86 protein-coding genes and 2 pseudogenes are annotated in these 104,531 nt (G+C 47.5%); 48 read left to right on the top strand and 40 right to left on the bottom strand.

Annotation, left to right across the window (positions count from 1 at the left end):
* Window positions 1-294 precede the first annotated feature (294 nt).
* Entirely contained in the window at window positions 295-1,614 is a 1,320-nt protein-coding gene (locus tag P364_RS0123535; protein WP_024632504.1) for a glycoside hydrolase family 125 protein, read from the top strand.
* Window positions 1,615-1,909: 295 nt separating this feature from the next.
* Here the strand turns inward: P364_RS0123535 and P364_RS0123530 are convergent, their stop codons facing one another.
* Both P364_RS0123530 and P364_RS0123525 read right to left on the bottom strand, forming a co-directional pair.
* Window positions 1,910-2,965 (bottom strand): Gfo/Idh/MocA family protein, encoded by a 1,056-nt coding sequence (locus P364_RS0123530; RefSeq protein WP_024632503.1) that lies wholly within the window; start codon window positions 2,963-2,965, stop codon window positions 1,910-1,912.
* A 76-nt stretch (window positions 2,966-3,041) separates the two neighbouring features.
* A complete protein-coding gene (locus P364_RS0123525) occupies window positions 3,042-3,929 on the bottom strand; it encodes a sugar phosphate isomerase/epimerase family protein (RefSeq protein ID WP_024632502.1) in 888 nt (295 codons plus the stop codon).
* A 130-nt stretch (window positions 3,930-4,059) separates the two neighbouring features.
* On the opposite strand from P364_RS0123525, the gene P364_RS0123520 reads away from it, so the two are divergent.
* Entirely contained in the window at window positions 4,060-4,947 is an 888-nt protein-coding gene (locus P364_RS0123520) for a helix-turn-helix transcriptional regulator (RefSeq protein WP_024632501.1), read from the top strand.
* A gap of 124 nt (window positions 4,948-5,071) precedes the next feature.
* Here the strand turns inward: P364_RS0123520 and P364_RS0123515 are convergent, their stop codons facing one another.
* A complete protein-coding gene (locus P364_RS0123515) occupies window positions 5,072-5,755 on the bottom strand; it encodes a serine/threonine protein kinase (protein WP_024632500.1) in 684 nt (227 codons plus the stop codon).
* Window positions 5,756-6,028: 273 nt separating this feature from the next.
* Between P364_RS0123515 and P364_RS0123510 the strand changes: the two genes are divergently transcribed.
* Window positions 6,029-6,946 carry a PD-(D/E)XK nuclease family protein gene (locus tag P364_RS0123510; protein WP_024632499.1) on the top strand — a complete coding sequence of 306 codons (918 nt, stop codon included), beginning with the start codon at window positions 6,029-6,031 and terminating at the stop codon, window positions 6,944-6,946.
* Window positions 6,947-7,091: 145 nt separating this feature from the next.
* Here P364_RS0123510 and ald read toward each other — a convergent pair whose 3' ends face one another.
* Complete coding sequence (ald, locus tag P364_RS0123505) at window positions 7,092-8,225, bottom strand: alanine dehydrogenase (RefSeq protein ID WP_024632498.1); 1,134 nt, start codon at window positions 8,223-8,225, stop codon at window positions 7,092-7,094.
* Window positions 8,226-8,415: 190 nt separating this feature from the next.
* Between ald and P364_RS0123500 the strand changes: the two genes are divergently transcribed.
* From P364_RS0123500 to P364_RS0123495, 3 genes are all read left to right on the top strand, one after another.
* Window positions 8,416-10,086: a PucR family transcriptional regulator gene (locus tag P364_RS0123500; RefSeq protein ID WP_024632497.1), complete on the top strand. Its 1,671-nt coding sequence runs from the start codon at window positions 8,416-8,418 to the stop codon at window positions 10,084-10,086.
* 70 nt (window positions 10,087-10,156) lie between these two features.
* Entirely contained in the window at window positions 10,157-10,348 is a 192-nt protein-coding gene (locus tag P364_RS37425; RefSeq protein WP_152532743.1) for a hypothetical protein, read from the top strand.
* Between the two features lie 432 nt (window positions 10,349-10,780).
* Window positions 10,781-12,850 (top strand): nSTAND1 domain-containing NTPase, encoded by a 2,070-nt coding sequence (locus P364_RS0123495; protein WP_024632496.1) that lies wholly within the window; start codon window positions 10,781-10,783, stop codon window positions 12,848-12,850.
* A 77-nt stretch (window positions 12,851-12,927) separates the two neighbouring features.
* Here P364_RS0123495 and P364_RS0123490 read toward each other — a convergent pair whose 3' ends face one another.
* Together P364_RS0123490 and P364_RS0123485 are read right to left on the bottom strand one after the other, a co-directional pair.
* Window positions 12,928-14,679, bottom strand: a complete 1,752-nt coding sequence (locus tag P364_RS0123490) for a sigma-54 interaction domain-containing protein (protein ID WP_328285972.1) — start codon at window positions 14,677-14,679, stop codon at window positions 12,928-12,930.
* A gap of 555 nt (window positions 14,680-15,234) precedes the next feature.
* Window positions 15,235-16,158: a proline dehydrogenase family protein gene (locus P364_RS0123485; RefSeq protein WP_024632494.1), complete on the bottom strand. Its 924-nt coding sequence runs from the start codon at window positions 16,156-16,158 to the stop codon at window positions 15,235-15,237.
* A gap of 242 nt (window positions 16,159-16,400) precedes the next feature.
* Here P364_RS0123485 and pruA point away from each other — a divergent pair, with 242 nt between their 5' ends.
* Window positions 16,401-17,948 carry an L-glutamate gamma-semialdehyde dehydrogenase gene (pruA, locus tag P364_RS0123480; RefSeq protein ID WP_024632493.1) on the top strand — a complete coding sequence of 516 codons (1,548 nt, stop codon included), beginning with the start codon at window positions 16,401-16,403 and terminating at the stop codon, window positions 17,946-17,948.
* Window positions 17,949-18,070: 122 nt separating this feature from the next.
* Entirely contained in the window at window positions 18,071-19,378 is a 1,308-nt protein-coding gene (gene rpoN, locus P364_RS0123475; protein WP_024632492.1) for an RNA polymerase factor sigma-54, read from the top strand.
* A 159-nt stretch (window positions 19,379-19,537) separates the two neighbouring features.
* Here rpoN and P364_RS0123470 read toward each other — a convergent pair whose 3' ends face one another.
* Entirely contained in the window at window positions 19,538-20,971 is a 1,434-nt protein-coding gene (locus P364_RS0123470) for an aspartate ammonia-lyase (protein ID WP_024632491.1), read from the bottom strand.
* A gap of 323 nt (window positions 20,972-21,294) precedes the next feature.
* On the opposite strand from P364_RS0123470, the gene P364_RS0123465 reads away from it, so the two are divergent.
* The 3 genes from P364_RS0123465 to P364_RS35595 all read left to right on the top strand — a co-directional run bounded on the left by P364_RS0123465 (window position 21,295) and on the right by P364_RS35595 (window position 24,000).
* Complete coding sequence (locus P364_RS0123465) at window positions 21,295-22,572, top strand: methyl-accepting chemotaxis protein (protein ID WP_024632490.1); 1,278 nt, start codon at window positions 21,295-21,297, stop codon at window positions 22,570-22,572.
* A gap of 169 nt (window positions 22,573-22,741) precedes the next feature.
* Window positions 22,742-23,587, top strand: a complete 846-nt coding sequence (locus P364_RS0123460) for a hypothetical protein (RefSeq protein WP_024632489.1) — start codon at window positions 22,742-22,744, stop codon at window positions 23,585-23,587.
* A 170-nt stretch (window positions 23,588-23,757) separates the two neighbouring features.
* Window positions 23,758-24,000 carry a hypothetical protein gene (locus P364_RS35595; RefSeq protein ID WP_024632488.1) on the top strand — a complete coding sequence of 81 codons (243 nt, stop codon included), beginning with the start codon at window positions 23,758-23,760 and terminating at the stop codon, window positions 23,998-24,000.
* Window positions 24,001-24,109: 109 nt separating this feature from the next.
* Here the strand turns inward: P364_RS35595 and P364_RS0123450 are convergent, their stop codons facing one another.
* Window positions 24,110-25,084 carry a ring-cleaving dioxygenase gene (locus tag P364_RS0123450; RefSeq protein ID WP_024632487.1) on the bottom strand — a complete coding sequence of 325 codons (975 nt, stop codon included), beginning with the start codon at window positions 25,082-25,084 and terminating at the stop codon, window positions 24,110-24,112.
* Window positions 25,085-25,313: 229 nt separating this feature from the next.
* On the opposite strand from P364_RS0123450, the gene P364_RS0123445 reads away from it, so the two are divergent.
* Window positions 25,314-26,075, top strand: a complete 762-nt coding sequence (locus P364_RS0123445) for a YwaF family protein (protein ID WP_024632486.1) — start codon at window positions 25,314-25,316, stop codon at window positions 26,073-26,075.
* A gap of 112 nt (window positions 26,076-26,187) precedes the next feature.
* On the opposite strand, the gene P364_RS0123440 is transcribed toward P364_RS0123445, so the two are convergent.
* The 3 genes from P364_RS0123440 to P364_RS0123425 all read right to left on the bottom strand — a co-directional run bounded on the left by P364_RS0123440 (window position 26,188) and on the right by P364_RS0123425 (window position 28,538).
* A complete protein-coding gene (locus P364_RS0123440; RefSeq protein ID WP_024632485.1) occupies window positions 26,188-26,982 on the bottom strand; it encodes an SDR family oxidoreductase in 795 nt (264 codons plus the stop codon).
* Window positions 26,983-27,140: 158 nt separating this feature from the next.
* Window positions 27,141-27,398, bottom strand: coding sequence for a YqkE family protein (locus tag P364_RS0123435; protein WP_024632484.1), 258 nt, complete (start codon window positions 27,396-27,398; stop codon window positions 27,141-27,143).
* A gap of 492 nt (window positions 27,399-27,890) precedes the next feature.
* On the bottom strand, window positions 27,891-28,538 hold the full coding sequence (locus tag P364_RS0123425) for a peptidylprolyl isomerase (RefSeq protein ID WP_024632482.1): 648 nt from the start codon (window positions 28,536-28,538) through the stop codon (window positions 27,891-27,893).
* Between the two features lie 257 nt (window positions 28,539-28,795).
* On the opposite strand from P364_RS0123425, the gene P364_RS0123420 reads away from it, so the two are divergent.
* Window positions 28,796-30,004, top strand: coding sequence for an MFS transporter (locus tag P364_RS0123420; protein ID WP_024632481.1), 1,209 nt, complete (start codon window positions 28,796-28,798; stop codon window positions 30,002-30,004).
* Between the two features lie 172 nt (window positions 30,005-30,176).
* On the opposite strand, the gene P364_RS0123415 is transcribed toward P364_RS0123420, so the two are convergent.
* From P364_RS0123415 to P364_RS37885, 3 genes are all read right to left on the bottom strand, one after another.
* Window positions 30,177-30,380, bottom strand: coding sequence for a hypothetical protein (locus tag P364_RS0123415; protein WP_024632480.1), 204 nt, complete (start codon window positions 30,378-30,380; stop codon window positions 30,177-30,179).
* A gap of 35 nt (window positions 30,381-30,415) precedes the next feature.
* Window positions 30,416-30,790, bottom strand: coding sequence for a hypothetical protein (locus P364_RS37890; protein WP_024632479.1), 375 nt, complete (start codon window positions 30,788-30,790; stop codon window positions 30,416-30,418).
* Window positions 30,791-30,917: 127 nt separating this feature from the next.
* Window positions 30,918-31,079, bottom strand: coding sequence for a hypothetical protein (locus P364_RS37885; RefSeq protein ID WP_173405245.1), 162 nt, complete (start codon window positions 31,077-31,079; stop codon window positions 30,918-30,920).
* Between the two features lie 146 nt (window positions 31,080-31,225).
* Here P364_RS37885 and P364_RS0123400 point away from each other — a divergent pair, with 146 nt between their 5' ends.
* On the top strand, window positions 31,226-31,507 hold the full coding sequence (locus P364_RS0123400) for a hypothetical protein (protein ID WP_024632478.1): 282 nt from the start codon (window positions 31,226-31,228) through the stop codon (window positions 31,505-31,507).
* A gap of 162 nt (window positions 31,508-31,669) precedes the next feature.
* Window positions 31,670-33,571: a sensor histidine kinase gene (locus P364_RS0123395; protein WP_024632477.1), complete on the top strand. Its 1,902-nt coding sequence runs from the start codon at window positions 31,670-31,672 to the stop codon at window positions 33,569-33,571.
* A gap of 76 nt (window positions 33,572-33,647) precedes the next feature.
* On the opposite strand, the gene P364_RS0123390 is transcribed toward P364_RS0123395, so the two are convergent.
* Both P364_RS0123390 and P364_RS0123385 read right to left on the bottom strand, forming a co-directional pair.
* A complete protein-coding gene (locus P364_RS0123390) occupies window positions 33,648-33,890 on the bottom strand; it encodes an NHLP leader peptide family RiPP precursor (RefSeq protein ID WP_029881242.1) in 243 nt (80 codons plus the stop codon).
* 54 nt (window positions 33,891-33,944) lie between these two features.
* Window positions 33,945-34,892, bottom strand: coding sequence for a hypothetical protein (locus P364_RS0123385; protein ID WP_024632475.1), 948 nt, complete (start codon window positions 34,890-34,892; stop codon window positions 33,945-33,947).
* Window positions 34,893-35,112: 220 nt separating this feature from the next.
* Here P364_RS0123385 and P364_RS35585 point away from each other — a divergent pair, with 220 nt between their 5' ends.
* Complete coding sequence (locus P364_RS35585; protein WP_024632474.1) at window positions 35,113-35,847, top strand: hypothetical protein; 735 nt, start codon at window positions 35,113-35,115, stop codon at window positions 35,845-35,847.
* Between the two features lie 42 nt (window positions 35,848-35,889).
* Here the strand turns inward: P364_RS35585 and P364_RS0123375 are convergent, their stop codons facing one another.
* Both P364_RS0123375 and P364_RS0123370 read right to left on the bottom strand, forming a co-directional pair.
* Window positions 35,890-37,152 carry an acyltransferase gene (locus tag P364_RS0123375; protein WP_024632473.1) on the bottom strand — a complete coding sequence of 421 codons (1,263 nt, stop codon included), beginning with the start codon at window positions 37,150-37,152 and terminating at the stop codon, window positions 35,890-35,892.
* A gap of 156 nt (window positions 37,153-37,308) precedes the next feature.
* Complete coding sequence (locus tag P364_RS0123370) at window positions 37,309-38,298, bottom strand: LCP family protein (protein ID WP_024632472.1); 990 nt, start codon at window positions 38,296-38,298, stop codon at window positions 37,309-37,311.
* A gap of 184 nt (window positions 38,299-38,482) precedes the next feature.
* On the opposite strand from P364_RS0123370, the gene P364_RS35580 reads away from it, so the two are divergent.
* The 5 genes from P364_RS35580 (at window position 38,483) to P364_RS0123345 (ending at window position 48,897) form a co-directional block, all read left to right on the top strand.
* A complete protein-coding gene (locus tag P364_RS35580; RefSeq protein ID WP_024632471.1) occupies window positions 38,483-39,034 on the top strand; it encodes an undecaprenyl-diphosphatase in 552 nt (183 codons plus the stop codon).
* 202 nt (window positions 39,035-39,236) lie between these two features.
* Window positions 39,237-40,973 carry a methyl-accepting chemotaxis protein gene (locus P364_RS0123360; protein ID WP_024632470.1) on the top strand — a complete coding sequence of 579 codons (1,737 nt, stop codon included), beginning with the start codon at window positions 39,237-39,239 and terminating at the stop codon, window positions 40,971-40,973.
* A 331-nt stretch (window positions 40,974-41,304) separates the two neighbouring features.
* Window positions 41,305-44,298, top strand: coding sequence for a glycoside hydrolase family 9 protein (locus tag P364_RS0123355; protein ID WP_081718099.1), 2,994 nt, complete (start codon window positions 41,305-41,307; stop codon window positions 44,296-44,298).
* Window positions 44,299-44,392: 94 nt separating this feature from the next.
* On the top strand, window positions 44,393-47,671 hold the full coding sequence (locus P364_RS0123350; RefSeq protein WP_024632468.1) for a glycoside hydrolase family 48 protein: 3,279 nt from the start codon (window positions 44,393-44,395) through the stop codon (window positions 47,669-47,671).
* 434 nt (window positions 47,672-48,105) lie between these two features.
* Window positions 48,106-48,897: a C40 family peptidase gene (locus P364_RS0123345; protein ID WP_024632467.1), complete on the top strand. Its 792-nt coding sequence runs from the start codon at window positions 48,106-48,108 to the stop codon at window positions 48,895-48,897.
* A gap of 100 nt (window positions 48,898-48,997) precedes the next feature.
* On the opposite strand, the gene P364_RS0123340 is transcribed toward P364_RS0123345, so the two are convergent.
* Window positions 48,998-49,906 carry an ArsR/SmtB family transcription factor gene (locus P364_RS0123340; RefSeq protein ID WP_081718096.1) on the bottom strand — a complete coding sequence of 303 codons (909 nt, stop codon included), beginning with the start codon at window positions 49,904-49,906 and terminating at the stop codon, window positions 48,998-49,000.
* 378 nt (window positions 49,907-50,284) lie between these two features.
* Here P364_RS0123340 and arfA point away from each other — a divergent pair, with 378 nt between their 5' ends.
* Window positions 50,285-51,790, top strand: a complete 1,506-nt coding sequence (gene arfA / locus P364_RS0123335) for an arabinosylfuranosidase ArfA (RefSeq protein ID WP_024632465.1) — start codon at window positions 50,285-50,287, stop codon at window positions 51,788-51,790.
* A gap of 461 nt (window positions 51,791-52,251) precedes the next feature.
* On the opposite strand, the pseudogene P364_RS35575 reads toward arfA, so the two are convergent.
* Window positions 52,252-53,025 (bottom strand): annotated as a pseudogene (locus P364_RS35575) (MBL fold metallo-hydrolase).
* 127 nt (window positions 53,026-53,152) lie between these two features.
* On the opposite strand from P364_RS35575, the gene P364_RS0123325 reads away from it, so the two are divergent.
* Complete coding sequence (locus tag P364_RS0123325; RefSeq protein WP_024632464.1) at window positions 53,153-53,584, top strand: Lrp/AsnC family transcriptional regulator; 432 nt, start codon at window positions 53,153-53,155, stop codon at window positions 53,582-53,584.
* 13 nt (window positions 53,585-53,597) lie between these two features.
* On the opposite strand, the gene P364_RS0123320 is transcribed toward P364_RS0123325, so the two are convergent.
* The 3 genes from P364_RS0123320 to P364_RS0123310 form a co-directional block, all read right to left on the bottom strand.
* The gene (locus tag P364_RS0123320; RefSeq protein ID WP_024632463.1) at window positions 53,598-54,113 is read right to left on the bottom strand and encodes a hypothetical protein; all 516 of its coding nucleotides are present in this window, start codon (window positions 54,111-54,113) and stop codon (window positions 53,598-53,600) included.
* Window positions 54,114-54,222: 109 nt separating this feature from the next.
* On the bottom strand, window positions 54,223-56,082 hold the full coding sequence (locus P364_RS0123315) for an ABC transporter ATP-binding protein (protein ID WP_024632462.1): 1,860 nt from the start codon (window positions 56,080-56,082) through the stop codon (window positions 54,223-54,225).
* Window positions 56,075-57,817 (bottom strand): ABC transporter ATP-binding protein, encoded by a 1,743-nt coding sequence (locus P364_RS0123310; protein ID WP_024632461.1) that lies wholly within the window; start codon window positions 57,815-57,817, stop codon window positions 56,075-56,077. Before P364_RS0123310 ends, P364_RS0123315 begins: the two co-directional genes overlap by 8 nt.
* 357 nt (window positions 57,818-58,174) lie before the next feature.
* Between P364_RS0123310 and P364_RS0123305 the strand changes: the two genes are divergently transcribed.
* Window positions 58,175-59,098, top strand: a complete 924-nt coding sequence (locus tag P364_RS0123305; RefSeq protein WP_024632460.1) for an S-layer homology domain-containing protein — start codon at window positions 58,175-58,177, stop codon at window positions 59,096-59,098.
* A gap of 593 nt (window positions 59,099-59,691) precedes the next feature.
* Here the strand turns inward: P364_RS0123305 and P364_RS0123300 are convergent.
* The gene (locus tag P364_RS0123300; RefSeq protein WP_024632459.1) at window positions 59,692-59,880 is read right to left on the bottom strand and encodes a hypothetical protein; all 189 of its coding nucleotides are present in this window, start codon (window positions 59,878-59,880) and stop codon (window positions 59,692-59,694) included.
* 335 nt (window positions 59,881-60,215) lie between these two features.
* On the opposite strand from P364_RS0123300, the gene P364_RS0123295 reads away from it, so the two are divergent.
* The 7 genes from P364_RS0123295 (at window position 60,216) to P364_RS0123265 (ending at window position 69,845) form a co-directional block, all read left to right on the top strand.
* Complete coding sequence (locus tag P364_RS0123295; RefSeq protein WP_024632458.1) at window positions 60,216-61,187, top strand: ABC transporter permease; 972 nt, start codon at window positions 60,216-60,218, stop codon at window positions 61,185-61,187.
* 16 nt (window positions 61,188-61,203) lie between these two features.
* The gene (locus P364_RS0123290) at window positions 61,204-62,112 is read left to right on the top strand and encodes a carbohydrate ABC transporter permease (RefSeq protein WP_024632457.1); all 909 of its coding nucleotides are present in this window, start codon (window positions 61,204-61,206) and stop codon (window positions 62,110-62,112) included.
* Window positions 62,113-62,152: 40 nt separating this feature from the next.
* Window positions 62,153-63,748, top strand: coding sequence for an extracellular solute-binding protein (locus P364_RS0123285; RefSeq protein ID WP_024632456.1), 1,596 nt, complete (start codon window positions 62,153-62,155; stop codon window positions 63,746-63,748).
* A gap of 33 nt (window positions 63,749-63,781) precedes the next feature.
* Window positions 63,782-65,068 (top strand): alpha-L-fucosidase, encoded by a 1,287-nt coding sequence (locus P364_RS0123280; protein ID WP_024632455.1) that lies wholly within the window; start codon window positions 63,782-63,784, stop codon window positions 65,066-65,068.
* 61 nt (window positions 65,069-65,129) lie between these two features.
* Window positions 65,130-66,152 carry a carbohydrate-binding family 9-like protein gene (locus P364_RS0123275; RefSeq protein WP_024632454.1) on the top strand — a complete coding sequence of 341 codons (1,023 nt, stop codon included), beginning with the start codon at window positions 65,130-65,132 and terminating at the stop codon, window positions 66,150-66,152.
* 7 nt (window positions 66,153-66,159) lie between these two features.
* A complete protein-coding gene (locus P364_RS0123270; RefSeq protein ID WP_024632453.1) occupies window positions 66,160-68,793 on the top strand; it encodes a transglutaminase-like domain-containing protein in 2,634 nt (877 codons plus the stop codon).
* A 5-nt stretch (window positions 68,794-68,798) separates the two neighbouring features.
* Window positions 68,799-69,845 (top strand): glycoside hydrolase family 18 protein, encoded by a 1,047-nt coding sequence (locus tag P364_RS0123265; RefSeq protein WP_024632452.1) that lies wholly within the window; start codon window positions 68,799-68,801, stop codon window positions 69,843-69,845.
* A 155-nt stretch (window positions 69,846-70,000) separates the two neighbouring features.
* Here the strand turns inward: P364_RS0123265 and P364_RS0123260 are convergent, their stop codons facing one another.
* The 3 genes from P364_RS0123260 to P364_RS0123250 form a co-directional block, all read right to left on the bottom strand.
* Entirely contained in the window at window positions 70,001-72,301 is a 2,301-nt protein-coding gene (locus tag P364_RS0123260) for a helix-turn-helix domain-containing protein (RefSeq protein WP_024632451.1), read from the bottom strand.
* A 335-nt stretch (window positions 72,302-72,636) separates the two neighbouring features.
* A complete protein-coding gene (locus P364_RS0123255) occupies window positions 72,637-74,148 on the bottom strand; it encodes a glycoside hydrolase family 43 protein (RefSeq protein ID WP_024632450.1) in 1,512 nt (503 codons plus the stop codon).
* A gap of 12 nt (window positions 74,149-74,160) precedes the next feature.
* Window positions 74,161-75,849 carry an ABC transporter substrate-binding protein gene (locus tag P364_RS0123250; RefSeq protein WP_024632449.1) on the bottom strand — a complete coding sequence of 563 codons (1,689 nt, stop codon included), beginning with the start codon at window positions 75,847-75,849 and terminating at the stop codon, window positions 74,161-74,163.
* A 253-nt stretch (window positions 75,850-76,102) separates the two neighbouring features.
* Here P364_RS0123250 and P364_RS0123245 point away from each other — a divergent pair, with 253 nt between their 5' ends.
* Complete coding sequence (locus P364_RS0123245) at window positions 76,103-76,966, top strand: helix-turn-helix domain-containing protein (RefSeq protein WP_024632448.1); 864 nt, start codon at window positions 76,103-76,105, stop codon at window positions 76,964-76,966.
* A gap of 43 nt (window positions 76,967-77,009) precedes the next feature.
* The gene (locus tag P364_RS0123240; protein WP_024632447.1) at window positions 77,010-77,369 is read left to right on the top strand and encodes a winged helix-turn-helix transcriptional regulator; all 360 of its coding nucleotides are present in this window, start codon (window positions 77,010-77,012) and stop codon (window positions 77,367-77,369) included.
* A 239-nt stretch (window positions 77,370-77,608) separates the two neighbouring features.
* Here P364_RS0123240 and P364_RS0123230 read toward each other — a convergent pair whose 3' ends face one another.
* The gene (locus tag P364_RS0123230; RefSeq protein ID WP_024632446.1) at window positions 77,609-78,136 is read right to left on the bottom strand and encodes an NAD(P)H-dependent oxidoreductase; all 528 of its coding nucleotides are present in this window, start codon (window positions 78,134-78,136) and stop codon (window positions 77,609-77,611) included.
* Window positions 78,137-78,421: 285 nt separating this feature from the next.
* Between P364_RS0123230 and P364_RS0123225 the strand changes: the two genes are divergently transcribed.
* Both P364_RS0123225 and P364_RS0123220 read left to right on the top strand, forming a co-directional pair.
* Window positions 78,422-78,769: an ArsR/SmtB family transcription factor gene (locus P364_RS0123225; RefSeq protein WP_024632445.1), complete on the top strand. Its 348-nt coding sequence runs from the start codon at window positions 78,422-78,424 to the stop codon at window positions 78,767-78,769.
* 29 nt (window positions 78,770-78,798) lie between these two features.
* Window positions 78,799-79,314 (top strand): SRPBCC domain-containing protein, encoded by a 516-nt coding sequence (locus tag P364_RS0123220; protein WP_024632444.1) that lies wholly within the window; start codon window positions 78,799-78,801, stop codon window positions 79,312-79,314.
* An 82-nt stretch (window positions 79,315-79,396) separates the two neighbouring features.
* Here P364_RS0123220 and P364_RS0123215 read toward each other — a convergent pair whose 3' ends face one another.
* Window positions 79,397-80,314, bottom strand: a complete 918-nt coding sequence (locus P364_RS0123215; protein WP_024632443.1) for an ArsR/SmtB family transcription factor — start codon at window positions 80,312-80,314, stop codon at window positions 79,397-79,399.
* Between the two features lie 334 nt (window positions 80,315-80,648).
* Between P364_RS0123215 and P364_RS0123210 the strand changes: the two genes are divergently transcribed.
* From P364_RS0123210 to P364_RS0123175, 8 genes and pseudogenes are all read left to right on the top strand, one after another.
* The gene (locus P364_RS0123210) at window positions 80,649-81,626 is read left to right on the top strand and encodes a glycoside hydrolase family 43 protein (RefSeq protein ID WP_024632442.1); all 978 of its coding nucleotides are present in this window, start codon (window positions 80,649-80,651) and stop codon (window positions 81,624-81,626) included.
* A gap of 132 nt (window positions 81,627-81,758) precedes the next feature.
* The gene (locus P364_RS0123205; protein WP_024632441.1) at window positions 81,759-83,099 is read left to right on the top strand and encodes an ABC transporter substrate-binding protein; all 1,341 of its coding nucleotides are present in this window, start codon (window positions 81,759-81,761) and stop codon (window positions 83,097-83,099) included.
* 153 nt (window positions 83,100-83,252) lie between these two features.
* The gene (locus P364_RS0123200) at window positions 83,253-84,143 is read left to right on the top strand and encodes a carbohydrate ABC transporter permease (RefSeq protein WP_024632440.1); all 891 of its coding nucleotides are present in this window, start codon (window positions 83,253-83,255) and stop codon (window positions 84,141-84,143) included.
* A gap of 24 nt (window positions 84,144-84,167) precedes the next feature.
* Window positions 84,168-85,010 carry a carbohydrate ABC transporter permease gene (locus P364_RS0123195; RefSeq protein ID WP_024632439.1) on the top strand — a complete coding sequence of 281 codons (843 nt, stop codon included), beginning with the start codon at window positions 84,168-84,170 and terminating at the stop codon, window positions 85,008-85,010.
* 56 nt (window positions 85,011-85,066) lie between these two features.
* Window positions 85,067-86,485, top strand: a pseudogene (locus tag P364_RS35570) (arabinan endo-1,5-alpha-L-arabinosidase).
* 198 nt (window positions 86,486-86,683) lie between these two features.
* Window positions 86,684-87,025, top strand: coding sequence for a hypothetical protein (locus tag P364_RS0123185; RefSeq protein WP_152532742.1), 342 nt, complete (start codon window positions 86,684-86,686; stop codon window positions 87,023-87,025).
* 15 nt (window positions 87,026-87,040) lie between these two features.
* Window positions 87,041-88,021, top strand: coding sequence for a glycoside hydrolase family 43 protein (locus P364_RS0123180; RefSeq protein ID WP_024632437.1), 981 nt, complete (start codon window positions 87,041-87,043; stop codon window positions 88,019-88,021).
* Between the two features lie 203 nt (window positions 88,022-88,224).
* Window positions 88,225-89,073 (top strand): EcsC family protein, encoded by an 849-nt coding sequence (locus P364_RS0123175; protein WP_029881237.1) that lies wholly within the window; start codon window positions 88,225-88,227, stop codon window positions 89,071-89,073.
* 263 nt (window positions 89,074-89,336) lie between these two features.
* Here the strand turns inward: P364_RS0123175 and P364_RS0123170 are convergent, their stop codons facing one another.
* Window positions 89,337-90,605, bottom strand: coding sequence for an MFS transporter (locus P364_RS0123170; protein WP_036664443.1), 1,269 nt, complete (start codon window positions 90,603-90,605; stop codon window positions 89,337-89,339).
* A 217-nt stretch (window positions 90,606-90,822) separates the two neighbouring features.
* Between P364_RS0123170 and P364_RS0123165 the strand changes: the two genes are divergently transcribed.
* Window positions 90,823-91,035, top strand: a complete 213-nt coding sequence (locus tag P364_RS0123165) for a hypothetical protein (RefSeq protein ID WP_024632434.1) — start codon at window positions 90,823-90,825, stop codon at window positions 91,033-91,035.
* Between the two features lie 143 nt (window positions 91,036-91,178).
* Here the strand turns inward: P364_RS0123165 and queF are convergent, their stop codons facing one another.
* The 6 genes from queF to P364_RS0123135 form a co-directional block, all read right to left on the bottom strand.
* Window positions 91,179-91,670: a preQ(1) synthase gene (gene queF / locus P364_RS0123160; protein ID WP_024632433.1), complete on the bottom strand. Its 492-nt coding sequence runs from the start codon at window positions 91,668-91,670 to the stop codon at window positions 91,179-91,181.
* 124 nt (window positions 91,671-91,794) lie between these two features.
* Window positions 91,795-92,505, bottom strand: a complete 711-nt coding sequence (gene queE / locus P364_RS0123155) for a 7-carboxy-7-deazaguanine synthase QueE (protein WP_052016735.1) — start codon at window positions 92,503-92,505, stop codon at window positions 91,795-91,797.
* Between the two features lie 127 nt (window positions 92,506-92,632).
* Window positions 92,633-93,124 (bottom strand): 6-carboxytetrahydropterin synthase QueD, encoded by a 492-nt coding sequence (queD, locus tag P364_RS0123150; RefSeq protein ID WP_024632431.1) that lies wholly within the window; start codon window positions 93,122-93,124, stop codon window positions 92,633-92,635.
* A complete protein-coding gene (gene queC / locus P364_RS0123145) occupies window positions 93,124-93,810 on the bottom strand; it encodes a 7-cyano-7-deazaguanine synthase QueC (RefSeq protein ID WP_024632430.1) in 687 nt (228 codons plus the stop codon). The genes queD and queC overlap by 1 nt, the downstream gene beginning before the upstream one ends.
* Window positions 93,811-94,133: 323 nt before the next feature.
* On the bottom strand, window positions 94,134-94,838 hold the full coding sequence (locus tag P364_RS0123140; protein ID WP_024632429.1) for an AIM24 family protein: 705 nt from the start codon (window positions 94,836-94,838) through the stop codon (window positions 94,134-94,136).
* Window positions 94,839-94,856: 18 nt separating this feature from the next.
* Window positions 94,857-95,312 carry a hypothetical protein gene (locus P364_RS0123135; RefSeq protein WP_024632428.1) on the bottom strand — a complete coding sequence of 152 codons (456 nt, stop codon included), beginning with the start codon at window positions 95,310-95,312 and terminating at the stop codon, window positions 94,857-94,859.
* 337 nt (window positions 95,313-95,649) lie between these two features.
* Here P364_RS0123135 and P364_RS37880 point away from each other — a divergent pair, with 337 nt between their 5' ends.
* The 3 genes from P364_RS37880 to P364_RS0123115 all read left to right on the top strand — a co-directional run bounded on the left by P364_RS37880 (window position 95,650) and on the right by P364_RS0123115 (window position 97,856).
* A complete protein-coding gene (locus tag P364_RS37880) occupies window positions 95,650-95,817 on the top strand; it encodes a hypothetical protein (RefSeq protein ID WP_173405244.1) in 168 nt (55 codons plus the stop codon).
* A 207-nt stretch (window positions 95,818-96,024) separates the two neighbouring features.
* Window positions 96,025-96,729, top strand: a complete 705-nt coding sequence (locus P364_RS0123120) for a hypothetical protein (RefSeq protein ID WP_024632426.1) — start codon at window positions 96,025-96,027, stop codon at window positions 96,727-96,729.
* Between the two features lie 161 nt (window positions 96,730-96,890).
* Window positions 96,891-97,856, top strand: a complete 966-nt coding sequence (locus tag P364_RS0123115; RefSeq protein WP_024632425.1) for a helix-turn-helix transcriptional regulator — start codon at window positions 96,891-96,893, stop codon at window positions 97,854-97,856.
* Window positions 97,857-97,910: 54 nt separating this feature from the next.
* Here the strand turns inward: P364_RS0123115 and P364_RS0123110 are convergent, their stop codons facing one another.
* Entirely contained in the window at window positions 97,911-98,582 is a 672-nt protein-coding gene (locus P364_RS0123110) for a 3'-5' exonuclease (RefSeq protein WP_024632424.1), read from the bottom strand.
* 527 nt (window positions 98,583-99,109) lie between these two features.
* On the opposite strand from P364_RS0123110, the gene P364_RS0123105 reads away from it, so the two are divergent.
* Window positions 99,110-100,891, top strand: coding sequence for a proline--tRNA ligase (locus P364_RS0123105; protein ID WP_024632423.1), 1,782 nt, complete (start codon window positions 99,110-99,112; stop codon window positions 100,889-100,891).
* 620 nt (window positions 100,892-101,511) lie between these two features.
* Here P364_RS0123105 and P364_RS0123100 read toward each other — a convergent pair.
* From P364_RS0123100 to P364_RS0123090, 3 genes are all read right to left on the bottom strand, one after another.
* On the bottom strand, window positions 101,512-103,311 hold the full coding sequence (locus P364_RS0123100; protein ID WP_024632422.1) for a 5'-nucleotidase C-terminal domain-containing protein: 1,800 nt from the start codon (window positions 103,309-103,311) through the stop codon (window positions 101,512-101,514).
* Between the two features lie 191 nt (window positions 103,312-103,502).
* A complete protein-coding gene (locus P364_RS0123095) occupies window positions 103,503-103,910 on the bottom strand; it encodes an ImmA/IrrE family metallo-endopeptidase (protein ID WP_024632421.1) in 408 nt (135 codons plus the stop codon).
* A 42-nt stretch (window positions 103,911-103,952) separates the two neighbouring features.
* Window positions 103,953-104,399, bottom strand: a complete 447-nt coding sequence (locus P364_RS0123090) for a helix-turn-helix domain-containing protein (RefSeq protein ID WP_024632420.1) — start codon at window positions 104,397-104,399, stop codon at window positions 103,953-103,955.
* Window positions 104,400-104,531: the final 132 nt, after the last annotated feature.

Here is a 104,531-nt window from a genome sequence, read left to right as displayed (position 1 = left end):
TTTGAAAAAGGCAATCCAAAAAATCTGGGGATAACAGCGATCGGAAGGTTGTTCTGTCATCCGAGTGGCAGGTGTAAATATTCTTTAGTTCAATTTATATATACAAGATATGATCGAATTTATTTTTTTCAATGAACCATCCGTTATGAATTGACGAGAATCTTCCGGCACAGTACACTTACAAATAATAATGTTATTATAAATTATCATAACGAAAATAACAATATGACAAAATTCGTTGAATGAAACTATGCAAACAAATGAGAAAACTTCATCTCAAAGGAGACGACATCCATGGAACAGTTCAGATTACCGAAAATACCCATGCCGCATCTGGAATTGCCGCAAGCTGTGCAGAACATTCTCGCCGAGGCCGAGGAACAGCTTCAACATAGACCGAGATTGCTGGCGCAGTTCCGTAACTGTTTTCCCAACACGCTGGAAACGACGACAAAGCTATTGGATGATGGAACAACCTTTGTAATTACAGGGGATATCCCGGCCATGTGGCTGCGTGATTCAGTGGAGCAGGTGATGCACTACGTTCCGCTCGCGAAGGAAGACGAACAACTGCAACGGATCATTGGAGGGCTGATCAAACGGCATACGTTCTATGCGGACATCGATATCTATGCCAATGCGTTCAACGAAACGGCTAATGGATGGCATTGGGATGCAAATGATGAGACGCAGATGTCACCTTGGGTGTGGGAGCGCAAGTTTGAGCTGGATTCACTTTGTTTCTCTATGAGGCTCGCCTATGCGTATTGGCGGGAGACGGAATTGACGGATATATTTGACGAGCGTTTCAAGAGGGTGATGGAGAGTGTGTTACATCTGTGGAAAACGGAACAGCGTCATGGTGAGCGGTCCCCATATCGATTCATGCGCCGGAATTGTCCAGCCCATGATACACTCCGTTACGAAGGATTAGGGATGCCCGTAAACTATACGGGGATGATCTGGTCCGGCTTCCGCCCCAGCGATGATGCATGTGATTTTCATTATAATATTCCCGCGAATATGTTTGCAGCGGTGACTCTACGCCAAATGGGGGAGATTGCAAGGTGGGTATTTCGAGATGAGAAGCTGGTCAGCGAGATGGCGCATCTGGAAGAAGAAATACGACACGGGATTACCCTGTATGGTACTTACCGTCACCCCGAGTATGGGCAGATCTATGCCTATGAGACCGATGGTTACGGCAACTTTTGTCTCATGGATGATGCAGGTACGCCGGGGCTTATGTCGATTCCGTATTTCGAGTATGCTTCCACCGAGGACATCGTGTACCAGAATACACGCCGCTTTATTTTGAGTAAGGAAAATCCATTCTATTATGAAGGACAAGTCGCCAAAGGTATCGGCAGCCCTCATACACCGCCCGGATACATCTGGCACATGGCTCTGTCCATGCAGGGTCTCACCGCAGACAATGATAAGGAAATGCTGGAGATGATTGAGCTGCTGGAGAACACGGATGCAGGTACCGGGTACATGCATGAAGGCTTTCATTCGGACGATCCAAACACGTTCACAAGGCCATGGTTTGCTTGGTCGAACAGCCTATTCTCGCAGCTTGTGTACAAAGCAATGAAAAAAGGAATTCTATAAAATGATGTAATTTCAAAAAAATAACTGCCTGCAAGGCAACCGTTCCGGTTACGAATCGTTCTTTCGATCGCTGTTATCCCCGGATTTCCTGATCGCCTTTTGCAAAGTCGAAATCCGGTGATAAAGGCGAACGCGCTGCTTCTTCAGAATCGATTTCGTCCCCTGCACTGCTTTTGCTAATGGCATGACAATTTTTTTGTCGACATCATTTCTAGAATAAAAGAGTAAACAGACAAAAAGCCCAAACTGCAAAAGATTCGCAGTTTGGGCTTGGTTAGTTATAAAGAACTTAACACTATACAGTCTTCATCAAATCAGCAATGAACACCTTTTGACCTGTGCGGGCACTTTCGAGGGACGCAAGGACCATGGCCATGCTGAACTGGTTATCACTGCAATCGGTCTCAGGCCGTTGCCCGGACTCCAGCGCTGCGAACATGTCTTCGAGGCACCCGTGATGTCCTGTTTTTTCCATGACAGGCTGTTGCCCTTCGATCCGCTCACACGGTTGGAAAAAGGATGGCTTGCCTTCCGCATCCAGATGCTGCGCCGAGACAACTTCAGCATAAATGTCATCATGTCCATCCCATATGGCGGTTCCTTTTTCTCCGGTTACGCGCCAGGATGCTTCCCATGAAGTAGGCACACCTTCTGCACACCAGGACCCACGATAGTTAAACACGGAGCCATCCGACATTTCAAAGATGCACAAAGCCATCGCATTTCCTTTATACCACGACCCTGGAGGATTGAATTCGTGGCAGTAGACCGAGACCGGATTCGCACCGAGAATATATCGTGCCTGGTCGAAGGTGTGAATCGCCATATCCAGCAGCAGTGGACTATCCATTAGATCGCGAAAGCCTCCAAAATGCGGTCCAAGGAAGAAGTCTGCCCCTGCAAAACCGACCTGACCAATCGTTCCATCGGAAATCAACTGCCGATAGGCGCGAATGCGCGGATCGAAACGGCGATTTTGCATCACTGCCTGAATGTTACCTGTACGGCGTGCAGTCTGAACAATGTCTTCACAGTCAGAGAAGGATTCCGCCAGAGGTTTTTCGCCAAACACATGACATCCTTGTTGTAACGCCGTCATAGCAATATCGTGATGGCTCGCTGGAATGGTGACATCAAATACGATGTTGGCATCGGTTGCTCGAATGGCCTCGCTGATATCCGTAAACGTGGGACAGGAAAGGCCGTGTCGTGCAGCGAGTGCGACAGCAGTCTGTTCATACAGATCAACAAGCCCTACAATTTCCGTGTCCGGCCTTTGCATGGCGTAGTCAACCCAGGTGTTAGACATGGCCCCACAGCCTGCCACAACTACCCGATAAGGATGACTCATCCTATCATCTCCTTATGCTTTTCATTTTCTATGTTCTTGCAATAGATATCATGTAAGACGAAGTTAATTGTCGTTTCTATACCGGATTTGGCACAAAATCCCCACCACGACATTGTTTTAAATACCTTAGTGCGTGTACCTGTCCGGTCATTTCGAGTTCGTCTTTGTAGACAGGATCATGCCAGCCTTCAATATCGATTGTTCCCTGATACCCGTTTTGTCGCAAAATCGTAATGATGTCAGACCAGTTGGTATCGCCGAAGCCGGGCGTACGGTGCCAGACAAATTCACGTGGGCCGTGAACGCCATATTCTTTGACGATGTCCCAGGCGATGGTGGCATCTTTACCATGCACATGGACCACTTTAGGCGCCCACTTACGCAGCTGCGGAATAGGGTCAATCAGGCTGGACATTTGATGGCATGGCTCCCATTCCAATCCGATGTTTTCAGCGGGTACCGCATCGAACATCATCTCCCAAGCGGTTGGATTATGTGCAATGTTCCAGTCGCCCGTCTGCCATGTACCACCCATATCACAGTTTTCAAAAGCAATGCGCACACCCCGGTCCGCTGCCCGGCGTGCCAGTTCTCCAAACACTTCCTTGAACCGTGGAATCGATTGGTCAATCGGCTGATCGGTGAGTCGTCCAGTGAACCCGGAGACGATGTCCGCTCCGAAGAGCTGGGCATGGTCAATAGCCCGTTCCCAGCTGGCAAGTGTGTCGGCGTTATCCCCGGTTCCAGTAAGCGGATTGCCAAATACACTTACTGCAGAGATGATAATTCCCTGTTCGTCGACGATTTCACGGACACGTTTCGCTGTTTCGGCGAGGTCCAGATCACCCGTCGTTTGCCAGAAGGTCAGATTGAAGGATTCGAAGCCGTGTTTCATGATCTGTGGAATGACGCGAACTGCGTCGTGGCCACCTACGAGGGTGCCTATGCGTAACGGATTATTCATGGTTGTATTTCACTCCAATATTGGCTTATAGTACTTCGTGACACACTCATTATAGCCGGGCGTCTGCCGGATGGCTCTATACAATCTTGTGCAATATTAGTCTGATCTTGTGGGGGAAGGGGGAGAATGTATGCTGGATCTGAAAGCGCTTCATGAAAATACCCGCATTGACCATAAATCTCATCCATTTCAGCTGTTCCAGAATCGTTGTCAGGGGATGAAAATGGAAGAATGCATTCTATATTTGCACTGGCATGAACACTTTGAACTGATTTTTATGCGAAAGGGAAGTGCTTTATTTCATATCGACAGCAGGCCCTATGTCGCTCAAGCAGGTGAGGTTATTATCATTCCTGGAGGGGCACTGCATGTCGGGTATGCACTGGAGGAAGGGGATATCAACTATGATTCAGTCGTGCTCAACAGTGCATTATTTCATGATTTTACCCATGATCCCGTTCACTTGAAATATGTTGCGCCATATCTGGAGGGAAAGGTAAGGTTCCCGGTAAAACCAGCGGAGCATGACGTAGCCTGTCAGGGCTATTATTCCCTGTTGGATGAAGCTATTGAGGAGATGGCGTCACAGCCGCCAGCCTACCAACTGATTGTGAAGTCCAAGCTGCATGCTTTGTTCACCCTGCTTGCGCGAACCTTTATGCCACATCAACTTTCTGATAAAACAGCCCAATCCTATTTTCCCAATCGGGAGCGATTCAAACATTTGATTGAGCAGATTGAAGCGGAGCCAACAGGAAAAATGTCTGTTACCGAGGCAGCGGGCCAGGTGGGGTTGAACACGTATCATTTTTGCAAAATGTTTAAAAAACTGACCGGACGCACCTTCGTGGAATATGTGAACGGGTGTCGAATGACAAAAGCCGAACAGCTGCTGCAGGAGAGCAGTATGACCATTACCGAGATCGCTGCTCAGGTTGGCTGTGAGAACGCCAACTATTTTACAAAGCTGTATAAACAATATAAAGGGATGACCCCCTCCCAGGGGCGGTTGAAATAATGGTCCTAGCGTCAAAATCGTCAACATCGAACATACAAAAATCCGGATACTCGCGCATTTCTGGCGGTGATCCGGATTTATTTTATAAATATCAGAACTACACTTGATCTGTTTATGAAGATGCTTATTTCATGAATTTGGAGAATAGTCGGTTAGCCTTTTTGGAGAGGTCGTCCATTTTGACATTGGCCTGATCCAGTTGATTATATCCCCATTTGATCGTTTGCAGCATGCGTGGGGATATGGGCGTACCTTTGATCCGTGGATAAATGTTGTGATAGGCCCAGACGAGATGCTCCCAGCGATTATCATTGCCGTCCTGAATATACTCCGATACGTCGATGACTTTCCCACGTCCATTCTGGAGAATTACATTTTTCAGGTGAATGTCTCGTGGGTTTAGGCCACGGCTGCGTACGGCTTCACGCGCTTCGTCTACATCGAGCATGACCTGCTCGGGCACCGGGATTCCCTTTTCCAGACATTCAAGCAAGGTATCTCCCGCTTCAAAACTGATCACAAGAATATTCCGGCCGCTGCCATAATAGGTAGGGAAATAAGGCAGGCCTTTGAGCTGTTCATAAACCTGTTTTTCATTTTCCAGTTTGTCCAGGGCATGATCTGAGTACATCTTGAAGGCATACTGCGGCAATCCGTCATACGTAAATACCGCCGCATCCGTTCCTGTGCCAATGCAATTCAATCCTTCTACATGGCCTATGATGTTCACGAGCTCATTCCGGTCGCTTCCGATGACTTGGATTTGTTGTAATGCTTCTTCCGCCTGGAACCAATCCGGTCGATTCATGGGTGTTGCCTCCTTTTAGGATATGCCTGTACAATTCATCTGTCTAATTGCAAAATCCTGTACTCTATTTGGTATAGTATGCGTTCTGCGCTGTCATTTCATCTTTTGGTGATGTTACTATATAAACGTTACGCATTGAATCGGAAACGGTTGCGGTTAGAAGAAAATAACGGAAGGGTGCTTGCGGCGTTTTTGCCCTTTCCTATATACTGTGAGCATTAAGGGATGCTAGAAACATGCAGAAATCCGGCATACAGAAAGGCAGAATATCTTATGGCACAATACCCGCAGTGGTCTTATTCGCAGTCGCGGGCGAGTATGTTCGATGAGTGCCTGCGCAAATATTATTATCATTATTACGGAGCCCATAACGGCTGGAAGGCAGAGTCGGCGGATGAGATGCAGGTACGTCTGTATCGGTTGAAGCAGCTCAGTAATCTATACCTTGTATTCGGTGATCTCGCGCACCGGATGTGTGAATCGGCGGTACGCAGCAGGGAGGAAGGTAAGGATAAACCTCGTGAACACTTTCTGGAACAGACGATGCGCAAGCTGCTGAATCAGGCTTATGTGGAATCAATGGATCAGGATCAGTGGCGGCTGGACCCCAAGAACCGGGTAATGTTGTCCGAGATGTATTATGGAGACGACACATTGAATGACCGAATTGCCACGATTAAAGAGCGAGCTTCGGCCTGTGTCAGCAATCTGTATCAGACGCTCACGTGGGAGGACCTGTCCCGTGCGAGTACGGATATTTTGGAGATTGAGAAATGGGATACCATGATGCTGCACGATACACGCGTGTATGTGAAGATGGACTTGTTATATCGTCGCAGCAACGGCAACATTGTCATTGTGGACTGGAAGACGGGCAAGGAGGATGACTTCTCGGATCAGTTGATGCTGTACGCATCCTATGTGAGGGAGCATTACCGGGTACCGCTGGAGCAGATTGAGCTGCGGGTGGAGTACCTGTTAACCGGGACACACCGAGAGTTTACGGCAACGGAAGAGGATATCCTAAAGGTGGAGGAGAACGTGGGGCGGTATATTGCAGAGATGCACTCCTGTGTGGATGATGAGTATTACAACCGTCCCAAAGACGTCTCCTATTTCACGCCGATGCCTTCGCGCCGCGCCTGTCGGGACTGTAACTTCCGCGAGGTGTGCAGTGAACGTGCAGTATAGCGAGCCACCCGAAGCCTACTCAGATCTCATCCCTTTTCGAAAAAAAACAAGAAGCGCCAGCCTGGACAGGATCTGCCCGACTGGCGCTTCTATTTCGTTCCACAGGCCGGGCAACAAGGCGCCGGGTGGAATGATCATTTCCAAATTACTGGACCGCGGCGGTATTCTCCAGCGCCTGTCCTGCGGGAACGTAGGCATGCCCGAGATCCCGGGCAACCGCCTCATACGTGATATGCCCATTCAGCACGTTTACCGCGCTGCGAATGGACGAACTGCCGCGAATCGCGGCGGCTGCACCGTGGTTCGCCAGCTGCATCGCGTAAGGCATGGTGGCGTTGGTCAGCGCCACCGTAGACGTGCGCGGCACCGCGCCTGGCATGTTCGCTACCGCGTAATGAACAACACCATGCTTCACGTAGGTCGGTTCATCATGGGTCGTGATATGATCAATGGTCTCCACGATTCCGCCCTGATCAATGGCCACATCCACAATGACCGAACCGGGTGCCATGGTGGTAACCATCTGCTCGCTGACAAGGGTTGGCGCTTTGGCGCCCGGAATCAGCACCGCACAGATCAGCAGATCGGCAGCAGCCACAGCTGCCGCAATATTGGATGGACTCGATACCAGCGTATGAATCTGATTGCCAAAAATATCATCCAGCTGGCGCAGACGATTCAGATTCAAATCGAGGATGGTCACATCCGCACCCAGACCAATCGCGATTTTGGCGGCATTGGTACCCACCGTGCCGCCACCAATAACCACGACCTTGCCACGGCTTACGCCGGGTACACCGGATAACAGAATGCCTTTGCCGCCTTCCGTTTTCTCCAGCAGCTGCGCTCCAATTTGCGCCGACATACGTCCGGCAACTTCACTCATCGGGGTGAGAAGAGGCAGCGTACCATTGACCTCCAGTGTTTCATATGCAATGGCGGTTACCCGGCTTTCAATCAGTGCCTTCGCCAATGCAGGCTCCGCTGCGAGGTGCAGGTAAGTGAAGAGAATCAAGCCAGGACGAAAATAGGTGTATTCGCTGGCAAGGGGTTCTTTTACCTTGATGATCATATCTGCGTCTGACCATACGGATGCAGCTGTATCCCGAAGCTCCGCTCCGGCCGATTGATACTCGCTGTCCGTGAATCCACTGCCGAGTCCCGCGCCTTGTTCAATCATGACCTGATGTCCGGCTCTGACAAAATCAGCAGCTCCAGCCGGGGTCAGTGCTATACGGTTTTCATTGTTTTTAATTTCTTTCGGAATTCCGATTCTCATCGCCATGCACCTCGTCCATTTAATGGTTGTTAGCTTATACTACAAGTTTATGACCTGGATAACAGATTTGCACCTTACCTAATGTCTATGTTTTGAAGAATCGTATCAACATAATGTCGAGAAAAGACTATTCAGGACATTTATCCATAGCTTATAATGTAAGAAAAAATGACATTATGAGGGATCGATATTGAGAAATGACCGCGTGTTTACGATAAAGGATATTCTGGCTCGCCCCGTCTTTGCCAAAGCCCGGCTTGCTGCGGGGATAGAGGGAACATCCCGTCAGGTCGGATGGGTCCATGTGTTGGAGATCACGAATGTCTCTCCATTTGTAAGTCCTCATGATCTTATTTTATCCACAGGACTATGGCTTCAATCGGAAGAAGGGCGTGAAGAATATCTGCTCCAGTTAATTCGGAGCGAAGCTGCCGGGCTATGCGTGGAGTTTGGCACGAGCATTCATGGCATCCCCGAAGAATTGATTGAACTGGCTGACAGGCATCAATTCCCGCTTATCGTGTTTGAGCAACCGGTCCGGTTCGTTGAGATTACGCAAGATATTCATGCTTTGCTTATTAATCATCAACACCAGCTGCTAAAGAGCCTGGAAACCTATTCCCGTCAGCTTCAGCAGCGAACATTACAGAGCACAGACATGTCGGCTGTGCTTAACCTTCTGCATGAATACGCGGCCAAGCCGGTGGTGTATATTTCGTCCATGGAACCGGGCAGTTTTGTGCCGGAGCTGCCTTCGGAGTCGCAGCAAGCGATCTACACATGGTATGAGCAGGAGGTCGAGCATCTGGATCTTAATGATTCAGACACCGAGTTATGGTTCCATTTGGATGAGGAGCAGGTGTTACTGTGTCACCCGGTCGTATGTTTTGGTCAGGTTTTTTCGGCTGTCGGCATGGTTGTACATCCTTCAGCACCCGTCGAGTATCTCAAGCTATTGCTTGATTATACAGCGAAGGCAGCTGCGGCACTGACTTTACGCTCCCAGTTTCTGGAGGAGAAGATGGTACGCAACCAGAATGAGCTGCTCCAGGATCTGATGAACGGTAACATTCTGCATGAGGAGCAGGCCCAGACCCGAATGGGACTCCGTCTGCTTGTGAAGGGACAGTATTGGTTTGCAGGCGGGGTTATTGAGATGGAGCACCGTCTGAAAGGGATCGGCCGTGAGCGTATGGAAACCAACCATCAGGATATTCTGGTGCTGCTGCGTTCCTTGCTCAAAAAGAACAATCTGTCCAGCCTCATCATGCTGAAAAATAATCAGGTATATGTATGCTGTGCCAAGGAGGAGAGCAAGACATCCACACGAAAACAACTGGTAAAATCGTTGGAAAGCATTGTTGGTGATGTGAAGCGATTTGCGAGTCGCAACCTGAAGCAGGTAGTGATTCATGCCGGATTTGGCAAGGTGCGCAACCGTTTAACAGGCATGCCGGACAGTCTGCGGGAAGCATATCAGGTCATCGAGGTTTCGCGATCCATAGATCGGCTGGAACGTATTCATTTTTACGAACACATGGGTATATATCAAATGCTAAAAGCATTACCCCAATCGTTCCTTCAGCCTTTTGTGAATGACCATCTGGGTGTTCTGATTGAATATGATCAGACACACCATCTAAGGTTGGTGGAGACATTGGATGCCTTTCTACAAAACTTCGGTTCCAAGCGGGATGCGGCTGCCCAATTGTTCATACATCGACAGACCTTGTACAATAGATTGGAGAAATTAGAAGAATTAATGGGACCTGACTTTATGGATCAGGAGAGAAGAATCTGCCTGGAGATGGCACTGCTTGCTCATGCTATGATCGAGGAGGAACAGGATTTTCCATCTTGATAGACCAGGCTGGAAGAAAGCCCAGACTGTGCATCATTGAAAGATGTGCACAGTCTAGCAATTTTTACTGATGCGACGAGAGAGTCGTAATGCTCTTGGTAATACGGGAGTGTTAGAAGCAGGACGGCGGCCGCGAAACAGTCTGGGGTGGCCGGAGGAAGGTGCAAGGGATAACGAGGTAGGAGAGGCCAAGCGATATGGCGAGGAACTTCGCTCCGGAAGAGTTCCCGTATCCAGCTTTTTGAATGAAACACCGCTTTGACACAACCATTCATCAAGTTGTTCACGAGTGATTCCTAATTGTCCGCTCAAATTACAGATGTCGAGATTTTTTCTCACACAAATCCGCCTTTCCTTAAATATCGGGCTGTATTAGTTATGAAAGGGAAGCATGGAGCATGAAGTTGGATATGGATTGGTGCTCATGGACTTCAGCAATTTGCATCACGCAAAATGCCCAATGGATTGGTTTGCCCGATCGGCGGAATAATCGATTATGATGATCCAGCGGTGTGGGAATGGTCTATGTAAACCGGTTAAATGTTTGTTACCGCTGTTTTGTGTGTTTTTTCTATAATTTGGCTTTTAACTAAATTTTATCACTTCATATGTAACTGTGCGTCTCAATATAGTCTCAACTTTGGGAGAAAATTAAGGTTATCGAAAGTACCAGTATCTAGTACGGAGGACACTGATGGGAAACAGTAGTGAGGTTCATAACGACAGATATTATGGTCATGGAAAACGTTTCGTAGGTCGAGCCAAGGAACTGATGATGTTGGACCGATGGTTCAGCAATCCGGAAGCACCTTTAACCTTTTTTTCAGTTACGGGCATGGGGGGGATTGGTAAATCCTCTTTACTGTCCGAGATGTTATCCGTTGCTCGCAACCAGGGAGCGACCGCCATATGGATGGATGGCAGATCCTGTGGCTCGACACCGTCGGTCTTTTTGGAATATTTGTCCTCTACACTGGAGCTGGAGACCATGGGTAGTGACGGTAACCCTCGGCCATTAAGCCTTCTGAATGAAACTTCAGTACAGAGGCGACTGGTCCTTGCTGTGGATAATTATGAAGAGCTGGCTTTACTGGAGAGCTGGTTTATGGAAGTTTTCGTATCCAAGCTCCCGTTATACGGCGTACTCATCATTCTGGCCTCACGACCGGAGCCTGCTTCAGCGTGGAGGACTCATCCAAGGTTGCAGCAGCGCCTCGTGCAGATGCCTCTTAAGCATTTTACGTGTGAAGAAGTGTCTGAATATATTGCAGGTGCAGGGTCATTAAACAAGAGCATGGCTGGTACGATTGCACGTATGACGGATGGGCATCCGCTTGGATTGGCACTTGCCGTGGAGGCAGCAGATCAGCGCAGGAATTTTCCCCTTTCCGATTGGACTGAATTGTCACAAATGATTAGCGCCAGATTGCTGCTTGAATTGACGCTTCCCCGCCTGCATCCGATGGTTGAGGTATTAACTCTGCTGGAAACAGCGAACCAGGAATTGCTGGCATCCGTGCTGCAAACAGAGGTAACGCTTGAAGAATACAACGTCCTGAGGCGTATGTCGTTCATTCGTTCCGGTCCTAATGGTCTGGCGCTGCATGATATGGCCAGAGTACATCTGCTTCGGGATTTTCGTCAACGTGAACCACAGCGTCTGCAAGCCATTCGTGTACGAATTGCGGAGCTGCTCAAGCCGCTCCATGAACAGGCGGGTCCACATGAGAGACGCCAGATCACCCGAAAAATGCTCCTTTTGTGTCAGGAATCCATGCTCCAGCACCGAAAGTACGCTGATGTCTCGGCTGATTCACTGTTCTCTCCAATGGAAGTGATGCGAGCGGAGGACTTGCCTGCGTTGCACAAATTGCTCCGACAGTGGTGTGAGTATAGTGTAGAGCCCTGGCAGGCGCCATCTTATCCTGCTTTTTTGGATGAGCTTGCACACCGTTATCCTGAGGGGATTGTATTGATGCGTGACCAGGATGGCGAGCCGATCGCGATGTTCATTACGGTGCTCGTGCACCGGGAGAGCAGCGGGATACTGTCGAACTATTTTCCGGCCGAAATGCAGGAATGTTTCACACCGGAAGAGCTGGATTGCGATCCGAATCAGACGGATACTCACTTTGCGGTGCTCGCTGCGGCAAGGGACGATATACCGGGCTACAAACGTGAGGAACTGGTGGGTTATATGTCGCTGGATCGGTTGTCACTGCTTGGAGAAGGGGCTAGAGTCATACTGGTCGCGACTAATCCGCATCTGAAGCTGTTTTTGCAGAGTATTGGTTTTCGGAGTAGAAAAGCACGTACACGTTTATGTGACCTGTATGCAGATCAGGCAAGTGTGCTGGATCTGGATTTGCGCAGTGGACAATTCGGTGACTGGGTGATGTCCCTTCTGGGTCTGGATATGAAGAGCAGCCGGTTACAACAGAGGACATCTGGCGAGAGTCGGATACCCTGGTCCGAACAGGATGTGCGCAAAATGCTGACTCATCTGCATTCTCCCGGAGAATTGCATGAGTACGCAGCGCGAGTGAAGGGTATGACGGATGGAATTCATCTACAGAAGCATATTCTGGATTTGCTGGAGGGCCGAATTCATGGCATCTCCCAGCAAGATCAGATGCTGTTATACGCGGCCTATTGGACACATGATGGCAATCCAACTGCCGCAGCAGAGGTATGCTCGATGAGTCGGGCCACATTCTATCGGCATCTGCGAGCCGCTTTGATACGACTGGCGAGAGTGCTATAGGGAATAGAAAGAATCTCTCATCGAGGCTTAACAATACGCTGGATCATGCATTATAACGACAAGAAAGAAGAGGCTGGTCATAGACCGAGCCTCTTCATGCGGTTATAGAGCGTGGCTCTGGAGATGCCAAGCTGCCGGGCAAGCGTTCTTTTGTTGCCTCGGGCGGCTTTCAGATATTGCAGCAGGAGCTCCGACTCGTAGATGTCCAACCTCTGTTGATAGGATAGGTTGGAAGAATCCGTAGATTCGTCTATTACGCTTTTATCGGATGCGGCAAATGTGTCCGTGCTCCTGGAGATAGGAGACAAGCTCGATTTCAGCTCAGGCTGTGAATGCAGCTGCACCGTCTCCTGCAATATGGATGGTTCCTGCTCCATGGGTGAAATGAAGGTGTCAGGGAGATATTCAGGCTTAACCTCGCCATCCGTGGTGAGAATGGTGATTCGCTCAATCACATTTCTTAATTCTCGTACGTTGCCTGGCCAGTTATAGTGAAATAGCAGCTTGAACACCTCGGGAGGAACGAGTTCAATATGACGATTATAGAGTAAGGAGAACTCTTGCAGGAAGGTCTGTGTCAGCTCGTAAATGTCTTCCTTACGCATACGCAGGGGAGGGATGACGAGATTAATGACATTCAATCGATAGTAGAGATCCTCCCGGAACTGATTGCGGGCAATCATGCCCAGCAGATTCTGATTGGTTGCGGCGATAATGCGGCAATTTGCCTGTTTCATGCGTGTACCTCCAACAGGGAAGTAACTTTTCTCCTGCAATACACGCAGTAACTTCACTTGAAGTTCCAACGGCATTTCGCCTATTTCATCCAAAAAGAGCGTGCCGCCTTCGGCGAGTTCGATTTTCCCCTTTTTTCCTTTGGGATCAGCCCCTGAAAATGCCCCCCTCTCGTAGCCAAATAACTCACTCTCAAATAATGAACCAGGAATAGCTCCACAGTTAATGGCGATAAATGGCGCTGTCTGTGGTTCACGCAGGTCATGGATGGCTTTGGCAAATAGTTCTTTCCCCGTTCCGCTCTCTCCGAGAATGAGCACGGTAGCTGAGGTGGTACTGATTTTGCGAATAGTTTCCAGACACTGGTTAATCACTGGACTACTGCCTTTGATTCTGGCGAACGGATCGGAATCCGGGCGTAGACGGGCAACGGCTTTCTCCAGATGCTGAACTTTGGATGTCATATGTAATAACTCTTGATGAAGACGAATTTCGGTTGTTATATCCACTTCGGCGGCAACTGCACCTACAATGCGTCCATCGAGCTGCACCGGACGTGCATTAATCAGGGCGAACAGATCAGGTCTTGGCTGGTGCTGCTTTCGGTACACGGTTTCCCCAGTATATAACGTTTTGAGCGATTGGAGGCGATCAGGGGGAAAGAAATCCGCTGCCGGTTTCCCAATGATATCTTTTTTGTTAATTGAAAAAACATGCTCCGCACCCGATGTCCAGTAGGTCACCTTTGCATCTTCGTTAATCAATGTCAGAGCTGAGCCTGCCGTCTCCAGTGTTGTCTCGAAATAAGCTTCCATAAGTCGATGAGCATGCATCATTTCTTGCAGAACATCGGATACAGCGATATAGCCCAACGAGGGTCCATCATCCTGAATTAACAGATAAGGGCTGGTATTAAATAGCGGGATGGCGTCTACCAGCTCTGTTGTTGAAGGGATGACGGTCATGCAGAGTCCCGAATCCAGGATACTCATATCTGTACGTAATAAGGACATCAAATCTGGAAGTAAATGTTTTATCGGAATCACCTCAGCTAGAGCATAACTTTCGGAAACCAAACCTGTTACATGAGCCACATACAAGTGGTCTGCAAATGAAATGATTGGAATAATGATGGTTATCCATATTATAGCTTTCCAAATGAAGTGTGTATATATTTTTTGACATGAAGCATACATGTTATCGGGGTGGAAGAGAGGAGGATGGATTATTCAATTTTATAATACGCTTTCATTTCTATAGTCTAGGAATAATTGTTAATTCGTATTGACGAATCAGGAATTTAGGTTAGATGCGAGTCATTAAAACTGACATTTATAATGAGACTGTACTCTTTTATTTCACTCCATAATACCGGGCAGAGCCAGAATGTTCTATGTGGCAGTTCCGGGCAATTAGGTTCCGAATGAGTGAAGTTCACTTGTGAACACCAAAAGGGGTGTACAGAAAACTAGACATTTTAAATTGGGGATGTTCATTTTTTAGACATTAAGAGTTGAGCCGAGGAAAAGAAAAAGTGGGATGCTCCGGGATGCTTTGCAACTATAAAAAACCATGTGCCCTCAAAGAAGGTGGCAGCATGGTTTTTGTTCTTATCGTTGTATTTTATATATGTTGACCCAGCTGGAAAATTATCTGAACATGTTTTTCAGCACCATCCAGAGATTTGCTGGTTTCTCGGCCAGACGACGGGTGTAGTATGGGTACCACATGGTTCCGTAGGGAACATAACAACGAATACGATATCCTTCCCTCGCCAGGCGTTCCTGTTCGCTCATGCGCAAACCGTACAACATTTGAAACTCAAACGCATCCGGGGAAATTCCCCGATCCTTCGCGTATTGCTTGGTCCAGGTGATAATGTGGTCATCATGTGAAGCAACCGCAGTGTATACGCCTTGATCAAGATGATTGCGAATCATCGTTTTGAATTGATCAATCACTTCGGAAGTGTTCTGATAAGCTACGGATGCAGGTTCCTTGTAAGCACCTTTGACCAGACGCAGCCGGATTCCTTCCCGAATCATATCACGTGTATCTTCTACGGTACGATGCAAGTAGGCTTGCAGCACAGTACCTGTATTATCCAGTCCTTCCGAATGTAAACGGCGCACAATATCCAAAGTCGCTTGGGTGAACGGGCTGTCCTCCATATCAATCCGCACAAACAGATTATGGAGCTTCGCTTGAGTGGCAACCGCACGTATATTTCGATATCCCTCTTCAGGGTCCAGCGCGAGTCCCATTTGAGTTGGTTTTAGGGAGACATTGGAGTCTGCACCCTGCCGGGCAATGCCTTCCACCAGACGTACATACTCATCCCGGTACAACGCGGCTTCTTTTAAATGAGTAATTCCCTCACCCAGATGATCCAGTGTAGCCATAATGCCCTTGTTGTTGAGTACCCGAATCTCTTCGAGAGCCTCTTCCAGTGTATTGCCTGCGATAAATTTGCCAGCCAGCTTTTTGCCGTATTTGATGGAGAGATTCTCCACAGCTTTATTACCTGCGACGGTTAGCAGCGTTTTACGGTACATTTCCGTTCCGATACTCATCGGGTTTCCTCCTTATGGATCATGCTTCTTTATAACAAAGTTATCAAGCAATAATCATGCCAAGGTTGATCTGCACAGAAAAAAACGGGCGGTACTTTGAAAAAATATTTTCCGCAAAAAATATTCATTCTTCAACCGGAGTTGGCACGGATCTTGCTACATATATTGGGTGATGAGTAAAATGCATGGCACAACTCAGGCAAACAGCCAGCGAACCCCCACATCTGAAGGAGGAATCATTCATGAATATCCCTTTTGTTAACGAACCATTCACATCCTTTGCAGTCCCGGCCAACCGGGAAGCTTTTGAGAACGCGCTTCGCAAGGTGGAGGCTGAACTAGGCCAGGAATACGCTATTATTATCGGCGGACTAAAAATAACGAGCGCCCGTACGTTATCCTCCGTAAACCCTGCGTCCAAAAATCAGGTCGTCGGAACGATCTATCAGGCGGATCAGGGACTTGCCGAGCAGGCAATCCAGACCGCTGCAGAAACATTCCACACCTGGAAGCATACGGACCCGAATGAACGTGCCCGTTATTTGTACAAAGCAGCGGCGCTCATGCGGCGGCGCAAGCATGAATTTTCCGCCTGGATGGTATATGAAGCAGGCAAAACATGGCCGGAGGCGGATGCAGACACAGCCGAAGCGATTGATTTTATGGAGTTTTATGCCCGTGAGATGCAGCGTCTGAGTGAGCCGCAACCGCTCACACGAATTGCAGGCGAAGATAATGAATTGAGTTATATTCCGCTTGGTGTGGGGGTTGTCATTCCACCATGGAACTTCCCACTCGCGATTATGGCGGGCATGACCTCGGCAGCATTAGTATCCGGCAACACGGTTGTATTAAAACCAGCCAGCACAACTCCGGTGATTGCCGCCAAATTCATGGAGCTGCTTGCAGAAGTGGGTGTGCCGGATGGCGTAGTAAACTATTTGCCAGGACCAGGCAATGAGGTTGGCGATTATCTGGTGGACCATGCGCTCACGCGTTTTATTAGCTTCACCGGCTCCAGAGATGTTGGTCTGCGAATTAATGAACGTGCAGCACGCTCCGCACCAGGACAGAAATGGATTAAACGGGTTATTGCTGAAATGGGCGGCAAGGATTCGATCGTTGTGGATAGCGACAGTGATCTGGAACTGGCTGCGGAATCGATTACGGCTTCGGCGTTTGGTTTCTCCGGACAGAAGTGTTCCGCGTGTTCCCGTGCCATTATTCATAAAGATGTATATGACGAGGTATTGCAAAAAGTGATTGAACGAACCAAGCAGCTGAGCATGGGCAGTCCGCTTGAAGTTGGCAGCCAGGTAGGACCGGTTATCGATGACAAGGCGTACGCCAAGATCACGGAATATATTGAAATCGGCAAGAGTGAAGGTCGCCTTGTACTCGGTGGGGGTACAGGGAACGAAGAAGGATACTTCATTGTACCCACTATTATTGCCGATGTGGATCCACAGGCACGGATTTCGCAGGAAGAGATTTTTGGACCGGTGCTGGCTTTTATCAAGGCAGAATCCTTCGAGGATGCACTGGATATTGCCAATAATACCGATTATGGCCTGACGGGTGCGGTAATCTCGCGCAATCGAGAACATCTAGAACAAGCCAGACGGGAATTTTTTGCGGGTAACCTGTACTTTAACCGTAAATGCACAGGTGCACTGGTGGGTACACATCCATTTGGCGGATTTAACATGTCGGGGACCGATTCCAAGGCAGGTGGTAGAGACTACTTGCTGCTGTTCACCCAAGCGAAATTGGTATCGGAGAAATATTAAGTTGAAAAATAGGGTTTGGGCCCGCTGACAATCGCTTGGTTTTTATGCTATCATTTCCTAAAAATAGTCTTTGTTCGTCAGTTTACTGGAGTTGCTTGAGCAGCACTTAAGGGGGGAGACGGATGTTAGGATTTCAGTTGGTGCAGGAGGCGCGTATTCGATTATCCATTACGCCGGAGATGAAGCAATCCATTCATCTGCTGACCTTGTCGGGTCAGGAATTGGCTCGTTATTTGCAGGAGGCAGCAGAAGAAAACCCGGTGCTTGAGCTAGAAGAGCCCTCTGCCCTGCGCACCCGTCTTTCCCGACGATTACATGTGGGGAGTTTCTCTTCTCATGATCCGCTGTTACAGGTAAAAGGGGCCGAACCTACCCTGGAACATCTATTAATATCCCAGCTTCGGTTGCAGAGTCTTCCGCCTTCTTTGGAGAAAACAGCTATATTTTTGGCTGGCTGTGTCAATGAGGATGGCTATCTGACGATGGATTTGACTGAGGTTATGTCGGCAAGGGAGGTATCCATGCCGGAGGCTGAAGCAGCTCTGGATATCCTTCAGTCGTTAGACCCTGCAGGTGTGGGCGCACGCAATCTGCGTGAATGCTTGTTGCTTCAGATTAGGCGTGATCCTTTGGGTAACGAGCATGCGGAGCATATGGTGAATGAAGGTCTGGAGGAACTGGTTCGTTTCCATCCGGGCAGGGCGGGAACAAGGCTGGGGCTTACTTCACAGCAGGCTCAGGCAGCCTATGATTATATTTCCCGTTTGGACCCGAAACCGTGCCGATCCATGGGGTGTACGGAACGTCCGCATTACATCATACCCGATGCTGTTGTGCAAATAAGGAACAATGAAGTTTCACTACGTTTAAACTCGGCGGGTGTGCCGCGGGTATCCCTGAACGAAGCTTGTTGCCGCTGGATCAGGGAAATTGATGCTGACGAGGTCTGGTCAGGTCGGGCAGCTGAGGCAAGAGCAATTATTCGCAGCGTACGCATGCGCCGACGAACGCTGATGCGTGTCCTGGCTGCGACCATGACTGAACAGGAAGCTTTTCTGCGTGAAGGACCTGCCGGTTTGAAGCCGCTCAATCTGGCGGTTATTGCCGAGGCCATCGGCATGCATGAGTCGACGGTGAGCCGTACGGTCACTGGCAAATATGTTCAGACTCCGCATGGTGTATTTGAACTCAAGGCTTTTTTTGCCTCAGGTCTTGAAACAACGAACGGAGAGATGGCCTCTGTGCCGGCGGTGAAGCTCAGACTGAAAGAGCTGATTCGTTCTGAACGTGCGGAACGCCCATACTCGGACAGTCAACTCACGGCATTACTCGCGAAGGAAGGTATCGTTATCTCCCGTAGAACCGTTGCGAAATACAGGGAAGAGCTTCAGATTTTGCCTTCACTTGAACGTAAACGTTGGGGTAAATGACCCTGTGGTTCATTTACACAACATAACGTATAAACGAGCAACCCCCGCAGACCGTGAACTCGGTTTGCGGGGGTTGCTCGTTCTTATTTAACAGTGATCATAAGGTTATTCTGTCATCGGAGAGTCAGTGTGTATATTCATTCGTTGGACTTAAACAGCCTACAACCGTTCCATATTACGCAGGAAGTGCTCGCCTGCAATCCCTGGAGTAGTCATCTGCTCCGGGTGCAAAATTTCTTCCAGTTCTTCCGGTGTCAGCAGACCCCGTTCCAGAATAATCTCCTGCAAGGTGTTCCCGGTTTTCAGTGCTTCCTTCACAATGGAAGCTGCCACATCATAGCCAAGATGCGGATTCAGCGCTGTAATTACACTGAAGCTCTGCTTCATGATTAACGCACAACGCTCACGGTTCGCTTCCATCTCTTCAACGGCATAACGAGTGAAGACGTCGATGCCATTGTTCATGATTTTAAGCGATTGCAACAAGTTGAACGCGATAACCGGACCCATGACGTTCAATTCGAATTGACCAGCTTCACAGGCCATGCAGATCGTATGGTCATTCCCCATAACCTGGAAGGATACCTGATTGATCACTTCAGCCATAACTGGGTTCACTTTGCCCGGCATAATGGATGAACCAGGCTGACGTGGTGGAAGTCGCAGCTCATTGAATCCTGCACGTGGACCGGAAGCCATCATCCGAATATCGTTACAGATTTTGGACAGACTGACAGCACATACTTTCAGAGCAGCCGACAATTCCAGATAGGCATCCGTATTCTGTGTGGCATCCACGAGGTCCTCAGCCGTTTGCAAATTCAATCCTGTCACATCAGACAGATGCTCCGTGACTTTGACAATGTATTCCGGTTTGGCGTTGAGACCTGTACCTACAGCCGTCGCTCCAAGGTTAATGGTGAGCAGGCGACGATTGGCGAACTCGAGACGTTCAATATCACGTCCAATAACGCGTGCATAAGCACCGAACTCTTGTCCAAGGCGAATAGGCACAGCATCCTGAAGGTGTGTCCGGCCTACTTTGACTACGTCGTTGAATTCCTGTTCTTTTTTGCGGAATGCATCTTGCAGACGTTTCATCGTATCCAGCAACGTTTCAGACAACCGATACGCAGCAATACGCAGTGCAGTTGGGATTACGTCATTGGTGGATTGGGACATGTTCACGTGGTTATTCGGGTTACAGTGGAAATAGTCACCCTTGTTCTGCAATAACAGCTCCAGTCCACGATTGGCCAAAATTTCGTTCATATTCATATTCATGGAGGTGCCTGCACCGCCCTGAATGGAGTCAACAATAAAATGATCCAGATGATGGCCTTTCATCATTTCTTCCGCAGCCATGACGATGACATCGCCAATTTTGCGTGGCAGCATCTTCAGCTCCATATTCGTGATTGCCGCAGCCTTTTTCACCGCAGCCAGAGCTGTAATCAGCTCCCGGTGTACAGGAACGCCAGTGATCGGGAAGTTCTCTACAGCCCGAACCGTCTGTATTCCGTAATAAGCATAAGCAGGAATTTCTTTTTCTCCAATAAAATCTTTCTCCGTCCTTGTGGACATTGTAGACATTTCGTTCGCCTCCAGTGGCATCCAAAAATAGGTCAGCTCCGGCAATGCCGAAGCGCACTCAGTATATCATTTAAGCAAAATGGATGCCAAGCTAAATCATTTCACCCTTCTTGCCGATAAATAATTTAAATTCAGGATATCACCTTGGCAAAACGATTCTCAACTCAACTCGGGCATTGTTGTCTTATCCATTATGCTCCACTGGAATGAAGTCATGCATGAACCTTTACACAATGATCAATTTGTCGTTTTCAGTGATCTAAATCACATGTAATTTGGTTATCTATTGGTAAAATAGGAAAAAAGGACTATGAGGTGTGAAAATGAAATGGACTTTAGGCGCAAAAACCGTCGCAGGTTTGGTACTGATTTCACTGATTACGTACGGAACTAGCGGCTTTTTTATATTTTTCCTCCAGGACTGGCTCTCGTTCTCTATGCCAAGCTGGCTGTACATCTCCATCGTACTTATCATGGGCGTGTGCTGGAACGCGATTCTGGGCTGGTTTGCCTCCCGTTGGTTGACTCGTCCAATTGTACATTTGTCCCGTGCGGCACAACAAATCTCATCGGGGGATTTGACGGCTGAAGTTCCAGAGCGGCGTACACAGGATGAAATTACTGTATTATATGATGCTTTTCGCGTAATGGTTTTCAATTTGAGAAGTATTGTAAACGATATTACAGATAGTACACGCACTACCTCGCAGAACGCACAGTCACTCAGTGAAGCAATCGCCCAGGCAGCAGAGCAGATCGAGATGATGTCTGATGCGGTGGATCATATTGCGGTGGGTGTGGAAGAGCAGAAAACGACTTCACATCAGTCGCTGATTACAGCAGATGAAATGTTGAACGATTTTCAGCGTATGCACAGTCAGTCGATCGGTATGACAGAGATGTCCGGCCAGATGGAACGCTCGGTAGATCATACGAAGCAAACTTTCTCTTCTCTGATGAAAGGAATGGACGAGCTGACGGAATCCCACAATCGTTCCCGTGACATCATGGTGCTGCTCGAGAAGGAAGCCTCGGATATTGAAGCCATTACTCAATCCGTCAAAAACATTGCAGAGGAAACAGGGCTGCTTGCCTTGAATGCTTCCATTGAGGCTGCACGTGCGGGAGAAGAGGGAGCGGGCTTTGCTGTGGTGGCACAGCAGATTCGCAAGCTGGCAGACGAGAGCAAACAATCGGTGCATCGGATTAATGAGCTGATCAGCCGCGTACAGCAGCGAATTAAGGATACAGCTCAACTGATTCATGAACAGCACGGTTTGGTTGTGAACGAATCCGAGCGCACGATCTCTGTTGATCAGACGTTACAGGAGCTTACAGGTACGGTGGAAGTGTTTATGAAGGGCGCTCATGAAATCGGAGCCAAAATTGGGGAGCAGACCAGCCGTGTGGAACAGACGCATGGTCATGTGAAGAAGATTCAGGGGAAAGCCGGATCGTTCTCGGATGAGGCGAGACGGATTATGGATGCGGCACATGAAGAGACGGCAATCATGCAGGAGATTTCATCCTCAGCAGAAGAGTTAAGACAGTTAACAGATCGATTAATGGACAAAACGAAAGCATTTCGGATGCAGCCTTGAGCTGTTTCCGGGGTGTTTTTTTGCTTATTATGGTTAAAGCCGAACATTCTTTCGTAAAAACTGAAATATGTAAAGATTTTTTTATGAAACATTAACAAATTCGCAACGCTTGGGCGATAAATGAAGATATAATGGTAGTATTCCACTACAGATTAAGGAGCCCAGCATATTGAAAACTTGGACAGGTATCCTGCTGATGATTATTTTGGCGGTAGCTACGATTAGTACAACGTCGTCTGCCAGAACCATGAATGAATCGCAAAAACAGCTTAACATAGATGATCAATCCAGCCAGACCTCAGCGGTCGCGGCCTCTAATATGGAAACAATGAATGAAGCAGCGTTTACAACGAAGGAATCGATCCCTGTTAAGGGAGAGTACGTTTCGGTTGCTCCGGAAAATGAGAACGTAAGACTATACCCCATGAAAGTCGAAGGCTCTGGATATATATACAACGGAATGGTGTTGGAAGTGAACGGCAAGAAACGAGAATTCAGTAAGTGGCAGGGAGAAGGCGGCTCTTACAAACCGGAAGTACACGAACTGGATCTGAATGGAGATGGCCAGAAGGAAATAGTTGTATTGTTTACAGCCGGTCATGGAACAGGGATCTATCTGGGCGAGGCTCATATTATCGATCCAAATACGTTGGAAGAGATGAAGATGCAATCGTTGGTTGAGATTGTGAAGCAGCATGTAAATTCGAAAGTCAGTGTTACACCAGGTCAGGTTACGATCAACGTTACCGTTGATGGTGTTCATGCAGAGCCTTCTCTGATGGAGGAAGACACAAGCGAGGGAGTGTATAACGAGGAGCTCAAGTTCGGCGGTGTTGTTTATTACAGTGTGGAGAATGGCAAGTTGGTGGTGTCAGCATCCGGTGCATACGGTATGGGTTTATATGACGGCGATCTGAACTTTACCTATGAATTTAAGGATGGTCAGTGGCAGGCTGTTGAATTGAAGTACAGCACGGAAGAGTATGAAGAGGAGTATTATGAATCTTTTGATTGAATTGATTAATTAGCGAAGAGCGGAATTACGGGTAGTTATGACAAAAAAATATACCCCCATTGTCTTAATGACACAGGGAACCGAGTGAGGCTGAAAAAATAATGAAACTTTAGCCTCATTTTGTGCTGTCCGAATACAGAAGGTATTCCAATAATTTTAGCTTCCAAATCATGACGAAGAAAAAATATTCCAAATTACATCTGGAGCTGGCAGCAGTAGGTGGTTCCCAGGAAATTAAAATCATGGATGGCAATAATACAACCCTGAAATCTGTATCGCTTGCTGCGGAAGATGGTTTGATTGGTGTTGATGTGGATGTATCCAAAACGGATTTTGTGGTTGTAGAGATTGTGGAAGAGACGCCTGGTTCTTCCTTGTTTGTACCCCTGACTACATCTTATCTGACCAAATAAAATGACTTTATGGAACCTGAAAAACGATTATCGTCTGGAGCATCAGCCGGGTCTCTCGGGATGATGCACAGCGATAATCGTTTATTTTTTTCTATGATGTCTGCGTTGTTTATCTAATCATGGTATCCAATGGTTTCAGTCTGGATTCAATCTCTGCCCGGCGACCTTCAAGGAATGGTGGCAGAGCCAGGGACTCGCCAAGATGAGCCAGTTCTTCATCCGTATCGAAGCCGGGACCGTCAGTTGCAAGCTCGAACAGGATACCATTAGGTTCACGGAAATACAGGGAGCGGAAGTAGAAACGGTCTACGAAACCAGAGTTCGGGAACCGGAAGTTATGCACGCGTTCCACCCATTGCTTCAGTTCTTCCTCATTATCCACACGGAAGGCCACATGGTGCACGCTGCCACGTCCCGGGCGTTCCTGAGCAAGGTCAGTTCGTTCTTCGACATGCACCTCGGAGCCGCTGCCACCTTCACCGGATTCAAAGACGAGCACATCGGGTTGGCCAGCGACAAAAGCAGGATAAGTTCCTTTTCGACGGAAGCCGAGCAGTTCGGTAAGGACTGGAGTGGTGAGGGATGCATCTCTAACGGTAAGATGAATCGGACCTAAGCCGACAATGCCATACTCAGCAGGCACAGGGCTTTGATCCCACGGTTTTCCGCCTGCAACACCTGTATTGTGTTCATCGGAGACGAGAATCAGACGTTGTCCTTCAAAGTCCGTAAACGCGAGAGTAGCGCGTCCACCGCGTTCAGTGATTTCTCCATGAGGGACTTCAAATTCGTCAAACCGCTGTTGCCAGTACGTAAGGGCTGCATCGCTAGGCACACGAAGGGACGTTGCTGAGATGCTGTTCAGGCCTTCGCGTGTCTGTCCCGCCATCGGAATTTCAAAGAAGGTAAGCTCGGTACCCGGATTCCCTTTTTCATCTCCATAGAAGAGGTGATAGACCGAGACATCATCCTGGTTGACTGTTTTTTTGATCAGTCGCAGCCCCATAACATTGGTATAGAACCGATAGTTCTCAGCGGCGTGTGCAGTGAGTGCAGATACATGGTGAAGTCCTTTGATTTGCATTATAAATACCTCCTGATGGTTTAATTCTATTTCTATAATATTTTCGTTAAGAAAGTTACTAACTTTTAGTTTGTTTAGTTCTTGAATTTATCTTAACATAAAGATATTTAAAATACAATCCTAATTTAGAATTCCATCTGGACAGTCTACTCATTCAATGCCAAAATGAAAAAGTTAACATTATAGAGATATATTGTGTTTGTGTAATGAGAAGGAGAGAAGAGGCGCAATGGCATATCCCCAGTGGCTAGACCCTTATGATGCGGAACCTTTTATACTATTTTCAACTTCACACCTGTGGGCGATCGCTCTAATTGCTGCACTGATTATATTGATGTTCCTGTTACGAAACTGGCTACGTTCATCGTCATCCAACCTACGCCGTATCTTTCGGATTGCTCTAGCCTGTGTCATGTTCGGCTGCGAGATTGTGCTTCAACTATGGTACGTGTATGGAGGCGTGTGGAGCCTGCAGACTTCATTACCGCTGGAGTTATGCAGTCTTTCACTATTATTATCGGCGCTGCTATTATTGACACGCAGCCGACTGCTACATTCTGCATTGCTGTTCGCAGGAATAGCAGGAGCCTTGATGGCAATCGTAACGCCTAATCTTGGTTATGCTTATGGCCATTTTCGTTTCATTCAATTTTTTACGGCCCACGCTTGTATTATTCTGGCGTTGCTCTACATGACTTGGGTAGAACAGCTTCGTCCAAGCTGGAGAACTGTGTTGGGTTCAATGATATTTGTGAATGTGGCAGCGTTGGTCGTGTACGGTGTGGATGTTCTGCTTGACGCCAATTATATGTTCCTGAGACACAAACCGGATACCCCTTCAGTGCTCGACCTGTTGGGCCCTTATCCCTTGTACATTCTTGGGGAAGAGGTGTTGGCAGCAGTGATGTTTTCCCTGATGTACGTCCTGCTATTTGCGATTCCGGAGCGGCTGAATAACCGAGTGAAGAGAGGAAAGAGTTCAGCGCTCTAGTTAAAAGGGAATTCAAACCAATGGGAAAGCCAAACATCCCGCAGCAGTCTGGAAATCCAGTCTGTTTGCGGGATGTTTGGCTGTTGACTGCTCATTGAGCCTGATATTAGTATTATCCACGGAGCAAAGATTCCGCACCGTCCACGTAGATCCGAGTACCTGTCACATGGGAAGATTCGTCGGAAGCGAGGAAGAGCACCAGATTGGCGACCTGCTTCGGCGTTCCTGGTTCACCCTTGAGCGGGTGTTCATGCCCCTCCGGGAATTCAACCGGGATCTGTACTTCTTTTAGATCGTCCGAAGGATAGGTGTTGTCATCGATATTCGTATCAATGGCTCCCGGACAGACGGCGTTGACACGGATCTTGTAACGGGCCAGTTCCAATGCAGCCATCTTCGTAAAAGCCGTTTGACCCGCTTTGCTGGAAGCGTATGCAGAGAAGCCGATGCCAGAGAATACGCGGTTACCGTTAATGGAGCTTGTAATAATAATGCTTCCTCCGCGATCTTTCAAATGGGGAATGGCGTACTTCACGGTTGCGAACGTGCCGCGCATATTAATTCCCATCGTCTGATCCCAGTCCTCAGGTTCCATCGTTTCAATTGGAGCCATCGTGCCGTTGATACCCGCATTGGCAAACACAATATCCAGCTGTCCAGCTTGCTCTGCTGCCTGATTGATGGCCTTTTGCACGTTGTCCGGTTTGGATATATCACATTCAATGACGTGGGCTTCTCCGCCTGCGCTCTCAATTGTCTTTTTGGTTTCCTCTGCATTCTCCGGGGTCCGGTCCAGCAAGAACACTTTAGCCCCATGTTCAGCGAAACGAATGGCTGTTGCCTGACCAATTCCTGAGCCACCTCCGGTTACAATCGCGACTTTCCCTTGCAAACGTTGTTCAGTCATCCTGATCCCTCCGTATCGTATAGATTATCAGTATACTCTCTATCTCTACATACCCGACTAAAGAGTGATGAATCATATGTACCATACAAAAAAACAGGACCGTTGAACGGCCCTGTATCGGTAATGTAGATATCATGATAATCTGGATTGCTGCAAAGTTATTTATGTTTCTTCCAGTCCATCGAACTGTTATTCAACAGGTACTCAAAATCATTATCTTTCCGCTTCTGTTCCGCTTTACGAGCTTCTTCCGCCTGCAGGCGTTCCTGCTCTTTGCGGTCTGCCTCGGCCGCCTTGGCTTCATCAGCCTGTGCTTTCAGTTTCTCAAGCACGTCACTGCTCAGCAGATCCTTTAGTGTGGTCGGTTTATCCTGTGCTGCTTTGGGAGCAGGGGTGTGTTTTTTGGATTTTGCCATGGAATAATCTCCTTTCAAAAACATAAATCAGCTTCCATTATCGTTCAGTATTCATATTATATCAGGTTCACCCAACCCATTCCATGAAACGGCGGAACAAAAGCAGGATATAGAGGGTTACGTGACGAATGAAAACGGGTATAAATTCATATATTATTACCGATACTGCGACTATTCCCTGGAGAAAGGAGTCGTTGTTCGTGGAAGTAAACCGCAGTTTACTGAAAGGGCTTGCATGGGGTGTTGCTTTCAGCTGTCCGTTATGGATTGCGATCATCGGTTGGTTACGTTTGATGGGATGGATGTATTGAGAACAGCGGGTTGCAGAGCTGCTGCATATAGAATCGTGCCAGAAGAGGGCATTTTTTATAAAGTCATTTATGTAAACGCTAACATTAAATAAAGCTCTGCCTGGCGAGAATCGCACAGGACAGAGCTTTTGTTTGTCTTACATAGGATGAATCAGAACGACGACTCGCTCCGTTCCACAGGTTAAGGCATTTTTACAGGTTCTGGATACTCCAGACCATGAGTGTCGACAGTGACTTTTTTCATTACTTGATCGGTGACTGGTTTATCGTTTTCACCTATTTGTTGAGCCGCAATGCCGTCAACGACATCCATACCTTCTGTGACTTTGCCAAAGGTAGCATAAGCGTTATCCAGGTAATCAGCATCCGCTAACATGATGAAAAATTGGGAGCCTGCGGAGTCCAAATCATTTGTGCGGGCCATGGAAATGACCCCACGGGTATGATTCAGATGGTTTTTGTGACCATTGGATGTAAATTCACCCTTAATGGAATATCCTGGACCACCTTTACCGTTGCCATCTGGATCGCCACCCTGAATCATAAAGCCTGGAATGACGCGGTGAAAGATCAGGCCGTCATAGAAACCCTTATTGGCGAGTGAGATAAAATTGTTCACCGTGTTTGGAGCGATCTCTGGATAGAGCTCAATGACGATTTTCTGACCATCCGACATTTCAATGGTGGCAACTGGATTTGGACCAGTAGGTTCCACTGGAGCCGGTGTTTCCGTCGCGCCGCTTGTAGGGCGCCCACAACCACTAATGACGATAAGCAGCATCGCTAGAACCAGCGACACAGCTGTTGTTTTTTTCCACCGAAAAGACATGAGAACGTTCCCCCTTGCATCTCTGCATAATATATTTAGTCAGAATTATTTTCGGATAATCCTTCAACTATCATACCGTTTTTGCAGATAATATGGCAATGCAAGGCAGAATATTATGGTAATAAGAGATGGTGTAAATGCTTACAGAGGTGTAAAATAAGGAAAATGCTTCCGCAGTCAGGGACGTACGGGTTTGTTCCGTCCGCTCCAATACACGGCAGTCCCGACGTCCAGTAACGGAAAGGGTGTGCGGGTATATGGACTTCTCGTGGAAGCGTAATCTGGTGATTTTGTGGATAGGTGTGTTTTTCTGCAGCACCGCTTATTCAATCTCCATCCCATTTCTGCCTTTGTTTCTGAGTGGCGATCTGGGCGTTCGTAATCACCTGGAGTTCTGGTCAGGGCTTGCCTTTGGCATCACGTTTCTGGCTAGTGCGCTGGTGTCTCCCTTCTGGGGATCACTGGCTGACAAATACGGGCGCAAGCCAATGCTGATCCGGTCGGGATACAGCCTTGCGGTTTTGTATTTGATCAATTATTTTGTGCAGGATCCGTATTCACTAATCGTGGTTCGTTTGTTTCAGGGATTGCTCGCCGGGTTTGTACCGGCAGCGATTGCACTGGTCGGTACGAACACACCGGAAGAGAAGACGGGGTATGCGCTTGGCATCATGTCTACCGCCGGGGCAACAGGAGGAATAATCGGCCCATTAATTGGCGGGGTAGTAAGCATTTATTACGGCAACCGGAATGCGTTTTTATTTTCCAGTATCGTTGTATTGGTCTCTGCGTTGATTGCAACTTTCTGGGTAAAAGAAGAGAACTTCAACCGGAACAAGGCTCGTTCTCATGTGATGGATGACATCCGGGAAGCCCGGGCCAATCGATTGTTTATTACGGTGCTTGGCATGATGGGTATATGTACCTTCTCCGTCATGATTCTGGAGCCATTATTGACCGTGTACGTGATGGAAATGGGCATTCAGCCTGATCGTGCTTCACTCAGCTCGGGAATTATTTTCTCCGCAGTTGGTGTAGCTACGGTCATTATGGCACCGCGCTGGGGTAAGATTGGTTCGCGAATCGGATATGGCAAAGTGCTGATTATTGGCCTTGTGGGTGGGGCAATTGGTAACCTCCTGCAGTTCTTCACTACAGGTTATATCGGCTTCGGCATATTGCGATTTGTGTATGGATTGTTCTTTGCTGCAGTGTTCCCGGCGATTAATGCGATGATTGTACAAGTGACTGAACCCGGCTTCCGGGGAAGAGCATTCAGCCTGAATCAGTCGGCTTCCCAGATCGGTACGATGGCGGGGCCAATTATCGGTGGTGTTCTGGGTGGCTGGTTACCGATTCGCTGGATTTTTATCATCAACGGAGTTGCGCTGCTGATTACCGCCATTGTGGCGAAATGGTCCAGACTGGAACAGAGGTTGCCGGGATCGGGTAAACCTTTAGCGTAGTAGACGAAATTGTTAAATGACTAATCGGATAACAGAGAAATGGGATGGCACTGTAGAGATACGGTGACCATCTCTTTTTCGGATGAACGCTTTATCATTGTGAAGAGCACAACAAAAAGAAACCTCTTGGGGAAGAGGTTTCCTATACGCTCATTGAATGTGCGATACGATCCTATTGATCCTCAGATGCATGTGAATCTTTCCGGTTAACATTCTCCTTCGGAATGGCATGTTCAACAGCATCAAGCTGATCTTCATCCGCTAGAGCTTCTGGAAAGGAATCTTCTGTGAACAAACCAAAATTCGGATCAATATCTCTTTCGGTTACCAGATTTTCCGGCTCATGTGCGTGTCGTTTGTGATCATCCTTCATCATGTTTGCACCTCCTAATCAGGCTGTAGCATGAGGATTTAACGCCGTGGTGGAATATCGTTCTCCGGTTTGGCATCCGCTCCGGCACCGTTCAGCAGGTCCGTTCCGTGAAGGGCATTGGGGTCGGGTGCGGCGGGATCCACTGGACTATTCGGTTGAATAAGATCAGCATCAGGTACGGATTCGAGTGAAGGCTCCGCTGTCCGTGATTCCAGTTCCGGTTCTTCTGCAGCCGTTAAAGCTACAATGGGTGGGTTAACTGTATCTTCGGTTTCGATACGTCTTCCGGTAACTTCATCAAAAGTGTCTATGTCACCTTCAGGGACTTCGGTTTCCAGTGGAATATCACGGGACCTCTGATAACGGTCGTAGTAACGTTCACTCTCTTCATTGCTAATCGGTCTGTCTGACATAAGTAACACTCCGTTTCAGTGAAATTATATTTGATGGTTGTTTGTGAAGGATTCCCTAGTGTTCCCTAAATATGAATACAAGATGAAAGTGAAAGATGTACAGATGACAAATTCAACTTAATATGCTTTAAAATTTGGGGAATACATATTTGACCAGAAAGTACAGGAATCCAAAGAAAATAATGATATAAGCCGCATATTTGATAAACGTGGAAGCAACCTTACTTGAATCCGATTTATACTGGACATCCTTATGCTCTACCTCTACCGTTTTGTGTGGCTCATTCATTGCAATCATCTCCTTAAAGGTAATTGTTTGCTTTGAGGAACCATTACACCCGGCAGGGACAATTGAATCGCACACACCAATTTTACAGCTTTTCATCTTTTGCGTATGTTATGATGAAACATGGATATATGAGGGAGGAATTCCAATTGGATTGGTTTACGTTGGGGAATATGATCACTCGAATCCGAATCGGGCAAAAAGCGTCTACGCCCGGGTTTTCCCGTACGGTTATTCGCCGCCCGGACGGGCTGTTCTGGGTAGGCGGGATATGGTCAGGACAGATTGTCCAGTTGAGGGACTATCTTTTCTCGGATATATGGACCATCTATGACGATGAGGAAACGGAGCAGTGGTTGGAGTATCGCACACAGATCGAACAGAAAGAGCACGAAATGATTGTGAACCAGTTCGAAGATCTGCGCGAATAACGGACAAAACACTTTTTTTCAACAATAAAATGGAAATAAAACTATAAATCTACTAAATTGTGAATTTTCATTTTCTTCCAAGAAGGTGACACGTTAAACTGTGGCGAATGATAAATGAGAGAACTTGGGGATAGAGAAAATAAGAACTTTGAGGTGCTGTGAATGAAAAATGTGCCCAAAGCTATCATCATCTTATGGATAAGTATGTTGAATATTCTCTGCTTGCCGCATGACTTCGTTTCAGCGACTGCTGGAGAAGTTGACAGACCTGTATCCATAACGGGATGGGAAGTAAAATGGGGGAACGTGCACGATCAGGGATTCATCAGTGAGGTTCAAGGTTCGGAGGAGATCTGGGAGAAGCAAGGTGCAGAAAAGCTGGAATACAGCAGTGTTGAAGCTCCTACAGGTTCCTTGTGGACTCGTGTGACCATTCCTGTAATAAGCGAAGATAGCTCGGCAATCCGTTTTGAGAATATTAAAGGAAATCACATTGTAATCTATCTGGAAGATCGTAAGGTGTATGAGAATTATCATTACAATTATGATAATAACGCGGTGTTGTTACCTTTATCGAGTGAGAATTCAGGTGGGAAACTGTATATATGGTCCGAGAATGAGAAAGGCAGACTTGGCATCTACGGAATGGTTCAAGTTGGGTCTTATGCTACCTTACAGGAAAAGTACATTCACAACGGTCTGCTTGATGTGATACTGGGAGCGACCTTTGTATTCACGGCTCTAACGATGCTGAGCTGCACATTTTTCCTAGGCAAGTTCCATAAAGGGATGTGGATTTCGCTATGTATCGTGATGGGTTCTATCGGAACGATGATTATCACCTATTCGCAGTTTTTATATACGTTTTACCAGGTTTACGGTAATCTGTATTCCGTATTGTTTGATCTGGCGATGCTCATGGGCATGCCTGCACTCTGTTATTTTTTTGAACAAATTATCGGACCAGGTCGTTATGGCATCTTTACCAAACTAAGAAAATTTCAAGTCATCTATTCTGGAGTAGCTGTAGCTGCCCTGATGATCGATTTTATTTCAGGCGGTCAATGGGACATGCTCTACAGTTTGTTGGTTCAGAACGTGATTGGATTCATTCTCGTAATCTTGTTAAGCATCTTAATGATCGGTACCATCTCCAAAGCGCTTCAACGGAGCAGGGAAGCTCTATTGCTGGCTACAGGATTCGGCACATTTGCCTTAATCAGTGTTGCTGAACTACTGTGGTATTACCAGCGTAATGGAACATATCATCTGATATGGTGGAAATGGTCGATGGTTGCTTTTATTATCTCACTTATTGCCATACTGGGAAGCCGATTTGCTGAAAAACATACCAAAGTGCTTGAATACTCGAAAGAGTTGGAATTGTTCAATAATGAATTGCAGCGATCCGAGAAAATGGAGATTATTAGCGAACTGGCAGCGTCGGTTGCTCATGAGGTTCGTAATCCGCTGCAGGTGACACGAGGATTCCTTCAGCTCATGACAGAGCAGGAGGACAACAAAAACAAGGGGTACGTGCGGATTGCTCTGGAGGAGCTTGATCGGGCTTCCGGCATTATTACCGACTTCCTGACGTTCGCCAAACCAGAGTTTGATCATATCATCTCCCTGAATATCGCAGATGAATTTAACCATATTGAAGGTATTCTTGTACCGATGGCTAATCTCGAAGGGGGTAAAATAACAACCGACATTCCGCCAGATCTATGGATTAGAGGGAACTCTTCCAAGTTCAAACAGGCCTTTATTAATATTATTAAGAACAGTATTGAAGCTCTGCAAGGACAGGGCCAGATTGATATTTGGGCTTATGCCCAGGATGGGGTCATTAAGGTACATGTTAGAGATAACGGCGAAGGCATGGATGAGGAAGCGTTGGTCCGCCTTGGTGAGCCTTATTTCTCGAACAAAATTAAGGGGACAGGCCTTGGCATGATGGTGACCTTCCGAATCGTTGAAGCCATGCATGGGCAGATCAGCTTTACAAGCACAAAAGGGGTAGGAACAGAAGCTGTTGTATCTTTTGCCGCGTTCGTCGAATGACGAGCGGCAGAAGTGTACAATGGCTTTTTTGTTCGCTACCCCTTCTGATTCAATTCACATATTCAATCTAATTCGTTTAGCTTCTCCACGGTCCGCAATTCACATCATATTGTACTTTGGATGGATTGGGAGGAATTACGAGAACATAGTCGTTCTGTTGTTCTTCAACCGTACGGACTTGAACGTGCTCAGGAATATCAATGCCAAATGCTTCACGAAGCGCTTGCTTCGGGTTGGAGTGCAGTTGTTGTCTGAAGTGCTCATCTGTCCAGGCCTTTTCAATAATATCCTCGTGCAACGTTTTCTCTGATACCATCATCGTCAACATTCCCTTCATATTTAAAATTCAACTGTACCAGCTCTTCAATTATGATTAGGACAAATGTTGTTTCTCGCTGATCCAGTAATGAAACCCGCCTTGAAGAAGCATTTTTTTGTGCTGTTCAATGTCCTGAACAGCTTGTCCCAGAATGTCGCATAAGTAGGAATTAAACGCTTCAAGATGCGAAATACCCGAGTTAGAAGATGTTAGTCTGAGGTTATATTTCTTAGCAATGTCTACATAGGAGTTCATGAATTGAGTATTGTATACATTGTCTTGTACACGTTCGCTTACAGGATGAACCGGATAGTTATGTTCTAGTGCTGCGGATATGTGGGAGAGGAAGCTGTTGTAATTTCCATGCACAGCATCTTGTTTCGTGTCTGTAAAGTCATCTGTCATCTGGAGAGTCATCAGTGCAATGTTGACGGCAGAACATACCGGAGTAATGCGATGCTTCTGTTCCAAAAGAAGGAGTGAGCCAGCAGCTCCAAGCTGAAGTGGGGCGGCTTTTTGGGCAATTAAAAGCGGGCTTCTCTTGAAATAATCGATGGAGTTCTCACCGGTGACGCTCATGGCCCAATCCTCGACATACTGTCTGAAATACGTCCAGAACGGGGAAGAAAGACTGAATAGCTCTGAATAGGCACAGATGGCATCGACGTAATACAGATTACCGAGTGACAATTTCAGTGTCACATCTTCGGGACGTTCGTCCATAACTTCATCCTGATTCAAAAAATATAACATATGCATGAGGCAGGCAGTACTCAGTTTGTGTGCTTTCTCTGGAGGTAGTCCATCCGAGAGTTGCAACCACAACGGAATAATGTAGCCGATGTAGCTGTGACCCGAATCTCGTAACAAAGGATTGACCAAATGAATTTGTTCTAGTGCATGTTCTGACATTGGTTCAGGATATTTCTGTACCAGCTGCTCTGCCGCAGCGAACACCACCTCCACATCGGATCTAAACGGATCAAACCATTCTCTCCGCATCGTTTGGTTACGCCCTTCCCGTGATAAAGTGATTAAGGACTATTTGACTAGATCATGAAGTTACTTTCAGTATACCGGAAAAGAATAGAAAAAAATAGGAGGTTTTGTGATGAATTGTGAAAAAAACAATGACATTTTGTATTTTTATGGCATAAAAAAGCGGAAGTTAGGCTCAAACTAAGAAAGCACAGGATTTTGACATACGAAAGGAAGAAGAGAAATGAAATACAATTGGAAGAAATGGATGGCGGCCGGACTGGCAGCCGTATTTATAACAGCAGCAACCGGCTATACGGCATTCGCTGATCCAAATGGATCTGTTGAAGATCATGTGGCGACACCATCCTCCTCCGCGAATCAGACCAAGCCATGTATGCAGGCAGGTCACGGCCTGTTTATGATTGGAGAAACCGCAGATTTGCTTGGCATTGGGCTCCGGGATTTAAAGGAACAGATGGAGCTTGGCAAAACGCTGACTCAGATTGCCAAGGAACGCAAGGGACTTAGTGAAGATCAATTGTTGGAGAAGCTGAAGCCTTCCCTCTCTCAGCGATTGGATAAAGCAGCCGAAGAAGGCTGTCTCACGAAGGAGCAGGCAGCAGCAGCCAAAGCGGGTATGGATACCAAGCTGAAAAAGGTAATCAATACACCACTGCGGGAATTAAGACGTGATTTTGCTAACCATGGTAACAGACGTCCGATGATGGACAAGGGCGCTATTGCCCGCTTTATCGGCATCACCCCGGAACAGCTCCATCAGCAGCTCCAGAGCGGGAAGTCCCTGGCTGAGATCGCCCAGGCAAAAGGTATCAGCGAAACGCAGCTGGTTGACAAGCTGAAGGAGCAATTGACAGGTGACCTGAAAAGATTCGTTAACCAGAAGGGCAATGCACACCAAGCCCCTGGTCCTCACGAACCTGTACCCGGAAAATCCGCTTCTACAGAAGTGAAGTAAAAAAAGAGCGTCTTCCACAAGGGAGACGCTTTTTCTATACGACTAAGACTGGCTGGTTTCCGGACTGCGATTTGCGCTGGCTGACGGATTGCGCTCGGTTGAACTTGTTCTGCCCGTGCCGGGAATCACAGCATGATGCAAGCGACGACCTGGGCGCTTCTTCCGTTGTAATCCTATGGTAAAGCGAGAACCCGGAAGTTTGGAAAGTCCCCAGCTGATGGCAAGAGCCGTCGCCACGGTGACGAGAAACGACAACAACGTTACGGGAAGATGCAATCCCGTAAGTGTAAGTGGCCGGGTAATATACGCGATGCAGTAGAGAACCAGTGCATGAACAAGATAGCCGCCAAACGAATATCGGCCAATCCACGTCAGGAGACGCTGAAATGGGGTATCTTTTCCTCGCAGCAATACAAGGAACCCATAGAACATAAACATCTGAGCCATGATGATAATGAATGTCGTCGGTTTCAGATAGGTTGAGATATTCAGGTTAACAACATCCCCCGATCCCCGCAGCACATCGTATCCAAGCCAGATGTACATTCCGATAAACAGACAGACCATCCAGGGCAATGCCCTCGCAGTCCACCCCCTCCAGCTATCCACGGACCACGCACATACTGCACCCAGTAAAAAGTAGAACCAGTACATAATCCATGAATAGGAGCGATACTGAAGCAGGCCTGCCCAGGGCTGTGGCAGAGATGCTGTCCATCCTGCCATATCGTAGTAGGACCATTTCATAAGCAATGTGTATAATGCCATTCCTATGAGAACCAACGTAATAATCGATTGCATCGGGGTGAAACGAGTCACTTTTTCAATACGTCTTTGAATGAACTTGGCTCCCGCCAGAAACAGGGGGAACAAAATATAGAACTGAAATACCATAATCACAAACCACAGATGATATCCCGTCTGGGGGAGGAACAGTTCACGAACGAGACTACGGAAGTCCGGCATACCCGAAAGCCAGAACTCAGGGGTAAATACCCGGACAAACAACCAGTAGATGAACGTCCATACCACAAAGGGCATATAAATATCTCCAAATCGTTTGCGGATAAACCGGGGGTAATCCGGTTTGGTGTGACTGTGATGGTAGAAGAGCATTACACCGGACAGAAAGACGAATGTCGGGGTACCAAAACGAGTCAGATGATAAATCATGGTCAGCATGACGGAGTCAGGTTGTTCAATATCGGCGCGATATATATATTCAGCGATGTTATGCTGCATCACAATGGCGAGAAATGCAAGGCCGCGCAGTTGTGTCCATTCCACGATTCGCGGTTTATTCACGTGTAATCCTCCTTCTGTAACCGGAATTCATCATTTAAGGGTACATGCTGAACATTAAGGCTGCATTAAATGGGGGAAATAGGTACAAAAAAAGACGGCGTTCGCCGTCTTTTAATCAAATTAACCGATCTTATCATTGCTTCATTTTCATTTAATTCAGTGTAAGTCCTGTACCTTCGTTGAATCATCCTCTGAAGATGTGGCATCTTCCTCAAACAGATTCTGAATATATGCCTGGAGCTTCGGTTTATTCACACCGAGTACCTGAGCAGAACCTGCAAGCTCATTGGTTAGCAGTTTGTTAGGAGGAATCTGCTGTTTATCAATTTCATTCACATTAATATCAAATCCGAGCGAAGCCAGTTTTAACATTTGAGTTGGACTGAGGTCTGTCTCGATATATGGAGCGACAGCTTCCAATATATCAGGGATTTTGAAGAGCGAAGTGGTGCTTTGCATCTTCTTGGCCAGCTCAGTCATGAAAATCCGCTGCCGTTCGGTACGCGTAAAGTCCGAGGTGGCATCGTGCCGGAACCGGACATATTGCAGGGCAGTCTTGCCGTCCATATGCTGAAGTCCTTTTTTGAGGTCAATATCGTACATATGTTTATCTGCCTTGCTGGTGTAATACATGTCTTTCTCCACATCTATGTCGATCCCGTCCACAGCATCAACCAGCGCCATGAATCCGATAAAATCGGTATACACGTAATGCTGAATAGGGATGCCAAGCAAGTCACCGACCGTTTGTTTGGTTAATTCCGCACCACCGTAGGAGAAGGCTGCATTGAGTCTGCTCTTGCCATGTCCAGGAATCTCAACATATGTATCCCGCAGTATAGAGAAGAGATGGGCTTTCTTGGATACCGGATCAATGGAAGCAACCATGACTGAGTCTGAACGGCCCGGATCATCTCCTCTGGTGTCACCTCCAAGCAGCAAAATGTTAACTCGTTCCTTCCCTTCCCATTTGGGAACAGGGGTAGTTGGGGTGTCTGTATTTTTGTTTTTGTCAGAAGAGGAGGTGTCCGAAGCGGTTGAGATGCTATTGGCAAAATGAACGATCGAGTATCCGTAATATACAATGACACCCGCTATGGCAAGTGCCAGGGTTAGGGATGTCCCCCATAACCATTTCTTAAGCATAATCTTCACCTTTCTATGAATGAACTATTATGTAACCCAAACTAGTTTAACAAAAAGTAAGAGAAATGTCCTCTTTGATTTCGAAAGTTCGGCTACAAGGCGATATGTTTGACAAATAGTTAGTGTATATTTATTATGTAAAAAATAATCGTGTTTTGTGTAATGGAGGTATTAAACGACTGTTATGAATCAATCTGTATTTAATTGGATCAACCAGTTTGCAGACCGAATTCCGTTTCTGGACTGGTTTATGATTACATCTGCTGAATATGCGGTATGGGTTATGATTGGATTGCTAGTGATTGTGTGGTTTCTTGGCAATCCGTCTAAACAACGAATTGTGTTTTATGCTTGTGTAGCCTCAATAATAGCGCTTGGTCTGGCAAAATGGGGAATTTCACCTGCGGTAGGTCATCCAAGGCCGTTCGTGGAAGGCGCCGTGAATCAACTGGTCCCGCATGTGCCAGATCCATCTTTTCCAAGTAAACATGCTTCCTTTGTATTCGCACTAGCTGCTGCTTCGTTTTTTATCGGTCGACGATTCGGAGTATGGATGTTATTGCTTGCTGTGCTGACAGGGGTCTCGCGTGTCTATGTAGGTGTACATTATCCTGGGGATATTCTGGGCGGATTCATTCTGGGTAGTCTGGTCAGTGTAATCCTGATTGCTACGCGTAATTATACCAAGTCGATTCCCGATTTCTTCATTAACATTCATCGGCGGATTTTTCGTTAGTTCTGGAACGTATACGTTTGAGATGAGAGGTACATTCGTATAGAGTCCCAAGTTCCTTGGCATAGCCAAAGAGTTGGGGCTTTTTTGCGTTAATTTCGGAGTTACATGAAATTTCTGAAAATCGAATTCGGATATCTACAATTCATGACGATAGGTGTCGATATATTATATAGTTATGCGCTAAAGCTAAGGAGTGGGGAATATGAAAGGTTCGCGGGGAAACGTGATGGGGAAGCTTAGATTTACAATTCGGATGAAGTTACTGACTGGATTTTTAATGGTTGTGGCGTTGCTTGCTTTTGTCAGCATATATGCGCTCACCCAAATCCATGGTATGTCAAACAAAGCCGATGATGTGGACAAGACATGGATGCCCAGTGTATCTTTGTTGGGCCAGATGAATGGGGACATATCCGATGTGGAGCGGCTTGCTCTGGCCATCATTGTTGAACAGGATGAAAATGAAACTGCCAAGATGAATGAAGCTCTGGAGCAGCTCCTGGTCAAGATTGAGGATGAACGTAAACAGCTGCTAGCCTTCATTGAAGACAATGCAGAGGCAATGAAACTTTACAATGAGTTCAGTACGAACTACGAGAGCTATATCGCAAAAATGCCCGCATTCATTGAATTAGGCTTGAATAACAATTACGACGAAGCCAGCAAACTACACACAGCGGCTTATTCATTATGGTATTCAGCCAACGATACCATTGCCCAATTGATTGTAATGGGGAATGAAGGATCAGATTCGGCTACGAATGCATCGGTTGAACTGGCCGAAAAAGCATTTAATGTTATTTTGGGAGTAACCATTGTTGCTTTCCTGATGGCTATGTTTATTGCCTTCTTCATTGCAAGCATCATCTCACGTCCAATTCAGAAGATGAATGCAGCGGCGATGTTGATTGCAGGTGGGGATCTGACTAGTGAGAAGATCGTGCTCAAGAACAAGGATGAACTGGGAACGCTGGCTGATTCCTTCAATACGATGACAGGCAACCTGCGGGAGATGATTCAATCTGTATCGATGACATCCGAACAGGTAGCTGCTTCCTCGGAGGAACTTCTGGCAAGTGCAGAACAGAACACCAGAGCATCGGAACAGATCTCCGAAACGGTTGAAGAATTGGCCGTGGGTACATCCGATCAAGTAGATATGGTGAAGCGTTCTTCCCAGGCGATGAGTGAAATGGCTCTTGGTTCGGAACAAATTGCCGAGCTTGCTCAAAGTGTATCCGTATCTGCTGTTGATGCAGCGAATCAGTCTGCCGAAGGAAATATGATTATTCAGCAGGCTGTTGAACAGATGGGTTCTGTTCGTAATTCCATTGCCTCGCTGACAGAACTGGTTACAGGGCTGGGAGAACGTTCCGCAGAGATTGGTACGATTACCGAGGTTATCAACAATATTGCTCGTCAGACCAATCTTCTTGCATTGAATGCAGCGATTGAAGCGGCACGTGCAGGTGAGCACGGGCGTGGTTTTGCGGTCGTAGCTGGAGAAGTGCGGAAGCTGGCAGAGGAATCCTCTACATCTGCACAACGGATTACGGATCTTGTGCAATTAATTCAAAAGGATACGGATCATGCCGTGCAGGCTGTGAAAGTGAACAGCAATGAAACAGAGGCCGGAATTGAGATTGTAACCGCGGCAGGACAAGCATTTGAGCAGATTTCAAACGTAGTGAACAAGGTTGCTGGTGAAATTCAGGAAGTATCCGCAGGTTCGGAGGAAATGTCAGCAAGTACAAATGAAGTTGTAGGGTACGTGGATCAGATCTCCAACATAGCTGGAGAAGCAGCAGGTGGCGTGCATAATGTATCTGCGGCAACCCAGCAGCAGCTGGCTTCGATGGAAGAGATTGCTTCATCCGCGGGCTCTTTGTCCAAAATGGCAGAAGAATTACAGGAGCAAATCAACAAGTTTAGAGTGTAGACGATCCAAAAGACGGGTGTTCAGACTGAATAATGGAATTGATCATAATTCAGCCTGTATCAAGGGTGATACGAATTATCAGGACTGCTTCTCATATCGCGTTCATGCGATATGAGAAGCGGTCTTTTTTTGTCATATCACTCCCCAAACATGTCACAACAATGTTATTTCAGAAGTCACCAGCGCTGATATTGCAACTGAAACAAAAGACTATAATGGTAATTAATGGTGGAAATACACGGAGTCACACCATAGAAAGGAGCGGGTTATTACATCAGTGTAATTGGAAAATGATAAGATAACGATTGCAAAAGGAGATGAATGGTTGAAGATGAAGGGAAGCTGGTGGAGACGAGTCGCTATTTTCGCGTTATCGACAGGGCTACTGGCAGGAAGTACATCCATACAGGCATGGAATGGCAAGGCAGATGCGGCTGCCGGGAACCATAACTATGCGGAAGCATTGCAGAAGGCGGTTTATTTCTATGAAACCCAGCGTTCAGGGAAATTGCCGGAGGACAACCGGGTTGAATGGCGTGGTGATTCCGGATTAAATGACGGAGCGGATGTTGGGGTTGATTTGACCGGAGGATGGTACGATGCTGGAGATCATGTGAAATTCAGCCTGCCTATGGCCTATTCTGCTACGATGCTTGCCTGGTCTGTTGTGGAATACCGCGAAGGGTACGAACAGGCAGGACAATTGGAAGAGATTAAGGATAATTTGAAATGGGCGACAGATTATTTTGTGAAAGCGCACACGAAACCAAATGAATTATGGGGACAGGTCGGAGCGGGCAATACGGACCATGCCTGGTGGGGACCGGCTGAAGTGATGCAAATGAGTCGCCCTGCATTTAAGATTGATGCATCCTGTCCGGGAAGTGAGCTTGCGGGAGAAACTGCAGCGGCACTCGCTTCTTCATCTATTGTGTTCCGGGACAGTGACCCAGCTTATGCCAACAAGCTGCTCCAGCATGCCAAGGAGCTGTACAGCTTCGCCGATACGTATCGAGGTAAATATTCGGATTGCATTACAGATGCCCAATCGTTCTACAATTCATGGACAGGTTACTATGATGAACTCGCCTGGGCTGCAACATGGTTATATATGGCGACAAATGACAGCGCTTACTTGTCCAAGGCGATTGCTACGGCGAATCTGTGGCAGGCGGATGGACAGAGCGGGAATTGGGCTTATACATGGACCCAAGGCTGGGATGACAAACATTATGGTGCCCAGATTCTATTGGCTCGTATTACGTCGAGTCTGAACATGCCTGAAGCGACACGGTTCATTCAATCAACAGAACGAAATCTGGATTATTGGTCCGTAGGCACGAATGGACAACGAATCAAGTATACACCGGGCGGGCTTGCCTGGCTTGATACATGGGGATCGCTCCGTTATGCAGCGAATGCATCCTTTATTGCTTTTGTGTATTCCGACTGGGTCAGTGATCCGGTGAAAAAAGCAAGGTATCAGGATTTTGCCGTCTCTCAAATGAACTATATTCTGGGGGATAATCCTCGCCAGAGCAGTTATGTGGTCGGTTATGGACAGAATCCTCCTAAACACCCGCATCACCGGACCTCCCACAGTTCATGGACGAACAATGAAAATGTACCTTCCGAGCATCGTCACACGTTGTACGGCGCGATGGTTGGTGGACCGGATGCCTCGGATGCCTATACCGATTCTATTGGTGACTATGTCAGCAATGAGGTGGCGACCGATTACAATGCAGGATTTACAGGCGCGTTAGCCAAGATGAATCTGCTGTTCGGCCAGAATGATCAGCCCATTGCGAATTTCCCGGCTCCCGAAGTGAAGACGGATGAGTTCTTTGTCGAGGCTGCCGTGAAAGCGTCCGGTTCCAATTACACGGAAATCAAGGCTCAACTGAACAACCGTTCGGGTTGGCCTGCGCGAATGGGGGATAAGTTGTCTTTTCGCTATTTCCTGGATCTGAGTGAAGTATACGCTGCAGGATATACCGTTTCCGATGTCCATGTTACAACCGCATATGCCGAGGGAGCGACTGTATCCCAACCGGTTGTGGTTGATGCAGGAAAACGAATTTATGCGGTTACTGCGGACTTCACCGGGACTAAGATCTATCCAGGCGGGGAAGGTCATTATCGCAAAGAGGTTCAGTTCCGCATTACCGGCCCGCAAGGCGCGTGGAATGCGAATAATGATCATTCATTCCAGGGTTTGGGCACAGGCAATGTGGCAAAGAGTGTATATCTTCCGGTCTACGATGCGGGAATACGGATATACGGTCAGGAGCCTAGTGTCACACCAGTTGTTACACCTATTGCACCTTCGGGGGTGCAGGCTGTATCAGGGAATGCTCAGGTCATCCTGAACTGGGTAGCATCGCCTGGGACAGAATCGTACACCGTAAAGCGTGCCGAGGTGAGTGGGGGTCCATATACTTCTGTCGCGACAGGTGTACATGGATTGACATACACGAACACGGGGCTGACGAATGGAAGGACCTATTATTATGTGGTGACGGCTGTTAATTCAGCTGGGGAATCGCCCGGATCTGCACAAGTCTCTGCCACGCCGCAGGCTGGAACGTCTGTGCCGGGGATGCTGACATTAAACGGGATTGCGGGCAATGCACAAGCGGTTCTGACCTGGACGGCAGCAACGGGAGCTGTGAGTTATAAGGTACAGCGCTCGGTTATGGGCGGCGTATATGCCGATGTGGCAACTGGATTGGCAGTGCTGAATTATACCGATGCAACAGCGGTAAATGGCACGGCGTACAGTTATCGAATCGCCGCGGTGAATGCGAGCGGACAGACGTTGTCCAATATCGTGACGTTGACACCGAATGTGCCTCCGGCAACGACAGGCACGCTTGAGGTGCAGTATCGTAATGGAGGATCTGGTGCTTCCGGCAATGCGGTGACTCCGCAATTTAATCTGAAGAATACAGGGACTCAGCCGATCGATTTGAGTACTGTGAAGCTGCGGTATTATTTTACGAAGGACGGCACAGGGGATCTGACCTTCTGGTGTGATTATGCCCAGATCGGCAGTGCCAATATTGAAGGCAAATTTGTCACGCTGAATCCGGCAAAGGGAACAGCCGATACGGTTCTTGAGATCAGCTTCAAATCCGGGGCTGGCAGTCTGGCTGAAGGAGCGGAGACAGGCGTGATCCAGGGGCGCTTTTCCAAGAATAATTGGAGCAATTTCGATCAGAGCAACGACTATTCCTATGATGCAACCAAGACGGCTTTCACTGCCTGGAATCAGATAACGGGATATCAGGGAGGTACGAAGGTATGGGGCATCGAGCCGTAACGTTAAAGGTAGATCAATATAACAAATCAGCTCAACAGCATGCGCAGACCCAGAGTGATTCAAATTGAATTCACCATTCCAGGGAGGTATATACATGTTGAAATCAGCTGCCAAAAAAAGCTTGTCTGCCATGCTTGCAGGGACCGTTATGCTGACCGGGTACACCGGTTTGTGGGCAGGTCCCCAAACGGCTTATGCCGAGGAGCAGACCGTTGATGCTCAGGCGGACGGAATCAATGAAGCGCGGTTTCTGCAATTGTATGATCAGCTGAAAGATCCGGCAAACGGTTATTTTTCTCCAGAGGGCATTCCCTATCATTCCATTGAAACGCTGATGAGTGAGGCACCGGATTATGGGCACATGACGACATCCGAGGCGTACAGTTACTGGCTCTGGCTGGAAACGATGTACGGTCACTATACGGGCGATTGGTCCAAACTGGAAGCGGCTTGGGACAGCATGGAGAAATACATCATCCCTATCAATGAAGGCGACGGCAAGGAAGAGCAGCCTACGATGAGTTATTACAATCCGAACAGCCCGGCCACTTATGCAGCGGAAAAACCTTTTCCGGATCAATATCCTTCAGCTATTAACGGGCAATATGCAGCCGGGAAAGACCCACTGGATGCCGAGCTGAAAGCTTCCTATGGCAACAATCAGACGTACCTGATGCACTGGCTGCTGGATGTGGATAACTGGTACGGATATGGTAATCTGCTGAATCCGAATCATACAGCGGCTTACGTGAATACGTTCCAGCGTGGAGAGCAAGAGTCCGTATGGGAAGCCATTCCACACCCGTCTCAGGACAATAAAACGTTTGGCAAAACGGGCGAAGGTTTCATGAGCCTGTTCACCAAGGAGACCCAGGCACCGGCAGCCCAGTGGCGTTATACCAACGCAACGGATGCTGACGCACGTGCAGTGCAGGTACTGTATTGGGCGAAGGAGATGGGCTACACCAATACAGCGTATCTGGATAAAGCGAAGAAGATGGGTGACTATCTGCGCTATGGGATGCACGACAAGTACTTCCAGAAGATCGGAAGTGCCAAGAACGGCACACCGACGGCCGGTACGGGCAAAGACGACTCCAATATGTATCTCATGGCGTGGTATACCTCATGGGGCGGCGGACTTGGTGAGGGCGGCAACTGGGCTTGGCGGATTGGCGCCAGTCATACACATCAGGCATACCAGAATCCGGTGGCAGCTTATGCCTTGTCTGATTCGGCAGGTGGCCTGATTCCCAAATCGACAACAGCCGAGGCAGATTGGAATGCCTCGCTGAAGCGCCAATTGGAATTCTACACCTGGTTACAGTCTCACGAAGGGGCGATTGGCGGCGGAGCGACGAACAGTTTTGATGGCTCCTACAAAGCGTATCCTGCCGGAACCAGTACGTTCTACGACATGGCTTATCAGGAAGCTCCGGTATATCGTGATCCCGACTCCAACACGTGGTTCGGATTCCAAGCCTGGTCGCTGGAACGTGTAGCGGAGATGTATTACATTCTTGCCGAGAGCGGAGACCTCAGCTCTGAGAACTTCCAGATGGCCAAAAAAGTCATCACCAAGTGGGTCGACTGGGCCAAGGATTATGTATTCGTTGATGAGCGTCCGGTGACGGATGCACAAGGATATTATTTGAATGCGGCGGGCCAACGGATTCTTGGCGGTACCAACGCACAGGTTGCCACTACACCTGCACCGGGCGAATTCTGGATTCCAGGCAGCCAGGAATGGCAGGGGCAGCCGGACAAATGGAATGGATTCAGTTCCTTTACGAACAATCCGAACTTTCATGTGGTAACCAAAGATCCTGCTCAGGATACAGGTGTGCTGGGGAGCTACATCAAAGCCTTGACGTTCTTTGCTGCGGGGACTCAAGCAGAAAGCGGCGTGCTCAGTAACAAAGGACAGGAAGCCAAAGATATGGCCGAGAAGCTGCTGAATACAGCATGGGATTACAATGATGGTGTAGGGATCGTGACCGAGGAAGTCCGTAAAGACTACTTCCGTTTCTTCGCCAAAGAGATTTACATTCCGGCAAACTGGACGGGAACCTTCGGTCAGGGCAATACCATTCCGGGTACGGCCGGCGTACCTTCTGATCCTGCCAAAGGGGGGAATGGCGTATATATTGGCTACGCTGACCTGCGTCCAGCCATCAAGCAAGATCCGGCATGGGCTTATCTGGATAACCTGTACAAAACGTCTTATAATCCAACAACGAAAAAATGGGAAAATGGCGCACCAACCTTTACGTATCACCGCTTCTGGTCACAGGTAGATATGGCTACGGCATATGGCGAATATGATCGTCTCCTCGGGGACGCAGGAGGCCCAGTGGTCCAAGTGCCAGCAGCTCCGACGGGGCTGACAGCGGCAGCAGGCAGTGAGCAGGCTGTTCTGAACTGGAATGCTGTATCGGGTGCCACTTCTTACACGGTAAAACGTGCAGAGGTGAACGGTGGCCCGTATACTTCCGTAGCAACGGGGGTAACCGGTTCGACCTTCACAAATACAGGACTGACCAATGGCAAAACGTACTATTATGTGGTGACCGCAGTGAATACGGCAGGTGAATCGGCACCGTCTGCTCAAGCATCTGCTACTCCGCAAGCGGGAACGTCCGTACCGGGAGTGTTAACCCTTACGGGAACGGCAGGCAATAATCAGGCTGTACTGACATGGACCGCATCGACTGGATCTGCAAGTTACAAGGTACAACGCTCGGTAGCAGGCGGAGCCTACGCCGATCTGGCTACAGGACTGACGGCACTAACGTACACCGATGCCACGGCAGTGAACGGTACCGCATACAATTACCGAGTGGTGGCCGTAAATGCAAGCGGGCAGACCTTGTCCAATGTCGTGACGGTGACCCTAACAGCGCCTCCTGTAACAACAGGTGCACTTGAAGTGCAATACCGCAATGGCGGTCCAGGAACGTCAGGCAATGCAGTGACCCCGCAGCTCAATGTCAAGAACACAGGCACGACAGCAGTGGATCTGAGCCAGGTGAAGGTACGGTATTACTTTACGAAGGATAGTGCATCCGATCTGAGTTTCTGGTGTGATTACGCTCAGATTGGCAGTGCCAACGTTGAAGCTCACTTTGTGACGGTAGATCCGGCAAAAGGGACAGCGGATACGTATCTGGAGATTGGTTTCAAATCCGGGGCCGGCAGTCTGGCAGCGGGGGCGGAGACGGGAATTATTCAGGGTCGTTTCTCGAAGAACAACTGGACGAATTTTGATCAGACCAATGATTATTCTTTCGATGCTACCAAAACGGCCTTCACTGCCTGGAACAAGGTGACCGCTTATATTGGCGGAGTCAACGCATGGGGCATTGAGCCATAATCAACTCGTATTGAAACAGAGTACAGCCGGGGAGAAATCTCCGGCTTTTTGCATGTTGGAGGCGTTTATGTTCTCCATGTAGGCAGCTGATTCAGAAATTGAACCATAGTAATGTTTACCATATATAGAATTTAAATATTAAAATATAGGTCATATGACGCATGTCCTGAGTGAGGATTGGCTTAAGCCACTTTTCTGCGTAAAACGAAGCACAGCAAATAGTTACAATAATTTAACCTTTGAAAAAGAAGTGATTAACGGTAGTTTTAGCCAACTGGTGTGAGATGTTTCCCTGATTCTTAGTGCTCAATCCTGCCAGATCGAATACAGGACTTTGGGCTGATGATCGTTATGGACAGCCCGTTTTACAATGGGGCAAGCCCGGCAAATGAGGCCAGGTTAAAATTCTGTAACATCAGGGGGAACACGACATCATGAACTGGAAAAGCAAGATCATTACTGCGAGTGTAACAGCAACGATGCTGATGGGAAGTCTGACAGCAGGAGCATTAACGACACCGGCATCGGCAGCCGCAGTTGCGAATTCAAAAGTTAAAGTCATCTGGGGAGTAAACTTGCGTACATCACCATCTTCTTCCGCAAGCATTGTTCGTTTGATGCCAAAAGGGGAAACGGTAACGGTAACTCAAAATTCCGGCTCAGGCTGGTATAAAGTAAAGGATTCCGGCAACCGGACAGGATACATATCTTCTTCTTCAAAATATACACAAGCCGTGAAAGGCAGCACAAGCGGGTCTGGAACAAGCGGTACGTCTGTTACAGGCAGTGCTTCTGTGGAGAAAGTGATTGCAGCAGGCATGAAATATAAGGGGACACCATATGAGTTTGGAGCTAGTCGTACCAGTACGGCTACGTTCGACTGTTCAAGCTTTGTACGTCAGGCATTTATTGATGCACTTGGAATCAAGCTTCCGTCCGATTCACGTAAGCAAGGAGCATATGTGAAAGCTAATGGAACCGTTCAGACCAATTGGAAAAATCTGAAACGCGGTGATCTGATGTACTTTATGTCCTATAAAGGCACATCGGCATCATCGTACTCCAGTGTGAACAAATCCACTGCGACCATTACCCACACGGGAATTTATCTGGGGGACGGCAAAATTCTGCACACGTATTCCAACGCTGGTGGTGGTGTAACCATCAGCGATATCTCCGGCAAACACTGGGAGTACCGTTTCCTGTTTGGTGGAAGTGCGCTCTAAGTCGTGCGTATAATACAAGCCTGAAACACCTGAAAAACATATAAAGGAACCTTCCATCTCTGCCTATGCGGCGGGATAGAAGGTTCTTTTTGTTGTTCATTCAGTCCTGGTAATAGAGCCGGAAAAGAATATCCTGATCATAGTTGCCGAATCCCTGACCATACAATGTTAGCCCGCCAACATGCTGCGCATCTTCCTCCACGGAGAGGCGTAATGTCCATTGGTTCCGTTCTACGGGAATATCCGCAAGCGTAACTTCGGACATGTGCTGTCCATCAATAAATGTGCCCTCATGTGTAATTCGCAGCACCTTGAGCATGCCATATTGATTAACACTGTCGCTCCACCATTCCGGGGTGAACATGCCGCGTCCATTTCCCGAATCTCCAGGACTTGTCCATTCACCGAGATGAATTCCATTGAGCATAAAGGTAATGTCCGAAGGCCAGTTCGGGTTGACTGAAGGTGCCTCTGAACCGATCTCAAGTGACAATTCAATGGCGCTGATCTGTTGGCCGGACAAGATATAGTTTGGAATCTTGTATTCCACGAATCCACGTCCAAACCAGAGAATATGGGCATGCATCCGCTCGGGATCCAGAAAATAGCGTGGGTCATCATACTGTCCAATGACCTGATTGGACGTAGCCAGGCCACAAGTTGGATACACATCAAAATGGGTGTAATGCCCGACAGGGATTGCCACTTCATGAAGCTTGCGTGAGGCTCCCGTTTCCTGTGGCATGGAGATGCCGATCCAGTCGACGGCCAGGCTGTTCATTTTGTGCGTGCCGCCGTCCTTGCGAATCATTTTGGATTGAATGATGCCCACATCCTGAAGCTTGCGAACATGCATGGTTACGATTGCACTGCTTAGGCCGAGTGAGGCGGCAATGTCCTTCACGTTCATTGGAGTCTCCGCAACAAGCCTGATAATCTGTAGACGCACCTCACTCGCGAGTGCCTCGTATAGGGGCAGCCATTCTGTATCGGTATTTGCTCTGATCACATCTGTTCCTCCAGGTAATATGAGTTGATCTAGTGTTATTCACACGAGGCCACTACGCTGACAGAATAACCTTCCAATCGCTGTTATCCCCGGATTTCTTTGATTTCCCATGTATAATGGGGGGAAATCCGGTGATAAAGGCGACCGCTACGCTTCTACAGGTTTTTTCTGTCCTCTTCGTGCACGTGTAAATAACGATACAAACTCATATCCATTATTTTTATAGAATTAAGTTAAACATAAATCCAGCCAAAAGAATAACATTTTGCAAAATTCATGTTGAAATTGCTGCCATAATCGATTTTAATATAAATATGAACGTTGATCCATAGATTATCAATTAATTTTTATATTAATCTTAGGGAGCTGAACTTCACGATGGAAAAAGCAAAAATGACGGTAGACAAGGATTTCACAATTGGCGTAGTTGACAAACGTTTATACGGTTCATTTATTGAACATCTGGGACGTGCCGTATACGGTGGAATATATGAGCCGGGTCATCCTACAGCGAACGAAGCGGGATTCCGTGGAGATGTGTTGGAGATGGTGAAGGAGCTGCAGGTTCCGATTGTACGGTATCCTGGAGGTAATTTTGTATCCGGTTACAATTGGGAGGATTCCGTTGGGCCTGTGTTTGAACGCAAACGCAGACTTGAATTGGCCTGGAGAACCATCGAGACCAATGAATTTGGGTTCAACGAATTTGTGGATTGGTCCAAACAGGCGAATTCAGAAGTGATGATGGCCGTCAATTTGGGAACACGGGGGGTAGACGCAGCCCGCAACATCGTGGAGTACAGCAACCATCCGGAAGGTTCCTATTATAGTGATTTGCGTATTAAACATGGATACAAAGAGCCTCATGCTATCAAAACCTGGTGTCTTGGCAACGAAATGGACGGTCCGTGGCAGATTGGTCACAAAACAGCAGAAGAGTATGGGCGGATTGCACTTGAAGCGGCAAAAGTGATGAAGTGGACTGATCCAACAATTGAACTCGTCGCTTGCGGAAGTTCATCCCTGGGCATGCCATCCTTCCCGGAATGGGAAGCGACGGTGCTGGACCATACGTATGATCATGTTGAATATCTATCTCTACATCAGTATTACGGCAATCAGGAGAATGACACACCAACCTTCCTTGCACGCTCATTGGAGATGGATCGTTTCATTGATACGGTGAAAGCGACTTGCGATTATATCAAAGCGAAGAAACGCAGCAAAAAAACGATGTATCTGTCCTTCGATGAGTGGAATGTATGGTATCACTCTCATGAGAACGACTCCAAAATGGACCCATGGCAGATTGCTCCGCCACAGCTGGAGGACGTATACAACCATGAAGATGCACTGCTTGTGGGTTGTATGCTGATCAGCATGCTTAAACATGCCGACCGTGTCAAAATGGCGTGTTTGGCGCAGCTCGTCAACGTTATCGCTCCAATCATGACGGATAATGGTGGTGCTGCATGGAGACAGACGATTTTCTATCCGTTCATGCACGCTTCCGTGTTCGGACGTGGAACAGCACTTGTGCCGTTGATCCAGTCACCGAAATATGACACCAAACAAATTACGGATGTTCCTTATCTGGAGGGCATTGCGGTGCATAACGAAGAGCAGGGTGAAGTGACTGTTTTCGCTGTCAACCGTCATCTGGAAGAATCACTTCCGCTTGAAGTGGATCTGCGCAGCTTTGGGAAGTGTCAGTTGATTGAGCATATTGTACTGGAAAGTGATGATCTGAAAGCAGCCAATACTGCCGCACAGCCGAATCGCGTCGCTCCACATAATCGTGGTGATGCAGAGGTATCGGATACACTGATCACGGCAAGCCTGGCCAAAGCATCGTGGAACGTGATCCGATTGAAAGTCCAGTAATAGATTAGGAAGTATGCGGGTTGCAGCCGGAATAAAGGAGACATAGGAACACAGGACACTTCGATGGCAGAACAACGCCGTATGATGTGATCTCAATAAGAGAAAAAAGGCTGGATGCGAGTTTATACGCATTCAGCCTTTTTCGTGGTATAAAGTGTCCGCCTTTAAGTGAAGCAAAGCGAACTCAAAACCCATTTTGAGTGCAACAAGAGAAGAGAACTTACTCTGGTGCTCCATCCTCTAACGAATCGTGTGCGCCTTATTGTGCAGATTAGTGTGGTACAGCAAATCTAACGAACTCAGGAATCGCTATTTCATTGAAAACCTGTGATTGCGCGTGCAAAGAGGGTGTAAAAAGGGAAATAGGACGTCTACGATTCGTTAGAACGGCGAACTTATGCGATTTCGCCAAATAGAGCGTCTCAGATTCGTTAGATGTTTGGACAAACAGTAAATGAATGTTACTTCAACCCGGCGCCCTGTCCAAACTCAAAGCTCTCTCCATCGCGTGGAATGAGTACTTGTCCGTCCAACTGCTCGGAGGTCAGGTAACTGGCGAGGTCCACGCGGGGCATCATGCAATGGTTAATGGCATCCATATGCACAGCGATCACATGCGCATCCGGTGCAAGGCGTTTCACGTCAGCTACGTCAGGTCCGTCCATCGTAATCGGATCTCCTTGTAGAAAGCGGGCTCCGCCAGCATTCACCACAATCACCTCAGGCTGATATTGACGAATGGCTTCGGCTGGCTCTTCACACTAGATGGTATCCCCAGCGATATACGAGACAGGTTCTCCGTCCGCTTCCAATACAAAACCAGACACCTTGCCCATACGCTCGCCGATTTCCCCGGTTCCGTGATGTCCCGAAGTACGGGCAAAACGTACGGAGTGGTACTCATGTTTGTCATCCACGGCGGTAACGTTGGTAAACCCGGCTCCTGTGAACACGGCCTCATCTCCTGGCTGACACAGCAGAGGTACATCTTTGCGGAGCTTCTTCGCTGCTGCTTCATCCCAGTGATCAGGGTGGGTATGCGTAACGATCAGCAGATCCGGGCTCATATAATCCGTTTCCGTCTCGGGTAATGAGACTCTTGGATTGCGTAATTCATTGGGCGTGTTCGGAAAAGCAGGCATCACTTCTTTATCCATCAACATGGGATCAACCAGTATATTCAGACCCCCATATTCCAACCATAATGTAGCATTACGAATCAATTGAATTTTCATTGAACCTGCACTCCTTCGGGAATTAATGTTATTATCCTATATGTTATACAACCCGTTTATCGGCGTAAATAACACACTGAAAGAAAACAGACCACTTTAATTTCAAGTTGAAAGGATTGCAAAATAGATGAATGAAACGATTGATGATACAGATATACGTATACTGAAAAGCCTGATCCGGGACTCCAAACGCTCTCACAAAGAGATCGGGGAAGAGGTGCATTTGACCGGACAAGCTGTAGGTGCGAGAGTACGCAAGCTGCATGATCTGGGTGTTATTGAAGGGTATACGGTAAAATGGAACCCGGAACGCCTCGGCTTGGGCATGCAGGCATTTGTAACGATCTTTCTGAATTCCGGCGACAGGCATGCCGCCTTCCGTGAATTTATGGCTGCACGTGAAGACATCGTGGAGGTTCACCGTGTCAGCGGAGAGGGCTGCTACCTGATGCGTGTGCGCACGGGAACGATGGAGCAGCTTGGCAGCTTGCTGGAAGCCATTTTGCCGTATGGAAATTATAGAATGAACCTGTCTGTTGGTATCGAAAAGTCAGAATGATGTGAGCTGGATTTCAGAGGTCCTGTTGCTGTTTCTCGTGCAGCGTCTCCTGCAAAAGGACAACTGCTCGGCTGAGCTCTTTTTTGGTTAGCAAATGATCGGTCTGGATATGACGCCGGGTGCCGTCTTTCAGATACAGGGCAATCATGGGCGATGAGGACAATATCCATTTGCTAAATGCGGGAGAGCTAAGCTCAATTTTACGAATTTCATCCCAGGGAATGGTCCGCTTTAGGGTATGAAGCCCTTCATCATTCCAGGATAATAACACGGTAGAACTCGCGATTGCCCGGGACAGAAACATAAAAAATAAAGGCCCGATAAACCACATGCCAAGAATGGCTGCGATGGAATAATACAAAGTCTCCAGTTGTCCAGCGCGCTCGTCATAAATAATCCATAACAGGATCACACATAACAGCAAGAACAGAAGACACAGTGCTCCTTTCCATATAGCCGTAAAACGGCGGTAGCCCATCTGCCGATGCTCAAGCTCCGCCTCCGATGATGTATGTAATTCAGGTTTCATAAGTACGCCTCCTTATCATTTCCCAGAAAATATACCAAACATGCCGCCTGCATCGCAGAGCGGCACATTCAACGTTTATTTAACCCCACGTGGTCCAGATCCAGATCCACTATCCAGAGATAGCTGAATCATTACCGGCTTCACGGGCATGGGTGTAGAGATCAGCATATACCCCTTCTGCATCAATCAGCTTCTGATGGGAGCCTTCCTCGACAATCTCACCGTTCTCCATAACGAGAATCCGATCTGCATGCATGACCGTAGATAGACGATGCGCAATGACGATCGTTGTTCTGCCCTGAGATACGGATTCCAGCGCCTGTTGAACCAATTGTTCGGTATGTGAATCCAGATTTGCGGTTGCTTCATCCAGAATAAGCACTCGGGGCTGAAAGACCACGATTCGGGCAAACGATATCAGTTGACGCTCGCCGGCGGACAAACCGCTTCCGCGTTCGGAAAGCCGTGTATCATAGCCTTGCGGCAAACGTGAAATCATCGCATGTGCTCCGACAAATCGGCAGGCCTGAATAGCCTGCTCCCTTGTAATATCTTCGCGAAACATTCGAACATTGTCAATGATGGAGCCCGAGAAGAGGAACGGTTCCTGCTGGATCAGACCAACAATCCGGTGAAGATTGGCCTGCGGGAAATGACGAATGTCTATTCCATCAATTTCAATGCTGCCCTGATTCACATCGTAGAAACGATTGAGCAGGGAGATCAGTGTACTTTTGCCTGCCCCTGTAGTTCCTACAATGCCCACCATTTCTCCGGGATAGAGATGCAGATTCATATGCTGAATCAGAGGGCGGTCTGCGCGATAACCGAACGATACATCATTAAAATCAATCTGCCCCATCACATGCCGTGGTTCAAGTGTGGAGGCGGTCCCGGGATTCGGGTCAGCGACTTCCGGACGGGTACTCAGAATGTTCCAGATCCGATCCATGGATACGGTAGTTGACTGAAACGTGTTCCACTGCATGGTGATCTGGTTGATCGGCTGGAAGAACTGACGGATGTAACTGATAAACGCATAGAGCACACCCACCTGCAATGATTCACCCAGCACGGCACGTCCCCCAAGCCAAACCATCATGACGAGCGCGGCATTACCTAGGATATCAAACGTTCGGTTGAAAATAACATTGGACCGGGCCTGCGCGATATTGGCCTTTAGGTGAAGTGTGTTCTGCTCCTTGAATCTTTTCTTCTGTTCTTCTTCCTGATGGAAAGCCTGGATCAGAAACATACCGGACAGGTTCTCTGCCGTGAACGCAATCAGACGGGAGAGACGAGTGCGGGCATTCTGATAAGCTCTGCGCAGTCGACTTCGGAACAATACGGCCACAATGGCGATTACAGGCAATACGATAAGAGAATACCCCGCGAGTACCGGGTCGAGCTGGAACATAAAGACGATAATAAGCACCAGCATCATGCCATCCCGGATAAGACTAAGCAGCACCTGGGTGAAGAAACTGCTGATTGTTTCCGTATCACTGGATACATTCGTAACCAGACTGCCGATATGGAAACGGTCGAAGAAAGACATCGACATTTTGGAGATATGCTTGAACAGGTCTTTCCGGATGCGAGAGACGATGTTCTGACCAACATGTTGCAGCAGATTGTTTTGTACATAAGTGAAAATAAAGCTGATTACAGCCAACCCCAGAAAGATGGCTGCCAGTTGGATAAGGAAGCCTACACTGGTCTGACCGATTGCCAGATGATCATCGATTGCAATCTTCACCAGATAAGGCTGAAGCAGATCTGCGGAAATACCGAGCAGTGAGCAGAAAAAGATACCTGCAAAGGCCCATTTATGGGGGAGGGCGTAGGACATCATCGCTTTGAACGAGGTACGCTTACTCTGGTCTGCGCTTGCATCGGAACCGGACCCATGCCCTGACGGTGCCTGTGCTCCCGCATCTGAACGAACTTCTGCGTTACGGTCAGTCATGATGTAATCCCTCCTCTTGCAAACGATAGGTTGCAGCATATAACCCTTTTGCGGTCATCAGCTCTGCGTGCGTTCCCTGTTCAACGATTCGGCCTTCATCCAGAACGATAATTTCGTCGGCATGACGGACTGCGCTGATCCGGTGAGAGATGATCAGCGTTGTTTTACCTTTGCCAATCTCACGCAGGCTGCGCAGAATGCCACTTTCGGTGACGGCATCTACAGCACTCATGCTGTCATCCAGGATGAGCACCTGAGCTTTTTTGATCAATCCCCGTGCAAGACTGGTGCGCTGACGCTGACCCCCAGACAATGTGAGTCCGCGTTCACCCAGCAGGGTATCGAACTGATCGGGGAACCGAATAATGTTTTCGTAGATCATCGCTTGTCGTGCACTATGCTCTACGGTGTCCAACGGAACCTCCCGGTTGCTAAAAGCGATGTTGTCCCGAATGGTTGTACTGAACAGGAACCCATCCTGGGGAACATAGGCAATACGGGACCGCAGGCCCTCCAACGACAACTGCCGAATGTCGGTACCGTTAATGCGAATCGTGCCTTCAGGCGGCTCATATGTACGCAGCAATAGTTTGACAAAGGTGCTTTTACCCGAACCTGTTTTACCCACAATCCCCACGGTTCGTCCTGCCTGGATGTCCAGACTGATGTTTTTGAGTGCAGGGGATGAACTGTTGGGATAGGAAAAGGACAGATTTTCAATTGTAATGTCATTCACCGTTTGAAGCCTTGTTGCGTTGGGAAGCTCACGCACATCAGGCACTTCCGTCAGCAGATCATTTACCCGTTCCAATGACGCTCCAGAACGCTGCATGGTATTGATCACATTACCGATTTGTTGAAGCGGTCCCATGATGATCCGCAAATATAACGTCAAGGCCACAAAACTTCCGAGTGTAATGGAATTTTGCATCGTCAAGATTCCGCCGATAAGCAGGGAGACAACCAGTGAAATGGCACCCAGCAGCGGTAGCAGGGCCTGAAATAAAGAGGACAGACGAACGAGTCGCAGCTGCTTGCTTTTGATCGCATCTACTGTGATCCCAAATCGCTCACGAGCGCTGTCTTCAATGGCAAATGTTTTAGTTACACGAATGCCGCCCAGCTGCTCTTCTGCCGATTCCGTCATCGTTGCAAGAGCATCCTGTACATCACGAGAGCGCTTGCGAATTCGCGGACCGAAAAAAACGACCAGAAAGGGAATGGCCAGCAAAGGCACAATACTGATCAGAATGAGTCTCATCGGGATTCCGCTGAGCAGCATCATCACGATGCAGGATAATAATAGAAATGTTGCATTGGTCATCATAGTGACGCCGTTGGAGATGGCTTCACGTACAGAGGTGACATCATTCATGACGTAACTGAGTAGTTTCCCATTTCCCTGTTTGGAGAAATAGTGCTCGCTCAGCTCGGAAAATTTGCCGAAAATACGCTCACGTGTCATGAATTCGAAGCGGCGTCCAAGCTTCATGATCATGAATTGTCCGGTACCGAATAACAGGTTATATGCGATGGCTATGGCTAATAGCGACAGGCTGTACCGGATGACTGTATTCATCTGAAGTGTGTTCTGCATGAGCTGATCCGTAAAGCTGCCCAGAATTCGGGGCAAGGACGCCTGACCCACATTGGAGGCGATAATCAGTAGTACAGCGAACAGATATACGGGCCAGTTGGCAATGACATAGCCTCGTAGTAATCCTTTCTTGGACATAGATTTGTTCTCCTTTGTTCGGGGTGGAATTTGGTTGCAAGCGGAGTCAAGAAAAGGGCCGACACCTGATAATAGCGCGTCGTGCCCTCTTACTTTATGCGATCCGGTTTGCTGTTTATCCGTCATTCGATAGAATTCTATATTCTTATTTTTGCGCTTATCGATAAAGATGTCAACGAAGCAAGTAAGCATTCATGGAAGAAGGCAGATCAGCGCCCACAGCGAAAGTGATATATGCGGTATATTCGTCATTTATTCACCAGATGTCGATTTTACTGAAACATTTCCAGGGGGTCTCCCGTCTGTAGGGTTGAAGAGGTCAAAAATTGGGTTTACTAACTATGGAGGTGCCACGAAATGAAACATAAAAAAGGATTGGCTGCAACGCTTGCGCTCTGCGTTTCTTTGACTGCAGGAGGTGCATCGGTACTTGCTTTTTCGGATGTAAAAGATGAAGGGCAAAAAACGATTGTGGACTCGTTGCATTCCAAGGGTATTGTTAATGGAGTAACGGCGGATCTGTTTCGTCCGGATGTCGCATTGTCCGAGCCACAGGGTGTTCAACTGATCGTGAACGCTTTTGGTCTGAAAAATGAATACGCTGCCGCTTCGGCACAACATAAAATTAGTCCAACGACCTGGTACGCCGATGCAGTTCAGGCTGCAACACAGAATGGCCTATCCATTCCGGTGGAATTGAATCCGCAGGGGAAGATGACGCGTGAGCAGTTTGCTATCTTGCTCCTTGAAGGAATTAATACAACCGGGGAATATCCGGTAATCATGCTGTATAATGATATTAAGGACGAAAATAAAATCGGTAAGGACGCCAAATCTGCGGTCCAGAACCTACTGAACATGGACATCATTGAACTGGATAAGGACGGAAACTTCCGTCCAGATCAGTCGCTTACCCGTATGGAGGCTGCAAGCATGATCTTCAATGCACTTGAATTTGTGGATAAGCACGGCAATGGCGGATCGACAGAACCGACTCCAACGAACCCAGGCGAAGGCCAACAGGCGATTGTACCTACCGTGACTTCAACCAAGGTGGATGACAAGACGGTCAAAGTCAAACTGTCCGCGCAAATGCCTCATCCTGGCTATGGATTGAAGATTGAAGATGTGAAGCTGGAGAAGGATGGACGTGCCATCGTGTTGTATACCATTATCCAACCTGATCCGGATATGATGTATCCAATGGTCATCACCAATGTTACGGCTGAGACAGATATTCCAACAGGGTACACTGCGGAAGCGCAGCCTTCTGGAAAGTAAGCAAACCATGCCAGCGTGCTTCGATCCCTGATCGAAGCACGTTTTTTTTGAGTTTTTCTTGAGAGTGATGATCTTTATGAAGTGAGTTGGTTAGCAAGATTGTCTGCCTTCTAGTCCGAATCGTTCGTAGTAGGTCTGAGATTGTTTTTTTATACGGAAGTATATGTTACATTTTTGTATATTACAACGGGTTGTTAAGTCAATTTAAGTGACATATTTATGTTATTTATTAGTTGGGAATCGATATCCACATAGGTAGAAGGGCTGCTCTGATTTAAATAGAGCGGCTTTTTTTCTGGAGTTATCCTGAAATTATCAATGATTCCAGACTTTCATGTCATGCACAAGATCAACATATATGACTTGATATTCCCAATGTTTATCTGGGTTTGTGAGGCTTCTAGTCCAGGGTGAAAACGACATATTTACGAAGCTGGGAAGGAACTCATAGAATAAAGCTAAGCAATAAGGGAGCTTGAAGCAGGTGGTAAATATATGATAGATAATATTACATTAATGTGATTGAATTAAATCTATCCTGAAAAGAAAAATGCATGAGGAGGGGAGTGGAGCAGCAGTAACGAAGGGCACCTCTATCTCATTTTGGATTGAGATGCGTTGAACATGACAAGACCTTGCGACTTGACTTGGATCATGGAACTGCCCAGAATCCCCACGATGATGTCTGCAACCATGGCTATCTTTTTCCTAAACATATGTGGGTTTTGACTTTTAGGTTTGTTTCTCAACTTTTGTTCAGATCTGGCATCTGTCAAGTTCATGCGAAGCTACCCCTTATGACAACTTCAGGACGAAAATAAGTCAAATTCCACATGTTTTACTTCTCCAAAATGACAATGACAAGCTGTAATCAAAAGTGTAAACCCCCGTTGTAGCAGCACTTTCCTGGTTTTTGGGAGGGAAGATCGAAATAGCATATTTACGAATTCAAAATTGATCCATAAACTCAGTATGTAAGCGTTACCAAATTGAGAGGGAGCAAAAGCTTCCCATGATCGAAATGTGGTCCGGGACTCATTCCTTACAATTGAACAGGAGTGTTTCGCTCTTCTTACAAAACGGACGGATTTTCATTTAGAAAAGGAGGAAACAACTGATGCAGCCAGAAGGGAAGTCCGCCTTGTCGCAAAACCTATCGGTGCACACGATTCCGAACAGCAAGAAAAATAAATTAGGGAGAAGGATGATTCGAAACTGGGAGTTGTATCTGTTTATCGCGCCAGCATTTCTATACTTTCTGATTTTCCACTACGGACCGATGTACGGTATACAAATCGCATTCAAAAACTTTATCCCGACGCTTGGTGTCACGGGAAGCCCGTGGGTTGGGTTCGATCATTTTATCCGTTTCTTCAATTCTTATTATTTTTGGGATCTACTATGGAATACCCTTAGCATTAGCTTGTATGAGCTGGCTATAGGTTTTCCGTTGCCGATCATTCTTGCGTTAGCTTTCAATGAAGTCAAGGATTCATTCTTCAAGCGTACCGTACAGACGGTCACGTATGCACCGCATTTTATATCGGTTGTCGTGATGTCGGGTATGATCATTACCTTCTTGTCGCCTTCGTCAGGCATGATTGTCAATTTGGTGGAGGCTCTTGGATTCCAGTCCCCTCAATTCCTGACGGACCCTGCGTGGTTCAAGACGGTGTACGTGTTGTCGGGTGTCTGGCAGAGTGCAGGCTGGGGTACCATTATATACCTTGCAGCACTCTCGGGTGTGGATCCACAACTGCATGAAGCTGCTGTGGTGGATGGTGCGAGCCGGTTTAAACGGATTCTGCATATTAACATTCCAGCGATCATCCCTACGATCACCATTTTGTTAATTTTGAATATGGGCAGTATTCTCGGCGTCGGATTTGAGAAAATCCTGCTGCTGCAAAATCCGTTGAATATGGGTTCATCGGATGTCATCTCGACATTTGTCTATCGGTCCGGTCTGGTCGATGCGCAGTACAGTTTCTCAACAGCTGTAGGATTGTTCAACTCGGTAGTTAATGCGATTCTGCTGATTACGGTGAACCAAATTGCACGTCGCACCAGTGAAAACAGCTTGTGGTAAAAGGAGGGGAAAACACATGTCAACCGCGGTTAAGGAAAGCAGAAGCGATAAAGTGTTCTTATGGTGCAACTACATCTATCTGACGATAGCGCTCGTCATTGTGCTTTACCCGCTGTTATACATCATTAGCGCCTCAATCAGTGATCCCAAATTTGTAAGCTCCGGTGAGATGTGGCTGCTGCCCAAAGGCATTACGTTTGAAGGTTATGCCCGCGTGTTTGAGAACACCAACATCTGGATTGGGTACAAAAATACGATTATCTATACCGTCGTAGGTACACTCGTCAACCTGATGGTCACTCTTCCGGCAGCCTACGCGCTTAGCCGCTCTGATTTTGTAGGACGTGGATTCTTCATGGCGATGTTTATGGTAACGATGTTTTTCAGCGGAGGGCTTGTTCCGAGCTACTTGCTGGTTAAGGATCTTGGTATGGTGAACAGCATGTGGGCGCTTATTCTGCCAGGAGCTGCATCCATCTGGAATATTATCGTATGCCGTACGTTTTTCCAATCGACCATTCCCAGGGAGCTGCAGGAAGCGGCCCATATTGATGGGTGTACCAATACCCGGTTATTCATTCGAATTGTGCTTCCGCTCTCCATGCCGATCATTGCCGTGATGGCGCTCTTTTACGGAGTTGGACACTGGAACAGCTACTTCAGTGCGATGATCTATTTAAATGATTCCTCGAAGTATCCGCTGCAGCTCTTTCTGCGTCAAATCCTGGTACTTCAGGAGATGGCAGCACAGGGCGGGGGAGCTATCGATACCTCTTCAGCAACGGCGATGAATTCCAAAGCGGAAATTGCTGCGCTGGTCAAATATGCCGTCATTATTGTTTCAACTTTACCTGTGATTGCCATTTATCCATTTCTTCAGCGTTACTTTGTGCAGGGTGTTATGATCGGTTCCGTTAAGGGATGATCTTAAACCATAATCCACACTAAAAAAGGGAGTTGTCGTCATGAAAAAGCTTCGCAAGGCTTCATCCATTGTACTCTGCCTCACCCTATCCGCAGCATTGCTTGCAGCTTGTGGTTCCAATGAAGATGGAGGTTCTGCGACTTCAAATGTCGAAGGGGTCAAGAAAGAAGGATTCCCGATTGTGGACAAACCACTTACGTTAAAGGTCATGTCCCAGGATGCGGGCGTAGCCGACTGGAATACAATGCCAGTCCTGCAAGAGATGGAGAAATTGTCAGGTATCAAGCTGGAATACCAGCTTTCGCCGATCGACAGCTTTGAAACAAAGAAGAACTTGGTATTCGCGAGCGGCGATTTACCGGATATGTTCTATGCTGCGGATCTCAAGCCAGCTGAGCAGGTTACTTATGGGACTCAAGGCATTCTGATCCCGCTGGAAAAATACATTGATGAGGGCTACGCCCCTAACATTAAAAAGATTCTCGACGAAAACCCGGATGTTCGCAAATCATTTACAACGCCTGACGGACATATGTATGCACTGCCATTTATCGATACGGCTGCCGTGTGGTACAGAGGCCCGATGTGGTATAACGGGGAATTCCTAAAAGCACTTAAGGTAGAGGAACCTAAGACTACGGAAGAATTATATACGTACCTGAAGCGTGTTAAGGAAGAAGACCCTAACGGCAACGGACAACAAGATGAAATTCCGCTTACTTCTGTAAAACTGGATGATCTTCGTATGTACTTCTTCGGATTCTGGGGGATGTACAACGAAGGAATCTACGCGGATAAGGACGGAAAAGTTCACTATCCTTATCAAGAAGAAGGCTATAAAGGTTATCTGACGTTCATGAACCGCTTGTGGAAAGAAGATTTGCTGGATCATGAGACCTTCTCCCAAACAGGGGATCAGAAAAAGGCAAAAGGCGAAAGCAACAAGCTTGCGCTGTTCAATGATTACCATCCATACTTCACACTCGGCGGCGAGCCTAGCACGAAACATCCGCTGATGACACCAGTAAAGAGTGAGATCGCAGACTCACCTGTATACGGTAAACACCCGGGCATATCGGCACGTGGTACCTTTGCGATTACTAGCAGCAACCCGTCTCCTGAGGCAACCATGCGTTGGATCGATTATTTGTACAGCTATGATGGGGCGACCCTGTTCAATCAAGGACCTGAAGGTGTGCTTTGGAAATTCAAAGACAAGGAAAATCTCGTAAAAGAATGGCTGCCTGTTCCTGGCGGCGGGGATCGTGAGGAATATCGCGGTAAAATCACACCGAACTATGGCATTTTGACACCGGGCATTAATGATCCGGATATAGCGAAAGGTCTTCGCACTGAATTTGACGAATGGCTTGACCAGCAGAATCAAGAGAAGTTGGTGCCTATCGGAAAATCACCATTCCCTAACGTTTATTTAACAAATGAAGAACAAAGCGAAGCGACCGCTCTGTTATCTGATCTGGATACGTACGTCAAGCAGATGGAAGCGAAGTTCGTAACAGGCCAAGAGCCGCTTGAGAACTGGGATAAGTATATTGCGCAGATCAAAAAAATGGGCAGCGACCGTATCGTTGAACTGTATCAAGGGGCCTACGATCGCTGGAACACAGGCAAATAAGAAGAAGGACTCCAGAAAGAGGTGTGAACAAGGATGCAGAAATGGTTTGAAGAGGCCAAGCTGGGAATATTCATCCACTATGGCATCTATGCTGTGGACGGGGTTTCGGAATCGTGGTCCTTCTATAATGGAAGGATCTCCTACGAAGAGTACATGAAGCAGCTGGACGGCTTTACGGCTTCGAAGTTTAATGCGGAGAAGTGGGCGGACTTGATTGAGAAATCCGGAGCCCGATATGCTGTGCTGACAACGAAGCATCATGATGGTGTTGCGCTGTGGGATACGCAGTATAGTGACCTCAATGTCGTTAAGCAGACACCAGCGAATCGGGATCTCGTGAGGGAATATGCGGAAGCGATTCGGGAGAAGGGCATACATCTGGGGATGTACTTTTCGCTAATTGATTGGTCGCACCCGGATTATCCTAGCGTGTTTGAAGGTGGAAAGGTACCGGAGGATCTCAGCAGTGTCAATCGGCATTCAAGCCCTGTGGATGGTGTTGAGGATCAGGAGAAATGGAAGAAATTCCTTGAGTTCAATAACCACCAGCTGCGGGAGATCATGACGAATTACGGTAAGGTGGATCTGCTGTGGTTCGATGGGGACTGGGAGCGAAGTGCCGAGCAGTGGAATCTGCCGGAGTTCAAGCATTACCTGCAATCTTTTAACCCAGATGTCATCATCAACTCCCGCCTTCAAGGTTATGGGGACTATAAAACACCGGAGCAAGGCATTCCGATCACAAGACCGGAGGGACCATGGGAGTTCTGCACCACAATCAACACATCTTGGGGTTATGTGCCAACAGACGATAAATACAAATCGTTAAATCAGATCATTCGGATGTTCTGTGACTGTATTTCGATGGGTGGCAACATGCTGCTGGATATCGGCCCGCGCGAGGATGGCACCATCGATAAGAGACAGGAGGATATTCTGCTTGGGCTGGGAGCGTGGATCCGAACGCATGAAGAGGCTGTATTCGGAACGGGTGAAGGCATTATGCCCCGCTATTATCTGGGGGGCAGCACCGTATCCGAGGACAGAAAGACATTGTACCTGTTTGTATATGACGAGCCAAAAGAAAATGTGTGCATTAAGGGACTGTGCAATAAGATCAAAAAGATTACCGTACTGCACTCGGGCAAAGAACTTAACCATGAGATCCATGGAGGCGTGCCTTGGTTCAATATCCCGGGCACAACATGGATCAAAATGACCCCGGAGGACACCCATGAGCAGGTGACGGTGCTTAAGCTCGAATTCGATGAGGAACTGGAAATGTATGGCGGTTCAGGAGCCGTTGTTACCCATAACTAACATTACGGGAGGGCATGCGCTGATAGATGCATGCCTTCTCTCATGAAGGGGAGAGAGCGATATGAACCAAAGTGGAGTGCCTGAGCCAAGGATTGAGTATGCTCCCAAACATTATATATGCAAGCGTGCGAAGGAACAGCTGGTGCTGGACGGCCGCGTCGATAAGGCATTCTGGGAAGCGGCTGATTGGACGGATGATTTCGTTGATATCGAAGGCGATCTTCGTCCGAAGCCAGGGAAACAGACAAAGGTAAAAATGCTGTGGGATGATGACTATTTCTATTTTGCTGCCGAGCTGATGGAAGATCAGATATGGGCTACGCTGACTGAGCGCGATTCCGTTATTTTCTATGACAATGATTTTGAAATTTTTATCGATCCTGACGGAGATTCCCACCAATATTATGAGTTCGAGATCAATGCGCTCAATACGGTATGGGATCTGTTACTGGTGAAGCCTTATCGGGATGGTGGACCTCCGGTCAATGGTTGGGATATCAGTGGTCTCAAGACGGCCGTACATATCGATGGGGAGCTGAACACACCTGGTGCTGATAACCGGAAATGGAGCGTGGAGGTCGCAATTCCTTGGACCAGTCTAAAGGAATGTGCCGAAGGCAACCGTCCGCCTGCGCCGGGTGAGTTCTGGCGTGTCAACTTCTCGCGCGTGGAATGGCAGACCGAGGTGCAGGATGGTAAGTACTGCAAGGTGCTAAATCCGGAGACGGGCAAGCCGTTTCCGGAGGACAACTGGGTCTGGTCGCCTATGGGCATTATCAACATGCATTATCCGGAGCTATGGGGCTATGTCGTTTTTTCGGAAGATGAGACGTTACAATCCTTTGAGTTGCCGGAGGACGAACGAATCAAGTGGGAGCTTCGCAAGCTCTATTATCGTGAACGTAATTATTATGAAACGCATGGTGAATTTACACAGGATGTGAAGCTACTTATGGGTGAGGAATCGTGGAGCTGTTCGCCTGTAATTGAAACGACTCGCAGCCTGTTCCAGATTACTGCGCCTTCCTCGGACGGTACGGCTGTAATCTGTATTCGGGAAGACGGAAAGCTGTGGAAGGAGTGAGCCAGAAATGACCAGTCAAACCTTGGTATTTTCCCTGGATGCACAGTCATTGGAGCGGATTGAGCAGAAGTTCCAGGAGAAGGTACGTTTTGCAGAGGCCCGCAAAGATAAACTGTTTCATGTGTTTCAGCAGCCATTAACTGAAGAAGAGGCATGGGCTTTGAAATATGTGTATGCCTACATGCCAGTGAATGACATGGCTGATTATGATGGGGAACTGTTCCTCAGCCATGTGCGTCGGGCGCTGGACATTCGCAAACGTGTGCCTTGGGGCGAGCGTGTACCGGATCATCTGTTTCTGCATTTTGTACTACCCTATCGAATCAATACAGAGAATATTGAGGGTTTTCGCGGCATTATATTTGATGAGTTGGCTGGCCGGACAGCGAAGTTATCCATGGCGGATGCCATTCTGGAAACCAATTACTGGTGTCATGAGAAAGCGACTTATATTGGCAGCGATCTGCGAACGATATCGCCGCTGACGATGATTCGGAATGCTCGCGGCCGTTGCGGAGAAGAGTCCACGCTGGCGGTAGCCGCTCTTCGCAGTATCGGCATACCTGCCCGTCAGGTCTATACGCCGCGTTGGGCTCACAGTGACAGCAATCATGCCTGGGTAGAAGCTTGGGCAGACGGCCAATGGTATTACATTGGGGCATGCGAGCCGGAAGCCGGATTGAATCAAGGGTGGTTCACTCCGCCAGCCCGCAGGGCCATGCTGATCAATACGAGGATTTTTGCCGATTATCCGGGACCAGAGGATATAACCCTTAACGAGAAGGGATTTACGGAGATTAATTTGCTTGAAAACTATGCACCAACGCGAACCATCCGCGTGAAGTTGAAAGATATGCAGGGAGAGCCTGTGCCTGGAGCGAGCCTCCGCTTCGAGCTGTATAACACGGCTGAATTTTATCCGATCGCCGAAATTAAGACCGATGTGCTAGGGGAGGCTGCCTTCAAGACAGGTTGTGGCGATTTATTGATTCATGCGGTTAGCGGAGGCCAATGGAGTGAAGTCCTATTCAAAGCTCAGGACAGCGATCAGGTTGAGCTAGTGTTGGACTCGTCAGAGCAGCCATCAGGCAGCGTGGATTTCGATATGGTTCCTCCTCCCGAAGGAGAGGCAGAAGCAGCAATTGCTTTACCGCAAGAGAAGATTCAGGAACATAGCCGCCGTCTGGAGGAAGGGGCTAAGATTCGGAGTGGATATGAGGATACATTCCTGAGTAAGGAAGAGGCGTATGCATTGGCTCATTCGGCTGGACTTCCTCGGGAACGGGTATGGGATATTCTCCAGAAGGCACGGGGCAACAGTCGTGAAATCGCAGCTTTCCTGGAGGAACGTTCCGAGAAATACGGTGAGTGGCCGCTCCGGCTGCTGGAGTCGATGAATGAAAAAGATTTAATTGATACTTTTCGTCAGACGCTGGACGATCACCTTACAGGTGCGCTCTCGCAGCGAGGCTCATGGACAGAAGAAACGTTCGTGGAATACATTCTGTGCCCGCGGGTTTCCTATGAAATGGTGGTACCTTATCGATCCGTGTTCCAGAATGCCTACTCGGAGGAAGAGGCAGCGGCGTTCAGGAAGGGGCCTTCGGCGCTTGTCCGGCAGCTGGAAAAGAGTTATGCGTATAATGAGGACCTCCCTAACTTGAAAGGCAAGGGAAATCCGTTAGGCACTTTCAGCCTGATGAAGGGAGATCCGCAGTCGCTGGATATTCTGTTTGTCGCTGTGTGCCGCAGTTTGGGCATTCCGGCCCGATTGCATCCGAGCGAGCAGAAGCCTCAGTACTTAGGTGACAGAGGCTGGGAAAATGCGATGTTCAGTCTCAACGCTTCTCGTAATCAGGAGGACAGAAGCTGGGGAATGCTGCAACTCCTTAGGGATGAAGAGGGGCCGCAGGAAGCACCAACAGCATCCTATGGCGAGAACTTCTCGTTTGCCCGTCTGGAAGATGGCGTGTATAAAACGTTGATATATCCTCATGGCAGCACGGATGTCTATAGCCAGCCATATGAGGTTGAACCGGGAGCTTATCGCTTGACGACGGGCATCCGTTTGAAAGATGGAGCGGTAAGAGTACGCTTCATTTACTTTACCGTGCGCGCCGGAGACACTACGGAGGTGGTATTAACTTATCGCGAGACGGTGGTAGACATTCCCGTGTTGGGCAAACTGGCACCCGGCAGTGTACTGACCCGTCTGGATGGTTCAGAGGTGGTACTGGAGGCTCTTCTGGGAGCAGAGGGTGCCATTGCTGCCTGGATCGAACCCGAGCGGGAACCGACCAAGCATCTGATTCGTGAGCTGGGCGAACTGGCTGAGCCGCTGGATAAGCTGGGTCTACCCATCGTGCTGCTGATTGGAGATACGGAATGGAACGCCTCCTTTGACCCTGCTGCTTATCCGAAGCTGCCCGTACGTACGATTTTTGTAAGGGATTCAAGCTATGCGTCCTTATCCGGTTTCATTCCAAATCCTGCAGCTCACGAAGCTGGCTATCCACATCTGTTCGTGCTGGATAGCCAGGATCAAATCCGTTATTCAGCTTCCGGGTACAAGATTGGTACCGGGAAGGAAGCCTTGCAGATTGCTGCAGCGATATCTCAATCATTGAATGGATCGGAGTGAAGAGGGTGCCAAACTATATTGCTGCAGGTTATGTCGTCGATTCAGTTCTTCCCGATATGAGCCATGAGGATCTGTTGAAGTTAACACATCTGAACGTAGCCTTCGGTCATGTCAAAAATGATGAAATTACAACCGAGCATTTGAAAAACGGCGAGGTTATCCGGAACATGAAGCGGGAGCATCCGAATCTAACGGTGCTGTTGTCCGTTGGCGGATGGAGCGCTGGCGGTTTCTCTGAAGCCGCCTCAACCCAAGCCGGAAGGGATAGCATGGCCGCATCGGCGGTTAGGGTGCTGGAGGAATATCCTTTTGACGGGATCGATCTGGATTGGGAGTATCCTTGTTACGGTGAAGCCGGCATCGCATCAAGTCCTGATGATAAACGGAATTTCACCTTGCTCCTCAAGACGATCCGGGGGGCAATGGATGCCAAAGGCTCCCGGGATGGCCGTCATTATCTGCTCACGATTGCGGCAGGGGCTGACCAATACTACGTAGACGGTACAGAAATGGCTGAGGTTCAGAAGTATCTGGATTTTGTGCAGTTGATGACCTATGATATGCGGGGCGGTTTTCAGGTTCTGACTGGACATCATACGAATCTGTATACGCCAACCGGGGATCTGTTCCGAATTAGTACAGATGCTTCCGTGAACCTGTTCATTCGCGCCGGCGTTCCGAAGGAGAAGATTGTGATCGGTGCTGCGTTCTACTCCCGGATCTGGACTGAGGTTCCTGACCGGAACCGTGGCCTACATCAAATGGCCGGCAGTACAGGCGGGTACGGTCCGGCTTTTGCCAAGCTGGATGCAAAGTACATCAACAAGAATGGTTACGTCCGTTATTGGGATGATGAAGCGTGTGCACCGTTTCTGTTTAACGGCTCCAGCCTAATATCGTATGATGATGAGGAATCCATTCAGTGCAAATGTGATTACGTGAAGGATCAAGGCCTGGCCGGAATCATGTTCTGGGAATATGGCTGTGATCCGACCCACCGTCTGCTGGGTGCAATGCATCAAGGGCTTCAAGGTATTTCGGCTGCAAAATAGAAGAAGCCTCGGCGTACGAGATCGTTCCGAACACTCGAAAAGTAAACTTGAAAATACGTAAACCTCCCCTTCACCATACGATGAAGGGGAGGTTTCTATTTATTCGGTGAATCGGTTATCCGATGAACTCCTTATAAAGACGTCATTCGAAGCCTTTATCCAATACATTCCTCGTCGTCGTCATCCGGGGAATCGGCGGAGCCGTTGGGGCGGTGCATTTTGCGGTACTGTCCGGGGGTGTAACCCGTCTCTTTCTTGAATTTGCGGATAAAGTTCGGTGTGTCCAGATAACCGACGCGCGTGATGATATCTTTTAACGGATCAGTTGTATGCAGCAGCAGCTGGATGACCTCATCCATCCGCTTCTGCCAGATGTATTGGGTGAAGTTCATGCCGATCTTCTCTTTAAATGAACGGCTGAAATACGATGAAGAGATCGTGAATTTAGACGAGATCGTACCCAGGCTGAGATCATAATCCGAGTAATTGGCATCAATATAAGCAACGATTTCATCCATCAGCGAGCTTTCTTCCGTCTCGCTCTTCGCCTCGACATGGGCGCAGATTTCGGCGGCAAGGCCTGTCAGTTTTTTCTCCAAATCCTCCAGCGAGTCATAGGAAGTAATCCGTGGAAGTTGATTAACCACGTGATGAATGCCAAGCTCCGAGGCCGTTTTGAGCATCGTATTCAGAATGTCGAAGCAGATGCAGCGCAGCAGCGGTACAGATGGCATTTCAGATTTCAGGGTATTCAACGCGGTGGATACCATCTGAACCGCCACATCGTAGCTGCCCTGTTTCAAGCTCTGAACCAGCTTCAGCAGCACATCCTTAGGTACCCAGAAGGACGAATCCTGTGCACCGGAACCGGAAAGGGCGTTGAAGAAGGTACTGCTGCCTTGTCCGTGCAGCATGGATGCTTCGAGTGCGGTCGATGCCTCGATGTAGGATTGGTTCAGCTGCAATGGAGAACTGTAGCTGTTGCCGATACCAATCGCCGGAGCGACTCCGACGTGCTCTGTCACCATCGATTGCAGTGACCCAACAATAGACTCCATACGATTACTCAAGCTGGCATGATGGCCGATTTCGGCATCAAAACCGACAATGAGGGCTAATTGGTCTGGCTGTGGAAGCTCCACGCCGTAAGCATAAGCAGACAACTCCGGCAGTTCTATATCGTTTACCATCTGCATGACCGTACGTTGTTCGGGGTTATCGCCGATGGGAAAAGCGTGCATTTCCCAGCCCAAGGTCATGACAAAATAATGGGACCGATTAAAACGGATGCCGAGATTGTCCGTAAACTCAGAAGGGATTTCTCCGGTATGACCATGCTTCAGTAACATGAGCAGTATATGATTACGAGCGTAGGGCTCCTGAAGATCTACGCGCTGGCTGTAATCATGCAGCGTTTTCTTGATCCATTCCAGCTCGTTGCTGGATGTGGAAGGTTCAGGATTATTTTTCAACCGAATGAACTCCATCAAGTCTGAAATCGGATGGTATTGTCTTCGTGCCAGCATGATGGCAAGGAAAGTGCCCATCACCACCACGAAGGAGAAAACCAGAACAATAAAGGTACGAATATGGACGATACGGCTAAAAAATTGATTGCTCGGCATAGCCGTTACATAAGTCCAGCCAGCATCTGATTTGACGGATACAACCGAATGCGGTTCCTGGTTTAAGGAGAGACTGTGCGTTCCCGGCTCAAGTGCAAACAGAGCTTTGACTTCCTGATCGGTAATGGTTTCCCCTTGATAGTTGGCGGCCAGTACCTGCCCGTAATTATCGAATATATAAGTCATCCCATGGTAGTCGCTGAGAATGGAATCAATCAATCCGGTCAGATTGGACTCGTGAATCAGGTACATGACAGTGCCATGGGCGGGCGTATTGTTAGGCGCAATCGGTACAAGGTAGGCCAGCATGGAATTGGGTATTTTGGTTCCTTGGACGACTTGCTCTGCTGGTCGTATCGTGGGAAACGGAACGTTATTCAAATCCCGGATCATGTCCGTTTCGTTCCAGGTGTTAAATTTGTAGCGGCCGGTGAATACATCCAGGTTCTCAGAGCCCTGGGACGAATAGATGCTATCATCTCCACGGAAGAACAGGAATAGCTCATCAATAATGGAACTGGTCGCTTTGTATTTAACCAAGGCACTAATCGATTCCCGGCTATAATAGGGATGGTGGGTCCAATATCGGGTCAGCTGCTCATCGTAGGCGATGCGAAATGCGATGTCCTGCAATTCCTTCATTCGGTCATCAATGACCGTTTTCGCTTGGGTCAGTTGATTGACATTGGTTTGTTCGATCTCTGAACGGAGCGTGTCCACAGCATTGTGATAAATAATAATAGTTAATATAACAAGAGGTATAAGGAAAATGGAGATATAGGATAGTGTGTACTTAAGCAGAAGCTTGGACTTGAAGTGATTCCATTTCATATCTGCAACCTCCCGTTTTTCTATAGTGCTGCAGCGATAGCGCTCTCATAAAACAGTAAAGCTATTGCTATGATGTCGAGCTCTGGGTGTCCTACTAAAAATACTAGGAGAACTTCTCTAATAAATCAATGGACTTTTCTGAAATTTAAGAGGAGTTGTGCGGAAAGTTGCTTGAAAGAATCGATGTATATGACCATAGCAAAATCCCCTTCAAGTTAACTCTTTTCCTTATGTTACCACACAAGGCTTTTCAAAAGAGTATCGACTTGAAGGGGATAATTTTAATGGAGGATATTCAACGTTTTTACATTGAAATTCGAAGGTCGCACTATGATTTAATCCAACGGTTCATAATCAAACCAATCGAACTGGCTTGGCGCACCTTCTCCCGATGGACTGTAGGCATACATGGCAAGGATGACCCCCGTGAATCCACCCGCCACTTCAGTAGAGAGCAGATGTGTATCGCCAGAGCCAAGTACAGTGCCAATTGTTGAACCTTGCTGTATGGAGAACGTAAAAAGATCACGTTGGGCCTGGATTTGTAATATGACAGGTCCGGCTTCACAATCCTGAATCTCTTCTGTTCTTAATGAAGCAATCGTTCGCCGAAATATGATTTTTTTCTGGCCGTTAATTCGTTTTATGGCTAAATCATAATGATATCTCTCATTCATGAAGACAGTCAATCCCGATTCGTCACCATCATGTATTGGCTCAAAGTTCAATTTGGCAGCCACGTTGCATAAGAAATGGCTCAATCGACGACCTACAAAGGCGGGATTGCGACCATCATTGAGAGAGACCGGATTCCCTCTTAGAACAAGATGACCCGGGTATTCTGTGAGTGACCAACTTCCAGGAGCCGGATTTCGCAGGAAGATCCAGTCCAGGCCCAGTGTGGATCCATCGAAATCATCCCGGATTGCATTGCGGGGCCAATGAACCTCAGCCAGCTGAGGCCCGGTCATGACGGGCTCAATATGTCCGTCATGACCGATTATTGGCCATCCGTCACTCGTCCAGGTCACTGGTGCGAGAAATGTCTCACGACCCAAATGATGACGCATGGGGTAGGCTGCAGGACGAATTCCCAGGCATACCGCCCACCAGCTCCCATCCTGTGCTTGTATCAGATCCGCATGCCCAGTGGCGTGAATACTGCTTTTTATGCTTCGATTGGACAGGATGGGATTATGAGGACAGGGATCGAATGGCCCGTATGGATTCGTGCTTCGCGCAATGGTTTCCATATGCCCGTATTCGGTTCCCCCTTCGGCAATCATTAGATAATAGAAGTCATTGATTCTGTAAAGATGTGGGGCCTCAGGTGCAGCACCGCCGGTTCCACTCCAGATGAATTGGCTTTCTGTCAGCTTGTGACCTGTCGAGATGTCGATCTCACATTGATAGATTCCTTCGCCTTTATCACCATTACAAGCGGTTTGAAAGTATATACGACCATCCTCATCAAAGAGTAGGGAGGGATCTATACCGTCTTGGGCAACAAAAATGGGATCGGACCAAGGTCCTTCAGCCGCTCTGCTGCGTACAAAGAAGTTACCACCCCCGCTTACATTGGTCGTTGTCATATAAAACCAGCCATCATGATGGCGGAGGGTCGGCGCATATATGCCGCCGGAGCTCCCCGCATTGGCGAGCGGGAGCTGCTTGGCAGACGTGAGAACATGGCCGATCTGGCGCCAATTCACGAGATCTTTGCTGTGAAAAATCGGCACCCCCGGGAAATATTCAAATGTGCTGGTTACGAGGTAATAATCGTCGTCTACCCGACAGATGCTGGGGTCAGGATAAAAGCCCGAAATCACGGGATTGGTGTAGTTCATCATGTTGTGCTCCTATTCATTCCAGAGTTTAACCCGATCCTGGACGTATTTGGTGAATCCCTGTTCCATTTTTTCGACACCTGCATCAATGAGCTTCTGCTGATAGTCATTCCAGATCGCATCGAATTCTTCCGGTTTGGCCATCACGGCCTGTGGAATCTGCTTCCATGTAATATCCTTCACCTTGTTGGCTATAATGTTGATTTCATCATCACTTGGTACGGAGATGTTCCATACCGCTCCCCACGGTTTTACCGGGAAATCCTTCTCATTCGGAAACAGATCCATCCAGGTCGCTGCATCATAAGCTTTGAGGGTCTCTTTCTCAGCATCCGTATAATTCTCAATGATCTGTTCCGGGAAGTTCTTGGTAAAATAATTGCCAGTGGAGTCTTTTACGCCATCCCCGTAATGCCCTCCGATATTGGTGTAGAGTCCTACACCGGATTCTCTGGTAAAAGCGATATTGTCATTGATAATACGCTGCTGCACATCCGCAGGCACAACACGTTTACCGTCCTCAACGGTATATTGCTTGCCTTCTAGCCCCCAATAGTTGAGAACCTGACCTTCTTCAGAAGCGAGGAAATCCAGAAATTTAATGGCTCGGACCGGATCTTCTGCACGTTCTGTTATGCCTACTCCCCAGCCAGCCATGAAACCTGTGGACTGGTAGCGGTTATCCTTGTATTGGTCGGACAGCATGACAGAATAATGTCCATAAGTCTGATCATTTTTTCCTGAAGCCTTCAGTGCTTTCTCCCCATCGGAGTAGCCCCAGTCTGCATCGATCAGACCAATGACGCGACCAGAAGCGACTTTGGCCAGATATTGGTCATTTTTCTGAACAAAAGATTCCTGATCAAGCAACCCGGTATTATACATATGGTTAAGCCACTGAAAATACTCTTTCTCACCTTCCGTACGGAAATGATAAGTTGCTTCATTTGTATTGGGATCAATGTAGTATTCTCCATCGCCCGATTTGCCTGTGGTCTCAGCTGCGGTGTTCGTCACGGTAATTTGGATGTGCCAATCATCTGCGTTCAATGTCATGCCGATATTTTTGTTGCCATTCTCGTCGGTAGGGTGCTTCTCCAGATAGGATCGAATGACATTTTCATAATCTTGCAGTGTATTGATCTGTGGATAACCGGCCTCTTTTACAGCACGATGCTGAAGCTCGAAACCTGCGCCAGCCACGAAGTTGACTCCGTCTATGGCAGAGTAGGTAGGGATGACATAGATGGACGGATCATCGTTACTGTAGCGCAAGCGTTTGATTTGATCACCGAACAGCTTCTTGATGTTTGGGGCATGCTGATCAATCAGATCGGTAAGGTCCAGCATGGCACCTGCATCTACCAACTTGTCCAAATCCCCTTTTGGACTGATCAGATCCGGGTAATCTCCACTTGCCGCGATCAGTGCCAGTCTCTGTGCGGGGTCCGACACTGCAAATTCCGCATCAAGTGTAATTCCTGTCTGTTTGGTTATCTCCTTACCCACATCATCCTGCATCTTATTCCAGTTTGCGTTGGAATCCGCTCCGAAGAAAGTCAACGTCATCGGTGAAGTATCACTGTCACTTCCTTCATTACCTTCCAAACGGTCATTGCCGCTACTGCATCCTGCCAGCAAGCTTAATGAGACTGTGAGGACCACAGAGTATTTTGCAATCTTTCTCATTGTATGAATCATATTAACCCCCTGTTGTTATTCATTATTTTCTTGAATGCGTTTACAATTATGGATTTTAAAAAAGTCCCTGCATCCGACAGATCAATCATATAATCCTGTTTTCACGATTCATAACACCCCTCGTTTCTGTGCTAAATTTGCATGGCTACATGAGGAATTATAGAGGTCTTATGATCGGCAAACCTTGATTTTTCGGTCCAGGAGTAGCATGATATAGACATTCATCCCAGCATGAACCATGGAGGGCGAACTGTTGAGCAACGCCTATTTGAATTGGTTTACAGCCGATCCGGAGTTCCCATTTTATATTCAATATGGAGGACATGACGAAGATACCGAACTTCACAGGCATGTGGATTTTTCGGAACTTGTCATTGTCCTGAATGGCAATGCGACACATGTTGTCAATACAGAGGCGTTTTTTGTTAAAAAGGGAAATGTATTTGTAATTAATGGTTCCACTCCGCATGCCTACAGAGATCCTCAGGATTTTCAGATATGCAATATTATGTTCAGACCTGAAATGCTCGCCTCAGCAGGACCGGATTTGAGAAAATCCAAAGGCTTTCAGGCTTTGTTTGTATTGGAGCCGTATTATCGCAGTATTCACTCTTATCCGAGTAAAATGGCCTTGCCTATTCCCAGTCTGGAGTACGTGGAGTCGCTGATTTCTGTCATGATTGAGGAATATAAAAGTAAGCAGCAAGGGTATCAGACCATGCTGATTTCTCGTTTTACGGAGATGGTTGTTTATTTGTCGAGGCATTATGATACACAGGAGAAGGGGATAGAGGGCAATAATCTGATGCATTTGGCTAATGCCATTTCCTATATTGAGGATCATTATCTGGAACCTCTGTCCCTGGAAGAGATTGCAGGAAAGTCGAATGTTTCTATAAGGCATCTGAATCGGATCTTTAGATCTTATTATCGGATGACGCCCATCTCCTATCTGCAGAAGTTGCGTCTGGAAAGGGCGTGTCATCTGTTAAAACACGGGAACCTGTCCATCACGGAAATTTCGTATGAATGCGGGTTTAACGACAGCAATTATTTCACTCGACAGTTCAGAAAGGCATATGGCATGTCTCCCAAAACGTTCAGGCAGTCTCTATAACATTCCACTATGGTACGATGAACAAAAGAAGGAGGGGGAACTTATGCGCGAAACCTGTGTTCCGACTGGCGTGGCATTAAAAGACACCGGCTTTGGATATACGTTGTCCCTGGTTAGTGGTAAATATAAAATGGTCATTTTGTATTGGTTGGCCGAAAACAAGGTAATGCGGCATAATGAGCTGAAGCGAAGTATCGGTACCATTTCTTTTAAGAGCCTGAGCGTTATGCTGAAAGAGATGGAGGAGGATGGTTTGGTGATACGTCAAGAATATCCCCAGATCCCGCCTAAAGTTGAATATTCATTATCTGAGCGGGGGCGTTCACTGATGCCGCTGCTCCATATGATGTGTGATTGGGGAGAAGCCAATATGGGATCTGACCCGGAGTCTGTTCAACGCTAGTGCAGCCGTTTTATAACAACAAAAGGATCTCCCATACGTGATATGGAAGATCCTTTTGTTATTATGATTGATTTACAAGATTTAGGAAGCAATTTATCTCCAATGGTTTCAATGCCACTTTAATCATCCAGAAGACGTTCCTGGTCAAGCCATTGACCATGCATTTTATTTTCTTTTTTTGCCAACTTCTCTAGACGGAGAACAAGCATAGTGCTTCCTCAACGACCTGGTGATTAGGATTACATATTGTCAATAAAATTCAAATAGTCTTGTACACTTTGTTCCAATTCACTTGACGCAGGCTCGTGTTCTGCCCCATAAAAGGCAAAGAATGATCGATAATCCGCATCGCAGTAAAGCATGGTTGTTTCAAAAGGAGATAACAGTTGTCCAAGGGTATAGCGATATTTGCCCTCTTCCGCGTAATCCACCTCTTTGATTCCGGCGGATACGGCCAAGGCAACTTTGCGTTGCTGTAGTTTGTCTCCCTTAGAGCCATAAGCCCAGCCGTAAGTAAAAACGTCATCCAGCCATTGTTTAAGCAGAGGTGGGCTGCTAAACCAATAGAACGGAAATTGCAATATCAGCTCGTCATGGGATTCAATGAGCTGCTGTTCTTGCTGCACATTAATATGACCATCAGGGTAAACTTTATAAAGTTCATGAATTGTATATTTTTCCGGATATTGTTGGAGTTCTTCTATCCACCGTTTGTTGATGACCGATGTTTCCATATTGGGATGTGCTACGATGACAAGTGTTTTCAAAATAATACTTCCTCCTTAAACTCTAATATTTCTTGAGTATAAGGGGAGTGCTACCAAGATGTAAGTATGCACTTTTAGTACAGGTACTTACCTCAAGGTAAGCACCTGCGGTCCTTCGGTATGTTCCAAAGAGTATTTAATGAAGAAAAGGGGACTGACTATCTAAATAATATTCCTTTACAGGAATATTCCTTGTAGAGTATACTTCAGATATCAGGAAGAAGAGCATTTTGGTGAAGGAGATGAGATTCTACCGATACACTATAACTTAATGAGGTGAAAGGCATGTCAGGACACAATCCGGGTATGGACATGGCCTTGTTGGGCGCTTTGGCTGAACCGAATCGTATGCATATCGTCGAACTATTGCGTGATGGTCCTCTGACTGTAGGGGAAATTGCTGAACGGCTGGGACTACGCCAGCCTCAAGCCTCGAAGCATTTGAAAGTGCTCAGTGATAATGGCGTTTTGGAGGTAAAGGCCGAAGCCAACCGCAGGATCTACAAGCTCCGTCCCGAACCTTTTCAAACATTGGATGAGTGGGTGAAGTCGTTTCAGAGCGTCATGGAAGATCGTTTTGACAACCTGGATCAATACTTGCGTGAACTGCAAAGTAAGAAAGACAAACCATAAGTATTCCCAATTCATAAGGAGGAATGACAATGTTAAACGATGGAATGGTGTCGAGCGTGGAGAATGAAAAGGTACTTGTACTTGAGCGTGTTTTTGACGCACCTCGTGAGCTTGTGTTCAGCATGTTCAAGGAATCGGAGCATCTTCGGCAATGGTGGGGACCGAGAGGATGGACGATTCCTGTCTGTAACGTCGATTTTCGCCCAGGCGGCGCTTGGCATTACTGCATGAAATGTGAGGATACAAAACAGGGTGATTTTTACGGTATGGAATCTTGGGGCAAAGCTGTATATAAGGAAATTGTTGAACCGGAACGGATTGTATATACCGATTTTTTCTCGGATGCCGAAGGGAACACAGATGAGAGCCTGCCGACAACCGAGGTGACTATGCAATTCATTGACCTTGGCGGCAAGACAAAGATCGTTAATCGTTCAGAATATGTATCCGCAGAAGCTCTCCAAACGGTCATGGATATGGGAATGTTGCAAGGGATTACGGAAACATGGGACCGTCTCGCAGAGCGTCTGGGCGAGGTTAAGTAATAGAGATGAATATGGCCGCCAAGCTTATTGCTTGGCGGCTGTTTGTTTTTAAGTTTTAACGCGGTGTGTTGTAATTGCGTAATTATTCCTCTTGTACGTTATAGAGCACACGAGCGAGTAGACCTTGTCCATAGTTGCCGAAATGCTTGCCAAAGATCGTCAATCCCCGTTTGTTCACTGGTCCGTCAGTTACAGCAATCCGAAAGTGGATATCGCTTTTGTAATCCAGGCCGATCTCGTTCAGGGTTACATCCGAGATGCGGCAACCGTCGATATAGCTACCTTCCTGAGTGATACGAATTAGCTTGAGCATTCCGTATTGATTCAGATGCGGTGGCCACCAGTCTGGATTGAATGTACCACGTGTATTGCCGAAATCCCCTGGGCTTGTCCAGCATCCAATCTCAATTCCATTGACGTAGAAATAAATATCCGAAGGGTAGTTATCGCAATATCCCGGTGCTTCCGAGCCTAACTCCATGGATAGCTGGATCTCGCTAAACGATTGATTAGGCTTGAGATAGTTCGGAATCCGGTATTCCAGATAACCCTCAGCCAGCCAAATCATCTCCGCATCAATTCGCAATGGGTCCGCAAAATACCGCGGATCATCAAATTCCCCAACAATGCTGTCCCGGGTGGCGAGTCCACAAGTTGGAGCTGCCTGATAATCACTGTAGTGTCCCACCTGAATTTCAACTTCATAACGATTGCTGATCTCCTGAGAACGCAGATCAACCATCAGTTTTTCCTCATTCAGATAACAAATCTTCTGTATTCCGTGTTTGCCGACTGCGGTGTTAATTTCAATCAGGCCGCTTTCTTCCAATTTCTTAATATGCATTGTAATGGCGCCGTTGCTGAGCCCCAGTTTGGTCGCGAGATCATTGAGGTTAAGACTCTGGTTCTTGGCAAGCAACTCAATGATCTGGATCCGAATTTCCGAACTGAGTGCCTTGAATATATTAACGCCAGACATCAGATCTTTAATATAAATCATAGGTGGGTTTCCTTTCCACGTTCTGAACAAAGCCCTTCTGATTCAGGCTTCTGCACATTTATATGGTTTGTTTTAGATAATTATAAATGATTCGTTGAAGGAAGGGAAGGGCAGAGAAAAGGATGCCAAATCCCCTGTTTATATAACAAAAATGTAAGTATAAATCACATATGGATGAATTAATAATCTAAAAAATAGTGTGAATCGATTTATATATATTTGAAATATACCATTGAAATGTAATGTAACCGCTTTTATAATCCTAGTATACCTAAATTGATTTAATACTTCATGAACCAAATTAACTATTTGATCAGGAGAGGTGGAATTCAGTTTGGAAAAGTTCAAAGGATTGACAGGATTCAGGAAGAAACGTTGGGCGTTACCTGCACTGCTTGTACTTGTGCTGCTATTGGCGGGTCAGTCTCGGGCATTTGCAGCATTCTGGAATCTGACCGGAGATATTGCCGTCCACGATCCATCCATCATCAAAGAGGGAAGCTCATGGTATACCTTTTCAACGGGTGCGGGCATTCAGGTGCTGAAATCAGATAACGGGTCCTCATGGTACCGCGTTCCGCAGATTTTTCTGAGCAAGCCCTCCTGGTGGGCTTCAGCCGTTCCGGGGCAGAGCGGTCTGGATGTATGGGCACCAGACGTTGAGCAGTATAACGGCAAAGTGTGGCTGTATTATTCCATCTCTACCTTTGGCTCCAACAGATCGGCGATCGGGCTTGCGTCTGCAACCAGCATTGGAGCAGGCTCGTGGAAGGATGAGGGGTTAGTGCTTCAAACCACATCTGCTAACGATTATAACGCTATTGATCCGAATCTGGTCATCGATGCTTCTGGCAACCCATGGCTTGCTTTCGGTTCTTTCTGGAGCGGTCTGAAGATTGTGAAACTCGACAAAACGACGATGAAACCTACTGGAAGCATATCCTCTATTGCGGCGCGTCCGAATAATGGAGGGGCCATCGAAGCACCGAGTATTGTGTACCGGAATGGTTATTATTATTTGTTTGCCTCCATTGATTCTTGCTGCCAGGGCGTGAACAGCACGTACAAAATGGTCTATGGTCGTTCAACGAGTATTACAGGTCCTTATGTGGATAAAAACGGTGTGAACATGTTGAACGGCGGCGGAACCCTGTTGGATTCAGGGAATGTCAAGTGGAAGGGACCCGGCGGCCAGGATGTGTATAACGGTAACGTCATTGCACGCCATGCCTATGATGCTGACGATAACGGCAATCCAAAATTGTTAATCAACGACTTGCTGTGGGATTCCAGCGGATGGCCAACGTACTAGTTTATTTTATATAAACATAAAATGTTTTAATAAAGTATTGACTAAAGTGATCTGGGTTTGATAAATTTAACAACAGAAATCTTATTTCAGCTAATTGAATACGTTTACAAATCCAGATCAGGAGGGGTTCAGATGGTAAAGAAAAAGAGGTTGGTTACGATCATGCTTCTTATGCTTGTGAGCGCAATTGTGTTTGCAGGCTGTGGTGGCAGCAGTGGTTCAAGCGGGGACAAGGAACTGACGTTTATGTTCCGGGGTGGCACGGATGAACAGAAGGCTTATCAAGCCGTTGTTAAAAAATATGAAGAAGAGCATCCCGGTGTCAAAGTCAAAATTATCGTTACTGCTGCGGATCAATACGCGACAAAATTGAGAGCTGCCATCACAGGCAACAGCTTGCCAGACGTATTCTATATTAACCCTGGCGATGTGAAAGCCTACGTGAACAGCAATGTGTTGATGAATCTGACACCTTACGTTGAAAACAATGCGGACGTGGATCTGGACAACATCTGGAAATATGGTGTCGACCTGTACCGCTATGATGGCAAAATGGCAGGTCAGGGTGATATCTACGGCATGCCGAAAGATTTGGGTCCGTTTGCACTCGGATATAACAAGACGTTATTTGAAAAAGAAGGCATTCCATTCCCTGATAAAGACAAACCTTATACCTGGGAAGAATTCATCAAGGTCAACCAGCAAGCGACCAAGGATACGAATGGCGACGGCAAACCGGACGTGTTCGGTACAGGCTTTAACATACAGTGGGCGTTGCAATCCTTTGTATGGAGCAATGGTGCAGACTGGCTGGATGCAAGCAAAACAAAAGTGACGATTGATGATCCCAAGTTTGCTGAAGCGTTACAATTCTTTGCCGACATGCAAAACAAATATAAAATCACGCCTTCCATTGAGGAAGCGCAAACATTGGATACGTACCAACGCTGGATGAAAGGGGAAATGGCTTTCTTCCCTGTAGGCCCATGGGATATGAGTACTTTCGAGAAACTGCCTTTCGATTATGATTTGCTTCCTTTCCCAGCGGGCTCTACCGGAAAATCCGCAACGTGGATCGGCTCCCTCGGTATCGGGGTGTCTGCTAAAACGAAATACCCGGAAGAAGCCGCAGCATTGGTGAATTACCTCACGGCTTCCAAGGAAGGCATGCAGCAGTTGGTGGATGCCAAAGTACAAATTCCGAACCTGCTCGATATGGCTGACGAATGGGCCAAAGATACTTCAACGAAACCTGCTAACAAACAGGAATTCATTGATATCGTAAAAGATTACGGCCGTGCTCTGCCAGGTAACTACACGTACAATGCGGAATGGTATGACCTGTTCTTCACCGACATTCAGCCGGTATTGGACGGCAAGATTACAGCCGCAGACTATGTGAAGCAGCAGCAGCCAAAAATGCAGAAGCTGCTGGACAAAGCGGTAGAGCAAGAGAAGAAATCACAGAAATAATAGATGAAAAGGCGATGCCAGCGGTCTGTGATCATGCTGCTGGCATCGTTATTATTGGATGATTCCATGCGGGTATGTGGCATCAATTGATCGGATCGTTTCAATCGAATGATGCCACATGCTGAACTGATACTAGAAACAGGGGTGACTGCCGTGGTTACAAAATCGAAATTGTATCGCAAAGAGATGCTGTACGGTTACTTGTTCATTTTGCCTCCGGTTCTTGGGCTGCTGATCTTTGTCATGTTCCCTTTTCTCTACTCCCTATATGGTTCGTTTACAGACTGGGATGGACTGGGACAGATGAATTTTATTGGTTTGGCCAATTTTAAGGACCTGCTTACCGATGACCTATTTTACAAAGCGATGTTTAATACATTCTATCTCATGCTTGGCATTCCGATCGGTCTCTTGCTGGCGCTGCTGCTGGCGATGGGGCTAAATCGTAAAATTCCGGGCACAACAACCTTCCGTGTAATCTACTATATTCCGGTTATTTCCTCTTTGGCTGCGGTGTCCATCATGTGGAACTGGGCGTACAACGGGGATTATGGTTTGGTGAACCAATTCCTTGATCTATTCGGGATTGAAGGGCCCAACTGGCTCGCCAATAAAGAAACGGTGAAACCTGCCCTGATTATTATGGCCGTATGGAAGGGGCTCGGTTACACGATGCTGCTCTATCTGGCCGCCTTGCAAAGCGTTTCGCGTACATATTATGAAGCGGCTGAGCTCGACGGAGCGAATGGGTTCCAGATTTTCCGCAATATCACCTGGCCGATGGTGAAGCCTGTTACGTTTTTCCTCGTCGTCACAAACATTATTGGCGGTTCGCAGATTTTTACCGAGATGAACATTATGACGCCTACTGGCGGCCCTGAATACTCATCAGCCTCCATTGTCTTTTATATCTGGCAAAAGGCCTTTAGTAACCTGCAAATGGGTTATGCGTCAGCCATGGCAATGATTCTCGGCGTATTCATTTTTGTCATTACACTCGTGCAATTCAAAATGAATGAAAAATCAGCCTTTGATGGGGATTGAGGACAAGGAAAGGAGTGAACGGATATGTCTTATAGTCAAAAGAGAAAACTGACCAACTCGATCATCTTCATTGTTCTGGCGATTGGGGCCATTGCCATGATTGCACCGCTGATCTGGATGTTATCCACTTCGGTGAAGGAAAAGCAGGATGTATTTGCCCTGCCGCCCGTATGGATTCCAGAGATTATTCAGTTCGGCAAATATAAAGAAATCTGGGAAGCGGGTCCGCTGCTCAGCGGGATCAAAAACAGTTTGATCGTTGCGCTGAGTGTGACGATTGTCGGGACGTTTACGTCCAGTATCGCCGCCTTTGCTTTTGCCAAATTGAGATTCCCGCATAAAAACAAACTGTTTCTTGCTCTGCTCGCATCGATGATGATTCCGTACCCAACGGTAATGATTCCACAATTCATCATGTTCTCAAAGCTCGGCTGGGTGGATACGTTGTTACCGCTCATTGTTCCGGGATTGTTCGGCAACGTGGTCATGATCTTTTTCCTTCGTCAATATCTGCTCAGTGTGCCTGATGCGATTATTGAAGCAGCCAAAATTGATGGCAGTTCCTATTTCCGACTGTACTCCAGCATTACGTTCCCACTCATTAAGCCTGCGATAGCTGCACAGTTGATTCTATGGTTTATGGGCATCTGGAACGATTACTTGGCACCGATTATTTATCTGAATTCACCGGAGAAGCAGACCTTGCAGCTCGTTATTGCGAACTTCAATGCCACGTATGCGATACAGACGGATTATCCGCTTATTATGGCAGCATCCATCGTTGCATTGCTGCCGGTGTTGATCATCTTCCTGATCTTCCAGAAACAGATTATTGAATCGGTAGCGATCTCTGGAGTGAAAGGATGAATCAGCGGAGAACATTCCGCGGGTGGACAAATTCAGGTAAAGGAGTGGTTGCTTCCATGCTGCTGCTGTTGTTGATTGGGGTTACAGGCTGTTCTGGAGATGGGGCAGGGCAAGCCGTGTCCCCGCCTGTCTTTCCTGAAGCTCCTCAAGATACTCGATTGTATGACACCTCCATTCTGGACGACGAATCCCGTTGGACGGTGAACAACGCACATGATCCGGCCATTATCAAAACGGATCAGGGATATTACGTCTATTCGACCGACGTTCGGGTAGCGGGAGAAGCGAAACCTGGAGTCATGGTTCGCAAATCGGATGATCTAATCAACTGGACATGGGTAGGTCAAGCGTTACCAGGTATTCCGAAGGAAGCGCTCGATTGGACAGGGGCTGTGAATCTATGAGCACCGGATGTGATTCAGGTTGGCGATAACTACCGAATGTATTATTCGGCTTCAACCTTTGGCAGTACACGTTCGGCTATCGGTTTGCAGACCTCTGCGTCTCCGGAAGGACCTTGGACAGATGAAGGATTGGTTGTTAAAACTTCCGAGAACGAAAAGGATAAGTTGAATGCCATTGATGCCAATCCGGTAGTGGATGCCGAAGGCAATTCATGGATGGTATACGGTTCCTTTTTTGACGGAATATACATTGCACCTCTCGATCTGCAAACCGGAAAGTTCAAGGAAGAGGGCTATGGAACCCGCATTGCCGCCCGTGATCGTGCTACGGAAGAAGGTGCAGTGGAGGGTCCGTATATCGTATATAACCCGGAGTTCAAAAAGTATTATCTATTCGTCTCCTATGATTCCTTATTCGAAGATTATAATGTGCGTGTAGCCCGTGCCGATTCCATAACAGGCCCCTACACGGACGTAAATGGCATGAACATGCTGGATACGGAGCATCTGCCTCAATATGAAGTCGGAACCAAAATTCTGGGTGGTTACCGCTTCACCGAAGGTGAGGGCTGGGTTGCACCTGGACATAACTCAGTCCTTAAGGATGGCGACGATTATTATATTGTGCATCATGCGAGAGGCGAGACGGATAAAAACTGGCCGTATCTGCATGTACGTAAAATGCTGTGGACCAAGGACGGCTGGCCTGTTGTGTCACCAGAACGTTATGCAGGTGAGTACGCACAGGACATTCTGAAGTCGATGATCGCCGGGGAATGGGAAGGCCTGGCTGTTGACCCGTCAGTGGACGGACAGGTGCAGGCAGTGCCTTACACCCTACAAGCCAACGGCAAAGCGAAAAGCGAAAACGGTTCAGGCAAATGGACGTTTGACGGCAAACAAACACTGACGCTGGAGTGGACAGAAAGCCCGTGGGGCGGAGCTTCTACAGAAGAGTTGAAGCTCCTTCCATCCTGGGACTGGGAGCGAAGCCAGCCAGCACTTGTGGTAACGGGCCTGAACGACCGCGGGATTGCCGTCTGGGGCAAGCAGATCAAGGCGGCGGAATAGAGAGCCATAATTATGGCTCGAGATCATGTGGAGTCGACCAAGCAAAGCGGTCGACCCCATAGATACAGAGCCACACCAATGGCTCGAAGTTTGGATTTGGTTCAGCGAGCGTAGACGGAGGACAAGAGAGCGACAAGGCCCTGCTACCTCCAGAGCGTCTGCGGTGCACCAAGAGCTGGCCTAAAAAAGCGGCCAGCCATGCATTTAGTGTGGGGAGAGTCGCCTGAGCGAAGCGGGCGACACCACATATACAGAGCCACAACCAATGGCTCGGAGTTAAATTTGTTTCAGCGGCGCGAGAAAGAGCGAAGCTGTCACTTTGAAGGTGCACAAGCAGCGAAGGGGGAGGAAGGAGCCGAAGGAGTGACTTTGGCATCCGATTTCAACCGCCAAGAGCGGTGGAAAGAAGAAATCGGAGGACAAGAGAGCAACAAGGCCCTACCACCCCCGGAGCGTCCGCGATGCACCATCAAAGGTTCTTTGCTCTTTTTCCATCAGCGTTTACAAAATAATTACTCCGAGCCATACACACACATTTGAAAGGGGAGCATTCCCATGACTGATTCCATTACATTTACCAATCCCATTCTGGAGCAGCGTGCTGATCCGTGGGTGTACCGTCACACAGACGGATATTATTATTTCTCGGCTTCCGTTCCAGCCTTTGACCGGATTGAGATTCGGCGTGCATTAACCTTGGAAGAGTTGAAGAATGCCGAGCCGGTAACGGCATGGCATAAACATGATAGAGGACCGATGAGTGCCAATATATGGGCACCTGAAATTCATTTTATCGATGGGAAATGGTACATATATTATGCAGCAGCCCATACGAGCGAGACGAATGAGGGTCTTTTTGACCACCGGATGTATGTATTGGAGAACGATTCTGCGAATCCACTGGAAGGTGAGTGGGCAGAGAAAGGACAGATTCGAACGCGCTGGGAGACGTTTGCATTGGATGCAACGACCTTTGAGCATAAGGGTATCCGCTATCTGGTCTGGGCTCAGAAAGATCCGGACATTGTGGGTAACTCGAACCTGTACATTTCCGAAATGGAAAATCCGTGGACGCTGCGTGGAGAACAGGTCATGATCGCTACACCGGAGTACGATTGGGAAATCATCGGCTTCAAGGTGAATGAAGGGGCAGCAGTACTGCATCGCAATGGACGGATCTTCATCGGTTACTCGGCGAGTGCGACCGACTATAATTATTGTATGGGTTTGCTCACTGCGGATGAAGATGCCGACCTGCTTGATCCAGCGAGTTGGGTAAAATCGCCTAAACCGGTATTCCAGACGTGTGAGGCAAACGGCCAGTATGGTCCGGGTCATAACAGCTTCACGGTATCACCGGATGGTAAAACGGATATTCTGATCTATCACGCACGAAACTACAAGGACATCGAGGGAGACCCTCTTTATGATCCAAACCGTCATGCCCGCGCGCAGGTGATTCAATGGAACGAGGATGGTACACCTGATTTTGGAGTCCCTGTTCCAGATGGGAAGGCTGCGGCTGAAGCAAAATAAGGAATGGAAGTTTTGGATAGGAAGAGCCCTTAGTTAGCGAATAACGCTGATTAAGGGCTCTTATTTATGCACACATTGTGTATGAAGCCATGAAGATGATTATCTTAGATTTACATCTACATTTACATCGAAGCAACCATCCCTCGAACTCTGCGTATGAGGAGTATACAATTCACTATACACATAATATTAGGAGGCCATATATGGATTCACGCGAGACATTGGACCGGGAGCTGGAACAGATTTTAAAATGGGAAAAAGGGCAGAAGGACTTGTTTATTTGGGACAAAATTGGTCGTTTGCCATTTGCCATGCTGGATAAAGTGATGCCTAAAGCGCTGAAACAGAAGATTGGAGACTCGCTGAACGAAGTTGGTCAGTATGTGCAGAATGGCGGGAGATTTCTCGTTCAGAAAAAGAAAGTGGCCAAGCTGCTTCAAGAGGAAGCCGCCAGATCGGGTTATGCCATGAAGGACGAACATGAACACATGGAACAGGATGTAGAAGCAGAAGATACGGCGAAGATCCACAGCGTGGAAGGCTTGCCCCTTGAAGTGCTGGATCGCACTGCTGATCGCATTACGGATAGTCGAACCAAGTTTGCTGCCGCACAAGGCGCTGCAACAGGTATTGGCGGCATTATAACGATTGCAGCAGATATACCGATCGTGATGGGACTCTCCCTAAAGGTGCTGCAGGAGATGGCGCTATGCTATGGATATGATCCCGACGAGCCTCAAGAGCGTATATTTATCGTCAAATGTCTGCAATTCTCCTCCGCTGATATTGTGGGCAAGAAAGCGATTATTGATGAACTTTCCGATTACGATAATCCGGACAAGCAGGTAGAGGTTATCTCTCAGATGCAGGGCTGGCGGGAGGTTTTTAATTCCTATAGCGAATCGTTTGGATGGAAAAAGCTGTTCCAGCTCATTCCGATTGCCGGCATGGTATTTGGTTCGGTGAGTAACAAAAATACGATTCGTGATGTTGCCGAAGCGGGGAAGATGTTATATAAAAAGCGGCTGATTCTTCAACGCCTTTCAAAATGATGTCCATTAGAGCCAAATGGCTGTGAACCTACCACAGCCACTTGGCTCTGATTCTGACCATAACGCTGACAAAACAAAAACGGGATAAAGCCTAATGATACAAGGCTTTATCCCGTTCACACAACAGGTAACATTTCGAGGTTGGTTAACCACCTGACGTTACGTTTCACGCGGCTGGTTTAACAACTCTATTTCCCTTCATTGAGCATTGCAGCTTATTTTGTTGGAACTGATCTTTTAAATCTGGTCCATTTAAAAAACAATTATTCTTCGCTACCGTTCTCTTCCGCCCAGCGGTTCAGCAGCTTATCCGATGGAAGCAGGAAGGTGAAGATGCCGATCAGTGGCAGGAAGCTGCACATTTGCATGACTGGAGATACACCGAACACGTCGATCCAGTTCCCCAGCACGAGTGCACCCAGACCGCCCATACCAAATGCCAGGCCAGTAATCAGACCAGAGACGGTGCCGATTTTGCCTGGAATCAGCATTTGTGCATACACAACGGTCACTGAGAAGCTGGACAACATAATGAAACCAATAATGCTCAGCAATACGGCTGTCCAGAACAGATTGGCGTAAGGCAGCAGCAGGGCCAGTGGAGCGGCTCCGGCCATCGACAGGAAGATCATGTTACGTTTGCCGAAGCGATCCGCCAGTGGACCACCAAAGAACGTACCCAGTGCCCCGGCAGCCAGGAACAGGAAGATATAGATCTGTGCGTCTTCTGTGGACAGGTTGAAGGTATCCTTCAGGTTAAACGCATAGAAGCTGCCGATCGAAGCGACATACCACGAACGGACAAAGACGAGCAGGATCAAGATGGTTATCGCAGCAGCGATCTTTTTACGCAATGCCGGATTGGGTGTACGACGGGCTGCCGCCTGTCTGCGCAAATACCCTCCCGATTGCAGCATGCGTCCATACCAGCGAGCGATATAGATTTGGACCGCGATCCCCGCAGCAGCAATCCCTGTGAATCCGATGGCACCGAACAACCCAAACGGGATGAAAATCCATCGGGTGAGCAATGGAGCCAGAGACTGCCCGGCGTTACCACCGACCTGAAAGATGGACTGAGCCAGACCTCGACGAGGCCCTGAGGCCATATGGGATACCCTTGAGCCCTCTGGATGAAACGCCGCCGAGCCCAGACCAACAAAGATAACGGAGATCAGGACGGCCATATAACTATCTGCGAAGGCAAGCAGCAGCATGCCCGTAAACGTAAAGCCCATGCCGATGGGCAGGATGGAAGGCGTCGGTTTTTTATCAGCAAACCAGCCTACAACCGGCTGCATGATGGACGCAGTAAAGTTAATAGCGAACGAAATCCATCCGATCTGCGTATATGTAAGATGCATGGAGTCTTTCAGGATTGGAAAAATAGCTGGAATGACTGACTGAATCGAGTCGTTGAACAAATGAACCAGACTGATGGCAATTAAGATCCGGTAAACGGTACCTTGGGCATCCAATCCGGGTGGAGCTTTCGAACGCGCAGCGGCGTCTTTGGGTAATGAATTTTGCATGGACATGTACAGTTCTCCTTTGGTCGCGGTCACGAGGGATCAGCGCCTGATGATGTGATGTGCCTAAGCATATTGTTACATAATAGGACAGATTTGCAGGGGCGACAAGGGGAACAGAAGAAATTAACGTACTCTATATAATGTAAAATCTTGATATACTCTACTGATTTCACTATTAAAGTTCTACTAAATCAGAAATGATAAAGGACTGATCACTATGAAATCGCTAGCGCCATATGTTCTTGCCAAACGCAATTTGGCGATGACCATTCTATTTATGGCAGTCATGACTTTTCTGACTATATATGTTGCTTCGACGTCTCTATATTTTGCTATCGGATTTTTTGTGGTTGTTCAATCTATTGGTGCACTTATGCTGAGACATTACATCAAAAAAGTCAAAGAACTGAAGCGAGATCATAACACTTGAACGCGAGTTCAAATCATACGATTGATTGGAAACGCTCCGTTTCCATACTAAAAACAAAAGCCGAATTTCTTCAAATAGAAGAGTTCGGCTTTTGTGCGCTCTATGATTTTATTTCATATATGAGGGTAGATGTAACTGCCAATTTAACGATTATCAATCGTCTCCGGATACATATCATGATTCATCATGCGGTGATCGGCCATCTGCTCGTACTTCGTACCCGGCTTGCCATAGTTCGTGTACGGGTCGATGGAGATGCCGCCGCGCGGCGTAAATTTGCCCCACACTTCAATGTAGCGTGGGTCCATCAGCTTAATCAAGTCGTTCATAATGATGTTCACACAATCCTCGTGGAAATCTCCATGGTTGCGGAAGCTGAACAGGTACAGCTTAAGTGACTTGCTCTCTACCATTTTTACATCAGGGATGTAGCTGATATAAATGGTTGCAAAGTCCGGCTGCCCCGTAATCGGGCACAGGCTGGTGAACTCCGGGCAGTTGAATTTGACAAAATAATCACGGTACGGATGCTTGTTATCGAAATTCTCTAGAATGCCTGGATCATATTCAAACGTATATTTTACGCCCTGGTTGCCCAGCAGCGTCAAATCTTGCATTTCATCAGGTTGTCTCATCGGTTCGTAAACGCTCCTTATTTCCGGCGACGCACGAAGCTTACCGGTATATATGATAGGCCCTTCATAGCCTTTGTATGTTCTCAAAATTACATCATGCCGCCCATTCCACCCATAAAGTCCATCAGACGCCGCGTTTGTTGCCCCACACCAAAGTATGCAGCTGTGGCAGCACACGAACGTCGTTCAGATCATCCGATGCACTAACTTGATCAATCAGCCACTCGTAACGGGCAAGCAATGAAGACGCCAGATCTGGCGTATCGGCAGAAGTGACATCCGGGTTCCCGGTCTGCAAAAATAAATCTGTGCCTGGATACTGTGCATGCACACGGCGGGCATAATCCAGGTCTGTCTCATCGAAGATCACGATCTTCAGACTATGGCTTCGTTCCACCGGGCCAGCAGCCAGTCGGTGGATCAGATCATCCAGCACAGCCCAGTCGGTGTTCATGCCTGAGCTGGGAGGCTTGGGCGAGACGGTGACTTCGTCAATATCCCCCAGCCAAGGCTGCCACCGGGAGCCCTGTGTTTCTACCGCGGTGCGGATGCCGTTCTCCCGAAGCAGCTTAACCAATCCGCCCAGCGAAGCGAGCAGGGCGGGGTTGCCGCCGGAAATCGTCACATGAGAGAAGCGTGAGCCGCCAACGCGGCGCAGCTCGTTCCACACGTCCTCCGGCGTAATCATCCGGATCAGGTCCTTGCCGCTGCCGTCCCATGTGAAGGCAGAGTCGCACCAGGAGCAGCGATAATCGCAGCCCGCGGTGCGGACGAACATCGTTTTCTGCCCAATGACCATGCCTTCACCTTGAACCGTCGGGCCAAAGATCTCCATCACAGGAATACGAGCCTCTTTGTTTCCTTCTTGTCCGTGGGGAAGTTTGTTGTCAGCTAATTCCTCCGCAGAAGCAGCATTGGTTTGATCGGTAAGGGTCGACGTTGTGAGATTGCGTAATCCAACACTACTCATCGATCATCCACTCCCGTCTTGCCTCGGCGTAGCTGGTTGGCGTCTCGTATAAGCGGACAAACTCCGTTCGACCACCCTCGGTCAGTGCAGCATACGGTTCGGTCTGCAAGGCATGTTCCATCTGCTCGAACAACCATACGACCATATTTTCAGCTGTTGTGTTCATGAGAGGAAGGGTTTCGTTCAAATACTGATGATCCAGATATCCTTCAATTTCTGTTTTCCATATCTCTTTGATATGTCCAAAATCAACTGTCAGCCCGGTCTCACCTGGATAACCGCTAATGCCAAAAACAACTTTATAGGTATGCCCGTGCAAGTTCTTGCACTTGCCTTCATAACAATGCAGGTGATGTGCCGCGTCAAACGTAAACTCCTTGCTCACAAGCACGCGTTTGCGATGATAGCGAAGCTGTGCAGGAAGGATATCTTCCCCGATCCGCTGCAATCGCTCCACAATACGGAAGGTTCCCGGTTCTCTCATCATACGTCCGCTCCTACATTTCCAACATAAGCAGAATCGGTGCGTTGCTCCAGATAGCGATCCAGTCCGGCTTTGCGCAGTTTGCAGGCAGGACATTCACCGCAGCCATCGCCGATGATCCCGTTATAACAGGTTAGTGTACGTTCACGCACATAATCGAAGGCACCGAGATCATCCGCCATTTTCCACGTCTGGGCTTTGTCTAACCACATCAGTGGGGTGTGAATGACAAACGGGTAGTCCATGGACAGGTTCAGCGTAACATTCATCGATTTCACAAATGAATCCCGACAATCCGGGTAACCGCTGAAATCCGTTTCGCATACACCGGTGACGAGGTGACGAGCCCCTTTTTGCTTCGCCATAATGGCCGCAAAGCTGAGGAACAGCAGATTCCGCCCATCGACAAACGTACTCGGTAATTCGCCTTCTTCATGCGTAATCTCCACATCTGTACGGGTGAGTGCATTGGGAGCGAGTTGGTTTAACAAACTCATGTCCAGTACCGTTTGCTGTACACCCAGATCGCGAGCGATCTCTGCGGCGCATTCAATCTCCAGCTTGTGGCGCTGTCCGTAATCGAAGGTAACCACCTCAACCTCGGCGAATTGCTGTTTGGCCCAGAACAAACAAGTCGTACTGTCCTGACCGCCGCTGAATACAACGACTGCTTTTTCTTCGTTCAACATAAAAAAACCTCTCCATCTTCTTAAGATCAATCCATGCGCATAGGCACAGAGTGTCGGAAGAACAGAGAAGTTCATGAACTGGCATCCATCAAAAAACACACCTTCTCGTAGACTGCTTCAAAAAAGCAGGCACGATCTAGTGTCCTTAGTTTTTTACGTACGTTGTTACCTAAAATGTACGCAAGACCACATTAACCTTAATGAAGGTCGAGTCTTATAGAGGGAGTTCGCGAACCTCTCCCATGCCACAGGCATGGATTTTCTTCTTCAATTGTCCGGTACAGTATAACACAATTTTATTATGGTGAGCATATCTGCACTTATTTAATTAATACATTTCCAAAAGGAATGACTTCCTTCAATATTCGCTTAAATAAGCCTTCATCGTTCATATCCTGTTCCAGTCGATGATTTTCACGGCCAGCCTGAAAGAGTACCGAGCCATGCCCCGTCATCTTCCAATGATAGTTCATATGCTGGCTGGCAAGGTGATTCCCATACACGGTAAGTTCAAGCTGCGCGTTCTCGGGATAAGCGATAATACTGCCCGCATCCACGTAGAGGGGTGCAGTAGGGTGCAGTTCCTGCTGGCAGACCTGACCTTGTGTCAGCAATCCGATTTTGCCTTCGCCGGAAAATTTCATTTTGACTGCGTCCCGGGTGATCAGCATGTTTTTGATTTTCTGAATCTTGGTATGCATCGTTACGCCATCGGAATAGAAAAAAAGGTGGCGGAAGTCGTACAGCAGATCGCTATTCTCACTCAATTCAACTTCCTTCATGGTGAATCCGGGAGGCAGGGCGGCCACAAATTGACAAGGACCGGTAATTTCGGATTTGATCAGCTTTTTTTTGCGATATATCCCCGTAATATTCATGAATTTATCATTGCGACTGCTGCTTGGGCCGCGAAAAGCGACAATTTGCTGGGGGTGTAAAATATGCAGGCGGTCGTCCTGGATCAGTGAGAACGTAACTACTTGTCCGGCTCCGCCAGCTTCGGTATTGTTCAGGTGTATGTGCATGCGGTTGCTCCTGTCCTTTTATACTCGGCCTGAACGGCGACGCATTCCCCAGCGCATCACCCGAATCAGAATAAAGTATCCCAATATGAGAGAAACGGCTGTGATAATCATCGTCTGAATACGTTTGGCAGTTGCTGTTTTGGCATCCTGATCATTTTGCAATTTGCTTACCATATCGGTCAGTTTCTCGTTTTGCGCCAGCAGCAACTCGTTCTGTGCCTTGAATGCTTCCACATTAGCCTGAGCTTGTCCCAATTGGGCAGAAGTCTGATTTAATTGCTCCAGCGTCTGTTTGTAGCTTTCCTGCAAAGCGTTTACTTCTCCAGGAAGCTCGGAGACCCGTTCCCATCCACTATAGATATCGGAAAATATATTGGCATTCGCTGCACTGACTGTAGAAGTCAAAGAAACAGTAAACAATACACATGTGGTGAATAACACCCGAATGAAATAACCCTGAATGGGTTTTGGCATGTATGGCACCTTCTTTCGGTTACATAATCGTTTGCCGATTTCGTCGTCATTTGTTGAAATACGGCTCTTACATTATACGTCAAAACCGGGACAATGGGTTCAAGAGGATGTAGTTTTAATTACCCTGTATGAGAATAAATCAATACATGCGCATTTGTTTAATTTTAAGAGCGACAGGGTAATAGAAGGACAGGGCAGCACTCCGGACGGTCTTGACATCATACCTTTACTTCAGTTCCGGGTGCAGCTATTCATATTAACGAAATTAGCAATTTAATGAGCGAAAACAATATATCCGATTTTTATAAAGATCGTGAATACGAAGGAGTAGAAATATATGTACACAACTGAACAAGCTGCAACGACCAAAACGATTATGATCACTGTAAATGGTGAGCCCATCGGGCGTGAATTGATTATCGACAGTATTACTTATGCTCCCATCACAGAACCTGAATCTGTACAAAAATTACACAAAATGGGAATGAATCCATCTGCGATTTAAGTTAGGACTTGTCATATAAAAGTGGTCTAAAAGCTTGGCATACTGCCAAGCTTTTTCGTCGTTTATTGTCGTAATTACACGGATTTAGGGAGGAAAAACTAATATTATGGAAAAATTTCCTGCGAACATATGTTCCGTGACAATATAGTGTCCATTTACCCTGATAAGTTAGAAGATAATACATATAAATCGGGGGAGAGACTACCAGTGAACTCAGTCTTTGAAGTATCTTATTCGTGGAATAGAGAGGCCATACCGACAGGGGGAGCCGACCCCGTATATATGATGGTAGAGTGGCGTAACGGAGCCCCTGCCAAAAGACTCAGGAAAATAGCACCCAAAATTGTGTCGAGAGACTTGGAACTTTTGCTCAAACCGGAATTTGGAATTCAGCTCAAGGGCATCTATGGCTGTCGTTCCAAAGAAACGGATATCGGTTGGGTTCTAAGACTCGGAGATGTATACAAGGGCGAGAGTAAACAAATATTGCTCGAATTCGCCATGGGACCTCGTGTATCTGGGAAAAGTGCCGTTTGTTCAGCTTATTGGAGTACACGAAAGTTGAAACAAAGCCAAAGAGTGCTGCTGCGCAGAGAACAGTTGTATATTCAGTACACAAGTCATCTGGGCATGCTGCGCCAGCCGGAAGATCCTAAGGTAGAGAAGACGATCAAATTGAACGAAACCGTTCCTCTGATTAAACAAGCTTTGCGCGCTTATGAAAGAGGTCGTACACAAGAGGGCAGTGATCTGCTGCGTCGTCACGCAGATGCTTTGTTAATTGAAGCAGCTCGTAAACAGGATCTGGATTATTATACGGAAGCCGAAATTGTGGAAAAACTTCGGTACCACTACGGGATTACTTTTAATTCCATGGCTCATAATCGCGGAAAAACGATGTTAGGTGAATAGGGATAAAGAACTAGTGATGATGGTAGGGCCAGGAATGTTTCTACATAATTTTTTGAAGGTGAAGTCAGGGAATAAGTCGAATGTACTAAACAACATAATAATAAAAAATGGATGGAGTTGTATCGAATTTATTGAAACAACATCGTGGAGGGTCCGGCAAAATGACAGACCGACTGATCCGATTAATGCGCATTATAACTCTTGTGCAGGCCAAGCCGGGCATTCTGGCCCGTGAGCTTGCCGAGCGGTGCGAGACAACGGAAAGGACGATATACCGCGACATGGAGGCCCTCAGTGCAATGCATATCCCCATCGCCAATATGGGACACGGGAGAGGATACATGTTTATCAGCCATTTTGCCATGTATCCGCTGAATTGGTCTGATGATGAAGCTCAAGCCTTTATGCACCTGGCAGAAGTCATGGAGAATATTCGTCCGTTGCTGAAGCCTGCTTTTGAGAGCGCGTATGAGAAAGTGGTTGCTTCGAGTCAGAAAAACAAAACAGAGCGAGTGGAATGGTCTGAGCAAATTAGCGGGATGTTCAAAGTGGGTACTTCTGCATGGCAGAATGAAAGTACCGAACTTCTGAATCATTCATTGGTGATGTTGCTTCAGGCTGGAATTTCCCAGAACACTATTGAAGGAGAATATCTGTCTCAAGGTAAAAAGGGGATTGTGCGAATGGATCCCTACTGTCTTATTCCGCGTGAATACCGATTTGATCTGTTGGCGTATTGTCACCTGTCAGAGAAACTGACATTATTTCAAGTGAATCGTTTGCACAGGGTTCGGATTTTGCCACGCACGTTCCGCAAAGATGATTACCTTTTACAATCTCACTTCCGTACGCCACGGGAACTTGGCAGCAGTACGGAGTGGACTGCATTCAAAATCAGATTTTCGCCGCACGCTGTAGAGCGTGTCATGCAGGAGCAGTTTTTTGCACGCCCCATCTTGACGATTGAACCGGAAGGCACATTGTTGTTTGAGGCCATATTGAGTGATGAGCAAGGTTTTCTAACCTGGCTGTCTCAATATGGACCCGATGCCGAAATTCTGGAACCTGAGAAATGCCGCCTCATTATGAAAGAACGTCTGGAGCGCTGGAGGGAGATCTACAACTGAACTTCTATGTTGCTCATGGCTGGTTCGTCTTAGTTCAACATACGTTATATGCAGTTACTCTTTGGTCTTGAACAGGTGTGCCAGGTTACCAAAAGGGGAATCGTTGTCATCGTCTTCTGTACTGCTCGAATAGACCACTTTGGACGTGATGCCTTCATCATCTGCTGCGCAATTGGTTTCCAGGTTGAACTGGTCAAATTGATGCATGAATACTTTGGCTGTATTAATAGCATCATCCAAAGCGCGATGCTGGGTTCCATCGAATTCAATACCGCACAGCTCAAGAGCCTGAGCAAGTCCAAGCTGACGGAATTTCCCTTCTTTGCGCACTGTGCGCGACCATTGCTGCTGAAGATCATTGTGATTGGTGATCCAGGCGACATCAAGCTGATGCGTTCGACAATGAGAGATCAGTTTGGTGCGGTCATCCGGTCCCCAGGAACACATGTAATAGGATTCACTTCCCATCCAGGCAATAAATTGATTCAGCGCTTCCGGAAAAAGGGGAGATGCGTCGATATCTTTCTGCGTAATACCCGTAAATTGAATTGTATCGGCGGACAGCACCGATTTATTGGATGGACGAACATACGTATGGAACGTGTCTGATACGCACAGGCCGTTCTCACCTTCCGTTACTTTGACGGCACCGATATCTATAATTTCAGAAGAGTAACGTGTATTGCGACTTACCGTGAATTCAAGATCGTAAATAATATATGGCATAGGACAAACTCCTTTATCAATTAATACATGTTTTCTATTTCTCTATATTACAGGGAACGAACGGCCATGTCAGCCATCGCTCAGGAATTCATTTTAACGTAAAGCTGTCAACCGTATGGTTGACAATTTCTTGTAAATACACTATGGTGATCAAAATGATAACAGCGATCAACGAGGACATAATGACGTTAGCCAGCTTCTGCAGAGAGGAAACCGCCTAGTGCAAGGTTTCTGTTGCTGTTTCGTTATTCCTACCTCGCGAGCTGCGGAGGAGAAGGCCCAATCGGTCTGTACCCTCCGCCGGATGGGCCCGTTATGCCCTGAAGGACTGTAAGTTCACGTTTGGCACAGGTTGCAAACGGGGAACCGGTTATGGCAAATGCCCTGTTGATTGAATGGCAGGTCAGCCGGCAAAATGCAGTTAAATAAGGGTGGTACCACGACACATTCGTCCCTTGACGGATGTGTCTTTTTGCTGTTTATAACCTGATTCACAATAACGAATAGAAGGTAAGGGGTGTGACAAGATGCGTCAAAGTGAAATGCTTGTTCCAACATTACGTGAAGCACCAGCAGAGGCAGATGCAGCAGGACATCGCTGGTTACTGCGCTCTGGCATGATTCGCCAACTCGCAGCAGGAATATACAGTTATCTGCCCTTGGGACGTCGTATCTTGCTGAATGTCGAGCGTATCGTTCGGGAAGAAATGGACCGTGCAGGATGTCAGGAAGTATTGCTGCCAATCATGCAGCCTGCTGAGCTATGGGAGGAATCCGGAAGATATACACAGTATGGTCCTGAGCTGATGCGTCTGAAGGATCGCCATGCACGAGAATTCGCCCTGGGTCCAACCCATGAAGAAGTCGTAACTGCACTGGCTCGTGACGAGGTTAATTCTTATCGGAAGCTGCCGTTTACACTTTATCAGATTGGAACCAAATTCAGAGATGAACGTCGTCCAAGATTCGGATTACTGCGGGGACGGGAGTTCATCATGAAGGATGCGTACTCTTTTGCATCCGATTGGGAAGAGCTGGATCGCACCTATCAGGCCATGAATACCGCATACTCGCGCATTTTGGAGCGTTGTGGACTGGAATATATTCGCGTGGAAGCCGATGCAGGCACCATTGGTGGTCAGGGAGAGACCCATGAGTTTATGGCACTTGCCGATGTGGGAGAAGATACGATCGTAACCTGCAAACATTGTGGATATGCCGCAAATCTGGAGAAGGCAGGATATCAGACTTCTGAATCTTCTGCTAATCATGCAGGACCAGCTGATACTTCTACTGACCCCAAAACAGTCGATAAAGCAGATGGGAATACTGAAGGGGACACACTGGTTCGTATCGAAACTCCAGGGGTACGAACGATCAATGAGCTAAGCGCCTTTGTGGGTGAGGACGCTCGGCATATGATCAAAACGCTTCTTTATCAAGCGGATGGTCAACTAATCGCTGCACTTGTTCGTGGGGATCATGAAGTGAATGATATCGCTCTGAAGCAGGTACTAGGTGTAGAGGAGCTGATCCTGGCTGATGAAACTGCACTTGCAGTTCATCCGAAATTAACTGTAGGTTTCCTGGGTCCGATTGGACTGGATCTGCCGATTGTAGTGGATGCGGATGTCGCTGTTATGGAACATGCAATTACAGGAGCGAATGAAGTCGATGTACACTATTCGAATGTACGTCCGGGTATAGACTTTACTTTGGACAAAGTAGATCGAATTCGTTTCGCTGCTGAAGGTGACGGCTGCCCAACCTGTGGAGAATCGCTTGTATTCACAAAAGGAATCGAAGTGGGGCATATCTTTAAACTGGGAACCAAGTACAGTGACGCCATGGGAGCATCCTTCCTGGATCGCAATGGACGGCAGTGTGCACCAGTAATGGGTTGTTACGGTATCGGTGTGTCTCGTCTGATGGCGGCTATTGCTGAACAATATGCCGGAGAAGATGGTATCCGTTGGCCAGCAGCTGTCGCACCTTATCATGTACATCTGATTCCAATGAGTTGGAAGGATGAGCAGCAGCGCGAGCTTACGCTGCAGCTGGAACAACAACTTACAGATGCCGGATACAGTGTATTGGTCGATGATCGTGATGAACGCCCAGGAGTGAAGTTCAAGGATTCGGAATTGATCGGATTGCCTGTCCAGATTGTAATTGGTCGGGGTGCGGCAGAAGGACAAGTGGAATTTGGATCACACGTTCTTGCAGTCCAAGGTGAATCCAAACGAATCAGTCTGACGGCACAAGAGGCTGTAAGTCAGGTGAAAGAACAGCTTATAGTCCGGAATTAAAAAAATAGCCATCCTTATGGAACTGTGCTACGTGTCTCTATATAATAGAACGATCTATAATAGGTCCGGATATTATGCGATACGAGTTGCTTGTGGTTATGTAACGGAGTAAAGCGCTAAAAAGAGGGCTATAGTCACATAAGGAATCAACAATATTTGCGTATTGTCATACCAAGTAACTAGAATTTGAAAAATTGTATTCTGTATACAGTAAGTCTGTTCATAAGAGCTACAGATATGGTGTGTTGGCAAAGCATACATGTGCAAATATGCAAATCATGGACGATAAATATGTCGATTCAAATGTGAAATATCCGCATGAGAGTGGCAATTATAGAGATTTCTTCTATAGTCCATGGTCGGGGACAAGGGATGAAGTGATTTCTCAAAGTGAATCAAGAGATTTATTTTTGCAGCAAAGCTATATTCATGTAGACATGGATTGTACAACTCAGCAGATTAACCATGGAGTGAAGTAATTGTTAATTAGAAAAGGGTGTCCATCAGCCGATTATGGCTTGAGGGACACCCTTTCTTTGGAATGGATTGATGGGTACAACTATTTCTGATTCTGTCGCATCCTGGAGATCATCGGTTCGAGCTGTTTTTCTCTGATGATCTTAAGAGGCTGCAGGCAGTTTCAATTGTTGACCTGGATAGATCCAGTGTGGATTTTTGATTTTATTCAGCTTTTGCAGAGCTTGCCAAGTTGTACCGTATTGTTTGGAGATGGAGTACAGGGAATCTCCGGATTTAACAACATGCACTTTGGCTGGAGCTGGTTTGCTTGGTGTCGGTTTCGACGGTGTTTCTGGTTTTGGTGTCTCTGGTTTCGGTGTAGTTGGTGCTGGTGGTTCGGTTACTGGAGCTTCCGGTTCAACCGCAGGAGCTTTTGCTTCCTTGATTCGGCCGTCTGTTTTGATATCAACAGCGCCCAGTTTTTGCATGTATCCGATCAACGCTTCATCCATAGCACCGTACATGCCTGACGTTGCGTATTTTGCGAACATAGTGTACTCGTCACCACCAACAGCAGTGAAATCATTTGTAGCCAGCGTATACGTTGCTTTCGGGTCAAGGGCTTTATCGCCGATCATGACGGAATGTACACGGCTGCCTTTTGCTGCGGAAGAATCAATACTGAATGTCATGCCGGATACTTGCGGGAATCCACCGCTTGGTTCTGGATAAGATCCTACACCGTTTTCAAGGGCTGCAAGTACATCAGAGCCTTTTACTTCAAGTGTTACAACCTGATTACCAAAAGGAAGTACAGTGATTACGTCGCCTTTGGTTACGATACCTTTTTCAATGGAAGAACGAATACCGCCACCGTTTGTGAGTGCGATATCAGCTTTGCTGACGTCACGGATGGCATCTGCCAGCAGGTCACCCAGGTTAGTTTCACCTGCACGTACTTGTTCACGTTTGCCGTCCAGCAGAATCGCTGTATTGGCTACTTCTTCTTTCAGAATAGGTTCTTGTTCTTTCTGAATGGAATTCACCAATGCGGCTACTTTCTCATTCGGTTTGATGTCTTTTGCTTCGATTTCATCAATCAATGTTGCTTGTTTTTTGGTTACTTTACCGCCGTCAACCCACAGGTCGATAACACCTACAAAGTTAGTATACTCACCGGCGCTGGCGATCAGTGTTCCGTTATCGGATATAAGTCCATCTTGCAGAACCGTATGGCTATGACCATCGATGAATACATCAATGCCAGGCACTTCTTTCACAACTTTGAGGCTAGTATCGGTGCTGGACGCGTCTTGTCCAAGGTGTCCCAATACCACAACAACATCGACTTTGTTGCGAATTTCGTTTACGAGCACTTTAGCTTCCGCAGATGGGTCTGTAATGTCCAGACCTTCCATATTTTTCGGGTTCGTTTTGTACATCGTTTCTGGTGTGGAGAGGGCAATAATACCAATCTTCACGCCATCTACCTCTTTAATAAGATAAGGTTCAAACAGACGAGTACCGTCTTTTTTCTTCACATTGGCACTGATCATTGGAAAATTCATCATATCCGCCAGTTCAAGCAAACGCTTGGAACCGTAGTTGAATTCATGGTTGCCTGGAACGATGGCCTGATAGCCCATTTCGTTCATGACTTTGACAATGCTCTCACCGTTAACGAGCGTAGCAAAGGTTGTACCATGCACTGCATCTCCGGCATCCAGTAGAAGGGTGTTTGGGTTTTCGCTACGGTATTTGTCCGCAATTCCAGCAACCTTGGCGAAACCCATCGCAGGTGAGGACTCAACTGCGCGTGCGTGCATGTCATTCGTATGTAGAATAGTAATGTGCTTACCTGTGCCCGAAGTCGTATCTGTTGCAGCAGAGGCGAAGCCTACACTGCCAAATAACAGACAGAGCGTTAGCACAAGTGAAACGTAAGTCTTCCAGATTTTCATATGAATCAGTAACCCCCCAAAAAATAATAATCTCGTGAGCGTTTGCACAACTCATGTTGTATTTTACCAGACTATTATTAGGAAATCTCGTGATTAGTGTAAAAATAGGTAACCTGAAAGTGACATCTGATTTTAATAGTGGAAGATTAAGAGATGAATTGACTTATAAGGAACATATATTCTTGAAAAGACTAAAAAAAATGCTGCACTTCACGTGGCAGTCCTGTACGTAAACAAAATTTCTCCAGTGATTCATCCGGCTCAGGCCTTAATCCGGAAGTGAGTAGCTGTATGGCAAAACGATTGGCCTGTCTTTCCAGCTTGCCTGGTGCAAAATAGGAGTGTTCCTCCAGAAAGAACCGGTTTATGCCTTTGTGCAATCGGTCATGTCCAAGCTCATGGGCACACACGAAACGCTGCCATTCCGGCGGTAAATCATTGTGAATGACGATAAATCTGCGACGGAGCTTGCGGAAATACAGTCCTTTGGTAGACTTACCCAGGTTGGCGAACCGGATCTGTATTCCAATGGCTCTGGCAATGCTGAAAGGGCAGTTGGTCCGGTGTTTTCGAATCAGTTTTGTTACAATGTCATCCATATCATCTCACCTGCTGCTTTAGTTTATTCAGCTTGAAATGCTTCATGGGCGCTCGTCTGGATCATTCGTTTTTTTGCGTTTGTTCATCTGCTTGGCTTCCCAGAACAGACCTGTCAGGACATCCTTGATTCGTTTCTTGTCCTCATCATCCAGCGGGATGCCGTCAAACATGAGATCATCCTCGTCCTCCAGCATCTTTTTGAAGTCCCGACGGTCCTTGTACGTTGCCCATTCCGGAGCTTCCTGCAGCTCGATTGCTGTATTTGAGACTTCAAGATACCCGGCTTGCTTCATCATATCCGCGTAAGGAACCGAGAGTGCGTCCGAGATTTTGCGGATGGTGGCGGGCTTGGGAACACCGCGAACCCCATTCTCAATGCGTGAAATTTGCGAATTGCTGATTCCTGCTGCTTCGGCGAGTTGATTGATGCTGTATCCCTGTTGCTCGCGCAGTTGTTTCAGATAAGGACCAAAAGCGTGCTCCACCATTCATGCCACTCCTTTGATTCGTACAAGTGTATTAAAAATTATTAAGAAGACAGTTGGACGGGGGAGGTAGATGCGACTCTAAGCCCGTTCCGGATTCGGATCGTTCTTTCGATCGCTGTTATCCCCAGATTT

The organism is Paenibacillus sp. MAEPY2 (assembly GCF_000499205.1).
Taxonomy (GTDB): Bacteria; Bacillota; Bacilli; order Paenibacillales; family Paenibacillaceae; genus Paenibacillus; species Paenibacillus vandeheii.
This window is presented reverse-complemented; position numbering and strand designations above follow the sequence as displayed.

Coding starts and splice junctions, on each gene's coding strand:
- P364_RS0123535 (WP_024632504.1), top strand. CDS start 295: ATGGAACAGTTCAGATTACCGAAAATACCCATGCCGCATCTGGAATTG.
- P364_RS0123530 (WP_024632503.1), bottom strand. CDS start 2,965: ATGAGTCATCCTTATCGGGTAGTTGTGGCAGGCTGTGGGGCCATGTCT.
- P364_RS0123525 (WP_024632502.1), bottom strand. CDS start 3,929: ATGAATAATCCGTTACGCATAGGCACCCTCGTAGGTGGCCACGACGCA.
- P364_RS0123520 (WP_024632501.1), top strand. CDS start 4,060: ATGCTGGATCTGAAAGCGCTTCATGAAAATACCCGCATTGACCATAAA.
- P364_RS0123515 (WP_024632500.1), bottom strand. CDS start 5,755: ATGAATCGACCGGATTGGTTCCAGGCGGAAGAAGCATTACAACAAATC.
- P364_RS0123510 (WP_024632499.1), top strand. CDS start 6,029: ATGGCACAATACCCGCAGTGGTCTTATTCGCAGTCGCGGGCGAGTATG.
- ald (WP_024632498.1), bottom strand. CDS start 8,225: ATGAGAATCGGAATTCCGAAAGAAATTAAAAACAATGAAAACCGTATA.
- P364_RS37425 (WP_152532743.1), top strand. CDS start 10,157: ATGCGACGAGAGAGTCGTAATGCTCTTGGTAATACGGGAGTGTTAGAA.
- P364_RS0123495 (WP_024632496.1), top strand. CDS start 10,781: ATGGGAAACAGTAGTGAGGTTCATAACGACAGATATTATGGTCATGGA.
- P364_RS0123485 (WP_024632494.1), bottom strand. CDS start 16,158: ATGAGTATCGGAACGGAAATGTACCGTAAAACGCTGCTAACCGTCGCA.
- pruA (WP_024632493.1), top strand. CDS start 16,401: ATGAATATCCCTTTTGTTAACGAACCATTCACATCCTTTGCAGTCCCG.
- rpoN (WP_024632492.1), top strand. CDS start 18,071: ATGTTAGGATTTCAGTTGGTGCAGGAGGCGCGTATTCGATTATCCATT.
- P364_RS0123470 (WP_024632491.1), bottom strand. CDS start 20,971: ATGTCTACAATGTCCACAAGGACGGAGAAAGATTTTATTGGAGAAAAA.
- P364_RS0123465 (WP_024632490.1), top strand. CDS start 21,295: ATGAAATGGACTTTAGGCGCAAAAACCGTCGCAGGTTTGGTACTGATT.
- P364_RS35595 (WP_024632488.1), top strand. CDS start 23,758: ATGACGAAGAAAAAATATTCCAAATTACATCTGGAGCTGGCAGCAGTA.
- P364_RS0123450 (WP_024632487.1), bottom strand. CDS start 25,084: ATGCAAATCAAAGGACTTCACCATGTATCTGCACTCACTGCACACGCC.
- P364_RS0123445 (WP_024632486.1), top strand. CDS start 25,314: ATGGCATATCCCCAGTGGCTAGACCCTTATGATGCGGAACCTTTTATA.
- P364_RS0123440 (WP_024632485.1), bottom strand. CDS start 26,982: ATGACTGAACAACGTTTGCAAGGGAAAGTCGCGATTGTAACCGGAGGT.
- P364_RS0123435 (WP_024632484.1), bottom strand. CDS start 27,398: ATGGCAAAATCCAAAAAACACACCCCTGCTCCCAAAGCAGCACAGGAT.
- P364_RS0123425 (WP_024632482.1), bottom strand. CDS start 28,538: ATGTCTTTTCGGTGGAAAAAAACAACAGCTGTGTCGCTGGTTCTAGCG.
- P364_RS0123420 (WP_024632481.1), top strand. CDS start 28,796: ATGGACTTCTCGTGGAAGCGTAATCTGGTGATTTTGTGGATAGGTGTG.
- P364_RS0123415 (WP_024632480.1), bottom strand. CDS start 30,380: ATGATGAAGGATGATCACAAACGACACGCACATGAGCCGGAAAATCTG.
- P364_RS37890 (WP_024632479.1), bottom strand. CDS start 30,790: ATGTCAGACAGACCGATTAGCAATGAAGAGAGTGAACGTTACTACGAC.
- P364_RS37885 (WP_173405245.1), bottom strand. CDS start 31,079: ATGAATGAGCCACACAAAACGGTAGAGGTAGAGCATAAGGATGTCCAG.
- P364_RS0123395 (WP_024632477.1), top strand. CDS start 31,670: ATGAAAAATGTGCCCAAAGCTATCATCATCTTATGGATAAGTATGTTG.
- P364_RS0123390 (WP_029881242.1), bottom strand. CDS start 33,890: ATGATGGTATCAGAGAAAACGTTGCACGAGGATATTATTGAAAAGGCC.
- P364_RS0123385 (WP_024632475.1), bottom strand. CDS start 34,892: ATGCGGAGAGAATGGTTTGATCCGTTTAGATCCGATGTGGAGGTGGTG.
- P364_RS35585 (WP_024632474.1), top strand. CDS start 35,113: ATGAAATACAATTGGAAGAAATGGATGGCGGCCGGACTGGCAGCCGTA.
- P364_RS0123370 (WP_024632472.1), bottom strand. CDS start 38,298: ATGCTTAAGAAATGGTTATGGGGGACATCCCTAACCCTGGCACTTGCC.
- P364_RS35580 (WP_024632471.1), top strand. CDS start 38,483: ATGAATCAATCTGTATTTAATTGGATCAACCAGTTTGCAGACCGAATT.
- P364_RS0123360 (WP_024632470.1), top strand. CDS start 39,237: ATGAAAGGTTCGCGGGGAAACGTGATGGGGAAGCTTAGATTTACAATT.
- P364_RS0123355 (WP_081718099.1), top strand. CDS start 41,305: ATGAAGGGAAGCTGGTGGAGACGAGTCGCTATTTTCGCGTTATCGACA.
- P364_RS0123350 (WP_024632468.1), top strand. CDS start 44,393: ATGTTGAAATCAGCTGCCAAAAAAAGCTTGTCTGCCATGCTTGCAGGG.
- P364_RS0123345 (WP_024632467.1), top strand. CDS start 48,106: ATGAACTGGAAAAGCAAGATCATTACTGCGAGTGTAACAGCAACGATG.
- arfA (WP_024632465.1), top strand. CDS start 50,285: ATGGAAAAAGCAAAAATGACGGTAGACAAGGATTTCACAATTGGCGTA.
- P364_RS0123325 (WP_024632464.1), top strand. CDS start 53,153: ATGAATGAAACGATTGATGATACAGATATACGTATACTGAAAAGCCTG.
- P364_RS0123320 (WP_024632463.1), bottom strand. CDS start 54,113: ATGAAACCTGAATTACATACATCATCGGAGGCGGAGCTTGAGCATCGG.
- P364_RS0123315 (WP_024632462.1), bottom strand. CDS start 56,082: ATGACTGACCGTAACGCAGAAGTTCGTTCAGATGCGGGAGCACAGGCA.
- P364_RS0123310 (WP_024632461.1), bottom strand. CDS start 57,817: ATGTCCAAGAAAGGATTACTACGAGGCTATGTCATTGCCAACTGGCCC.
- P364_RS0123305 (WP_024632460.1), top strand. CDS start 58,175: ATGAAACATAAAAAAGGATTGGCTGCAACGCTTGCGCTCTGCGTTTCT.
- P364_RS0123300 (WP_024632459.1), bottom strand. CDS start 59,880: ATGAACTTGACAGATGCCAGATCTGAACAAAAGTTGAGAAACAAACCT.
- P364_RS0123295 (WP_024632458.1), top strand. CDS start 60,216: ATGCAGCCAGAAGGGAAGTCCGCCTTGTCGCAAAACCTATCGGTGCAC.
- P364_RS0123290 (WP_024632457.1), top strand. CDS start 61,204: ATGTCAACCGCGGTTAAGGAAAGCAGAAGCGATAAAGTGTTCTTATGG.
- P364_RS0123285 (WP_024632456.1), top strand. CDS start 62,153: ATGAAAAAGCTTCGCAAGGCTTCATCCATTGTACTCTGCCTCACCCTA.
- P364_RS0123280 (WP_024632455.1), top strand. CDS start 63,782: ATGCAGAAATGGTTTGAAGAGGCCAAGCTGGGAATATTCATCCACTAT.
- P364_RS0123275 (WP_024632454.1), top strand. CDS start 65,130: ATGAACCAAAGTGGAGTGCCTGAGCCAAGGATTGAGTATGCTCCCAAA.
- P364_RS0123270 (WP_024632453.1), top strand. CDS start 66,160: ATGACCAGTCAAACCTTGGTATTTTCCCTGGATGCACAGTCATTGGAG.
- P364_RS0123260 (WP_024632451.1), bottom strand. CDS start 72,301: ATGAAATGGAATCACTTCAAGTCCAAGCTTCTGCTTAAGTACACACTA.
- P364_RS0123255 (WP_024632450.1), bottom strand. CDS start 74,148: ATGAACTACACCAATCCCGTGATTTCGGGCTTTTATCCTGACCCCAGC.
- P364_RS0123250 (WP_024632449.1), bottom strand. CDS start 75,849: ATGATTCATACAATGAGAAAGATTGCAAAATACTCTGTGGTCCTCACA.
- P364_RS0123240 (WP_024632447.1), top strand. CDS start 77,010: ATGCGCGAAACCTGTGTTCCGACTGGCGTGGCATTAAAAGACACCGGC.
- P364_RS0123225 (WP_024632445.1), top strand. CDS start 78,422: ATGTCAGGACACAATCCGGGTATGGACATGGCCTTGTTGGGCGCTTTG.
- P364_RS0123220 (WP_024632444.1), top strand. CDS start 78,799: ATGTTAAACGATGGAATGGTGTCGAGCGTGGAGAATGAAAAGGTACTT.
- P364_RS0123215 (WP_024632443.1), bottom strand. CDS start 80,314: ATGATTTATATTAAAGATCTGATGTCTGGCGTTAATATATTCAAGGCA.
- P364_RS0123205 (WP_024632441.1), top strand. CDS start 81,759: ATGGTAAAGAAAAAGAGGTTGGTTACGATCATGCTTCTTATGCTTGTG.
- P364_RS0123195 (WP_024632439.1), top strand. CDS start 84,168: ATGTCTTATAGTCAAAAGAGAAAACTGACCAACTCGATCATCTTCATT.
- P364_RS0123185 (WP_152532742.1), top strand. CDS start 86,684: ATGCATTTAGTGTGGGGAGAGTCGCCTGAGCGAAGCGGGCGACACCAC.
- P364_RS0123180 (WP_024632437.1), top strand. CDS start 87,041: ATGACTGATTCCATTACATTTACCAATCCCATTCTGGAGCAGCGTGCT.
- P364_RS0123175 (WP_029881237.1), top strand. CDS start 88,225: ATGGATTCACGCGAGACATTGGACCGGGAGCTGGAACAGATTTTAAAA.
- P364_RS0123170 (WP_036664443.1), bottom strand. CDS start 90,605: ATGCAAAATTCATTACCCAAAGACGCCGCTGCGCGTTCGAAAGCTCCA.
- P364_RS0123165 (WP_024632434.1), top strand. CDS start 90,823: ATGAAATCGCTAGCGCCATATGTTCTTGCCAAACGCAATTTGGCGATG.
- queF (WP_024632433.1), bottom strand. CDS start 91,670: ATGAGACAACCTGATGAAATGCAAGATTTGACGCTGCTGGGCAACCAG.
- queE (WP_052016735.1), bottom strand. CDS start 92,505: ATGGAGATCTTTGGCCCGACGGTTCAAGGTGAAGGCATGGTCATTGGG.
- queD (WP_024632431.1), bottom strand. CDS start 93,124: ATGAGAGAACCGGGAACCTTCCGTATTGTGGAGCGATTGCAGCGGATC.
- P364_RS0123140 (WP_024632429.1), bottom strand. CDS start 94,838: ATGCACATACACCTGAACAATACCGAAGCTGGCGGAGCCGGACAAGTA.
- P364_RS0123135 (WP_024632428.1), bottom strand. CDS start 95,312: ATGCCAAAACCCATTCAGGGTTATTTCATTCGGGTGTTATTCACCACA.
- P364_RS37880 (WP_173405244.1), top strand. CDS start 95,650: ATGTACACAACTGAACAAGCTGCAACGACCAAAACGATTATGATCACT.
- P364_RS0123115 (WP_024632425.1), top strand. CDS start 96,891: ATGACAGACCGACTGATCCGATTAATGCGCATTATAACTCTTGTGCAG.
- P364_RS0123110 (WP_024632424.1), bottom strand. CDS start 98,582: ATGCCATATATTATTTACGATCTTGAATTCACGGTAAGTCGCAATACA.
- P364_RS0123105 (WP_024632423.1), top strand. CDS start 99,110: ATGCGTCAAAGTGAAATGCTTGTTCCAACATTACGTGAAGCACCAGCA.
- P364_RS0123100 (WP_024632422.1), bottom strand. CDS start 103,311: ATGAAAATCTGGAAGACTTACGTTTCACTTGTGCTAACGCTCTGTCTG.
- P364_RS0123095 (WP_024632421.1), bottom strand. CDS start 103,910: ATGGATGACATTGTAACAAAACTGATTCGAAAACACCGGACCAACTGC.
- P364_RS0123090 (WP_024632420.1), bottom strand. CDS start 104,399: ATGGTGGAGCACGCTTTTGGTCCTTATCTGAAACAACTGCGCGAGCAA.